Below are 112,049 nucleotides of genomic sequence, written 5' to 3'. Positions count from 1 at the left end.
GATCAAGAATGCCGACAGCAAGGGCGTCTTCGAACTGGCGCGGGAGACCGGCGAACTGGCCAAGCAGGCGCGGGAGGGCAAGCTCAAGCCGGCCGACATGCAGGGCGCTTGCTTCACCATTTCCAGCGTCGGCGGCATCGGCGGCACCGGCTTTGCGCCCATTGTGAATGCGCCGGAAGTGGCGATCCTCGGCGTCAGCAAATCGGCGATGAAGCCAGTCTGGGACGGCAAGCAATTCGTGCCGCGCCTGAACCTGCCGCTGTCGCTGACGGCCGATCACCGCGTCATCGACGGTGCACTGGCGACGCGCTTCAACGTCTATCTGGCGCAGCTCCTGGCCGACATGCGGAGAAGCATGCTATGACCACGCTGACCGTAGTCAAGAAGGGCGACAAAGTCGCGATTGCCGCCGACGGCCTCACCACCTTCGGCGATACCCGCCTGGCGCGCAGCTACAAGGGCGAGCACGACAAGATCCTCGACATCGCCGGCTCGAAGATCGGCATCTGCGGCTCCTCGGCCCACCATCTGGTGCTGCTCTCGGCGTTTTCGAAGCTGGAGGAGATCCGCCTCGGCACGCGCATGGAAGTCTATGAAACCTTCCGCCGCCTGCACCCCATCCTCAAGGAACACGCCTTCCTGAATACCAAGGAAGACGAGGACGATCCCTACGAGAGTTCGCAGATCACGGCGCTGATCGCCAATACCACCGGCATCTACGGCGTCTATTCGTACCGCGAGGTGTTCGAGTTCGACCGGGTCTGGGCCGCCGGTTCCGGCCGCAGCTTCGCGCTCGGCGCGATGCATGCGCTCTACGACAGCGCACTGTCGGCGGCGCAAATTGCCGAAGCCGGCGTCGCCGCCGGCATCGAATTCGATACCTCGTCGGGGCCGCCGATCGTGGTCCATGAGTTCAAACTGGAAGGAAAGCCCAATGAGTGACATCGTTGAAGTGAAAGTTCCCGACATCGGCGACTTCAAGGATGTACCGGTCATCGAAGTGCTGGTCAAAGTCGGCGACGTGGTCAAGGCCGAAGACTCGCTGGTCACGCTGGAATCCGACAAGGCGACCATGGATGTGCCTTCGCCGATCTCGGGCGTGGTGATGGAGTTGAAGCTCAAGGTCGGCGACAAGGTGGCGGAAGGCACGCTGGTGGCCGTCGTGAAAGTTGGCGCTGGCGCTACGGCGCCTGCTCCCGCCGTGGCCGCCGTGGCCAAGGCGCCGGCGGCGCCACCGGCTCCCGCCGCCGTGCCCATGGCAGCGCCGCTTGCTGGAGGCGCCGTTGGCAAATTCGCCGGCAAGGCCGACCTCGAATGCGAAATGCTGGTGCTCGGCGCCGGGCCCGGTGGCTATTCGGCGGCCTTCCGTGCTGCCGACCTCGGCATGAAGACCGTCATCGTCGAGCGCTACGCGACTTTGGGCGGCGTCTGCCTCAATGTCGGCTGCATTCCATCGAAGGCGCTGCTGCATGTCGCCGCGGTGATGGAGGAAGCGGACCATGCCGCCGATCTCGGCGTCAGTTTCGCCGCGCCCAAGGTCGATATCGACCGGCTGCGCGCGCACAAGGAAAAAGTAGTTGCCAAGCTCACCGGCGGCCTGTCCGGCATGGCCAAGGCGCGCAAGGTGGAAACCGTGCGCGGCTATGGCCACTTCCTCGATGCGAATCACCTGGAGGTCGAGGAAACCACGGGCACGTCCCAGGACAAGACCGGCGCCAGGAAGGTGGTCCGTTTCCAGAAATGCATCATCGCCGCCGGCAGTGCGGCCTTCCATCTGCCCTTCATACCGAAGGATCCGCGCATCGTCGATTCGACCGGCGCGCTGGAACTGCGCTTCATGCCGAAGAGAATGCTGGTCATCGGCGGCGGCATCATCGGCCTCGAAATGGCCACCGTGTATTCGACGCTGGGTTCCAAAGTCGAGGTCGTCGAGATGCTCGACGGCCTGATGCAGGGGCCGGATCGCGACCTGGTCAAGGTCTGGGAAAAGCAGAACGCCAAGCGCTTCGACAAGATCATGCTCAAGACCAGGACCGTTGCCGTCGACGCCAAGCCGGACGGCCTCTGGGTCAAGTTCGAGGGCGCAGATGGGCAAACTCAGGCGCCGGCCGAGGCGCAGCGCTACGACATGATCCTGCAATCCGCCGGGCGCGCGCCCAACGGCAAGAAGATCGACGCCGACAAGGCCGGTGTGGCGGTGAACGAGCGCGGCTTCATCCCGGTCGATAGCCAGATGCGCACCAATATCCCGCACATTTACGCCATCGGCGACATCGTCGGCCAGCCCATGCTGGCGCACAAGGCGGTGCATGAGGCGCACGTCGCGGCCGAAGCCGCGGCGGGCCAGAAGAGCCATTTCGACGCGACGGTGATTCCGGGCGTCGCCTATACCCATCCCGAGGTGGCCTGGGTCGGCGTCGGCGAAGATGAGGCTTCGAGGTCGGGACGCAAGGTCAGCGTCGCCAAATTCCCTTGGGCAGCGTCCGGCCGCGCGATCGCCAATGGCGCCGAGTACGGCTTCACCAAGCTGGTGTTCGACGAAGAAACTCATCGCGTGATCGGCGGCAGCATCGTCGGTCCCAATGCCGGCGACATGATCGGAGAGATTGCGTTGGCGATCGAAATGGGCGCCGACGCAGTGGATGTCGGCAAGACCATCCACCCGCATCCGACTCTGGGCGAGACCATAGGCATGGCTGCCGAAGTGGCGCATGGCAGCTGCACCGACCTGCCGCCGATGCGTAAAAAATGAGCTGATCCGGGTACACTCCCGGAACTGTGTTCAACAAGTTCCTCTCACGATTCCAGGAAAAAAAGACGTCGGACCATCCATGGGCTTCAGACGCGAGTCTGAACGCGCTGATGGCCGACATTCCGCAGTCCGATCCGCGGCGCCTGCTGTTCGACGTCGATGAGTCGCTGGCCGGGCTCGATGCCACGGTCGCCGAAATCGGCCCCAAGCTGGCGCTGCGGGCGCTGGCCCGGCTGGACCAGTTTTCCCGGCCCAGCGTGGTGCAATTGCTCACGCGCTATCTGTCGATCGGGGAACGCGAATACCTGGCGGATTCGGTCTGGTCGGCGCTGGATACCCATGCCGCCCACCAGTTCCGTAGCTACCGCTCCTTTCTGAACACCTCGATCGAACTCGCGACGGACGACGACAAAGTGCGCACCGCCCGCTGCGCCGCGCGCGCGCTGATGGCCTGGGCCTTGCGCAAGAAGCTGCAGCGCTTCCGCTACCGCACGCCGGGAGCGGAACTGTGGCAGGAAGCCCACGACCTGCTGCAGGTGCTGAATCGGCTGGGCCTGCTGAAAACCAGCGTCGTGCCCTATCGCAACGAGGCCGCATCGACGCCGCTGGGCGAGTACCTGATCGGGCTGTACCTCGAATTCGTGCTGGTCGGCAACGTGGTGCCGCAGCAACTCGAATTCGCCGAGGGCTTCCTGCGCGCCACCGACGGCCTCGACCTGATGTCGCAGCCCAACGAGTTGAGCACCGATCGCATCGACCTGGCCGCGGCGCTGGGACCGCAGCGGCTGAAGCAGGGCGATCCGGGCGGCAGCAGCATCCGCTATTGTTCGGTGCGCAAGCTGCGCGGCGCCGTGCTGCGTCTTGCAGCCCAGGTGAAAAAGCCGAACGAGGCGCCCGAATGGCTGGCTCACGTTCCCGCCAGCCGCGAGCAGATCGAAAGCACCATCCTGATCCTGATGAACCACTGGGCGCAGGCGCCGCCCACGCGCGGCAACGATCGCGTCAGCCAGCCCGGCGAATTGCGCGTGGTGCTCGGTTTCGGCCTTGCCCGGCGCATGATCGCATCGGCACAATTTGCCCGCATGGGCCGCAGTTTCGAGTATGAAGGCGAGGATGTGCTGCGGCTCTTCGATGAAACGCGCTTCGGCACCGTCGCGCCGGAAGACGCCGGATTGAAAACGGAAACAGTTGCGGCGAAGGAACCGGCAGCAGCGAAGACGCCGCTCGAGATTCTGCGCCGGCTGGAAACCGGCGGCGACCAGGCCCAGATGGAAAACTGGACCCAGGTGGATGCCAGCGCGACGGGGCTCGGCGCCGTGATGCCGGCCGTGTTGCCGCGCCATCGCATCGGCTTGCTGATCTGTCTGCGCGAGGCCGAGGGCATGGATTGGCGCCTGGGCCTGGTCCGCCGCATCGGCCGCGACGCCGCGAATCGCCCCAGCGTCGGCGTTGAAACCCTGGCCTGGCCGTCGATTTGCGCCCTGGCCAAACCGGTCGGCGAGGAAAGCGCCTGGACCCGCGCGGCCGATGGCGGCGGCCATGGCTGGTCGGACGCCATCATCGTCAGCCAGGAGGGCAGGGAGTTGATTTTGCCGGCGGGAGCCTTTGTCGACCAGATCGAGGTTGACGTGCGCAGCGAAGTCGGGCGTTGGCGGCTGCGGCTAGAATCCCTGCTCGACCGAGGGCCGGACTATGACCGGATCGAATTCACCCGTATTTCCTGAAGGATCTTATGACACAAGATGAATTGAAACAGGCCGTCGCCCGTGCGGCGCGTGACTACGTGGCTGACCGCTTGCCGGTCGGCGAAATCCTCGGGGTCGGCACCGGCTCCACGGCGAATTTTTTCATCGACGAGATTGCCGCGATCAAGGACCGGCTCGGTGGCGCCGTGGCGAGTTCCGAAGCGACGGCGCAGCGCCTGGCCGGCCATGGCATACGCGTGCTCGATCTCAACGACATCGACGCCATGGGCATTTATGTCGATGGCGCCGACGAGATCGACGGCAGCATGGCCATGGTCAAGGGCGGCGGCGGCGCGCTGACCCGCGAGAAGATCGTCGCCGCCGTGGCGGGCACCTTCGTCTGCATCTGCGACGCTTCGAAGCGGGTACAGACCATGGGCAGATTTCCGCTGCCGGTGGAAGTAATCCCCATGGCGAGTGCCTACGTCGGCCGCGAGCTGGCGAAACTCGGCGGCACGCCGAAACTGCGTGAAGGCATGGTGACCGACAACGGCAACCTGATCCTCGATGTGCATGGCCTGGCCATCACCGACCCGGTCGGCCTCGAGACGCGCATCAACCAGATCGTCGGCGTCGTCACCAACGGACTGTTCGCCCAGCGTGGTGCGGATGTCCTGTTGCTGGCCACCGCCGAGGGCGTGCAGAGCTTTTACGCCGACGCGCTGCGCTGAAATAATTCCTTCACGCGCGTTCGTTATAGTGTCGGCATTGGACGAAAAGGTGACGCCATGAACCAGGAACACATCAGCCGGCGCTTCGATGCCGATCTCGAGGGCTTGCGCACGCGCGTTCTGGCGATGGGCGGCCTGGTCGAACAGCAACTGCTGCGCGCCATGGACGGGCTGGAATCGGGCGACATGGCGCTGATCGACCAGGTGATCGCCAATGATCGCCAGGTCAATCGGCACGAAGTCGAACTCGACGAGGCCTGCAACAACGTCATCGCCCGGCGTCAGCCGGCGGCGGTCGATCTGCGCATGATCATGACCGTGGTCAAGACCATCACCGATCTCGAGCGCATCGGCGACGAGGCGAAAAAGATCGCGAAGATGGCGCGCGACATCCATGGCGGCGACTCCCGCGTCGTGCCGCGTGTCAATTTGCGTCCGCCGGCGGATATTGCCGTGGCCATGCTGCGCAAGGCCCTCGATGCGTTTGCCCGGCTCGACGTCAATGCCTCGGCCGAAGTGGTGCGTCAGGACCGTGAAGTCGATGCGGGCTTCAAGGCCGCGATGCGCCAGCTGATCACCTTCATGATGGAAGATCCGCGCACCATTTCCAGTTCGCTCGATCTGCTGTTCGTCGCCCGCTCCATCGAGCGCATCGGCGACCACGCGAAGAATATTTCAGAGTACGTGGTCTATCTGGTCAAGGGGCGCGATGTGCGCCACATCGGTCTCGAGGCCATGGAAAAGGAAGTCGCCTCGAGATGACAGCGGACCGCTGACAGAAGCTCGCCGGCGCCAGGCGCCGCGAATCTTACTGTCTTCGGCCCACGGTTATTTCGCGGGTGGCACGTAGCCGCCGACCTGGTCTGCCCCGTCGCCGAAAAAGTGCTTCTGCACCTGCTCGGCCAGATACTTCCTGTGCTGGGCGTCGGCCAGGCTCAGACGGTTCTCGTTGATGATCATCGTCTGCAGTTTGATCCATTGCTGCCATGCTTCCTTGGAAACGTTTTCGTACAGTTTCCTGCCCATTTCGCCGGGCATGGGTGGCAGGTCGAGGCCTTCGGCCTCGCGTCCCAGCTTGATGCAATTGACCATGCGTGCCACAGTGTTTCCTTTCGCAAAGACTACAAGAAGGCGCCCAGTTTACCTTGTGCCGACAGCTACAGGGACTTCACGAGTACCTTCGAACGGCGCTGCAGGTTGTAGAGTTCGCGGCGCGCGGCGGGCAGTTCGTCGACGCCGGCCTCGACGAAGCCGCGTTCGATGAACCAGTGCGCGGTGCGGGTGGTCAGCACGAACAGGCGCTTGAGCTTCATCTTCCGGGCACGCGCCTCGATGTGGTTGCGCAACTGATCGCCGTAGCCGCTGCGGCGAAAGTCCGGCACCACGGCGAGGCAGGCCAGTTCGGCCGATTTCTCGGTGGAGAAGGGATAGAGCGCGGCGCAACCGACGATCACGCCGTCGTGCTCCACCACCGAGAAGCGCGTGATTTCCATTTCCAGGCGTTCGCGCCCGCGCTTTACCAGCGTGCCGTCGGCCTCCAGCGGTTCGATCAGGCCCAGAATCGCGCCGACGTCGTCGATCGTGGCGTCGCGCAGTTGCGCCAGCGGAACGCTGGTCATCACGGTGCCGACACCGTCGCGCGTGAAAAATTCCATCAGCATTGCACCGTCGGCCTGGCGGTCGAGGAAATGCACGCGACCGATCCCGGCGCGACAGGCGCGGATGGCGCTGGGCAGGACCCGGGCGATTTCGGGCGCTTGTGCCGACAAGTGCTTGGTGGCAAGTTTCTGCGCTTCGTCGGCGGTCAGGGCGTCGATCAGTGCGCCCTTGGGATTGACCAGTCCCGGCGCGTCGCACAGGTAGATCAGCTTGTCGGCCTTGACCGCCACGGCAACGGCTTCGGCGGCTTCTTCCCAGGCCAGATTGAAGATTTCACCAGTCGGTGAGGCGCCGATCGGGGTGATCAGCACCACGTTTTCCTGTGCCAGGTCGGCCTGGATTTCTTCGGCGATGACCTTGCGGATCGCGCCCGTGTATTGGAAGTCGATGCCGTCGACGACCCCGACCGGACGCGCGGTGATGAAGTTGCCGCCGGTGACGCGCAGGAAGGCGCCGGCCATCGGTGTGTTGGGCAGGCCTTGCGAGAGCAGGGCCTCGATCTCGATGCGCGTCACGCCCATGGCGCGCTTGACGCACTCCAGCGCCTCCGCGTCGGTGACGCGCAAACCCTTGTGGAACTTCGGCGTCAGGCCGCGTGCGTGCATTTCGGCATCGATCTGCGGCCGCGCGCCATGCACCAGCACCAGGCGGATGCCCATGCTGTCGAGCAGTGCGATGTCGTGGATCAGTGCCTGCGCGGCGCCCGCTTCGAGCACTTCGCCGCCGAAGGCGATGACGAAGGTGCGGCCGCGAAAGGCGTGGATGTAAGGCGCCGCCTGGCGCACCCAGGCGACCAGGCGGGCGTCGGTGTCGGGCTGGCTGCTACGGATTTCCAGGCTCATGTGGCGGATTTGCCTTTCTTGGGCGTGACTTGTTTCGGCGCGGCTTTTCTGGGAGCGGGCGGCGCCTTGGGCCGTGCCGGTTTCGGCACCGGCGCTGCGGCCTTGACCGCCGCCGGCGCAGCCTTGGCGGCCTCCTTGCTCGCCTTCTTGTCCTTCTTGGACGGCTTTTCGGGCTTCGCGGTCGGGATCGCCTTGCCTTCCAGTTCGGCTTCCAGTCTTTCGCAGAGGGTGCGCATGATCTTGACCCGGGCGTAGCCCTTGTCATTGGCTTCGACCAGGGTCCACGGCGCGGTGCCGGTGCTGGTGCGATCGACCATGTCGCAGATCGCCTGCTGGTAGGCATCCCATTTCTCGCGGTTGCGCCAGTCTTCCTCGGTGATCTTGAAGCGCTTGAACTCGATCTTCTCGCGCTCCTTGAAACGCTTCAGCTGCTCTTCCTGGCTGACCTGCAGCCAGAACTTGCAGACGATGGCGCCGGCTTCGGACAGTTCGTGTTCGAAGTCGTTGATCTCCGAATAGGCACGCAGCCAGTCGGCCTCGGCGCAGTATCCCTCGACGCGCTCGACCAGCACGCGGCCATACCAGGTGCGGTCGAAGATCGCCACCCGGCCGTTGCGCGGGATGTGGCGCCAGAAACGCCACATGTAAGGCTGCGCGCGCTCTTCCTCGGTCGGCGCCGCGATCGGCACGATCTGGTAGTCGCGCGCATCCATGGACGCGGCGATGCGGCGGATCGCGCCGCCCTTGCCGGCGGCATCCGCGCCCTCGAAGGCGCAGATCAGCGAACGGCCCTTGAAGCGCGAGTCGCGCACCAGTTCCGACAGCTTGCCCTGCCACTTCGCCAGTTGCTCGTCGTATTCCTTGTCGGTCAGGCTTCTCTTCAGGTTGAGTTCCGAGAGCACATTGCGGCCGTCGATGCTCACCCGGATCGGCGGCGCCACCGGCGTGGTCTGCATGCCGGCATTGTCCAGGCGGTGGCGGATCGCATCGAGCAGGATCTTGCCGGTCATCAGCGAGCGATAGCGGTCGTCCTCGCCTTCGATGATGATCCAGGGCGCCCAGGGCGTGTTGGTCATGCGCAGCACATGGCCGACCACGTCCTGCAATTTGTCATAGGTCTTCAGGCGCTCCCAGTTCCATTTGGTGACGCGCCAGGCCGTCTGCGGGTTCTTTTCCAGTGTCTTCAGGCGACGTTTCTGGCCATCCTTGGTCAGGTGGAACCAGAACTTCAGTACCAGCGCACCTTCGTTGACCAGCATGGCCTCGAAGCGGTTGATCTGGTCGATGCGCGCATCCACGTCCGCCTTGCTCATGCCGCCTTCGAGGCGGTCGTGAATCGGGCTCGAATACCATGAACCGGCGAAGATGCCGACCCGACCCTTGGGCGGCAGCGCCCGCCAGTAGCGCCACATGAAGGGCCGCGTGCGCTCTTCGTCGGTCGGCGCCGAAAACGCCAGCGTCGAGATGAAGCGCGGATCCATCCACTCGTAAAGGATGTTGATGGTTTCGCCCTTGCCGGCGCCGTCCTGGCCGCTGACCAGCACGATCACCGGGATCTTGCCGTTTTCCTTAAGGTCGAACTGGGCGTCGAGCAGGGCTGCGCGCAGTTCCGGTACGGCCTTCTTGTAAGTGTCCTTGTCGATCTTGTGACCGATTTCCGCAGATTCGAACATCACCAGTCTCCCCAAAGTGCCATCATTGCCGCCACGGCGCCAAGTCCGGCGGTTTCGGTGCGCAGTATGCGCGGCCCCAAGCCGATGGGCTCGAAGCCGGCCGCCCGCGCCGCCAACAATTCGCCTTCCTCGAAGCCGCCTTCCGGGCCGACCAGCAGACTGACCGGTAGCGCGGGTGCGGCCAAGTCGCGCAGAGACCCGGTGGCCCCCGGCGCGCAGACGAAGCGTATCGCATTGTCCTGCGCTGCGAGGCCAAGATATTGCGGCAGATCAAGAATCGGCGCTACGCTGGGAACGCGGTTGCGCCCGCATTGCTCGCACGCGGCGATGGCGACGTTGCGCCAGTGCTCGACGCGGCGCTCGGCGCGTTCGCCCGCAAGCCGGATCAGGCTGCGCTTCGCCGCCACCGGCTGGATGTGCCGCACGCCGAGTTCGACGGCCTTCTGCACCACGAAATCCATCTTGTCGCTGGCCGCCAGCGCCTGCACCAGCGTCAGCGCCAGCGGCGGCTCGCAGTCGCTGGCGTCGAACTCCTCGAGTGTCGCGCGCAAGCTCTTGCCGGCCGGGTTGAGTGTGGCCCGCCATTGCCCGCCGCGCCCGTCGAACAGCGTCGCCGTGTCGCCAGCGCCAACTCTCAAGACCTTCAGCGCGTGGTGGGCCGTTTCGGCGGCAAGCTCGACCGTGGCGCCGGGGTGGAGCGGGAAGGGGCAGAAAAATCTCGGTATCATGCAGCGATTATCACCAATTTTTGGAGCCAGGGTATGGTCAGTCTTTCGCCGCCGGTCTGCGACTTCGGTCGTCCGGCCATCGACTTCGAGCTGCCCGGGGTCGACGGCCGGCGTCACAGCCTGGCCAGCGCGCGCGGCCCCAAGGGCCTGCTGGTCATGTTCATCTGCAATCACTGTCCCTATGTCAAGGCGGTGATCCGCCGCATCGTCGATGACACGCGGGAACTGGCCGCGCTGGGCGTCGGCAGCATCGCCGTCATGAGCAATGACCCGATCGATTACCCGGAGGACTCTTGGGACAACATGGTGCAGCTTGCGCGCGATCTGGCGTTCCCCTTCCCTTATGTGCTGGACCAGTCGCAGGAAGTGGCGAAAGCCTACGGCGCCGTGTGCACCCCGGATTTCTTCGGCTACAACGATCGCTTGGAACTGCAGTACCGCGGCCGGCTCGACGAGTCGCGCAAGGAAACCGCGGCCGGAGGCGCCGACGGGCGGCCCCGGCGCGACTTGTTCGAGGCGATGCGGCAGGTCGCCTTGAGCGGCACCGGTCCCGCACAGCAGATCGCCGGCATCGGTTGCTCGATCAAGTGGCGAACTCCATGAGAATCCTGCTGTTTGCCGCCGCACTGATGCTGGTGACATCAGGCTGGGCGAACGATAACGTGCTGCTGATCCAGTTGCGGCCGGGAGGCGGTTTTACGGTCTGGCACACCGAGGGAGAAAGCCAGCTGTCCGACGAGGAGGTCATGACGCTCGAGGCGGCCGCGAAGCCCGGCGGCGGCGACGAAATTCCGACCAGCTTCGGCCCTGCCCGCGCCTACGAGAACAGCGACGGCGTGACCATTCGCCTGCCTGCCGCCAGGAACGACAAGGCCCTGCTGCTCGATCGCGACAATTGCGGCCATGTCAGGCTCTGGCATGCCGCCGGCACGACCACGCTCTCTGAAGACCAGATTACGGATATTTTCATGAGCGCCTTGCCCGAGGGCGGTAAACGACTCACCGTCGGCGGCTATCACGTCAAGGCCTTCATCACTCCGTTCGGGGTAACGGCGACGCTCTGGTCGATCCCGCCCGGGAAATAGGCCGCGCGCCGCACCGGCCCGGCACTCCCGGTTCTGCAACCGGGCCGGCAATCGGGCATGCCTGCCGCTTCACTTCACCGTCGGGAAGTATTTCTCCAGCATCTTGTCGAATTCGGTCCGCGTGGTGTAGCGCAGCAGGATCTCGTTGTAGGGAAAGCTTCGATGCAGGTTGTCGTTGCCGATGCGATTGTCCGGGTCGGTCGTGACCACCACCAACAGGTTCTGCTCTTGCGACCGGGGCAACCATTGATACTGCTGACAGGTGGCCCGGCTCAGCCTTTTCACCAGTTCCGGGTTCGGGCGCCAGCCGGCGTCATAGGGCTGATAAGCGAGATTCGCCTGCTTGGCCAGGGCGCTACCCATCGCGGACAGCGGCACCTGAAAATCTTCCACCAGCACCTGTTCCAGATCCTTGTTCTTGCGTTGTGCCCAGCGCTGGGCCAGTTCCAGCTCAGGTGCTGAAATCACTCCCTGGAGGGCCAGGACTTCATAGCGCTTGGGCAGCAAGGCGCCGGTCCTGATGCGCTGGAAGAATGCCAGCGCCAGGGTGGCCGTCAGGGTCTCCAAACCTTCCTCGGCGATGCTGTCGAAGCGCCCGTCGCCCCAATGGTTGATCAGTTGCAGTACGCCGACCAGTTCCTTGGCTATCCCCTGCAACAAGGGCGCCACGAGCATCTGCTTCGACTTGAAGCCGGTGGCGCGGTCGACATCATTGAAGAAGCGCAATTCCGGGTCGATGTCGTGCAGTTCCACGGGGTCGTCGAGATTGTTGATGCGCACGGTGCTGCGTGTCAGCGCGACATAGCCGGCGATGCTCTGCCGACTGATCGGCAAGACCAGATCCTTGTCCGAGTCGATGCCCGTTTTTACCTTGGAGATCAGGGTGCCTTGTTCCTTGTTGAGCACGTAGAGGGTCAGGCGCTCGCACTGGAACAGCGCACAAATTTCCGGCGCCAGGTCGAGCATGATCTGCGAAATATTGTCGGTCGCGTGGATTCGGGTCGACAGGGCCTGCAGCTTCTTCGCAAAATCGAGTCGGTCCTGCAGCGCGTTGAGCTGCGATTGCTGGGTGGGAACGGTCTGGTTCATCTGTCGGCATCCTCCGGGGCATATTCCATTGCTGATCGAGGTCAGCAGGCGCATTTTTACCGCACATCGATACTTACGCTGGGGGCGGCTTCTTCGGCGCCCGGCGTTCGCCGCCACGCGAGGCGGGTTCGGCGACCGTGGGTTTCGGCTTGCCGACCTGCGCCTCGATCAGGCGCGAACCTTCGCTGTCCATGAATTGTACAAAGGCGGTTGCGGCCGGCATCAGGCGTTTGTCCGTGCGATAGACCAGGCGCCACTGACGCCTCACCGGCGAACCGGCGACGTTGAGCTCGACCAGGCGGCCGACCGAGCGTTCGAGGCCAATGGTGTGTTCCGAAATGAAGGACAGGCCGAGGCCGGCCATGACGGCCTGCTTGATCGTCTCGTTGCTGCCCAGTTCCATGCGTGTGCCGGCTGTCACATGATGCTCCTCGAGGAAGCGTTCCAGCGCGCCGCGCGTGCCCGAACCGGGCTCGCGGATCAGCAGGGTTTCCTCCGCCAGCCGCTGCGGGTCGATGCGTCGCTTGTCCGCCAGGCGGTGGCCGGGCGCGGCAATGAAGACCAGCGGGTGCTCGGCGAAGATCTTCGCCACGGTTTCGAACTCGGCCGGCGGCGTACCCATGATCGCCAGGTCGATGTCGTTCTCGGCCAGGTGGCGCACGATGGTGCCCCGGTTGTTGACCGTGAGCTGCAGTTCGACACCCGGATGACGCCGGCGAAATTCGGCCAGCAACGACGGCGCAAAGTATTTGGCGGTGCTGACCACACCGATCTTCAGGCGTCCGGCTTCGACGCCCTTCAGCGCGGCCAATGCTTCCCCGGCTTCGCGCAGTTGCTCGGCGATGCGCCGTGCCTGACGCGCCACTTCTTCGCCGGCGGCGGTGAGGCGCACCTTTTTTCCTGCCTGTTCGGTCAGCGGCAAGCCGGCCTGGTCTTCCAGCGCCTGCACTTGCATCGAAACGGCAGGCTGGGTCAGGTGGAGTTCTTCGGCCGCGCGCGAAAACGAAAGATGGCGCGCAACGGCCTCGAATATCTTGAGCTGACGCAGGGTGATGTTCTTCATCGACAGGGACCTTCCGGGACCGGGTGCATGACGCGACAATGACGCAACAATGATGACGCAACTGCGCTCGGATCATCTTATCACCGCCATAAGAAAGCATGACTATCGCTTATGGGTAGTTGACGGCTATGCTGCGCTTCATGCTGGAAGCCCTGATTTTTGATGTGGACGGCACGCTGGCCGATACCGAACGCGACGGCCATCGCCCCGCCTTCAACGCGGCCTTTGCCGAAGCCGGCCTGGACTGGCACTGGGACGCGACGCTCTACGGCGAATTGCTGGCGGTTACCGGCGGCAAGGAGCGCATGCGCTTCTATGCCGAAGGCCATGATCGCGAGTTCCTGCGGCAGCCGGATGCCGAGGCGCGGATCAAATTCCTGCACGCGGCCAAGACGCGCCATTACCTGGCGCTGCTGGAGGCCGGCGGCATTCCGCTGCTGCCGGGGGTGCGCCGCCTGATCGAGGCGGCGCGCGACGCCGGGCTGCGCCTGGCCATCGCCACGACCACCACGCCCGAGAATGTCACCACGCTGCTGCGCGCCAGCCTGGCGCCGGACGCCGTGTCCTGGTTCGAGGCCATCGGCGCCGGGGACGTGGTGCCGGCGAAAAAACCGGCGCCGGACATTTACCGCTGGGTGCTGGAAGAACTGCGCTTGCCGGCAGCGGCCTGCCTTGCCCTGGAGGATTCGGCCAACGGCCTCAAGGCCAGCTTGGGTGCCGGTTTGGCGACACTGGTGACCGAGAGCGAATACAGCCATGGCCATGACTTTTCGGGCGCGGTCGCGGTGCTCTCCGACCTTGGCGAACCGGGTTGGCCCAGCGTCGTGCGCTGCGGCAACATGCATGGAAAGGCCATGGTCGACCTTGAGCTGCTAAGTACCTGGCATCAGGAGTTCATCAGTAAAAAATGATGGTAATGATAAACAGACGTGACTGTTAGTTATGGTTGAGGCTGACTAAGATGTCTCCTGAAGCCACCCACGAATGCAATACTTCACTACGCCGAGAATGAGGAGAACCGAATGGACCAATCGAATCGCTACGCCGACCTGAGCCTCAAGGAAGAGGACCTGATCAGGGGCGGCCGGCACATCCTGGTCGCCTACAAGATGAAGCCGAAGGACGGCATCGGCTACCTGGAAGCCGCCGCCCACTTCGCCGCCGAATCTTCGACCGGCACCAACGTCGAAGTCTCCACCACCGACGATTTCACCAAGGGCGTGGACGCCCTGGTGTATTACATCGACGAAGCCACCGAAGACATGCGGATTGCCTATCCGCTGGAGCTGTTCGACCGCAACGTGATCGACGGCCGTTTCATGCTGGTCTCCTTCCTGACCTTGGTGATCGGCAACAACCAGGGCATGGGCGACATCGCCCACGCCAAGATGATCGACTTCTTCATGCCGCCCGAAGTCGTGCGCCAGTTCGACGGCCCGGCCACCAATATCGAAGAGATGTGGCGCATTCTCGGCCGCCCGGTCAAGGACGGCGGCTACATCGCCGGCACCATCATCAAGCCCAAGCTCGGCCTGCGTCCCGAGCCTTTCGCGGCCGCGGCCTACCAGTTCTGGCTGGGTGGCGATTTCATCAAGAACGACGAGCCGCAGGGCAACCAGGTTTTCGCCCCGATCAAGAAAACGCTGCCGCTGGTCTATGACGCGATGAAGCGCGCCATGGACGAGACCGGCGAGGCCAAGCTGTTCTCGATGAACATCACCGCCGACGACCACTACGAAATGTGCGCCCGCGCCGATTTCGCGCTGGAAACCTTCGGTCCAGACGCCGACAAGCTGGCCTTCCTGGTCGACGGTTTCGTCGGCGGCCCCGGCATGGTCACCACCGCCCGGCGCCAGTACCCGGCGCAGTTCCTGCACTACCACCGCGCCGGCCACGGCATGATCACCTCGCCGTCCGCCAAGCGCGGCTACACGGCCTTCGTGCTGGCCAAGATGTCGCGCCTGCAAGGCGCTTCCGGCATCCACGTCGGCACCATGGGCTACGGCAAGATGGAAGGCGAGGGCGACGACAAGATCATCGCCTACATGATCGAACGCGACGAGTGCCAGGGCCCGGTCTATTTCCAGAAGTGGGACGGCATCAAGGCCACCACGCCGATCATCTCCGGCGGCATGAATGCGCTGCGCCTGCCCGGCTTCTTCGAGAACCTCGGCCACGGCAACGTGATCAATACCGCCGGTGGCGGCGCCTACGGCCACATCGACAGCCCGGCCGCCGGCGCCAAGTCGCTGCGCCAGGCCTACGAGTGCTGGAAGGCCGGCGCCGATCCGATCCAGTACGCCAGGGAGCACAAGGAATTCGCCCGCGCCTTCGAGTCCTTCCCCAAGGATGCCGACAAGCTGTATCCGGGCTGGCGCGAAAAGATCGGTTCGCACAGGTGACGGCTTTGATCCGCAGATGACGCAGATTTGCGCAGATTGAAACGATGTTCATCTGCGTCAATCTGCGCAATCTGTGGATAAGGCGAATTTGAAATGAACGGCGCCTACTCGATTCGGGTCGAACCGTTTTACGCGCCGCAAGGCCGCGAGGTCGATCTCTACGCGGCGGCCTACGCCGCGCGGCTGCCGGTGATGGTGAAAGGCCCCACCGGTTGCGGCAAGTCGCGCTTTGTCGAATACATGGCCTGGAAGCTGGGCAAGCCGCTGATCACCGTGGCCTGCAACGAGGACATGACGGCGTCCGACCTGGTCGGACGCTACCTGCTCGATGCCAGCGGCACGCGCTGGCTCGACGGCCCGCTGACCACGGCCGCGCGCATCGGTGCGATCTGCTATCTCGACGAGATCGTCGAGGCGCGCCAGGACACCACGGTGGTGATCCATCCGCTGACCGACCATCGCCGCATGCTGCCGCTGGACAAGAAGGGCGAGCTGATCGAGGCGCATGCCGATTTCCAGCTCGTCATCTCCTACAACCCCGGCTATCAGAGCCTGATGAAGGATCTCAAGCAGTCGACCAAGCAGCGCTTCACGGCCTTCGATTTCGACTATCCGGAGGCGAGCCTGGAAGCCCGCATCGTCGCCAGGGAAACCGGGATCGAGGAAGCCGTTGCCAGTCAGTTGGTCAAGATCGGCCAGGTGGCGCGCAACCTCAAGGGCCATGGCCTCGAAGAAGGCATCTCGACGCGGCTGATCGTCTACGCGGCGACGCTGATCCGGCGCGGCGTGGCGCCGACCGATGCCTGCCGCATGGCGATGGTGCGGCCGATCACCGACGACGCCGACATCCGCGCCACGCTCGATCACGCCATCGACGCAGTCTTCGCCTGAAGAGCTGGCGCTGATGAAACCCCTGCGCTACAAGGCGGTCGAGCAAGAAACGCTCTCCTCGCCGTAGCGGATGGCGACACGGCGCGACAAGAGCCCATTCAATCAGCAGCGAACCATGGCGACCGGATTTCGCCCCGTCACCGACGCGCGCCAGCGGCAGATGGCGCATCCCCAGGCGCAGGCCTGGTGGCAGGCGCTCGACTGTGGCTTCGCACCCGTGGCCGATGTCTTCGAGGAGTGTCTGTACGAAGCGCTGAGCAGCTTCAGCAAGCCGCAGATGGAGGCGTTCATCGAGGCAGCGCGCTACATCGGCAAGCTCGGTCGCGGGCCTGAGCCGCTGCTGGCTTTTCTCGAAGAATGGCCGGCGGTGGCCGCCGCCGCCGGAGTCGATCAGCAAGGCCTGCTGCCGCCGGTCATGAGCGCCATTCGCGCCATGCAGCAGTCGCCCAACAGCAAGGCCATCACGCCCTTCCTGCAGACGCTGGCGGCGGTCGCGCGGCGCCTGCCGTCCGCCGATCAGCTGCGCATCTACCTGGACATCTCACAGGACTTGATGGCGCGTACCTCGGGATCGATCCACGGCCACCACACCACCTTCCCCAGTCCCGCCCTGCCCGAGTTCTTCGCGCAGGCGCCGCGCCTGCTCGGCCTGTTGTCGACCACCGGCTTGCGGAACTGGACCGAGTACGGCATTCGCAATTACGCCAATCACCCGGAGCGCCAGGTCGACTATTTCAGCCTGCAGTCGGCCGACAGCCATGCCGTGCTGCAGCGTGAACGCCACGGCACGCTGTTCGCCGACGTGGAACGGCAACTCGATCTGTATCTGCGCGCGCTGTGGCGCGACAGCGAACAACTGGTGCCGTATTCGACCGCGCAATTGACGAGCGGCGAGTTGCGCAAGCCCGTGCCCTACTACGACCATCTGGGCATGCGCGTGCCCGACGTGTTCGACGACGTTCGCGGCCCCGATGGCGAAGTCAGCGGCCTCGACCGCTATCGCGCCGTGCTGGCGCACATGGTCGGCCATCGCCGCTGGAGCCAGGCGCAGATCGCCGACAACTGGAGTCCCTTCCAGCGCATGGCGGTTGAGTTCTTCGAGGACTGCCGCGTCGAAACCCTGCTGATGCGCGAATATCCGGGCCTCTCCCGCATCTTTCTGGCCCTGCATCCAAAGCCGCTGGAAGATGCCTGCGATCCGGAAACCACCTCCTGCCTGCGCCACCGCCTGGCGATGCTCTCGCGTGCCCTGCTCGATCCCGGCCACGGCTACGGCGAACCGGTGCTGCTCGATTTCGTCCGGTGCTTCCATCAAATGCTGGCTGGCCGTGAATCCAGCACCGCGGAAAGCGCCACGCTGGCGCTGGCCTATGTCACCCGGACCCGCCGCCAGAGCGACCAGCTCGCCAGGATACATTTCGACGACACGGTCATCGACTACCGCGACGACAATCGCCAGTTGTGGAAATTCATCGAGCAAGGCGACGAGGAAGAGGCCTTCGACGAGGAGCGCAAGCTGGAACCCGGCGAAGAATTGCACGGCCTGCCGCCGCGCCGCTACCCCGAATGGGACGGCGCGAGCCAGACCTACCGGCCGGACTGGGTCAGCGTCTATGAAGCCATGCATGCCAGCGGCAGTCCCGCCGAGATCGACCGCCTGCTGGCCAAGCATGCCGCGCTGGCCAAGCAGCTCAAGCGCCTGCTCGATCTGCTCAAGCCGCAGGACAAGGTACGCATCCGCTATCAGGAGGAGGGCAGCGAGCTCGACCTCGACGTCGCGGTCGGCTCGCTGATCGATTTCAAGAGCGGCGCCACTCCCGATCCACGCATCAACATGAGCCACCGTAGCGACGGCCGCAACATAGAGGTCCTGCTACTGCTCGATCTGTCGGCATCGCTCAATGAGAGAGTTGGCGCTGGCGGCACGGCGAGCGGGCAGACGGTTCTCGAACTGAGCCAGGAAGCCGTTTCGCTGCTGGCCTGGGCCATCGATTGCCTCGGCGATCCCTATGCCATCGCCGGCTTCCATTCCAACACCCGGCACGAGGTGCGCTACCAGCACATCAAGGGTTTCTCGGAGCGCTGGGACGACACGGTCAAGGCGCGGCTGGCGGCGATGGAAGCGGGATTCTCGACGCGCATGGGCGCGGCCTTGCGTCATGCCGGCCACTATTTGTCGCATCGCCAGGCCGACAAGAAGATCCTGCTGCTGCTGACCGACGGCGAGCCGGCGGACATCGACGTCAGCGAGCCCGGCCATTTGCGCGCCGATGCCCGCAAGGCCGTCGAGGAACTGGCGGCGAAGGGCGTCACGACTTTCTGTTTGAGCCTCGATCCGCGGGCCGACGACTATGTGCGCGATATCTTCGGCAAGCGCTGGCGCGTGCTCGACCGCATCGAGCGCCTGCCCGAGACGCTGCCCAGCCTGTATCTGGAGCTGACGCGCTAGAGGCTATCGCCGCGGGCTCTCCCGCGATGTCTGCGGGAAAATAGCGGGCTTATTTGAAGGATAAGAAAAAGTGAATGGTGCTTATAGATCGATACGATTACATTGGCCGCTAAGCAAGCGGGGATACGCGGGCCGGTAGCGGGTTGCGGATACTTCGACAAAACTTTAGGAGTGGGGCTCATGCACCAGAAGCGCATCACATTGACGCGTTACACCATCGAGGCGGAACACAAGCATCCGGGTGCCTCTGGAGAGTTCTCCGGCCTGCTCAATTCGCTGGCCACGGCCATCAAGGTCATCTCCAACCAGGTGAACAAGGGCGCCCTGGTGGGAGCCCTGGGCAATGCCGGCGAGGACGGGGCAATGGTCAACGTCCAGGGCGAAGTGCAGAAGAAGCTCGACGTCATCAGCAACGAAGTCATGCTGCAGGAAAACGAATGGACCGGCTATCTCAGCGGCATGGCTTCCGAGGAAATGGAAGACGTCTACAAGATTCCCGATCATTGCCGGCGCGGCAAGTATCTGCTGGTCTTCGATCCGCTCGACGGCAGTTCCAACATCGACGTCAATCTGACGGTGGGCAGCATCTTTTCGATCCTGCGCGCGCCGAACCCCGGCAACCATGCCAGTCTTGAAGATTTCCTGCAGCCGGGTACCGAGCAGGTCTGCGCCGGTCTTGCGCTCTACGGGCCGGCGACCATGCTGGTGCTGACCACCGGCGACGGCGTCGACGGCTTCACGCTGGACCGCGATATCGGCGCCTTCATCCTCACCCATCCACGGATGCGCATTCCGGCCGACGCCCACGAGTTCGCCATCAACGCATCGAACGAGCGATTCTGGGAACCTCCGGTGAAGCGTTATGTGGAAGAGTGCCTGGCCGGCAAGACGGGCCCCCGCGGCAAGGATTTCAACATGCGCTGGGTGGCCTCGCTGGTGGCGGAAACCTTCCGCATCCTTACCCGCGGCGGCATTTTCATGTATCCGAAGGACAGCAGGGATCCCTCCAAGTCGGGCCGTTTGCGCCTGATGTATGAAGCGAATCCGATCTCCTTCATGATCGAGCAGGCCGGCGGCGCAGCGACCACCGGCCGCGAGCGGGTGATGGACCTGGCGCCGACGGACCTGCACCAGCGCGTGCCGCTGGTCTTCGGTTCGAAGAACGAAGTCGAGCGCCTTACCCTCTATCATGACGAGTATGCCCGCGGCAAGGAGCCGGATACCTTGAAGTCACCGCTGTTTTCCACGCGCTCGTTGTTCAGGACCCAATAAACCAGGAGGCTCGCATGTCGGTCAAGCATCCCATTGTTGCCATCACCGGATCATCCGGCGCCGGCACGTCCACGGTCACCAAATCCTTCGATCTGGTGTTTCGCCGTGAAGGCTTCAAGGCAGCCATCGTCGAGGGCGATTCCTTTCATCGCTACGACCGCAAGGCCATGAAAGTGGCGATGGAGGACGCGCGCCTGCAGGGCAACAATCATTTCAGCCATTTCGGTCCGGAAGCCAATCTGCTCGAGGAACTGGCGGGTCTGTTCAAGACCTATGGCGAAACCGGCATGGGCAAGGTGCGCAAGTACTTGCACAATGCCGAAGAGGCGGCGCCGTATGGCCAGCAGTCGGGTGAATTCACCCCCTGGGAAAACATTCCCGGAGACACCGACCTGATGTTCTACGAGGGCCTGCACGGCGCGGCGGTCACCGACAAGGTCAATGTCGCCCAGCAGGCCGACCTGCTGGTCGGCGTGGTGCCGATCATCAACCTGGAGTGGATCCAGAAGCTCCAGCGCGACAAGCATCAGCGCGGCTATTCGACCGAGGCGGTGGTGGATACCGTGTTGCGCCGCATGCCCGACTACGTCAATTACATCACACCGCAGTTCTCGCGCACCCACATCAACTTCCAGCGGGTGCCGACCGTCGATACCTCGAATCCCTTCATCGCCCGCGATATTCCGACGGCCGACGAGAGCTTCGTGGTGATTCGCTTCGCCAACCCGAAAGGCATCGATTTCCCCTACCTGCTGTCGATGGTGGCGGGTTCCTTCATGTCGCGGCCGAACATCATCGTGGTGCCCGGCGGCAAGATGGAACTGGCGATGCAGCTGATCTTCACGCCCCTGATTCTGCGCTTGATGGAAAATCGCAAACGGGCATGACCGTCAGCGAATCAAGCACCTAGCTGTCTACCTAGCGCGATCCGCCCGGTTTCGCCGATAATACCGGGCTACCCGGACGGAACTCATCCCGTCAACCAATCTAGTGATGCCGCCATGACAAATCTGTCGATCGTCTCCGCACCTGCCGCCGCCTCCGTGGGCTCGGTTCTCTCCAACGCCGTCCGCGCCCTCGCCATGGACGGAGTGCAAAAGGCCAATTCGGGACACCCCGGCGCCCCCATGGGCATGGCGGAAATCGCCGAGGTGGTTTGGAACCGCCATCTGCGCCACAATCCGCGCAATCCGCACTGGGCCGATCGCGACCGCTTCGTGCTGTCCAACGGTCACGGTTCCATGCTGCTCTACTCGCTGCTGCACCTGACCGGCTACGACCTGTCGATCGACGACCTCAAGCAATTCCGCCAGTTGCACAGCAAGACCCCGGGCCACCCCGAATACGGCTATACGGCCGGCGTCGAGACCACCACCGGTCCGCTCGGACAGGGCATCACCAATGCCGTGGGCATGGCGATGACGGAAAAGCTGCTGGCCAACGAGTTCAACCGGCCCGGTCACGAGATCGTCGATCACCGCACCTACGTCTTCCTCGGCGACGGCTGCCTGATGGAAGGCATCTCGCACGAAGCCTGCTCGCTGGCGGGAACCTGGGGCCTGGGCAAGCTGGTCGCCTTCTGGGACGACAACGGCATCTCGATCGACGGCCACGTCGAAGGCTGGTTTACCGACAACACGCCGGAGCGTTTCCATGCCTACGGCTGGCAGGTGATCCGCAACGTCGATGGCCATGATCCGGCCGCCATCGATGCGGCGGTCCGCGAGGCCAAGGAAGACACCACGCGCCCCACCCTGATTTGCTGCAAGACGGTGATCGGCATGGGCGCACCGAACAAGCAGGGCAGCCACGACGTGCATGGCGCGCCGCTGGGCGACGCGGAAATTGCTGCGGCCCGCGCCCATCTGGGCTGGCCGCACGCAGCCTTCGAGATTCCGCAGGAGGTCTATGCCGGCTGGGATGCCAAGCAGAAGGGCGCCGAGCGCGAGACCGAATGGAACCGCAAGTTCGAGGTTTATGCCAAGGCCTTCCCCACCGAAGCTGCCGAATTCAAGCGCCGCATGTCCAATGCACTGCCCGCCAACTGGGCCGAACATGCCAGGAAGGCCATCGAGGCGGTCAACGCCAAGGCCGAAACCGTCGCCACGCGCAAGGCCTCACAGATCGCCATCAACGCCCTGGCGCCGGCGCTGCCCGAGTTCCTCGGCGGCTCGGCCGACCTGACCGGCTCCAACCTGACCAACTGGACCGGCTGCAAGGCCGTCTCCGGCAAAACGCCTGGCAACTACATTTCCTACGGCGTGCGCGAATTCGGCATGGCGGCGATCATGAACGGCATGGCCCTGCACGGCGGCGTGCTGCCCTTCGGCGGCACCTTCCTGATGTTCTCCGAATACGCCCGCAACGCCCTGCGCATGGCAGCGCTGATGAAGCAGCGCGTGATCTACGTGTTCACCCACGACTCGATCGGCCTCGGCGAGGACGGCCCGACCCACCAGCCGGTGGAACAGACCGCGACGCTGCGCATGATTCCCAACATGGACGTCTGGCGCCCCTGCGACACGGTGGAAACCATGGTGGCCTGGACTTCTGCGGTGGAAAAACTGACCGGCCCGACTTCCCTGTGCCTGTCGCGCCAGAACCTGCCCTTCGTGCCGCGCGACGCGGCGACCATCGCCAGCATCGCGCGCGGCGGCTATGTCATTTCCGAGGCGAAGAACGGCAAGGCCAAGGCGGTCATCATCGCCACCGGCTCCGAAGTGGAAATCGCGCTCAAGGCACAGGCGGCGATGGAAGCCGAGATTCCGGTACGCGTGGTATCCATGCCCTGCACCAGCATTTTCGACCGTCAGGATGCCGCCTATCGCGAGTCCGTGCTGCCCAAGGGCGTGCCGCGCGTCGCCATCGAAGCCGGCGTCACCGACGGCTGGCACAAGTATGTCGGCGCCGCCGACGCGGGGCAGGGTGCGGTCATCGGCCTCGATCGTTTCGGCGAGTCGGCCCCGGCCGGCCAGCTGTTCAAGGAATTCGGCTTCACCGTGGCGAATGTGGTGAAGACCGTCGAGCAATTCATTTAAATCACTACCAGGAGAGTATCCAAATGGCTATCAAAGTCGGTATCAACGGTTTCGGTCGCATCGGCCGCATGGTGTTTCGCGCCGTCGCCAAGGAGGCCGAATTCTCGGACATCGAGATCGTCGGCATCAATGACCTGCTGGAGCCCGACTACCTGGCCTACATGCTCAAGTACGACTCGGTGCATGGCAACTTCAAGGGCGACATCGTCGTCGACGGCAGCAACCTGATCGTCAATGGCAAGAAGATTCGCCTGACGGCGGTCAAGGATCCGGCCGAACTGAAGTGGAACGAAATCGGCGCCGACCTGGTGATCGAGTCCACCGGCCTGTTCCTGACCAAGGAAAGCTGCGAGAAGCACATCGCTGCGGGCGCCAGGAAGGTGGTGCAGTCCGCGCCTTCCAAGGACGATACCCCGATGTTCGTCTTCGGCGTGAACCATGCCAAGTATGCCGGCGAGAAGATCGTCTCCGCCGCTTCCTGCACCACCAACTGCCTGGCCCCGGTGGCCAAGGTGCTCAACGACAACTGGGGTATCAAGCGTGGCCTGATGACCACGGTGCATGCCGCCACGGCGACGCAGAAGACCGTCGACGGCCCGTCGAACAAGGACTGGCGCGGCGGCCGCGGTATCCTCGAGAACATCATCCCGTCCTCCACCGGCGCGGCCAAGGCCGTCGGCGTGGTGATTCCCGAACTCAACAAGAAGCTGACCGGCATGGCCTTCCGAGTCCCGACCTCCGATGTGTCCGTGGTCGACTTGACCGTGGAACTGAGCAAGGAAGCCTCCTACGCCGACATCTGCGCCGCCATGAAGGCCGCCTCGCAGGGCGCCATGAAGGGCGTGCTGGGCTACACCGAAGAGAAGGTCGTCGCCACTGATTTCCGTGGTTGCTCGATGCCCTCGATTTTCGATGCCGAAGCCGGCATTGCGCTCGACAGCACCTTCGTCAAGGTCGTCTCGTGGTACGACAACGAGTATGGCTACACCTGCAACATGCTGCGCTTCGTCAAGCACGTCGCGAAGTAAGGGGCCAGGGAGACTCGCAATGACGTTCAAGCGTCTGTCTGATTTCAACCTGGCCGGCAAGCGCGTCTTCATCCGCGCCGACCTCAACGTGCCGGTCAAGGACGGCAAGGTCACCTCGGACGCGCGCATCACCGCCTCGATGCCGACCATTGAGTTGTGCCTCAAGGCCGGCGCCAGGGTCATGGTGACCTCGCACCTCGGTCGTCCCGAGGAGGGCGTCTATGCCGAGGAAAACTCGCTCAAGCCGGTCGCCGACGTCATGGCCAATAAGCTGGGCAAGCCGGTGCGCGTGATCCGCGACTGGGTCGACGGTGGTTTCGAAGTTGCGACCGGCGAAGTCGTGCTGCTGGAAAACTGCCGCTTCAACAAGGGCGAGAAGAAGAACGTCGAAGCGACGGCAAGGAAGTACGCCGCGCTTTGCGATCTGTTCGTCATGGACGCCTTCGGTACCGCGCACCGCGCCGAGGCATCGACTTACGGCGTGGCGGAGTTCGCGCCGGCGGCCTGCGCCGGCCTGCTGGTGGCCGAGGAACTCGAAGCGCTGACCAAGGCACTGGCAACCCCGGCGCGGCCGATGGTGGCCATCGTCGGCGGCTCCAAGGTGTCGACCAAACTGACCGTGCTCGAAGCGCTGTCCGAAAAAGTCGACCAGATGGTGGTCGGCGGCGGCATCGCCAACACCTTCCTCAAGGCTTCCGGCCGGAACGTCGGCAAGTCGCTGTGCGAGGATGACCTGGTGCCCACGGCACAGGCGCTGATGAAGAAGATGACGGCGCGCGGCGCGACGATTCCGATCGCGGTCGACGTGGTCTGCGGCAAGAAGTTCGATGCCGCCGAGCCGGCGGTGCAAAAGGATGCCGGCGCCGTGAGTGACGACGACATGATTTTCGACATCGGCCCGAAGTCGGCGCAGGAATTGGTCGATATCATCATGAAGGCCGGTACCGTGGTGTGGAACGGCCCGGTAGGCGTCTTCGAATTCGACCAGTTCGGTGAGGGTACCAAGGCCATTGCCATGGCCATCGCCAATACCAAGGCCTTCACGCTCGCCGGCGGCGGCGACACGATCGCCGCGATCCAGAAGTACGACATCTACGACAAGGTGTCCTACATCTCGACCGCCGGCGGTGCCTTCCTCGAGTTCCTCGAAGGCAAGAAATTGCCGGCGGTCGAGATGCTCGAACAACGGGCGGCTGGATGACGGCTTCGCTTCAGCGCTCGACCAAGATCGTTGCCACGCTTGGTCCTGCGTCGAGCAGCCCGGAGCGCATGCTGGCGCTGGTGGCTGCCGGAGTGGATGTAGTCCGCATCAACTTTTCCCATGGCACAGCAGACGACCATCGTCAGCGTGTCGATGCCTTGCGGGCCGCGGCGCATGACGCCGGACGTACCGTGGGCGTCATGGCGGACCTGCAGGGACCCAAGATCCGGATCGGCAAGTTTGCCGCCGGTCCGGTGCAGATCAAGGCCAACCAGGAATTCATCCTCGATGCCGCCTGCACCCTGGGTGACGAGGGACGGGTGGGGCTCGACTATCCGGATCTGGTCAAGGACGTACGAGCCGGCGACGTGTTGTTGCTCGATGACGGACGCACCGTGTTCGACGTGCTGAAGGTTCAGGGCAAGGAAATCCTTTGCCGCAACCGCCACGACGGCGAACTCTCCAACAACAAGGGCATCAACAAACAGGGCGGCGGGCTCACGGCGCCCGCCCTGACCGCCAAGGACATGGAGGACATCCGCACCGCGGCCAGCATCGGCACCGACTATGTGGCGGTGTCCTTTCCCAAGTCGGGCGACGACATGCGTCTGGCGCGAGCGCTGCTGACGGCGGCCGGCTCGAATGCGCTGCTGGTGGCCAAGATCGAGCGCGTCGAGGCGATCGAGAACCTCAACAACATCCTTGAAGCCACCGACGGCGTCATGGTCGCGCGCGGCGACCTGGCGGTCGAAGTCGGCGACGCGGCCGTGCCGGCCCTGCAAAAGCGCATCATCCGCACCGCGCGCGAGTTCAATAAATTCGTCATCACCGCGACGCAGATGATGGAGTCGATGATCCACAGCCCGGTGCCGACCCGTGCCGAAGTGTCGGACGTGGCCAATGCCGTGCTCGACGGCACCGATGCGGTGATGCTCTCGGCGGAAACCGCGACCGGCGACTATCCGGTGCAGACCGTCGAGGCCATGGCGCGCATTTGCGTCGAAGCCGAAAAATCCTCCGACTTCCCGCTCGACACGCATTTCCTGCATCGCGTATTCACCCGCATCGATCAGTCGATCGCCATGGCCGCGCTGTTCGCCGCGCATCACCTGAAGGTCAAGGCCATCGCCTCGCTGACCGAGTCAGGCTCGACCGCGCTGTGGATGTCGCGCCTCAATACGGGCATCCCGATCTATGCCCTGACCCAGGAAGTGCGGACACGCTACAAGGTCAGCATCTTCAAGGGCGTGTTTCCGGTCATGATGCGGCAGAGCGGCCAGGATCGCGACCAGGTGCTGCTCGATGCGGAGGAAGCCCTGATAGCCGCCGGCGCCGTCGAAGTCGGCGATCTGATCGTGCTGACCATCGGCGAGCCGATCGGCAAGCCGGGCGGCACCAACACCATGAAGATCGTCAAAGTGGGCGAGCATCGCTCGAACCAATAAGCCGTAAAACGAGTCACAGTAAATTCATACTTAGGAGATTGCCATGCCCCTGGTTTCCATGCGTCAACTGCTCGACCACGCCGCCGAAAACGGTTACGGCCTGCCGGCCTTCAACGTCAATAATCTGGAGCAGATCCAGGCCATCATGGAAGCCGCCGAGGAAACCAACAGCCCGGTGATCATGCAGGGCTCGGCCGGCGCCCGCAAGTATGCCGGCGAGCCCTATTTGCGCCACCTGATCGAGGCCGCGATCGAGACCCATCCCGACATCCCGATCGTGATGCACCAGGATCACGGCGCCAGCCCGGCGATCTGCATCCAGTCGATGCGCTCCGGCTTCTCCAGCGTGATGATGGACGGCTCGCTGATGGAAGATGCCAAGACCCCGGCCAGCTTCGAGTACAACGCGCGCGTGAGCCGCCATGTGGTCGATATCGCCCACGCCATCGGCGTGTCGGTCGAGGGCGAACTGGGTTGCCTGGGCTCGCTGGAAACCGGCATGGGCGAGAAGGAAGACGGCCACGGCGCAGAAGGCGCGCTGTCGCACGACCAGTTGCTGACCGATCCCAACGAAGCCGCCGAATTCGTCAAGGCTACCGGCGTCGACGCCCTGGCGATCGCCATCGGCACCTCGCACGGCGCCTACAAATTCACCCGGCCGCCCACCGGCGCCGTGTTGCGCATCGACCGCATCAAGGAAATCCACGCCCGCATCCCGAATACCCATCTGGTGATGCACGGTTCTTCCTCGGTGCCGCAGGACTGGCTCAAGATCATCAACCAGTACGGCGGCACCATGGGCGAAACCTATGGCGTGCCGGTCTCTGAGATCGTCGAGGGCATCAAGCACGGCGTGCGCAAGATCAACATCGACACCGACCTGCGCATGGCCTCCACGGGCGCGGTGCGCAAGTACCTGGCGGAGAACACCAAGGACTTCGATCCGCGCAAATACCTGGCGGCCGCGCGCAAGGCGATGAAGGAAATCTGCATTGCCCGCTACACGGCCTTCGGCTGCGCCGGCCAGGCCAGCAAGATCAAGGCGATTTCAATGGAAAAGATGGCCGAGCGCTACAAGAAGGGCGAACTCAACGCGATCGTGAAGTGAGCGGCGATTTGCGGTAAATTAAGGGGCCGCCCCACTCGGGCGGCCTTTCCTTTTCTGGCATGAACATCCAATCCCACACCTTCGATCGGCTGCGCAAATTCTTCAGCAGTGGTCTCGACCTGGTCGAGTATGCCGGTCTGCTGGTGATTGCCTTCGCCACCACCGTCGCCATGTACCAGGAGGCGGTGGTGATGATCGAGTCGCACCGGGTCGCGCTGGCCGACCTGCTGCTGATGTTCCTCTACCTCGAGGTGCTGGCCATGATCGGCCAGTATTTCAGGTCCGGGCAATTGCCGGTGCGCTTTCCGCTCTACATCGGCATGGTGGCGCTGGCGCGCTACCTGATCCTCGACCTCAAGGACATGAGCGAGTGGCGCATGCTGGCGGTCACGGCTGCGATATTCCTGCTGACGGTCGCCGTGCTGGCGATCCGCTACGGCCATGTACGCTATCCCTATCGCGAAGATGCCGACGAGAATCGCGGCAAAGCCTACGTTCGCGAATAAATCCTTTTTTCGAGCATCTTCATGCCCATCACGACTCCGCCGCTGTTCGAATCGACCATCAAGAGCCTGCCGCTGCTTGGCCGCGGCAAGGTGCGCGACATCTATGCCGTCGGCGAGGACCGGCTGCTGATCGTCACTACCGACCGCCTTTCGGCCTTCGACGTAATCCTGCCCGACCCGATTCCGGGCAAGGGTGCGGTGCTCACTGCCATGGCCAATTTCTGGTTCGGCAAGCTGGCGCATGTGGTGCCCAACCAGCTGACCGGCATCGATCCCGAAACCGTGGTGGCCGATGAGGCGGAGCGAATCCAGGTGCGCGGGCGCGCCCTGGTGGTCAAGCGCCTCAAGCCGCTGCCGATCGAAGCCGTGGCGCGCGGCTATCTGATCGGCTCGGGCTGGAAGGATTACCAGGCCACCGGCGCCGTATGCGGCATTGCGCTGCCGCCCGGCCTGCAAATGGCCCAGCAACTGCCCGCCGCCATATTCACTCCGGCGACCAAGGCCGAGATGGGCGACCATGACGAGAACATCGACTATGCGGCAGTCGAGAAGCTGATCGGCGCCGAACTGGCGAAGACGGTCAGGGACACCACGCTGCGCCTGTACCGCGAGGCGGCCGCCTATGCGCGCGTGGTCGGCATCATCATCGCCGACACCAAGTTCGAATTCGGTCAGGATGCCGACGGCCGACTGTACCTGATCGACGAAGTGCTGACGCCCGATTCCTCGCGCTTCTGGCCGGCCGACCAATACAAGGTGGGCATCAGCCCACCCAGCTTCGACAAGCAGTTCGTCCGCGATTACCTGGAAACCCTGGACTGGAACAAGCAGGCGCCGGGACCGAAGCTGCCGCAGGACATCGTAGCCAAGACCGCGGCCAACTATCTCGAAGCGCTGACCCGCCTGACTGGCACGCGGACGATCTGAATTCGACGACCGCGTTTGGCCGATGAATCACTCCGTCGCCGTCCCGCCAGCGCCGCCCGCAGGGGGTAGCGGCCCCGACTCCGCCGGGAACATAAGGCTTCCCCAGGTACGCCAGATCGATATAACCACGCCATTTACATGGTTGCAGCGCGGCTGGGCAGACCTCTGGCGGCAGCCCGCGGCCAGCCTGTTCTACGGCGTCGCGGTGGCCGTGACCGGTGCCGTGATCCTCGGCGTGACGGCGAGCCTGCCCTACCTGTTCGGCGCCGCCATCACCGGCTTTCTGCTGGTGGCACCGATGCTTGCCGCCGGACTCTATGAGCTTTCGCGCCGCTATCTGGCCGGCGAGCCTGCCACGCTGTTCGATTCGATGCGGGCCTGGCGGCGCAATCCATCGGCGCTGGTCAGCTTCGGCCTGCTGTCGATGCTGGCCGGCACGGTGTGGCAGGTAGTTTCGGCGGCGATCGTGGCGGTGTACTACAAGGGCCCGGCCCTGGCGCCGCTGGACATGATGATCGAGGTGCTGATCAACCCACAGCACTACCTGATGTTCTTTATCTACCTCGGTGCCGGCGGTGTCCTTGCCGCCCTGGTATTCGCCCTCAGCGTGGTTTCGATGCCGATGCTGGTCGACCGCCGCTGCGATCTGCTTTGCGCGCTGTTGACCAGCCTCAACGCGGTGGCCGCGAATCCGCTGCCGCTGGCTTTGTGGGCGCTGATCATCATGCTGCTGACGGGTCTCGGTTTCGCCACGGCCCTGGTAGGGATGATCCTGGTCATGCCCTGGCTCGGCCACGCCAGTTATCACGCCTACAAAGACCTCGTCGAAGAGACTTGATGGGGCATTGAAGCCCCGTTTTCTGCCCCCACCTCAAAACCATGAATCCCTTGCTCGATTTCAGCGGCCTGCCCCGCTTCGATGCTGTTCAGCCCGAACACGTCACCCCCGCCATCCGCCAGTTGCTGGACGAAAACCGTGCCTTGATCGAGCGCCTGATCGATCCGGGAACTGCCGCAAGCTGGGATGCCTTCGAGCAGCCGATGCTCGATGCCGGCGAGCGCCTGTCGCGCGCCTGGGGCATCGTCGGCCATTTGCATTCGGTCAATGACGTGCCGCCCTGGCGCGAGGCCTACAACGCCATGCTGCCCGAGGTGTCGAGTTTCTACGCCGATCTTGGGCAGGATCTGGCCCTGTTCGCCAAGTTCAAGCTGCTCGCCGCCGGGCCGGAGTTCCCCACGCTGTCGCCGGCCCGGCGCCGCATCATCGAGAACGAGTTGCGCGATTTCCGGTTGTCGGGCGCCGAACTGCCCGAAGACCGCAAGCCGCGCTTCAAGGAAATCCAGGAAGAGCTGTCGGCGCTGGGTGCGAAGTTTTCCGAGAACCTGCTGGATGCGACCAACGCGCACAGCGAGTGGATCACCGATGAGGCCCAGCTCTCCGGCCTGCCCGAGGATGCGAAGTCGGCGGCGCGGGCCGCCGCTGAAAAGGACGGCAGGCAGGGGTGGAAATTCACTCTGCATGCGCCGTCCTACATGCCGGTGCTGCAGTTCTGCGACAACCGCGAGTTGCGCGCACGCATGTATCGCGCATCTGCCACGCGTGCGTCCGAGTTCGGCCCGGAGGGCTGGAACAACGGTCCGCTGATCGAGCGCCTGCTCGCGCTGCGCCACGAAGAAGCGACGATGCTCGGCTACGCCAGCTTCGCCGAGGTCTCGCTGGCCACCAAGATGGCCGACACGCCGGCGCAGGTGGCCGCCTTCCAGCGCGACATGGCGAGAAAGGCCCGCCCCTTTGCCGAGCGCGACATCGCCGAGCTGCGGGATTTCGCCCGGCTGGAACTCGGCATGGACACGCTGGAAAGCTGGGATCTGGCCTGGGCCGCGGAAAAACTCAAGCAGCAGCGCTACAGTTTCTCCGACGACGAAGTGAAGCAGTACTTTCCCGAGCCCCAGGTGCTGGCCGGGCTGTTCCGCGTCATCGAGTCGCTGTTCGCCGTCAAACTGGCTCCCGATGCCGCAGCGGCCTGGCATCCGGCCGTGCGCTTCTTCCGCATCGAGCGCGACGGCAAGCTCATCGGCCAGTTCTATCTCGACCTCTATGCGCGCGAAACCAAGCGCGGCGGCGCCTGGATGGACGATGCGATCACCCGCCGCCGCGTTGCCAGCGGCGTGCAGACGCCGGTGGCCTACCTCAACTGCAACTTTCCGGCTCCGGTCGGAGACAAATTCGCCACCTTCAGCCACGACGACGTGATCACCCTGTTCCATGAATGCGGCCACGGCCTGCATCACCTGCTGACGCAGGTGGACGAACTGCCGGTATCGGGCATACACGGCGTCGAATGGGATGCCGTCGAACTGCCGAGCCAGTTCATGGAAAACTTCTGCTGGGAATGGGACGTGCTCTCCGGCATGACGGCGCACGCCGAAACCGGAGCGCCTTTGCCGCGCGCGCTTTACGACAAGATGATCGCCGCGAAGAATTTCCAGAGCGGCTTGCAGATCCTGCGCCAGGTCGAATTCGGCCTGTTCGACCTGCTGCTGCACAGCGAGTTCGTGCCCGGCGGCAACCGCAGCTTCATGGATTTGCTGGCTGAGGTGCGCCGCGAAGTGGCGGTGCTGGTGCTGCCCGAGTGGAACCGCTTTCCGCACAGTTTTTCGCACATTTTCGGCGGTGGCTATGCGGCCGGATACTACAGCTACAAATGGGCCGAGGTACTCTCCGCCGATGCCTACGAGGCTTTCGAAGAGGCGGCCAGGACCAGTGGCAGCACGCTCGATGCGGCGACCGGCGAGCGTTTCTGGCGCGAGATCCTGTCGGTCGGCGGTTCGCGGCCGGCGCTCGAATCCTTCAGGGCTTTCCGCGGCCGTGAGCCGCAACCCGATGCCTTGTTGCGGCACAACGGGATGGCCGCAGCCGCCTGAATCGGCGGCCTCAATCGCCGTTACCTGCCCGCGAAGCGGAATCCCAGGTACGCAGAGCGAGCCAGCGCCAACTTGACGCGGCGCCGGCGCCGCGTCAAGTCGCTCTGACCAGACTGCCGATTTCCCGATCGAGAATTGCCGGATCGCCGCTGTTGAGTTCCACCAGGCGGCGCAGGTGGGTGATGCTGTCGAGATCGATGCTGATGCAGCGCAGGCCGACGTGCGGCCCTTCCACATGCACCACCTTGGTCAACATGGTGATGGTGGTATCCGGCGCGAGGTCAAGGCTCAGTTTGCATTCCTCGTCTGCCTTGCCCTGCCAGGCATTGCCGGTTTCGAGCAGCGCCCCCTTCAGCGATATATCCAGCAGTCGGGCGTAAGCGTCGCCGTCTTGCGTGACGAGGCGTACCGGTGAATGAAACACGGCACGCCAGAAATTGCGACGTTCAGTAGCCTTTGTCACGCAACGCCTCCTTGTCCACGGCGACTCCGAAATCGATACCGGTGAAATAATTCTGCAGCGGGCATGGCGTCCCGACCGGGCAACCGTGCTCGCGGGCGCACTCGACCCGGGTTTGGTCCAGCAACACCAATTGGCCGCAGACCGGACAGGGTTCAATCGGCGAATCGAACATGGCCTACCTCCGCTTGACGGACTTGCGTAAGCTACGTTCTGATTATAGACAGTGCGTCTGCTCGGGTATCATCGCGGCATGAAGATCGCGACCTGGAATGTGAATTCGCTCAAGGTGCGCCTGCCGCACGTGCTCGACTGGCTCGCGGCGACCCAGGCCGACGTGCTCTGCCTGCAGGAAACCAAGATGGAGGACAAGGTCTTCCCCTATGCCGAACTGGAAGCCGCCGGCTATCACTCCGCACACAACGGGCAGAAGACCTACAACGGCGTCGCCATCCTGGCGCGCGGCACCTTGCACGACATCCGCCTCGATATTCCCGGCTTCGCCGACGAGCAAAAACGCGTGCTCGCCGCCACCGTGAATGGCCTGCGCGTGGTCTGTGCCTACATTCCCAACGGCCAGGAAGTCGGTTCCGACAAATACCAGTACAAGCTGCGCTGGCTGGCTGCGCTGACGGCTTACCTGCGCGAGGAGTTGCAGCGCTTTCCGCAATTGGCCTTGCTCGGCGACTACAACATCGCGCCGGAAGATCGCGACGTGCATGATCCGGCGGCCTGGAAGGATCAGATTCTGTGCAGCGAGCCCGAGCGCGCCGCATTCCGGGCTTTTCTCGATCTCGGCCTGGCGGACGCCTTCCGCCTCTTCGAGCAGCCGGAGAAGCTCTACTCGTGGTGGGATTACCGGCAGATGGGCTTCAGGCTCAATCGCGGCCTGCGCATCGACCATATCCTGGTCTCGCCACCGCTCGCCGCCGCCTGCAGCGCCTGTACCATCGACAAGGCGCCGCGCAAGCTGGAGCGGCCTTCCGATCATGCGCCCGTGGCGGCAACGCTGGAACTTTCACCGCCATGAATCCTGCGCAACTGGTTGCACTCTATCCAGTACTGGCGCAACTGCCTGCCGGTCTGTTGCAGCGCATAGTCGACGCCATGCAGACCCTGTCTGTTCCGTCCGGCACCACGGTTTTCGACGAACACCAGCCCTGCCGCGGTTTTCCTTTCGTGCTCGACGGAGCGATCCGCGTCGTCAAGCTCAGCGCCAGCGGCCGCGAATTGCCGCTGTATCGGGTGCTGGCGGGCGAAAGTTGCATCATCAGCTCGAGTTGCCTGCTCGGCCACGCCGACTACAACGCGCGCGGTGTCAGCGAAGGAGCGACCACACTGGCCTTGCTGCCGCGTCCCTTGTTCGACGAAATGATGGCCGAGGCGGTATTTCGCGATTTTGTCTTCTCGCTCTTTTCCGTGCGTATAGCCGACCTGATGCAACTGGTGGAAGAGGTCGCTTTCCGCAAACTCGACCAGCGCCTGGCGGCCCTGCTGCTGGGCAAGGGCCGCGTGGTGTATGCCACGCATCAGCAGTTGGCCGACGAACTCGGCAGCGTGCGCGAAATGGTCAGCCGGCTGTTGAAGGGCTTTGCCGAGCAGGGCCTGGTGCGGCTCGGCCGCGAGCAGGTGGAAGTGCTCGACGCCGCAGGCCTGCGCCGGACAGCCTCTGTGACTTAGGTTACAGTCAGGCGCCGACGGAACTGGTGTAATTCGCTTACTGTTGCATAACCCCTAAGGAGAACACCATGAAACTGAACGTCGGCGGCATCGACCGCGTACTGCGTATTGCTGCGGGTCTCGGACTGATTGGCTGGGCTGCCATGGGCGGTCCGGTGTGGGCGTGGATCGGCGTGGTTCCCCTGGCTACCGGTGCGATCGGCTGGTGCCCTCCCTATGCGATATTCGGTTTCAGCACCTGCGCGGTAAAGAAGCAGGCCTGATCTCTTCGCGCCTCTTCGCGCGCCTGGCGCGCCTGGCAAAAAAGCTGGAATTCGCTGCCTTCGGGCGGACGTGTTTGGGCGCCGGCAGAGGACGCCCAGGCCAGGAATGTGGCGATGAGAGCTAGTAGTCAGTCAACAAGGAAAAGGCGCACTCCCTGTAGGAGCGAGCTTGCTCGCGATCAGCCGTTGTCGCGAGCAAGCTCGCTCCTACATCCATCGGTTTCAACATGTCTGCGTACTAGGGCACGAAACATCGGGTTGCCGACGAACAGCCGGGTGTCACAGTGGGTCTGCGCATTTTCGCGCGTCTGCGTTTTTCGCCCCGTCCAGCCAGCGCAACAGGCCCTGCGCCGCGGCGCGGCCGCTGGCAAAACAGGCGGTCAGCAGGTAGCCGCCGGTCGGGGCTTCCCAGTCGAGCATTTCCCCGGCGCAGAACGTTCCCGGCAGCGCCTTGAGCATCAGGTTCCCGTCGAGCGCGGCGAAATCGACACCGCCGGCGCTGCTGATCGCTTCGTCGAGCGGACGCGGTGATGTGAGGCGCAAGGGCAGCGACTTGATCAGGGCCGCGAGCCGTTCCGGTGTGGCGAGATCGTCCGGCGCGGCAGACTCGTGCAGCAGCGCGGCCTTGACGCCGGCTATGCCGGCGCGGCGACGCAGGTGATTGGACAGCGAATCGCGGCCGCGCGGCTGCGCCAGGTTCCGGGTCAGGCGCGCCAGGTCGCGCCCCGGGGCAAGGTCGAGATGCAGCACGGCGCCGCCGCTGGCTTCGATGCAGTCGCGCAGCAACGCCGACAATGCATAGATCAGGCTGCCCTCGACGCCGTGCTGCGTGATCAGGAATTCGCCATCCTGCCTATTCACCGATCCGTCCTGAGCGATGAAGCTGGCGCTGACGGTCTTTACCGGCGTGCCGGCAAAGCGCAGGCGCAGATGCTCGCTCCAGGCCACATTGAAGCCGCAGTTGGCGGGTCGCAGCGTTTGCACCTCGACACCGCGCGTCGCCAACAGTGGCACCCAGGCGCCGTCCGAACCCAGGCGCGCCCAACTGCCGCCACCCAGCGCCAGCACCGTGGCGTCAGCGCCAACTTTCAATTCGCCGGCCGGCGTGGCGAAGCGCAAGCTGCCGTCGCCATCCCAGCCCAGCCAGTGATGGCGCGCATGGAAGCTCACGCCTGCGCCGCGCAGCCGGTGCAGCCAGGCGCGCAGCAGCGGCGCGGCCTTCATTTCCTGGGGAAAGACGCGGCCGGAACTGCCGACGAAGGTTTCGATGCCGAGGGCGTGGGCCCAGTCGCGCAGTTGCTGCGGGCCGAACTCGGCGAGCCAGCGGCCGACTTCCGCGCGGCGCGCACCATAGCGCGCGACGAATGGCTCCGGTGCTTCCGCGTGCGTCAGGTTGAGGCCGCCGCGGCCGGCCAGCAGGAACTTGCGCGCCACCGAGGGCATGGCGTCGAAGACATCGACACGCATGCCGGCGTTGCTCAACACTTCGGCGGCCATGAGGCCGGCCGGGCCGCCGCCGATGACGACGACTATTCGAGGACGTGACTCAGCGGCGGGCAAGGTCGGCCAGCGTATTGGCGAGGCGCACGTAGTCGGCCACGGCGATGTCCTCGGCGCGGGCCGTCGGCGTGATGCCCAGCGCGGCGAGATCGGCCTCGCTGATGAATTCGCGCAACGTGTTGCGCAGCATCTTGCGCCGCTGCGAGAAGGCCGCGGTGACCACTTTGGCGAACAACGCCGGATCGGTCGCCGTTACCTGCCCGCGAAGCGGAATTCCAGGTACGCAGAGCGAGCCAGCGCCGACTCTTGAAAAGTCGACCGGAATCATGCGCACGATGGCCGAGTCGACCTTCGGCGGCGGATTGAAGGCGCCGGGCGGCACGATGAACAGGCGCTCCATGTGGTAGCGGTATTGCAGCATCACCGACAGGCGGCCGAAATCCTTGCTGCCGGGCTCGGCCACCATGCGATCGACCACTTCCTTCTGCAGCATGAAGTGCATGTCATAGACCAGCGGCGCGAACGGCACCAGGTGGAACAGCAGCGGGCTGGAAATGTTGTAGGGCAGGTTGCCGACGATTTTCAGCGGTCCCGCTGCCTTCAGTGTGCCGAAGTCGAATTCGAGCGCGTCGCCCTGGTGGATCGTCAGGCGCTCGGGCGGAAAGCGCTGCCGCAGGCGTGCGATGAGGTCGCGGTCGATCTCGACCACGTGCAGATGGTCGATGCGCTCCAGCAGCGGTTCGGTTAGGGCGCCCAGCCCCGGCCCGATTTCGACCACCGTGTCGCCGGCGCGCGGCGCGATGGCCTCGACGATCTTGCGGATCACGCCGTCGGACACCAGGAAGTTCTGGCCGAACCGCTTGCGGGCCGTGTGCCCGGCGACGGATTTCATGCGGTGCGCGCCGTTGCCGCCGGCACGCCGCTGTGGAACACCATCAGGGTGCCGGGTTCCATGGCGGTCCAGGTTTCGTTGTCGGTCAGCGGCAGCGTGGCGATCACGGCGACGCGGTCGTCGGGATTGGTCACTTCGCTGAAATCGATGCTGACGTCCTGGTCCTTCAGGTGGGCAACGGCGAAGGGCGCCTGGCGCACGACGTAGGCCAGCTTGGTGGCGCAGTGGGCATACAGGCAGTTGCCGTTGCTGAGCAGGAAATTGAACTCGCCGTGGACGGAGATTTCGCGCGTGATGCCGGCGAGGAATTCGAACATCGGCTTGCGTAGCGGCATGGCATGGCCGAACTCGCTGCGCAGACGTTGCAGCAGGAAGCAGAAGGCCAGTTCGGAATCGGTGTCGCCAACAGGGACGAAGCTGCCGTCGAGGCTAGGCGCGAAGTCCTTGAGGTTGCCGTTGTGGGCAAACAGCCAGTAGCGGCCCCACAGTTCGCGCTGGAAGGGATGCGTGTTCTCCAGTGCGACGCGGCCCTGGGTTGCCTTGCGGATGTGGGCGATGACGTTCTTCGAATGGATCGGATAGTGGCGCACCAGCTCGGCCACGGCCGACTGCGCCGAAGGTTCGACGTCGAGAAAAACGCGGCAACCCGGGCCTTCAAAAAAAGCGATGCCCCAGCCGTCCTTATGCACATCGGTGAGCCCGCCGCGGGTACGGAAGCCCTCGAAGGAAAAGCAGATGTCGGTCGGCGTGTTGCCGTTCATGCCGAGCAGTTGGCACATGATCAGCCCTCGCCCCGTCGGCGTTGCGCCATGTCGATCGCCGCGTCGATCGCGGCAAACAGGCTGGTCGCCGAGGCCTTTCCCGTGCCGGCGAGATCCAGCGCGGTGCCGTGGTCGACCGAGGTGCGGATGACAGGCAGGCCGAGCGTGACGTTGATGCCTTCGTCGAAGGCCGCGTACTTGAGCACGGCGAGGCCCTGGTCGTGATACATCGCCAGTTGCGCATCGGAGCCGGCCAGCACATTCCGGGTGAACAGCGTATCCGCCGGCAGAGGGCCGATCAGATTCATGCCTCCCGCACGCAGCTTGTCCAGCACAGGCGCGATGACCTCGATTTCCTCGCGGCCCATGTGGCCGCCTTCGCCGGCATGCGGGTTGAGCCCCGCGACGAGGATGCGCGGCGCGGCGATGCCGAACTTGCTGCGCAGATCGGCATGGAGTATGCGGATCGTGGTTTCCAGTTCGTCGCGCGTGATCGCGGCCGGGACGTCCTTCAAGGCCAGATGCGTGGTCGCCAGCGCGACGCGTAAGCCCGCGCCGGCCAGCATCATCACCACGCGCGGCGTTGCCGTATGTTCGGCCAGGTATTCGGTATGGCCGCTGAAGGCGATGCCGGCGTCGTTGATGACGCCCTTATGCACCGGGGCCGTGACCATCGCCGCATAGTCGCCGGCGACACATCCGGCCAGCGCAGCATCGAGGATATCCAGCACGTAGCGCGCATTGGCGGCATCGAGCCGTCCCGCCAGCGCCAACTTTCGCAGCGGCACATGGCGGATCTCGATGCGCTCGGCGTTCACGCCAAGCTGTTGCGCGCGCGCCGCCAGCAGATCGCGGTCGCCCAGCACCACCAGCCGTGCCGGCCATGCGCGCTCGGCCAAGCGCAGGCAGATGTCCGGTCCGATTCCCGCGGGTTCGCCGGAGGTGACCGCAATCACCGGCGGCAGTGAACGACTAGCGTTCTTCGCTGCGGTATTCGACATAGGCGCGGTCGCGCATTTGCCGGACCCAGTCCTGGTATGCCTCGTCGGCCTTGCGCTCGCGCAGCACCTGCCGCGCGCTGAGCCGCTGACGCTCGGCGGTGGCATCTTCGGTGCGACGCTCCAGCACCTGGATCAGGTGAAAGCCGAAAGGCGATTGCACCGGCTCGCTGATCTGGTTGATCTTCAGTGCGTCCATCGCCTTCTCGAAGTCGGGGACGGTGTCGCCCTGATACAACCAGCCCAGATCGCCGCCCTTGGTGGCGGACAGGTCGTTGGAATTGAGGCGCGCCAGTTCGGCAAAATCGGCGCCGTTGTCGAGCCTTTCTTTGAGCACGACCAGCTTGCGCCGTGCCTCGGCTTCGGAGACGAGTTCGTTAACTTTGATCAGGACGTGCCGGGCACGCGTCTGCTTCAGCGCCACGCCGGTCTTGACGCCGCTGCCACCCTGCTTGTCGATGAGCTTGACGATGTGGAAGCCGGCCGGGCTGCGCAGGATGTCGCTGACCTCGCCGGGCTTGAGCTTCCTGATGGCATCGGCGTAGAGCGCCGGCAGGCGGTCGAGCGGCCGGGCACCCATGAGGCCGCCGGTGAGCCCGTCGGGAGCATCCGAATAGCTGGCGGCCACCTTGGCAAAGCTTTCGCCGCGGCGCAACTGGTCGAGCGCGGCCTGTGCGCGGGCGCCGATGCGCATCAACTGATCCGGTGTTGCCTGTTCCGGCACCCGCAGGATGATGTGCGCCGTCTGCACTTCGGCGTTGCCCATTTCGGCGCCCTGGTCCGGATTCGCCAGGTAGTTGTCGATCTCGCCGTCGGACACCACGATGCGACTTTCCACCTCGCGGTCGCGCAGGCGCGAGAGCACGATCTCCTCGCGGATTTCTTCGCGGAACTTGGACCAGACGATACCGTCCTTTTCCAGTGCGGCGCGGAAATCCTGCAATGACATGCGGTTGCCCTCGGCGATGCGCCGCATGGCGGCATCGAGTTCGATGTCGGAAATGCGCAGGCCGGTTTCCCGGGCGAATTGCAGTTGCACGCGATCGGTGATCATGCGTTCGAGCAACTGCTTTTCGAGTACCTCGCGCGGCGGCAGCTGCACGTTCTGTCCACGCAGCTGGCGTTCGACGGTGGCCTGCCGGGCGCGCAGTTCAAAGGCGGTTATGGCTTCTTCGTTGACCACGGCAATGATGCGGTCGATCTCCAGCGGTTGCGCGCGCCGGGTCTGGGCGTGCGCTGAAACCAGGGATAGCCAGGAGAACAGGCAAAGCAGCAGGATGCGGAAGATCATGGCGTGGTCAATGGGGCGTCGGTGCCCTGCTGGTTGATCAGACCGTAGCCGGGCACGTTGCGTTTGAGAATATCGAGTGGGTTCGATCCGACGCGCGCGAAACCGTTCAACTCGAGCTGGAAAAACAGCGCGGTGTTCGATTGCTGGGTCTGCGTGGCCAGGCGCTGCATGACGACGCGCCCGATCCAGCAGCCGCCATCGTATTCGAGGCCGGCGACGGATTCGATCATGCGCCGGTCCTTGGTCGAGTAGTTGAAGCGTCCCACCGCATGCCAGCCGCCGAACAAGGGCCATTGGCCGGAGATGTCGATCTGGCCGAGACCGACCTGGCCGGGCTGGTCGCGGGTGTAGCGGTAGCCGGCATTCAACACCTTGCCGGCTTCGGGCTGGTAGCGCCCGCCGATGTTGATGCGCTCCATCTGGTTCAGCCGCGGGTTGTACTGGACGCCGACGTCGGCATAGGTCTTGGCCAGGATGCGCCCGGAGAAGGAGCCGAGGAAATCGGTCTGGCGATCGCTGCGCAGCACCTCGCCGGGCAGGCCGACGTTCTGCGTGCTGAAATAGAAACGCTGGCCGAAGGCGGCGCGCATGGTTTCGGCGCCGGTCAAGGGATCCAGCAGTCGGGACGTCAGCATGACCGTGGCCTGGTTCGCGTCGCCGATCCGGTCGCCGCCGCCATAACGGTTCTCGGCGAAAATCTGCGCGAAATCGAATCCCGTTGCCGCGCTGTCGAACACCGGGATCTGGCTCTGGTCGCGCACCGGCACATACAGGTAGTAGAGGCGCGGCTCGAGCGTTTGCGTCAGGGCCGCGCCGAGCCAGTCCACGTCGCGTTCGAACGTCACCCCCGAGTCGACACTGAATATCGGCAGGCTGCGGCTGATCTTCTGTGGTGTTCCGGCGGCCTGGCGGTCCAGGTCGTAGCGCGTGGCATGCAGGCCGATCTTGGGCGTGATGCTCAGGATCTCGGTCTGCAAGGGCAGCGAGAGCTGCGGATACAAGATGAAGCGCCGCCCTTCGACCTGTGTCGGACTGCGGAAGTTGACGTGCTCGCCGCTGAAGGCGAAATTCATGCCGAACGGCAGGTCGCTGCGGTTGGCGCCGACCGTCACCTGCGGCAGGCGCCGGTAGGGCTCGATCACCGCGGGCAGGGAAGGATCCTGCAGGGTCTGGTAGCTCTGCGCCAGCAGGTTGGCCGACCACCAGCCGCCACCGTAGCTGAGCGTGCCCTGGCGCAGCAGGTTGGTCTGGGAAATCAGGCTGGAACCGCTCGCCAGATCGCTGAAATAGGTGCCGTCAGAGGCGCCGTTGAGATCCAGCGTTGCGCCGACGCCGTAGGCCAGGGTCTGGCGGTGGGCCAGCGAATAGGAATATCGCCGCGTGTGCACCAGCTTGTCGTTGGGCAGATATTTTCCCTGCATCTCCCCGCTGTAGGTCGGTTGCAGATAGCGGTACTCGCCGTTCCACAAGGTGCCGCGCTTGGCCATGATGCGCGGCGCAATCGTCGCATCCATGTTCGGCCCGAGGTTCCAGTAGAAGGGCTGGGTGAACTCGACGCCGCCGCTGCTGGTGGACCCGAAGGTGGGGGTCAGCAGTCCGCTCTTGCGCTCGTTGTTGAGCGAGAAACTCAACCAGGGCGAGTAGAGGATGGGCGTGCCCTTGAAGTACAGCGTGGCGTTGCGCGCCGTGCCCTGCTCGGTTTCGTAGTCGAGGCGCAAGTCGGTGGTGCGCGCGAACCAGTCGGGGTCCTTGCCGGCCGGCGGCGTGCAGGTGCTGTAGGTGGCGTCGGTGAGGCGATACTTGCCTTCACCCTCGAACTCCATGCGCGCGGCCGAACCCTGGCCGGTAGTGAGATCCGCCGATGGGCGCGGCTCGGTGCCGGTCCATAGCGTGGCGGCCGATCCGGTCTTGATGCGGCGGATGCTGTATTCGGGTTGCTCGAAGTATCCCGTGCTGTCGTCCATCTTCATGCGCATCTTGGGACCCTGCACGCGATCGCCATCGCGCGAAAGACGCACGTTGCCGGCGGCTTCGACCTCGTCCGTTTCCTGCCAGTAGGTCAGGCGGTCGGCCTGCAGAATCGAGTTGCGTTTGCGCAGTTCAACGTCGCCGTCGGCGACCACTTCGACATCCTTCCTGCCGGCGATCTGGTCAGCCGCGATGAAGGTCGGCAGCAGTTCCCCCGCTTGCTTGAGATGGGGCAAGACCACTGTGGAAGCCTGCAGCCTGGGCTCCGGCAATTCTCCTGCGGCGACATGGGCCGAGTAGAGCGGCGGCAGGACCGCGCGTTCGACAACCTGCGGCGGCTCCTGGGGCTTCTGGATCGCTTCCGGTTGCGTCGCGACTTGCGGCTGCGGCTCGGGCGAACGACGCGGCGCTTCAGCGATGGCCAGCGGTGCTGGAATGGGGGCGGGCGCTGGCGCGGGTGCGGCAGGGCTTGTCTTGGGACTGGTCGCAGTCGGCGCAGCCGGCTGTGCCGGCGGGGCCACGCGGGCCGGCGCAGATGGCGGCGCGGATAAAGTCGCGCTGCGGGATTGCTCGGTGGTCAGATCGACAGGCTTCGTCGGCGCCGGCTCGACCGGCACCGCGGCGGGGGCCGGAGGCTTTGCCGCGGCGACCGGTTCGGCACTGGCGGGCGCGGCCGGTGGCGGCGTGCCCGCTCCGAGCAGGGCCGGATTGACGCGCAAGGGCGGCAACGGTTCCGCCGCCACGGAGCCCGCGGGAAGCGCCAGCAGGACAAGCAGTGAAACGGGGCCGAATTGTCCGCGATGCGATTGAGACATGCCGTATCGGTGAGTTGGCGCAGCGGTGACGGAACAAGGCAGGCCCAAACTACGCGCACTGCATGCCGGAGAAGCCGTTGTCGGCCGATGCTAGAATCGCAAATTCTAACACTTCATGCCCGCGGAACGCGCTGCCCGACAAAGCTTTTGCGCCTTTTCCCGCATCTTGCCTATGGAACGTCAGGAACAGATCAGGACGTGGCTGGCCGCGATGTGGCCGGGGCACGGTTTCACGCTGGCGCCGGCCTCGGCCGATGCCAGTTTTCGCCGTTATTTTCGTGCCAGGCTGAGCGACGGCACGACGCGCATCGTCATGGATGCGCCGCCGGCCAACGAGGACTGCCGGCCCTGGCTGCATGTGCAGCAGCTGTTCCGGGCGGCCGGAGCCCATGTCCCCGAGGTTCTGGCACAGGATATCGGGCGTGGCTTCCTGCTGTTGTCGGACCTCGGCGATGCAACCTACCTGCAGGCGCTCGACGCCGACAATGCGGCCCCGCTCTATGCCGATGCGATTGCCGCGCTGGTGAAAATCCAGCTGGCGAGCCGCCCCGGCGTCTTGCCCGATTATGACGCGGCACTGTTGCGGCGGGAGCTCGATCTGTTCCCCGCATGGTTTCTCGCAAAGCACCACGGAATAGTTCTCTCGGACAGCGAGAGACAGGCTCTGGAAAGCGTATTCGGGCGCATCCTCGCCGTGAATCTGGCCGAGCCGAAGGTCTTCGTCCATCGTGACTATCACTCGCGCAACCTGATGCGCATCGCTCCGTCCGGCGCCGGCAATCCGGGTATCATCGATTTTCAGGATGCCGTGTACGGCCCGCTCAGCTATGACATGGTCTCGCTGCTGAAGGATGCCTATGTCGAGTGGGACGAAGATCTCGCGCTCGACTGGCTGGTGCGCTACTGGGAACAGGCACGCAAGGCCGGGTTGCCGGTCGCCGCCGATTTCGGCGAGTTCTTCCGCGGCTATGAATGGATGGGCGTGCAGCGCCACCTCAAGGTGCTGGGCATTTTTGCCCGTCTCTACCACCGCGACGGCAAGGACGGCTACCTCAAGGACCTGCCGCTGGTGGCGCGCTACCTGCGCAAGGCCTGCGAGCGCTACGGCGAACTTTCGCCGCTGCGCAAACTGCTCGACCGGATCGAGGACAAGGTCACCGTGCTGGGCTACACGATGGACGCGGGAAGCCTCGGCGGGCGCCGCGAGTAGTCGGTTGGTCCGCGCCCAATGAGAGCAATGATCTTGGCTGCGGGACGCGGCGAACGCATGCGGCCGCTGACCGACCTTACGCCGAAACCGCTGCTGGAAGTGGGCGGCAAGCCGCTGATCGCCTGGCACCTGGAACGGCTGGCTGGGGCCGGGTTGCGCGAGGTGGTGATCAATCACGCCCATCTTGGCGCGCAGATCGAGGCGGCGCTGGGCGATGGCGCGCGCTGGGGCGTATCCATTCGCTATTCGGCGGAACCCGAAGGCGCGCTGGAGACGGCCGGCGGCATTGCCAACGCATTGCCCTTGCTGGGGCATGACGAGCCCTTCCTGGTCATCAACGGCGACATCTGGTGCGACTGGGACGTGTCACGCGCCAGCAATGCGCTTGCGCCCGGCGATCTGGCGCATCTGGTGCTGGTGCCGAATCCGCCGCATCATCCATCGGGTGATTTCGCGTTGCGCGGGCGTGAAGTCGCGGTCGACATCGCGACGGCCGGCCGCGACGCGCAGAGTTGCACTTTCTCCGGCATCGGCGTCTATCGCCCGCAGATTTTCGCCGGGATTGCGCGCGGCCAATCGGCGAAACTGGCCCCGCTGCTGCGCGCCGCGATGGCCGCGCGACGCGTCTCCGGGGAACTTCACGGCGGCCGCTGGGTCGATGTCGGCACCCCGCAACGCCTGGCGGAACTGGACCAGGAACTGCGCTCGCTATCCCACCAGGGGACGCCGGCCCGCGAAGCGGAAGCCCCGGCGTGCAAAGCTCCGTCCCCGGCGCCTACGCGCGGGGACATATAATCGACCGATGGAACCATCGCCACCGCCCACCGGGAATCCCTTCGAGGCGTATCGCCAGCGCCGACTCTTGCTGATCGAACGCATGACGCGCGGCGGTGGCGGCATCGCCGTGATCCCCACCGCGCCCGAGCAGACGCGCAATCGCGACACGCAGTTCCCCTATCGCGCCGACAGCTATTTCCAGTACCTGACCGGCTTCATCGAGCCGGAGGCGGTGCTGGTGATCGCGGTCGGTCGCGGCGATGCGGCGCCGCAATCGATACTGTTCTGCCGTGAAAAGAATCTCGAGCGGGAAATCTGGGACGGGTTCCGCCACGGCCCGGAAGGCGCCCGCGAGGTATTCGGCTTCGATGCCGCGCATGCCGTCGGCGAACTCGACGCCAAACTGGTGGAACTGCTGACCGATCAGCCGGCCCTCTGGTATTCCATCGGCCACGATGCCGGCTGGGATGGCCGCATCGCCGTCGCGCTGAACAAGCTGCGCGCCGAGAGCCGGACCGGCAAGCGCGCCCCGGCCACGATCCGCGATGTGCGTGCCGAACTCGATACGATGCGCCTGGTCAAGGATGCGACCGAGCTTGCGGTGATGCGTCGCGCCGCCGAGATTTCCACCGGTGCCCACATCCGTGCCATGCGCTTTGTCGCACCGGGCCGCTTCGAGTATGAAGTCGAGGCCGAATTGCTGCACGAGTTCCGTCGTCACGGCTGCGAGTACCCGGCCTATACCTCGATCGTCGCCGGCGGGGCGAATGCCTGCGTACTGCATTACGTCGGCAACGACCAGGTCCTGAAGGACGGCGAGCTGCTGCTGATCGATGCCGGCGGCGAGCTCGGCGGCTATGCCTCCGACATCACGCGCAGCTTTCCGGTCGGCGGCCGCTTCAGCGGGCCGCAGGCCGATGTCTATGCGCTGGTGCTGGCCGCGCAGGCGGCGGCGATAGCCGCGGTGCGGCCCGGCGCCACCTTCGTCGAGCCGCACGAGGCGGCGCTGAAGGTGCTGGCCCAGGGCATGATCGACCTGCATCTGTTGTCGGGTTCGCTCGACGGCGTGATCGAGTCCGAAAGTTACAAGCGCTTCTTCATGCACCGCACCAGCCACTGGCTCGGCAAGGATGTGCACGACGCCGGTGAATACAAGGAAGGCGAACACTGGGCGCCGCTGGCGCCGGGCATGGTGCTGACCGTCGAGCCCGGCTGCTACATCCGCCCCGCCGACGACGTGCCGGCGGCCTTCTGGAACATTGGCGTGCGCATCGAGGACGACGCCGTGGTGACGGCCGGCGGCTGCGAGATCATCACCCTTGCCGCGCCGAAGACCATCGCCGACATCGAAGCCCTGATGCGGGATGCCCGTGGCAACAGCTGACACTTCGAGCGCAGCGAGCCGGAACAATCGCCCCCTTCCGCGGGAAGGGGGACGGGGGGAAGGCGCTCTAGTTCGCGGCTCCGCCGCCGACAATTGCAACCGAGCGGTCGCAATTGTCGGCGGCGGGCCGGCGGGGATGGCGCTGGCTTTGGCGCTGAAGCTCCACGGTATCGACGCCGAAATCTTCGAGGCCCGCGAACGCGCAGCCGTGCGCCACGATGTGCGCGTGCTGGCGCTGTCCGATGGGGCGCGGCAGATACTCGACTGGCTCGGCGTCTGGTCCGGACTGACCGCGACGCCGATCACCACCATACACATCTCGCAGCGCGGCGGCTTTGGCCGCAGCCTCCTGCGCGCCGAGGAACTCGATCTGCCGGCCTTGGGCTGGGTGCTCGCGGCGAGCGATCTGATTGCCGCCCTCGACACCGCCGTGAGCGCTGCCGGCATCGCCTATCGCGAGAACACGAGAGTTGGTGCTGGCGACACGGCGTCCGCAACGGATACCGTCCCAGGCCTTGCCGGGGACATGCATTTTTCCCTGACCGCGTTTGCCGAGGGCGTCGTCGATCCCGCTGCCGGCAAGAGGCGCGATTACGGCCAGCACGCCGTGCTATGCACCGTCGGCGTCGCCGCCGCGCATCGCAATGTCGCCTGGGAGCGCTTCACCGGTGAAGGCCCGGTCGCCCTGCTGCCGCTGGGCCGCGACTACGCCGTGGTGCTGACTTGTGCCGACGGGATCCTGGCCGAGGTCATGGCGCTGGACGATGCGGGTTTTCTCGCACTGCTGCAGCAGCGCTTCGGCACGCGTCACCGCTTCACTTCCGCCAGTCCGCGCACCGCCTATCCTCTCGGCCTGCGCTACCGCCCGGAGACGGTCGACGCGCGCCAGGTATGGCTGGGCAATGCCGCGCAGACCTTGCATCCGGTGGCCGGACAGGGCTTCAACCTGGCCCTGCGCGACATCTGGGAACTCGCCCAGGTGCTGGGCGCGGCCGCCGATCCGGGGGCGCCCGAGGTGCTTGCCGCCTATGCGCGCGGACGGCAGGTCGACCGGCGCGGCGCGATCGGTTTCACCGACCTGTTGATCGACAGCTTCGGCTCCGACTTCGGGCCCTTGAAGCATGCGCGGGGCGCCGGACTTTTGGCGCTCGACCTGCTGCCGCCGCTGCGCAGCTTCGTCGCCAAGCGCATGATTTTTGGCGCGCGGGCCTGGCCTTGAATGTCGACACTTCAATAAAAAGCCTGAATTACCCCCGGCGCGCTTTGCGCTAAAATCGCGGCCTTCCCGACCGCATTCCCTTTCCGACATGGACTTCCTCGGCTTTCAGTTGCGCAACAATCTGTTTGTCGCGCCCATGGCCGGGGTCACCGATCGTCCGTTCCGCCAGCTGTGCAAAAAGCTCGGCGCGGGGCTCGCGGTCTCCGAAATGGTCACCTCCAATTCCTTGCTCTACGGCAGCGCCAAGACCCGGCGCCGCGCCGAGCACGCGGGCGAGGTCGATCCGATCTCGGTGCAGATCGCCGGTGCCGATCCGGCCATGATGGCTCAGGCCGCGCGCTACAACGCCGACAACGGCGCGCAGATCATCGACATCAACATGGGCTGCCCGGCGAAGAAGATCTGCAACGTCATGGCCGGCTCGGCGCTGATGCAGAACGAGCCGTTGGTGGCGAAAATCCTCGAAGCGGTGGTGGCGGCCGTGCCGGATACGCCGGTGACGCTCAAGTTCCGCACCGGCTGGAACCGCGACAACAGGAATGCGCCGCGCATCGCGCGCATCGCCGAGGAATCCGGCATCCGGGCGATCGCCATCCACGGCCGCACGCGCGCCGACCAGTACATGGGTGAGGCGGAATACGACACGATTGCCCTGGTCAAGTCGCAGGTGAACATTCCGGTGATCGCCAACGGCGACATCAACACGCCGCACAAGGCGCGCTTTGTTCTCGACTACACCGGCGCCGACGGCGTCATGATCGGCCGCGCCGCGCAGGGTAAGCCCTGGCTGTTCCGCGAGATCGAACATTTCCTGGCGACCGGCCAGGAATTGGCACCGCCGCGCGTGGAAGAGATCCACCGCATCCTGCGCGGCCACCTGACCGAGCTCTACGGTTTCTACGGCGAAGTGACCGGCGTGCGCATCGCCAGGAAGCACATCAGCTGGTACACCAAGGGGCTGATCGGGTCGGCCAACTTTCGCCATGCCATGAATCAGTTGCAGACCGTCGGCGAGCAGCTCGACGCCGCCGACGAGTTCTTCCTCGGCCACGCCGCGGCAAACGAGCGCCTGCTTTATGAAGATCGCGACCAGGCAATGAAGGCCGCATGAGCAGCGAAATCACCGACTGCGTGCGGCGCAGCCTCAATCGTTATTTTCGCGACCTCGACGGCCAGGCGCCGCATGCCGTCTATGACATGGTGTTGAAGTGCGTCGAGCGGCCGATGCTGGAAGTGGTCATGAAGCAGGCGGCAGGCAACCAGACCATCGCCGCCGACATGCTGGGCATCAGTCGCGGCACCTTGCGCCGCATGCTGGTCGAACACGAATTGCTTTAACTTTCCCGGGGTTTTCATGAATAAAGTCACACAGGCACTCATCAGCGTTTCCGACAAGCGCGGTACGGTGGATTTCGCCCGCGGCCTTGCCCAGCTCGGCATCAAGCTTCTGTCCACCGGCGGCACCGCCAAGTTGCTGCGCGATGCCGGGCTCGACGTCACCGACGTCTCCGACTACACCGGCTTCCCCGAAATGCTCGACGGCCGCGTCAAGACCCTGCATCCCAAGGTGCATGGCGGCATCCTCGGTCGCCGCGACCTGCCGGAGCATCTGGCTGTCATGGCCGAGCACGGCATCGCGCCGATCGACCTGGTGGTGGTGAATCTCTATCCCTTCCGCGAGACGGTGGCCAAGCCCGGCTGCACGCTCGACGACGCGATCGAGAACATCGACATCGGCGGCCCGACCATGGTCCGCGCCGCAGCGAAGAACCACGGCAACGAACAGGGCGGCGTCGGTGTGATCACCGACCCCGAGGATTACGCGCCGATACTCGACGAACTCAAGGCCGGCGGCGCGCTGTCCTACAAGACGCGCTTCACCCTGGCGAAAAAAGCCTTCACCCACACCGCGCGCTACGACTCGGCGATCGCCAACTGGCTGACCTCGCTCGACGAGAACAACAAGCCCGGCGCCTTCCCCGAAAGGCTGCAACTGGCCTTCGACAAGGTGGACACCATGCGCTACGGCGAGAATCCGCATCAGCAGGCGGCGTTCTACCGCGAAACCGCTGGTGGCAACCTCGCGGTTTCGGGCAGCATCGCCAGCTACCAGCAATTGCAGGGCAAGGAACTCAGCTACAACAACATCGCCGACTCCGATGCCGCCTGGGAATGCGTCAAGGCCTTCGACGGCGAAATCGCCTGCGTCATCGTCAAGCACGCCAATCCCTGCGGCGTGGCGACGGCCCGCAGCGTCGAAGAGGCTTACCGCAAGGCGTTCAAGACCGATCCGACCTCGGCCTTTGGCGGCATCATCGCCTTCAACGGCACCATCGACAAGGTTACGGCCGAAGCCGTCGCCGGCCAGTTCGCCGAAGTCATCATCGCCCCCGAGATCACCGCCGAGGCGCGCGCCGTATTCGCTGCCAAGCAGAACCTGCGCGTGCTGGTGGTGCCCCTGCCGGCCAATGCGGGCCGCACCGCCGGCCAGTTGGATTACAAGCGCGTCGGCGGCGGCCTGCTGGTGCAAAGCGCCGACGATGCGCGCATCACCGCGGCCGAGATCAAGGTGGTGACCAAGCGCGCGCCGACCCCGGCCGAGATGAGCGACCTGCTGTTCGCCTGGCGCATTGCCAAGTACGTGAAGTCGAATGCCATCGTGTATTGCAAGGACGCGATGACCGTCGGCGTCGGCGCCGGCCAGATGAGCCGCGTCGATTCCGCCCGCATTGCCGCGATCAAGGCCGAGAACAACGGCCTGACCGTGGTCGGTTCGGTCGCCGCATCGGATGCCTTCTTCCCCTTCCGCGATGGTCTCGACGTCTTGGCCAAGGCCGGCGCCACGGCCGTGATCCAGCCCGGCGGCTCGGTGCGCGATGCCGAGGTTATCGCCGCGGCCGACGAGCAGAACCTGGCCATGGTGTTCACCGGCTTCCGCCATTTCCGGCATTGAAACCCGTTTGCCACAGAGGACACAGAGATCACCGAGAAAACCTTCTCCTGTCTTTCCTCTGTGTTCTCTGTGATCTCTGTGGCTGAAAAGGTTTTTTCATGAAAATACTGGTGGTCGGTTCCGGTGGTCGCGAGCATGCACTGGCCTGGCGCCTGGCTCAGGCGCCGGGTCTGCAGAAGGTCTATGTCGCGCCCGGCAATGCCGGCACGGCGCGCGAACACGAGCTGGAAAACCTGCCGCTCAGCGACATCGACGCGCTGGCCGGCTGGGTCCAGCGCGAAAAAGTCCATGCCACCGTGGTGGGTCCCGAAGCGCCGCTGGCGGCCGGCATCGTCGATGTTTTCCGCGCCCGCAACCTGCGTATCTTCGGGCCGACCAAGGCCGCCGCGCAGTTGGAGAGCTCGAAGGATTTCGCCAAACGCTTCATGACCCGGCACAACATTCCGACGGCCAAATTCCGCACCTTTGCCGATGCCAAGGCGGCTCACGCCTACCTCGATGCCGAGGGCGCGCCGATCGTGATCAAGGCCGACGGCCTGGCGGCAGGCAAGGGCGTCGTGGTGGCGATGGATGTCGCCGAGGCCCGCGCCGCGGTGGACATGATGCTGGCCGACAACAAATTGGGCGATGCGGGCGCCCGCGTCGTGATCGAGGAGTTCCTCGACGGCGAGGAAGCCAGTTTCATCGTCATGGCCGACGGCCGCCATGCACTGGCGCTGGCCACCAGCCAGGACCACAAGCGGCTCAAGGACGGCGATCTGGGGCCGAACACCGGCGGCATGGGCGCCTATTCGCCGGCGCCGGTGGTGACGCCGGAAATTCACGGCCGCGTCATGCGCGAAGTGATCATGCCGACCATCAACGGCATGGCCGCGGACGGCATCGTCTACACCGGTTTTCTCTATGCCGGCCTGATGATCAAGCCCGACGGCAGCTTGCGCGTGCTCGAATTCAACTGTCGCATGGGTGATCCCGAAACCCAGCCGATCATGATGCGGCTGAAGGGCAATTTCGTCGAACTGGTGGACGCCGCGATCGACGGCCGCCTCAACGAGGTCGAGGCCGAATGGGACCGCCGCGTCGCGCTCGGCGTGGTCATGGCCGCCGCCAATTATCCCGAGACCCCACGCAAGGGCGACGTGATTCACGGCCTGCCGGCGCCCAGCGCCGACAGCCACGTGTTTCACGCCGGCACCGCGGAAAGGAACGGCGAGGTGGTCACAGCCGGCGGGCGCGTGCTTTGCGTCACGGCGCTGGGCGACAACGTCAAGGCCGCGCAAAAGCGCGCCTACGAAGTGCTCGACCCGATCCTGTTCGACGGCATGCAGTGTCGGCGCGACATAGGCTATCGCGCCATCAAGCGCTGAGAACTTGTGAATAAATCTACTGCGCGTACCGGATCGGGGCTTGGGCGGTGCTCGCTATCCTCGCGTATAACCACATACGCTCCGGTAGCTGTGCTCCGGCCGCACCCCGCTGCGGTCCGCTCGCTACGATTTCTTCATAAGTTCTGATGCAATGATTTTGCCACCTGCCACGCTGGGCATGCTCGGTGGCGGCCAGTTGGGCCGCTTTTTCGTCATTGCCGCCCACGAGTTGGGCTATCGCGTGGTGGTGCTCGATCCGGACGCGCAGAGCCCGGCGGGACGCATTGCCGACCAGCATCTGGTGGCTGAGTACGACGACGAGGATGCGCTGAACCAGATGGCGGAGTCCTGCGCCGCGGTGACCACCGAATTCGAGAACGTGCCCTCCGGCAGCCTCGCCTACCTGTCCAAGTTCCTGCCGGTACGGCCCTCGGCTGCCGCCGTCGCCATCAGCCAGAACCGCAGCGCCGAGAAGGGCTTTCTCAAGCAGCACGGTTTCCCCCACGCGCCCTACGCCGACATACGCAGCGAAGCGGACATCGTGCAGGCCAATGCGGGCCTGTTCCCGGGCATTCTCAAGGTGGCCCGCTTCGGCTATGACGGCAAGGGGCAGCTGCGGGTCGCGGATCGCGAGGAGGCGTTGCTGGCCTTGCGCCAACTGAAGAACGAGCCCTGCGTGCTGGAGCAGATGCTGGCGCTCGATTACGAGGTTTCGGTGGTCCTCGCGCGCGACGAGGCGGGCCGGGTGAAGTGTTTCCCCGTTGCCGAGAACAGCCATCGCCACGGCATACTCGATGTCTCCATGGTGCCGGCGCGCACCACGGGATCCATGGCCGCTCAGTTGCCAAATAAGGCCCAGGAAATCGCCGAGGGCATCGCCCAGGAAATGGGCTATGTCGGCACCCTGGCTGTCGAGTTCTTCGTCGTGCGCGGGCAACTGCTGGTCAACGAAATGGCGCCGCGGCCGCATAACTCCGGGCATTACACGATCGATGCCTGCGTCAGCAACCAGTTCGAGCAGCAGGTGCGGGCGCTCGCCGGACTGCCGCTGGGCGAGGCGCGGGCGCATTCCGCCGCGGTCATGGTGAACCTGCTCGGCGACCTCTGGTATCGGCGCGATCCGCAGCACAGCCACGAGCCGGACTGGGCGCAGCTTCTGGCCGTGCCGAACCTCAAGCTGCATCTCTATGGCAAACACCACGCCCGCCCGGGGCGCAAGATGGGCCACTTTACGGTGATCGGCAGCGACGCACAGCAGGTGCAAGAGTTGGCGCTGGCGGCACGGCGACTCATAGGCATCCAGGACGAGCCTTCCCCCCAGCCTCCTGCACAGGGAAGGGAGTGACTTTGGTTCGCTTCGCTCCAATGTCATGGCCGACCTTTCCTTGGGGCGGTCCGGCGGAGAGGCGCCGATGAATGACGTATCCCGCGCGGCGGCCCTGCTGCGTGCCGGCGAACTGGTCGCCTTTCCTACCGAGACCGTCTATGGCCTCGGCGCCGATGCCCGCAATCCGCAGGCCATCGCCAGGATTTTCGCCGCCAAGGGGCGGCCCGCCGACCATCCGCTGATCGTCCATTTGGCGGACGCCTCGCATCTCGACCGCTGGGCCGTGGACATTCCCGAGGCGGCGCACAGGCTGGCGGCCGCCTTCTGGCCCGGCCCCCTGACGCTGATCCTGAAGCGCCATCCCGATGTGCTCGATGCCATCACCGGCGGCCAGGACACGGTCGGCCTGCGGGTGCCGAATCATCCGCTGGCGCTGCAGTTGTTGCGTGAGTTCGGCGGTGCGAGTGGTGGTGCGAGTGGTGGTGGATTGGCGGCGCCTTCGGCCAATCGTTTCGGCCACGTCAGCCCGACCACGGCCGAGCACGTGCGCGAGGAACTCGGCGACGCCGTCGCGCTGATTCTCGACGGCGGTCCCTGCGCGGTCGGTATCGAATCGACCATCCTCGACCTGTCCGCCGGCGAGCCGCGCATTCTGCGCCCCGGCATGCTCGATGCCGCCGCCATCGGCAGGGTTCTCGGCCTTGTCCCTGTTTTCGGCGGCAAGCCCGATGCACCGCGGGTCTCGGGCAGCCTCGAAGCCCACTACGCGCCGCGCGCGTCGCTGCAACTGGTCGCCGCGGCGGAACTCGCCGCAAGGGCGCGCCAGGCGCTGGCCGGCGGCGGCCGCGTCGCCGTGCTGTCCTCGCAGCCGCTCGACTTCGATCACGAAAACCTCGTCTGGCGCGCCGCCGGCGCCGCTCCCGAGCAATTCGCCCACGACCTGTACGCGCGGTTGCGCGAACTGGATGCGCTGGCCTGCGACGTGATCCTCGTCGCTACACCGCCCCTCGACGATGCCTGGCGTGCCGTCGCCGATCGCCTGCGCCGTGCCGCGGCGGGATCGAAATAAGGGGTGAAACATTATTGTCATTCAGGCCTAAAGTTTTTCCGTAGCGGCCGATAATTTTCCGGAGGCGGGTTTTCCGCCAATCGGAGAGCTCCATGGCTGTCAAGCAACGCAAAGGCTCACACCCGGGGAAAGTCCAGCATGACGCCGGGCAGGCGGGCGGCGATATCGGATCCGCCGTGACGATCGCCATCAACCGTGGCTTTGTCATCGGACGCGAGGTGCTGGTGGGCCGCGTTCCCGGTATCGTGGTCGGTTACAACATCGCCGGCGTGGGCCGCTACCTGGGCCATGCCTATCCGCTGGTGGTGCGCACGGCCCTTGGCGTGACCAAATGCGCCCTGGACGAGGTGAGCCTGGCCTGAGGGCGGCTTCCCTTGCCGCAGACCGATTGCTATAATCCGCCCCCTCGATGGGGGTGTAGCTCAGTTGGGAGAGCGCGACGTTCGCAACGTCGAGGCCAGCGGTTCGATCCCGCTCACCTCCACCATTAACATGTTTTAGGCATTCCAGACCAGGCCGGAAAATCCAGTAACAGCAAGGATTTCCGGCTTTCTTGTTGGCGCGTCGCAGACTGGGACGCTGCTGCAGCTCTGCAACCCTGCAGGCTCAGAACCGGCGAATCATGAACCTGGGTTCACGGTTCGCCTCGAAGGCTCTTAGCGCGCCGGCACGATCACCACGGTGTCGCCGCCGGTATTGCCCTTTGCACCCTTGTCACCGGTAGCCCCGGTGTCTCCGGTTGCTCCGGTATATCCGGTCGCGCCGGAAGCGCCTTTGGCGCCGGTGTCACCGGTTGCGCCGGTATAGCCCGTTGCGCCGGAGCTTCCCGTCGCACCGGTCGATCCGGTGTCGCCTGTTGCGCCTGCCGGGCCTGCCGGTCCGGGAACTGCAATCACTGCGGGAGGCGTCACGACGACAGGCGCCCTGTCGCACGCGCTCAAGCTGAGCGCGACAAGCGCCGCTGAGTAAACGATCGAATACTTCATGAGAATTCCTTTTGATTGATTTAGGGATACCGCTTACCTGAACAGATCTGCGGCCGCGCTGCCTTGCCGATCCAAGGTATGCCGGTTCCGCCTGCGGGTCCGTTCGCTGGCGCACGCTCGTTTATCGGCGATCGGGAGCGCGCGCGGCAAAGATGCGCCGGGTGTGCCGAGTTTGCCGACGGCTCCGACGGTGCCGAAGGTGACGCGTGCGCCGGGGAACGCCAGGAATCAGAGCGGCGAGATCGGGGCCAGCGAGAGCATGTGCCCGGTGCGTGGGTCGCCGCGCCCGCCGAGAACGCTGGCGTAGGCGGCATTGACCGCATCCGGCCCCGAGTGGTGCTGCACCACCAGCCACGGCGCAGCCGGATCGCAGACCTTGCCGACGAAGGCCTGCCATGCGTGCAGCAGGCGTTGGCCGAGTTCTGGTGCTCCCCACTCGGCAGTGCGTTTCTTGATTTGCGCGGGGGCGAAAAACAGCGTGGCGCGCGGGCCAGGCAGATCCTTGGCGCCGCCCAGTTGCTCGACATGGGTGCCGCCGACCGAGCAACTGTATTTCAGATTCCCGAAGCGGGTATGAATCTCCCTGCGCAGGGCGGCATTGCCTGCGAAATCGACAAAGACACAGGCCATGTCCGCCGCCAGGTGATCGAGCTCATCGTAGGTGAGAACCCGGTGATAGCAGCCCAGACTGTTGCCGAACTCCCTATTGGCGGCGGAAGTGAGCCCGATCACTTGTATCCCGGTTCGCTGCGCGAGTTGAAATGCCGTGCCATAGGCGGTCTTGCTCGATGCGCTGGAGAGCAGCGCCACGCCATTGCCACCGGCGCCGGCGCCGAAATAATCCTGATCGGCGAGAAAATCGTCGATCAGCCAGGAGGTGATGAACAGCGGTCGCAGCAGGGCCTCGACGTCCTCGGTCTGCGCCATGTGGAACGGGTCCGCAGCACAGCGTGAATAGCTGTTGTACACCGCATGCAGCGCGGCCCGATGGGCGGCGCCCTCGAAGAATCCCGTGGGCGACAGGCGAACCGGTTGCAGCACGGTCTGCGACGACATCGGGTAGTAGCCGTAGAAGCGCTCGCCCACGGCAATTCCGGGGCAGCCCGATTCGAGCACCGTGCCGAAGCCCCAGACCGGAATTCGGCCCCAGCCCGCCTGCGCCGGGTAGAAACTCCAGTAGTTCAGGGCGTCGCCGAAGGCGGCATAGGTGATGTTGTTGGCGGTCAGCGCGAACTTGTCCACGCCGAGACGGATCTGGCCCTCGGCGAGCGGGATCTCGGGTGTCTCGCGCAGTTCGGTTGTCGTCAGACGGTCCCTGCGGACGAGAAAATCAAGCGTACTCATGGCGCGGCCTCGACGTGTTCGGGCGGATTCCGGCCGCCCGCGACCCGTCATGGTAGCAAGCGCGCCAGGGAAAAGGGGCGGAAAGGCAGCGCGCGCAGGATGCGTTAAGCTAGAGTTGCGTCAAATAAGGCCGGCAGCCGATTGGCTTGGTACTGGCAGTATTTACCAGGGTACGCGTCTCCAGCTTGGTTGCCTCGATCATGACGTTGATCAGGTAAACCTGCAAAAAAACCACGACCAGCAACAAAAGCCAGCTGGCATTCTTGGCCCGAACGATGTGGTCATATTTTTCCTGCCAGATGACATCCCGCTGCGCGGCGTCCTTCTTGATGAATGCGTGAATCTCGTCCAGCGTGCAACATGTGAGATCTGGTTCCATGGCATTGCTTTCCCTGGACTTTTCCAATCGGTCGATCCTAGCTTATCGACCTTGTCATATCCGTGACATATTTCACATCTAAAAAATATATTATCTGAAATGGGTATGATAAACACAATATCCGTCTGGTTTCGCGGTCCGGGCGCCTCCGGTGAGGTTCGGACTGCCTATTCCGGGGACTTTGGGGCGGTCATCGTCCCTCGATCTGAAGCGCGCCCAGCCACATGCACTACGGCGAAAAATTCAACGCGGTAACTCATCTCGTCGGGGCCATCCTGGCGCTGTTGGGTGCGGCCGTGCTCATCGTGCTGGCCACGCAGGATGGCGATCCGTGGAAGGTGGTGAGCGTCTCCATCTACGGCGTGACGCTGGTCCTGCTCTACAGCTTCTCCACCCTGTATCACAGCTTGCGCGGGCGCGCCAGGAACATCCTGCGCAAACTGGACCACCACAGCATCTATCTGCTCATCGCCGGCACTTACACGCCGTTCTGCCTGGTGACGCTGCGCGGTCCATGGGGCTGGTCCTTGCTTGGCACGGTATGGGGCCTGGCGGTCCTCGGCAGCCTGCAGGAGCTGAGGCCGAGCAGTGGGGCGCGCATACGCTCCGTGGTGATCTACGTCGTGATGGGCTGGGTGGCCCTGGTCGCCCTGCTTCCGCTGCTGCGCAGCCTGGGGCTGCCCGGTTTCGCCTGGCTCGCGGCGGGCGGCCTGTTCTATACGATAGGCATCGTGTTCTATGTGCTCGATACCCGCGTCACTCACGGCCACGGCATCTGGCACCTGTTTGTTATCGCCGGCAGCGTCAGCCATTACGTGGCGATCCTGAAGTACGTGGTGTAGGCGTTTGCGGTGCGGCGCTGGTCGAGCCAGGCTTCGCCGCCCATGGACTGCTCGCCGGAGGGCAGGACGTTCCCGGTACGTCTTCCTGAAAGCAACAACGGGTTAGATCGAGGCGATCTAACCCGTTGATTTTTTTACTGGCGCGCCCGGAGAGATTCGAACTCCCTACCCCTTGGTTCGTAGCCAAGTACTCTATCCAGATGAGCTACGGGCGCTTGAGAGGGGCGGATTATACCGAAGAAAACGCCGAAAACAAGACGAAGGAGCACGACGGCGGTGGTGGAGTTCCGCCCGCGGGCTATTTCTTCTGGGTGGCCCGGACGCGTTGCGCCAGGGCCCTGGCCTGCTCTGCCGATACCTCCTCGGGCGTCTTGTCCCTGAGCAGCAGCCAGAGCAGCGCGCCATTGATGAGGATCAGGGCTACTTCGAGATACAGGATCGGCGTCACCATTTGCCGCAGGGAGTTGTCGCCAAACACGAAATAGAAGCCTTCGAAGGTCGGCAGCGCGGCCTTGGTGATGGCCGAGAAATATTCGAAGGGCGGAAACAGGAGCACCAGCACCAGGTTGATTGCCACCAGCGCCAGGACCGCTCTTTGCCGGCTGTTGCCGCCCGGACGCCCGACCTGCCTTAGCGGCGGCTGGCGCAGCAGGAGCAGGGCGATGCAGGTGTTGATCAGCACCACGATGATCTCAAGGGCGAGGAAGCTCGCGTTCATGACGCGATTCTGATGGACGCCGAAGACGAGGTAGAAGCCGTCGAAGGTGGCTATGTTGCCGTACTGCAGCGAGACGTAATCGTAGGGCGGAAAAATCAGCAGCAGGGCAAGGTTGGCCACTGCAAGGATCAGGGCGATTCGTTGTGCATTGTTCATGGTGCTTTCGCGGTGGGCTCGAACGGCCCTCGCCTCCTTGCCTGACTCGTGTATCTAGGTTAGTCGAGAACCGATGGCGGCGCAATGTGTTGGGCCGGCGTTTGTTGGGCCGGCGTTTTGGGCTGGCGTGGATCGCGTATAGACTGGATTCGTTTGCATGCATGAGAGGCTGCCACATGGGAAGAATTTTCTGGACTTTGCTCGGCTGCGGCGCGGCATTTTCGGTCTGCGCCCAGGACATCAGCTTGCGCCATGATCTCGACGGCAAGGCGCTGGATACCCTGGCAACGCTGGTGTTGCGCTTCAACGACGGACTCAAGGGCAAGGGCCGGGTGGTGTTGCAGGACGCGCGCGGCCTGGAAAATCGGCATGTTCTGCCGCATCTCGCCCTGCTCGATCCCGACGACAGCATGGAGTTTTTCGGCACCCGGCCGCGCTTCCGCCCTTTGCACGAGGTCATGCGCGAGGGCGGACAAAAACTCGATGCCGCGATGTTTTATCCGCAGGTGGCCGATGCGGCGGACGACGCCAGCGGACGCATCCAGGCGCTGCCCATGGGACTCGCCCTGCCGGTGTTGTTTACCAACCGCAGCGCCATGCGCAAGGCCGGGCTCGATCCGGATCAACCGATCAAGACCTGGCTGGATTTGCAGAAGGTGGCCGGCGAACTTTATGACCACGGCGAGAAATGCCCCCTGACCACCGTGCGCTTTGCCTGGATACACTCGGAAAACGTCTCGATGCAGGCCGGTGAGCCGCTGGTCGCCAAGCAGGGAAGCGCGCAGCAGGTGCTGGCCAACGGCATGGTCAATGTCAAGCATCTGGCCCTGCTGGCGAGCTGGCAGAAGAGCCGCTATTTCCATTATTCGGGACCGGGACGCGAAGGCAATCGGCGCTTTCTGAGCGGCGAATGCGCGCTGCTGACCGGCGAGTCGTCGCTCTATGCCGATGTCAAGCGTGCCGGAATCGATTTCGGCGTTACGGCCCTGCCGCATTATGACGACGTGTATGCCCCCAAGCCGGCCGATGTCCTGCCCGATGGCGCCGGGCTGTGGGTGCTGGCCGGACACAAGAAGCCGGAGTACAAGCTGGCGGCGAGCTTCATCAGCTTCCTGATGCGCCCCGAGGTGCAGAAGGAGTGGGTACATGCGACCAGCTATCTGCCGATGACGCCGGGGGCGGTGACGGCGCTGCGCGATTCGGGCATGCCGCAGCAACTGCTGGACGCGACGCAAAAGCGTCTCTCGGTCTCGCGCAAGGGCAGTACGCGGCCCAAGCACGGCCCGATCCGCGACCGCCTGCACGAGTTCCTCGGCGAGGAAGTGAACTTCGTCTGGACCACCGGCCGCGCGGCGAAGGAGGCGCTCGACAACGCGGTGCGCCGGGTCAATGCGGCCATCGCACCCCCGGCCAAGGCGGCTGCTGCGGGCAAACGATGATCTACCCGCGCATCATCGCCCATCGTTGCGGTGGCGCCCTGGCGCCGGAAAACACCCTGGCCGGGCTGCGGCTGGCGGCGCGCCTCGGTTGCCGCGGCGTCGAGTTCGACGCCATGCTCTGCGCCGACGGCGTGCCGGTGCTGATCCACGACGAGACGCTGGAACGCACCACGTCGGGGCGCGGCACCGTGGCTGCCATGAGTTCCGCGCAGCTGGCGCAACTCGATGCCGGCAGGCGGCACCATCCGGCCTTCGCCGGGGAGCCAGCGCCAACTCTTGATGCCGCCTTGCGGCTCTGTGCCGAACTGGGCTTGTGGGCCAATGTGGAAATCAAGCCATCCGCCGGCCAGGAGCTGGCGACGGGTGATGTCGTCGCGCGGCATGCGGCGGCGGCGTCGGGCAAGCTCCTGTTGTCCTCGTTCTCCGCGCAGGCCTTGGGTGCCGCCGCCGCGGAAGCGCCGCAACTGCGGCGCGCGCTGCTGGTCGAGGCGATTCCCGCCGACTGGCGCGAGCGCATGCTGGCATCGGGTGCGCTGGCCCTGCATGCGTCGGCGCGGGCGCTCACTGCGGCGGCGCTGCGGGAGGTGCGCGATGCGGGTTTCCCGCTGGCTTGTTACACGGTGAATCGCCGCGACGATGCCGAGCGCCTGTTGGCGCTGGGGGTCAATGCCGTAATCACGGATCGGCCCGACCTTTGGACCGCATCGGAAATGTAAGCGAGGCTTACCGTTTCTTACATTTCAGCGGTCAGCATCGCAGTCTTGCCCGCGTTAGTCTGCGCATGGGGTTGTCCCATGCCAAACATAAGGAGAAACGCATGAAACGCACATCCATCCTGGCTCTTGCTGTACTTGCAGCTTTCGCCCTGCCCGTCATGGCGCAAACTGCCACGCCAAAAATCGACCAGCGCCAGGCGAACCAGCAGCAACGCATCGATCAAGGCGCGGCATCCGGCCAGTTGACCGGCAAGGAAGCGGCCCGCCTGGAGAAAGGTCAGGAGCGCGTGCAGGCCATGGAAGACAAGGCCAAGGCCGACGGCAAGGTCACGGCCAAGGAGCGCGCGCGGCTGAAGCAGGCCGAGAACGTACAAAGCCGGCACATTGCAAAGGAAAAGCATGACCGCCAGCGTGACCGCGATCACGACGGCAAGATGGATCGCCCGGTGAGGAAGTGAGCCGGTCGTACCAACCAGGAGCCCGCCTGCGCGCGGGCTTTTATGTCCGCGGCGCTCGGCCGCAGACGGTGCCTTGCACGCCTGGTAATCCGCTTTGCGGGCAGGCGTCCCCTGGTGGGATAAGCCCGTGATCGCGTAAAATCGTGTTTTTGCGTCCCAGGCTGCGCTCCCGCCATGAAAAGCTCCGAAATCCGCCAGAAATTCCTCGATTTTTTCGCCTCGAAAGGCCACCAGATCGTCGCCTCCAGTTCGCTCGTGCCGCACGAGGATCCGACGCTGCTATTCACCAATGCGGGGATGAACCAGTTCAAGGACGTCTTTCTCGGCTTCGACAAGCGCAGCTACAGCCGTGCCACGAGTTCGCAGAAATGCGTGCGTGCCGGCGGCAAGCACAACGACCTGGAAAACGTCGGCTACACGGCGCGCCACCACACCTTCTTCGAGATGCTGGGCAACTTCAGCTTCGGCGACTACTTCAAGCGCGAGGCGATCAACTACGCCTGGGAACTGCTCACCGACGTGTTCAAGCTGCCCAAGGACAAGCTGTGGGTGACGGTCTATGCCGAGGACGACGAAGCCTACGACATCTGGACCAAGGAAATCGGCGTGCCCGCCGGGCGCGTCATCCGCATCGGCGACAACAAGGGCGCCCGCTACGCTTCCGACAACTTCTGGATGATGGGCGACACCGGCCCCTGCGGCCCCTGCACCGAGATCTTCTACGACCACGGCGAGCATATCTTCGGCGGCCCTCCCGGCAGCCCGGACGAGGACGGCGACCGCTACATCGAAATCTGGAACAACGTCTTCATGCAGTTCAACCGCGACGAAGCCGGCGTCATGCATCCGCTGCCCAAGCCTTCGGTCGATACCGGCATGGGTCTGGAGCGCATTTCGGCGGTGTTGCAGGGCGTGCACGCCAACTACGAGATCGACCTGTTCCAGGCGCTGATCGCCGCGGCGGCACGCGAGACCTCGGACGCCGACATGGACAGCCCCAGCCTGCGCGTGCTGGCCGACCATATCCGCGCCTGTTCCTTCCTCATCGCCGACGGCGTGATCCCCGGCAACGAGGGACGCGGCTACGTCCTGCGCCGCATCATCCGCCGCGCCATCCGCCACGGCTGGAAGCTCGGCGCGCGTAGCGCCTTCTTCCACAGGATGGTGCCCGACCTGGTGGCCGAGATGGGCGAAGCCTTCCCGGAACTGGTCAGCGGCAAGACGCGCGTGATGGACGTGCTGAAGCAGGAGGAGGATCGCTTCTTCGCCACCATCGAGCACGGCATGGCGATCCTCGAAGCCGAGCTGGAACTGATGGAGAAAACCGGCGTCACGCTGTTCAATGGCGAAACCGCATTCAAGCTGCACGACACCTACGGCTTTCCGCTCGACCTGACCGCCGACATCTGCCGCGAGCGGCAGATGAGCGTGGACGGCGCCGCCTTCGATGCCGCGATGACGCGGCAGAAAGAGCAGGCGCGCGCCGCCGGCAAGTTCAAGATGGCGGCCAACCTCGACTACGCCGGGCCGGCCACCACCTTCCACGGCTATGAGACGCTGGAAGCCAAAGGCAACATCCTGGCCCTGTACAAGGACGGCACGGCGGTCAATGAACTGGTCGAAGGCGAGATCGGCGTCGTGGTGCTCGACGACACGCCTTTCTATGCCGAATCCGGCGGCCAGGTCGGCGACGTCGGCGAGCTGCGTTCGATGCACGGCATTTTCGCCGTGGAAGACACGCAGAAGATTCAGGCCAGCGTCTTCGGCCATCACGGCGTGGTGCGCACCGGCACCCTGAAAGTTGGCAATGGCGTTACGGCGAAGGTTGACACGCTGGCTCGCGCCCGCACCGTGCGCCACCATTCGGCCACGCACCTGATGCACAAGGCGCTGCGCGAAGTGCTCGGCGCCCACGTGCAGCAGAAGGGCTCGCAGGTCGACCCCGACAAGACGCGTTTCGACTTCGCCCACACCCAGCCGGTGACGGCCGACGAGATCCTGCGCATCGAACGCATCGTCAATGACGAGATCATCGCCAATGCGGCGACCCGTTCGCGCGTGATGCCGATCGACGAGGCGCAGAAGACCGGCGCCATGATGCTGTTCGGCGAGAAATACGGCGACGAGGTGCGCGTGCTCGACATTGGCAGCTCCTGCGAACTCTGCGGCGGCACCCATGTCGCCCGCACCGGCGACATCGGCCTGTTCCAGATCGCCATGGAAGCCGGCGTCGCGGCCGGCGTGCGGCGCATCGAAGCGGTCTGCGGCGACATCGCCGTGCTGCGCGTGCAGCAGCAGCAGGCGCTGCTCGATGCCGTGGCGGCCGAGCTTAAGGCCCAGCCGGCGGAAGCTGCGGCGCGCGTGGCGCAGATCCTCGACCACGCCAAGGCGCTGGAAAAGGAGTTGGCGCGGCTCAAGTCCAAGCTCGCCGCCTCACAGGGCGACGATCTGGTGAACCAGGCCGTGGACGTCAAGGGCGCAAATGGGCTGGTGATTCGGGTGCTCGCCGCAAATCTGGAAGGCGCCGATGCCACGGCGCTGCGCGAGACCCTGGACAAGCTCAAGGACAAGCTGAAGAGCGCGGCCATCGTGCTGGCCAGCGCCAGTGGGGGCAAGGTCAGCCTGATCGCCGGCGTTACGGCGGATCTGACCGGCCGGATCAAGGCCGGCGAACTGGTCAATTTCGTCGCCCAGCAGGTCGGCGGCAAGGGCGGCGGGCGGCCCGACATGGCCCAGGCCGGCGGCACCGATCCGGCCGCCGTGCCGGCGGCGCTGGCTTCGGTCAGAAGCTGGGTCGAGCAGCGCGCCTGAGCCGTTGCGGCAAGGCGGTTATACGCCGCCTGATGTCGGCGCAACGCGTGCGCCCGACTGCGACAGGCGCCCAATTTCCGCGCCCGGAAGGCGTATGACAGGCGACGGCCGGCTGACATGGTAGCCCTGCGCGAAATCAATGCCTAAACGATATGCTTCGGCCAGGGTCTCGCCATCCTCGACATATTCAGCGATGGTCTTGATGCGCAGTTCCTTGGCCAGGGTCACGATACTCTTGACGAACGCCAGGTAGACCTCGTCGGTCAGCATATTTCTGATGAATTCCCCTTCGATCTTGATGAAGTCGACCGGGAAACGCTTGATATATTGGAATGACGAGTATCCCGAGCCGAAATCGTCGATGGCGAAGCTGAAGCCCTGAAGCTTGATATCGGAAACGAATTTCTCCAGCAAGCCAAGGTTGCTGACCGTTTCCCGTTCGGTGATCTCGAACACGATGCGGCTTGGCGCGATGGCGAAATCCATCGCCAGACGATGTATCCGCGCCACGAATTCTCCGACGATGAGCGCCTTGGGCGAGAGATTGACGAAAAGCATGCCCTGGTAGCCCTGTTCGTTCAGTTGGAAGAAGGCCTTCTCGATCAACTGATAGTCCATTTTGTGGGCGATGCCCATGGTCTCGGCTTCTTCGATGAAATCGTTGGCGGTCACGATTTTGTCGCCCAACTCGATGCGCATCAGCAACTCGTGTATTGCAATCTCGCCGGTGGCGGCGCTGCAGATGGGCTGGAAGTAAGGAATGATCAGCCGCTGGTCCAGGGCATTCTGGATCATGAGCTGTTTTTCGCCTGCCTGTCTGAAGACTTCCGCCATCTCGTCGTCGCTGGGCGTGGCGATGGCGTTCTTCCCCTGCTTCTTGGCCTTGTACATCATGTTGTCGGCGACCAGGAACAGGTCTTTGGGATTGTCACCGTGATTCGGGCTGACGGCGATGCCGATCGACGTGGTGGCCCTGACCTTCTGTCCGTCCGACGTTTCGGCGGAGAAGTCTTCGAGCAGTTCCGCGATCCGTTGCGCGACCATGTGGGCCTGGGTATCTTCAGTTTCGGGCAGGATGATGCAGAACTCGTCGCCGCCGTAACGCGCCAGCAAATCCCCGTTTCTTATCGCGCGGTGCAGCAGATCGGCGAAGGCCTTCAGGAACGAGTCGCCGAAATGATGACCATAGAGGTCGTTGATCGTCTTGAAATTGTCCAGGTCGAGCATCATCACGGCAAACGGCTGGTTATGCCGCTTCGACCGGCTTACCTCGTAGCCCAGCAATTCCCAGAACATGCGCTGGTTATAAAGGTCGGTCAGCGGGTCGCGCGTGGCGTAATGCTCAAGATCCTTGGTGTACTTGTAGATCGCCTTGACCGATCCGACCAGGTTGAGCAGCGTGGTCAGGATGCTGCCGATGACCATATAGCGCACGTCGTCCATGGCCAGCGCCGACTGCACGCCGATGCCGACGATGCCGCCGATTTTCGGGCTGTCGAGCAACAGCGACTTGGTTTTCAGCTCGATGTCCTGCACGCTCAGTTCCGGCAGAGGAACATCCTCGTTGGCAATACTGTGGGTGATATTCTGGATCGTGCCTTCACCGAAAAACGGATGGTCGTCCAACTGCTTGCGGAGGACTTTCTCGAAGATCCGGATGGTTTCGCTGGATGGCTTCGCATGCCAGAAAATCTCGCATTCGTGGGCCTCTTCCTCGATGCGGAAAATCGTTACCAGGGCGTAGGCATCGATGATCGGGTTGATGTCCACCAGCAGGCCCTTGACGAACTCGCGCCAATCGCGCACGACGTCCGAGGTGATGATGAATTTTTCAAGCAGCCGGATCTCGAATTCGAGGACGTCCTTATCCACCGCGACGCTCTTCATCTTTTTCACCAGCAGGGTGACGTCATCGAAGGTATTGTTGAATTCCTCGAAGCCGAAATTGATCCTGCCGATATCGAACTGATTCATGTCGCGGATGGTATTGACCGCTTCCACCTTGCCGCGAAACAGTTCCACCGAGCGCTTGATCTTGCTCGCGGCAAAAGCCGACACGGTGCCTGCGGCCAGCAAGACCAGCAAACCCAGGCCGAGGAACAGCCCGACGTAATAGGTGCGGACCCTGGCGGTCACCGTTTGCCGATTGTGCTGGACGGCAATCGCGCCGAGCAGCTCGCCGTCCTGCGCATTGCTGTGGCAGCCAAGGCATTCCGATTGCGCCACGACCGGGAAGATGTAGCGGATATGGCGGTCCGTCTTGATCATGGTTTCCTTGCCACTGTCCAGGCCGGCTCGCAGTTCCTCGGCCAGCGCTGACGTAGGCATGGTTCCGAACAGGGCTTCCACCGACTTGGCGCGATAGAAGCCGATCTGATCCAGCGTGCTCGAAAAACCCGTCTTGCCGACGGCGGCAACGTCGTTCAGTTGCTGGCGCGAGCCGCCGCTGCGTAGAACCTGGTAAAGGGCCGCGTAGTTGTGGCGGGATATTTCCCTGGAGGATTCCAGCGCCCTCTCCTCCAGCAGATTTTCATAAAGCAGGGAGGAGGCCGCCGTCGCGCCAAGAAACACCAGCAAGGCAACGGCAACCGTGGCAAGAAATACGAAGCCCTTGAGCGTGTTGAGCAATTGCAAAGCTTTTGTGTACATGGTGTCAGGGCTTCCAGGTTGGTTGTCCGCCCGCGTTCAAACGCCACCAGGCATCATTCTCGCGATCGATGTTGACGGATCGGGAGACCTCGGCGCCGCTGCCGGTGGTCTCCAGGCCCGCCGCATCGAGCGGCATCGGGTCGTGGCTGCGGCCGAAAATCGGTTGCAGCCCGCTGAAGATATCCTCGCCGCGATCGGGCATCAGAAGTCCGTGGGAATTCCCGGCCAGGCGGCAGTCAGCGCCGTCTTGAACTCGTTCCGGATGCGTTCGAGCGCGGCCTGGTTGTCGGCCTCGAAGCGCAGCACCACGACCGGCGTGGTGTTCGAGGCGCGCGCCAGGCCGAAGCCGTCGGCATACTCGGCGCGCACGCCGTCGATCAGGATCAACTCGCGGGCGCCGGGCAGCAGTTCGCGGCCGCCCTCCCGGAGTTTCGCCACCAGCGCGTGCGGCTCGCCTTCCTGCATCTTGATGTTGAGTTCCGGCGTCGAGATCGCATTGGGCAGATTCTTCAGCGGCCAATTGGAATCCCGCCAGCGCGAGACGATTTCGAGCAGGCGCGCGCCGGTATAGAGCGCATCGTCGAAGCCGTACCAGCGCTCCTTGAAGAACATGTGGCCGCTCATCTCGCCGGCCAGCGGCGCGCCGGTTTCCTTGAGCTTGGTCTTGATCAGGGCGTGGCCGGTGTTCCACATCAGCGGCCGGCCGCCCTGGTGGCGTATCGATTCGGCGACCCAGCGCGAACACTTCACGTCGTAGATGATCTGGGCGCCGGGGTTGCGCGTCAGCACGTCGGCGGCGAACAGCATCAGCTGGCGATCGGGGTAGATGATTTCGCCGTCCTTGGTGACGACGCCGAGGCGGTCGCCGTCGCCGTCGAAGGCCAGGCCCAGTTCGGCGCCCGTTTCGCGCAGCGCGCGTTGCAGGTCGGCCAGGTTTTCCGGTTTGGACGGGTCCGGGTGGTGATTGGGGAAATTGCCATCGACCTCGCAAAACAGCTCCGTCACGCTGCAGCCCATGCGGCGGAACAGTTCCGGCGCGACGCTGCCGGCCACGCCGTTGCCGCAGTCGATGACGATTTTCATCGGCCGCGACAGCTTGACGTTGCCGACGATGCGGTCGATATAGGCCTGGCGCACATTGGCGTGGCGCACCACGCCGTGGCCTTCGCAAAAGTCGGCGTTGGCGATGCGGCGCCGCAGGTCCTGGATCATCGCGCCGTAGAGCGTCTGTCCGCCCAGCACCATCTTCAGGCCGTTGTATTCCGGCGGATTGTGGCTGCCGGTGACCGAGACGCAACTGTCGGTGCCCAGCTCGTGCGCGGCGAAGTAGGTCATCGGCGTCGGCACCCGGCCGATGTCGATGACATCGGCGCCGGTTTGGGTGATGCCGTGCGCCAGTGCGGTCGCCAACTCCGGGCCGGAGAGGCGGCCGTCGCGACCGATGACAATGGCGCCGATGCCTCGGGAGATGGCTTCGGTGCCGAGCGCGATGCCGATCTGGCGCACGGTATCCGCGCTCAGCGTGGTGCGCACGATGCCGCGAATGTCGTAGGCCTTGAAAATCTCGGGTGCCGGAGTCTGCATGGCGGATGTGGTCAAGTGGCGGGAAGAAAATTATCGCATGCCGATGGATACTGGCATATATGTGAAAAAGTGCGCGAGCAGGCGCTGCGGCAGCCAGTCGATACGACCGGGCAGGGCGCCATCGACGAAACCGACGTGGCCGCCGCCGGCGTGGACTTCCAGCAGCACCGCGGCGGGAAGGCGCTCGCGCCGCGGCAACGCCGATGCCGGCAGGAAAGGGTCGTTGGCGGCATGCAGCAGCAGCGTCGGCGCGCGCACCGCGCCCAGCAGCGGTCCGGCGCTGCTCTTCGCGTAGTAGTCGTCGGCGCCGAGAAAGCCATGCAGCGGCGCCGTGACGGCATCGTCGAAGTCGCGCAAGCTGCCTGCGGCCCGTGCCCGGTGCATGTCTATGCGTCCGGGAAAGCGGCGTTCCTTGGCCATGGCCGCCGGAATCAGCGTGCGCAGGAAATGCCGCGCATAGATCCGGTTGAAGCCGGAGCACAGCGCGGTATTGGCCGCGGCCAGATCCAGCGGCGCACTCACCGCGGCCGCCGCGCTGACGATGCCGGATGCCTGGCTGCCCTGTTCCGCCAGCCATTTCAGCAGCGCGTTGCCGCCCAGCGAAACGCCGGCCGCGAACAAGGCCGGATAGCCGCGCGCCTGCAGGCGGCGCAGGATCCAGTCGATCTCCGCCGAATCGCCGGAATGATAGGCGCGCGGCAGGCGGTTGGGCTCGCCCGAGCAACCGCGAAAATTCACCACCACGCCATGCCAGCCGCGACGCGCCACGGCATGCATCAGCCGTCGCGCGTAATGGCTGCACGAACTGCCTTCGAGGCCGTGGAACAGCACCACGCAAGGCGCGTCGGCGGCGCCGGCGATCCAGTCGAGATCGATGAAATCCTCATCCGGGGTGTCCCAGCGCTCGCGCCGGTAACGCGGCAGCGGCCCCTTGATCAGCAACGGCCAGATGGTCTGCGCGTGACCGCCGGGCAGCCAGGCCGGAGCCCGGTAATGCGGCGCTGTCAGGGGCGGCTTCAATGCAGTGTATGCGGTGCCTCGGCGACGCTGTTGGGCGGCACCGGCGAAGCGTGGTGGGCGACCATGCGCCAGCCCAGGGCGCCACGGACATAGATGTTGGTGGCGGCCACGGGTGCGCTCTGGCTTTCGTTGTTCGCGGTGGCGATATGTTCCAGCAGGGTGCTGACCATGGCGAAAGGCGTGTTTACCGTGGTCTGCTGCGAAAGCCGCACGGTGAGCTTGTTGCCGCCGGCAAAGACACGCTGCCAGGCTTCGCGAATGGTGTTGTAGCCGACCAGGCGCGGGCCGCCGGGATGCACGCAGACCACCTCTTCGTCCTCGGCCCAGACCGCCATCATGGCTTCGAGGTCGCAGCGTTCCAGCGCCTCGTAGAAGGCGGTTTCGACGTCCTGCGGGCTGGCGAAGATTTTCTCGCTGGGCATGGTCAGTTTGCCGAAGTTGCGTCGATCATGTTCGCCACCTGCTGCGGCGTGATGCCGTTCATGCAGTCGAAATGCACCAGCGGGCATACGCGCTGGAAGCAGGGGCTGCACGACAGGTTTCTGGAAACTATTTTTGCACTCCGGGACAGCGGCGGCGTATAGGCCGGCGAAGAGGAACCGTAGAGCGCCACCAGCGGCCGCTCAAGTGCCGCGGCGACGTGCATCAGGCCGGAGTCGTTGCTGATCACGCAGCGGGCCGCGGCGATCAGGTCGAGCGCCTGTTCCAGGCTGCTGCGGCCGCACAGGTTGAGTGCCGCGCCTTGCGCCGCCGCGGCTATCTCGTCGCCCACGGCTTTGTCCTTGTCCGAACCGACCAGCCATACCGGATGCTGCGGCGTCGCGATGAGGCTTGCCAGCGCCGCAAAGTGCTGCGCTGGCCAGCGTTTGGCCGGGCCGAATTCGGCGCCTGGGCAGAAGATGACCGGGTTCGCGTCGAGCGGCAGCTTCAGGGCCCGACGCGCGGCCTGCTGCTGTTCCATGGTCGAGCTCAGGCGCGGCGGCGGCAGGCTGGCGGGCAGCGGCCCGGCCAGTGCCGCGTAACGCTGCACCAGTTGCGGGTGGCTCACGGCGTCGAGCCGATGGCGCTCGTTCAACAGCAGGTAGCGGCTCTCGCCCTGATAGCCGATGCGCCGGGGAATGCCGGCGAAGTAGGGCGCCAGCGCCGACTTCCACGAGTTCGGCAGGACATAGGCGGCTGAATAGTTGGTGCTGGCAAGGCGGCGACCCAGCGCGCGCCGCGCGCCGAAATTGAACTCGCCGTGACCGAAAGGGTTGGCGATGACCGCATCGACCTCGGCCATGCGCGCCAGCAACGGCGCCGACCAGTCCGCGGCCAGCACCTCGATGCGGGCCGTCGGGTCATTGCGCTTGAGCAGCGTGAAGAGCGGCTGGGCGAGGATCGTGTCGCCGATCCAGGAGGGAGCGACGACAAGGATCTTCACGCTCGGGAAATGCTCTGCACGCCTGGGACGTCGCCGCGCGGGCAGGCGTCAGTGATGGCCCTTGGGGCGCTCGCCGGTGAATCGATACTGCGTGCCGCAATAGGGGCAGGCGGCCTCGCCGGTGGCGCTTTTCAGCAGGTCGATGAAGACGCGCGGATGGCGGGCCCACAAGGGGGCGCCGGGGCGCGGACAGGCCAGCGGCAGATCGTGGGCGGTGACGGCGACCTGGCGCTGGGATTCGTCGAGTGTGGACATGTTCAACCTCGTGCGTTTATTAGATGTAGGAGAGCCACTCGGCGTGTGCCGGCACCTTGCCATTGACCACGTCGAAGAACAGGCTCTGGATCCTGGCGGTGATCGGGCCGCGGCTGCCGGCGCCGATGGTGCGGTTGTCGAGTTCGCGGATCGGCGTCACTTCCGCCGCCGTGCCGGTGAAGAAGGCTTCGTCGGCGATGTAGATGTCGTCGCGCGTGAGGCGCTTGGCAACCACCTGGTAGCCGAGTTCCGCGGCCAGCGTGATCACCGTGTTGCGCGTGATGCCCATCAGCGCCGAGGCGATTTCCGGTTCGTAGATCACGCCATCCTTGATCACGAACAGGTTCTCGCCGGCGCCTTCGGCGACAAAGCCATCGACGTCGAGCAGCAGGGCCTCGTCGTAGCCGTCTTCCGTGGCTTCCATGTTGGCCAGGATCGAGTTGGCATAAGTGCCGGCGAATTTGGCGCGCGCCATGTTGACGTTCACGTGGTGCCGCGAATAGCTCGAAGTCTTGACGCGGATGCCTTTCTCCATGCCTTCCTCGCCGAGGTAGGCGCCCCAGGGCCAGGCCGCGATCGAGACATGGGTCGCCGCGCCGCGCGGGCTGACGCCCATCTTCTCCGAGCCGTAGAAGGCGATCGGGCGCAGGTAGCAGGATTCGAGCTTGTTGCTGCGCACGACTTCCTTGTGCGCTTCGATCAGCGTCGCCTTGTCGTAAGGCATCGGCATGCGGTAGATATGCGCCGAGTTGAACAGGCGGTCGGTGTGCTCCTTGAGGCGGAAGATCGCGGTGCCGGAGACGGTCTTGTAGGCACGGACACCTTCGAACACGGCGAGGCCATAGTGCAGCGAGTGGGTCAGCACGTGGGTGGTGGCTTCGCGCCAGGGTACGAGCTTGCCGTCGTACCAGATGAAGCCGTCACGGTCGGCCATGGACATGGTGGGTCTCCAGCATTGATTTGGGTGAAGGCGCGATTTTAGCAGGGACGCTAAAATGCGCGGATGAATCGTATCTGGAAACCCAATGTCACCGTCGCCGCGCTGATCGAACGCGAAGGCCGCTTCCTGCTGGTTGAGGAGGAAACCGACGACGGCCTGCGCTTCAACCAGCCCGCCGGACATCTCGACGAAGGCGAATCGCTGCTCGCGGCCTGCGCCCGCGAGGCACTCGAAGAAACCGCCTGGGGATTCACGCCGACCGCGCTGGTCGGCATTTACCAATGGCCGCGGCCGCAAGGCGACATCACCTATCTGCGCTTCGCCTTCGCTGGCGAATTGGGCGCGCATGAATCGGCCCGCAAACTCGATACGGGGATCCAGCGCGCAGTCTGGATGACGCCCGACGAGATTCGCGACACAGCCGATCGCCATCGCAGCCCGCTGGTGGCGCAGTGCGTCGACGACTATCTTGCCGGCCGGCGCTTTCCGCTCGATCTCCTCAGGCACTACGACTGAACACCATGTCCAAGGGAAAAATCATCGTCGGCCTGTCCGGCGGCGTCGATTCGTCGGTCGCGGCGCTGCTGCTCAAGCGCGAAGGCTACGAGGTGATCGGCCTGTTCATGAAGAACTGGGAGGACGACGACAGCGATGAATATTGTTCCTCGCGCCAGGACCTGATCGACGCGGCCGCAGCGGCCGACGTGATCGGCATCGAGTTCGAGGCGGTGAACTTCTCCGCCGAATACCGGGAGCGGGTGTTCGCCGACTTCCTGCGCGAATACCAGGCCGGGCGCACGCCGAACCCGGACGTGCTGTGCAATTCGGAAATCAAGTTCAAGGCCTTTCTCGACCACGCGCTGGCGCTCGGCGCCGACAAGATCGCCACCGGCCACTATGCGCAGGTGCGCGAGTTTCTCGGTGAATGGCAGTTGCTCAAGGCCGAGGACGGCACCAAGGACCAGAGCTATTTCCTGCATCGCTTGAACCAGGCGCAACTGGCGAAGACCCTGTTTCCCGTAGGCCATCTTTACAAGCGCGACGTGCGCAAGATCGCCGAAGGGGCCGGCCTGCCGAATCATGCGCGCAAGGACTCGACCGGCATCTGTTTCATCGGCGAACGGCCCTTCCGCGAATTTCTCGCGCGCTACCTGCCGAAACAGCCCGGCGAGATCCGCGTGCTGGGCACCGATCGCGTGGTCGGTCGCCACGAGGGCCTGATGTATTACACCCTCGGTCAGCGTGAGGGGCTCGGCATCGGCGGCGTCAGGGGCGCGCCGGAGGAACCCTGGTTCGTCGCCGACAAGGACATGACGCAGAACATCCTCTGGGTGGTGCAGGGCCACGAACATCCCGCCCTGCTGTCGGGCGGCCTGGTGGCACGGGACTTGTCCTGGATCGCCGGTCGGGCGCCGCACACGCACTGGGTCTATGCGGCGAAGACGCGCTACCGCCAGCCGGATGCGGCCTGCGAGGTCGAGCGTGTTTCCGATACGGAGTGCGAGGTGTTGTTTGCTGCGCCGCAATGGGCAGTGACCCCCGGACAATCGCTCGTGCTCTACGAATCGAGGGTGTGTCTGGGAGGCGGCATCATCGCAACACGCCAGGCCCAGTGTGCATAAATTCCTTGTACAAGCCCTCTGGATCGGGTTTAGAATATTTTTTGGGCGGGCTGCCCGAAAATTTCCGGAGGAATTTTAAGTATGAATAAAGCTGAACTGATTGAAATTGCCGCCAAGGAAGCCGACATAAGCAAGGCTGCCGCCGGCAAGGCTCTCGACGGAATCATGGCTGCCGTAGTAAAGGCGGTATCGAAGGGTGATACCGTAACGCTGGTTGGTTTTGGCACCTTCAAGTCGGCCAAGCGCGCGGCGCGTACCGGCAAGAACCCGAAGACCGGCGCCAGCATCAAGATCCCCGCGACCACCGTGCCGAAGTTCAGCGCGGGCGCCGGTTTCAAGCTGGCCGTGTCGGGCAAGAAAGCCAAGAAGTAAACGCGCAACAGCTTTCGCTTGAAGGGGCCCGCTTGCGGGCCCTTTGCATTTCGGCCACCGGCAGCAAATTCCCTTCGGCTTTCCATTGTCTTTTCCGCCCGCGCTGATTATTCTCCCCCTCAAGGAATGGATTGAGCTGCGTGCTCGTATTCGTCCGCTGCCCCCGGAGGGGGCCCATGCCGCCCCGGGGGCGGCCCTTCAGGAGGCATGATCATGATCACCACGCAACATAAGGAGCATCTCGTCGAGTTCGCCGTGTTCGGCGAATTCACGCTGGCCGACTTCAAGGAATTCGAGGAACTGGTCCTCCACGAGATCAAGTTTTCCGGACCGGTGAATCTGCTGGTCGATCTGCGCGACATGGCGGACTTCACCGTGGATGTGGCTTGGGAAGAAATCCGCTTTTCGCGGCAGCATGCCGGCGACTTCAAGCGCATCGCGGTCGTCACCGACAGCCAGTGGGTGGCCTGGAGCGCGTGGCTGGAGCAACTCTTCGTCAATGCCGACCTGACGGTCTTCGCCGACGAAGCCGAGGCCCGCCGCTGGCTGGCCGAAGGCGAGGCATGAGCGAAGCGCTGACGAATACGCCGGCAAGCCTGCTGGTGAATGCCGAGCAACTTGCCGCCCACCCCGAGTGGCGCGTCTTCGATTGCCGGCATGACCTGCAGAACACCGAATACGGCCGCCAGGCCTATGCCCGCGGCCATATTCCGGGCGCGCTGTTCCTGCATCTGGACGAGGATCTTTCGGGTACGGCAAATGGCCGCAACGGCCGCCATCCGCTGCCCGAGCCGGCCGTCTTTGCGCAGCGCATGGCGGACTGCGGCGTCGATGCGTCGACCCAGGTAGTCGCCTACGACAATGAAGGCGGCATTTTTGCGTCGCGCCTCTGGTGGTTGCTGCGCTGGCTCGGTCACGACAAGGTGGCGGTGCTCGACGGCGGGCTGGCGGGATGGAAGCGCAGCAAGCGCGCGCTGGAAGAAAACCTGCCGACGGTCGCACCAGCCCGATTCACACCGCATGCACAGGGCATGACCGTCGATGCCGGCCAGGTGCTGGACGATCTCCAGTCGCCGCGCATGCTGATCCTCGACGCGCGCAGCCCGGAACGCTTCCGCGGCGAAAACGAGACGCTCGATCCGGTCGGCGGCCACATTCCCGGCGCCGTGAATCGCTTCTATTTCGACAACCTCGATGACGACGGCTGCTATTTCAAGCCGGCCGCGGAACTGTGCAGCGAATTCATGGCGCTGCTCGGCGCCAGGCAGGCGGCGCAGGTGGTGCAGCAGTGCGGCTCCGGCGTCACCGCCTGCCACAATCTGCTGGCGATGGAACTGGCCGGCCTGTCCGGTTCGAAGCTGTATCCCGGTTCCTGGAGCGAGTGGTGCGCCGATCCCGCGCGCCCCGTTGCACGCGGCTAGTACGCAGACATGCTGAAACCGATGGATGCAGGAGCGAGCTTGCTCGCGATAGCGGTTTATCGCGAGCAAGCTCGCTCCTACAGGGTATGCGCCTTTTCCCTGTTGACTGACTACTAGACCGTAGCTTCGGCGCCGTGGCGCCTGAGCGCCCAGGCCACATGTTCGCGAACCGGCCCCGACGCATGGTCGGCGCGTGAACGCAGGGCATTGAGCACTTCATCGCCGGTCGGCGCGTTGCCCAGCGCCACGGCGATGTTGCGCAGCCAGCGCTCGTAGCCGATGCGGCGGATCGGCGAACCGGCCAGGCGTTCGTTGAAATCGCTTTCCTCCCAGGCGAACAGCTCGACCAGCGTGGCGCGGTCGAGGCCGTGGCGCGGCGCGAAATCGCCTTCGCGCGTCAATGGCGCGAAACGGTTCCAGGGACAGGCCAGCTGGCAATCGTCGCAGCCGTAGATGCGGTTGCCCAGCAGCGGCCGCAAGGCCTCGGGGATGCTGCTTTTGAGCTCGATCGTGAGGTAGGAGATGCACAGCCGCGCATCGACCCGGTAGGGCGCGACGATGGCCTGGGTCGGGCAGGCGGCGATGCAGGCCGTGCAGCTGCCGCAGTGATCGGTGACCGGCGCATCCGGCGGCAGCGCCAGTTCGGTGAACAGCTCGCCGAGGAAAAAATACGAACCGGCATCGCGCTCCAGCAGCAGCGTGTGCTTGCCGCGCCAGCCCAGGCCGCCGTTCTGCGCCAGGCCGATTTCCATGACCGGGGCCGAATCGGTGAAGGCGCGGTAGGCGAATTCGCCGATCTCCTGCGTGATGCGATCGGCGAGCTGCTGCAGGCGGCTGCGCAGCAGCTTGTGATAGTCGCGGCCCAGGGCGTAGCGCGAAATGAAGGCGCGCTCGCCGTCGGCCAGCGCGGCGGCAGAGTTGGCGCTGGCGCTACGGTAATTCATGCGCGCGGTGACGATGCTGCGCGTGCCCGGCACCAGTTCGGCCGGCAGCGCGCGCTTGTTTCCCTTGGCTGTCGCATGCGCCGCCATATAATCCATTTCGCCATGGCAGCCGGCCGCCAGCCAGGCTTCCAGATTCTCGGCGGCATGGCCGGGCTCGATGCCGGAAAAACCGATCGCGTCGAAGCCGAGGTCCTTGCCCCAGCGCCGTATCTTGTCCTTCAGTTCCGCCGGATTCTTAGCGTACTCATGCATGCCGAACATCTTACTTTAGCCCTGCCCGACGAAGCCGCCACCCTGGCGCTGGGCGCCGCGCTGGCCGCGAATCTGGCGCCGGGCATGGTGGTCTGGCTCGAAGGCGACCTCGGCGCGGGCAAGACCACGCTGGTGCGCGGACTGCTGCGCGCGGCCGGCGACAGCGGTCCCGTGAAAAGCCCCACCTACACACTGGTTGAAGTTCACGTGGTTTCTGGATTACACTTCTATCACTTTGATTTTTATAGATTCAATCAGGCGGAAGAATATCTCGATGCGGGGCTCGACGAATATTTTTCAGGAAGCGGGATTTGTCTGGTCGAATGGCCCGACAAGGCCGCGCCTTACCTGCCTGCCGCCGATATGCGAATCGAATTGCGCGTGGCGCCGGGCGCAGGCGGCGAGGGGCGCAGGGCCCGCATCGCCGCCGCCGGCGCCAGGGGACGGACATGCCTGGCCGGCGTGATGTCCTCAAGTTCGCTGCGGCCAGCCTGACCCTGCTGGTTTCGAGAGTTGGCGCTGGCGCCACGGCGGCCAGCAGCATCCTCGCCGTGCGCGTCTGGCCGGCCCGCGACTACACCCGGGTGACGCTGGAACACGATCAGGCGATCCGCTATTCCCACATGCTGGTGAAAGATCCCGAGCGCCTGGTGCTCGACCTCGAAGGCGTCGAGTTCAATTCAGTGCTGCAGATGCTGCCCTCGAAAATCATCGACGCCGATCCCTACATCAGGCTGATCCGCGCCGGGCGCAACAAGCCGGGCGTGGTGCGCCTGGTGATCGAGCTCAAGGGCGAGGTCAAGCCGCAGGTGTTCGCGCTGAAACCGGTCGGCGAATACGGCCACCGCCTGGTGCTCGACCTGTATCCGGCTGAGCCGGTAGACCCCTTGATGGCGCTGCTGGAAAAATCCGCCGAGCCGCCGCTGAAAGCCGAGCCCGGGCTGGGCCAGCGGCCGGCGCAGCCCGCAGCGGGAAGCGAAAAGCCGGAGCCCGGACCCGAGATCGCGCGCCTCATCACCATCGTGCTCGATCCCGGGCATGGCGGCGAAGACCCCGGCGCGGTCGGTCGCGGCGGCAGCTACGAAAAGCATGTCACCTTGTCCGTGGCGCGGCGGCTCAAGCAAAAGATCGATGCGACGCCCAACATGCGCTCGGTGCTGACGCGCGACGGCGACTATTTCATTCCGCTGAATCAGCGCGTGCAGAAGGCGCGCCGGGTGCAGGCCGACCTCTTCCTCTCGGTCCATGCCGATGCCTTCATCAAGAGCACGGCGCGCGGTTCCAGCGTCTTCGTGCTGTCGGAAAACGGCGCCTCGAGTTCGGCCGCGCGCTGGCTGGCGAACAAGGAAAATTCGGCCGATCTGGTCGGTGGCGTGAATATCGGCGTCAAGGATCCCTACCTCGCGCGCACCCTGCTCGACCTGTCGCAGACCGCCACGATCAACGACAGCCTCAAGCTGGGCAAGGACGTGCTGGGCGAACTGGGGCGCATCAACACGCTGCACAAGGCACACGTCGAGCAGGCCGGCTTCGCCGTGCTGAAGGCGCCGGACATTCCCTCCATCCTGATCGAGACAGCCTTCATTTCCAATCCCGAGGAAGAGGCGCGGCTCAACGACGAGGCTTACCAGGACCGCATGGCCGAGGCCATCCTCAAGGGCATCCGCCGTTACTTCGCCAAGAATCCGCCGCTGGCCAAGTCCAAGCTGGCGCGGCTCGACTGAGAGCTTGTGAATAAATCTACTGCGCGTGCCGGATCGGGGCTTGGGCGGCTCATTTGGCAAACCCGGCTATCCTCATGTACAAACTCGTACATTCCGGTAGCTGCGCTCCGGCCGCACCCCGCTGCGGCCCAGCGGCTACGCCCCGAAGGAAGTCCCCTTGGGGGACGATTTCTTCACAAGCTCTGAGCAGGCCGGAATCCCGCGCCGCGTAGCCTTTTGCGGTTCCGGAAGTGCCCGCCGAGCTTGATATAATCGACCGCTTTCCCTGCCGTCTCAACCCCATGCTGGTTTTTCGCGGTGTTCCCGAGCGGGCGACGACGTCTACGGTGCTGACCATCGGCAATTTCGATGGCGTGCATCGTGGTCATCGTGCGCTGCTGGCCGAATTGACTGCCAAGGCGCGCGAACTCGCGTTGCCGGCGACGGTGCTCACCTTCGAGCCGCATCCGCGCGAACTGTTCGCCCCGGATCAGGCGCCGGCGCGCCTGGCCAGCCTGCGCGACAAGATCGAACTGCTGGCCGAGGCCGGTGTCGACCGTGTCCATGTCTGCCGCTTCACCCGCAAGCTGGCCGCGTTGACCGCCGAGCAGTTCATCGAACGCATCCTGGTGCGTGGGCTCTCGGTGCGGCATCTGATCATCGGCGACGACTTTCGCTTCGGCAAGGGCCGCAGCGGCGACTTCGCCCTGTTGCAGCAGGCCGGCCACGAGCACCGCTTCGTCGTCGAGGCGATGCACACGGTAGATTTCGGCGGCGTCCGCGTCTCCAGTTCGGCGGTGCGCGCGGCGCTGGCCAGCGGCAACATCGAGCAGGCCGAAGCGCTGCTGGGGCGCGCCTTCGTCATCGCCGGCCGGGTCATGGACGGCAAGAAGCTCGGCCGCACCATCGGTTTTCCCACCGCCAACATCCAGGTGCGGCGCAAGCGCCTGCCGCTCTCGGGGGTGTATGCCGTCTCGGTCTCGGGCATTGGACCGCAGCCGATTCCCGGCGCAGCCAACATCGGCGTGCGGCCGACCGTGGAGGCCGGCCTAAAACCGGTGCTGGAAGTTCATTTGCTGGATTTCGACCGCGATATCTACGGCCTGCACGTCGATGTGAACTTCCTGCACAAGCTGCGCGACGAGGCCAAGTTCGATTCCCTGGATGCACTCAAGGCGCAGATCGCCCGCGACGTCGCCGACGTGCGCGCCTATTTCAACACCCGTTCAAAGCCCATGGCTTCGATGACCCGCTCCGAGACATGAAATTCCTATGCTTCGTTACGCCACGGGCTGGTAGGTTTTGCCCGCCCCCCATCCCCCCCTCGCGGGGGCTTCCTGTCTGGCTCGCTGCGCTCGATTGTTACCAAGCGCGGTTGCCGGTGTACTTCACGCTAATTGATGGCACGACCCATGGCTGATTACCGCAAGACCCTCAACATGCCCGACACGCCCTTCCCGATGCGCGGCGACCTCGCCAAACGCGAGCCGGGCTGGATCGCCCAGTGGCAGCAGCAGAAGCTCTACCAGAAGATCCGCGCCGCGGCCCAGGGGCGTCCGCGCTTCGTGCTGCACGACGGGCCGCCCTATGCCAATGGCGACATCCACATCGGCCATGCGGTGAACAAGATCCTCAAGGACATCATCGTCCGCTCCAAGACCCTGGCCGGCTTCGATGCGCCCTATGTGCCGGGCTGGGACTGCCACGGCCTGCCGATCGAGCACCAGATCGAGAAAACCCACGGCAAGCACCTGGCCGCCGAACAGGCGCGCGCGCATTGCCGCAGCTTTGCGCAGGAGCAGATCGAACGGCAGAAGAACGACTTCATCCGCCTCGGTGTGCTCGGCGACTGGGACCGTCCCTACAAGACGATGGAATACCGCGTGGAGGCCGACGAGGTGCGCGCGCTGGGCGAGATGTACCGGCGCGGTTATTTGTTCCAGGGCCTGAAGCCGGTCAATTGGTGCTTCGACTGCGGCTCGGCGCTGGCCGAGGCCGAAGTCGAATATGCCGACAAGAAGTCGCCGGCGATCGACGTGGCTTTTCCGCTCGACCTCGCCGAGCGCGGCCGCCTGGCCGGCGCCTTCGGTCTCGCCGCGCTGCCGGAGAAGACGGCCTACGCGGTGATCTGGACCACCACGCCATGGACCATTCCCGGCAACCAGGCGCTGAATGTGCATCCCGAGTTTGTCTACGAACTGGTCGACACCGCGAAAGGCCTGCTGATCTTCGCCGCCGAATTGCGCGCGCAGGCGCTGCAGCGCTACGGCCTCGACGGCAAGGTGCTCGGCGCGGCGCGCGGCACTGCGCTCGACCGCATGGTATTCCGCCACCCCTTCTACGACCGGGCGTCGACCGTCTACCTCGGCGACTATGTCACGCTCGACACCGGCACCGGCATTGTCCATAGCGCGCCGGCCTATGGCGTCGAGGACTACGATTCCTGCAAGCGCGCCGGCATGAAGAACGACGAGATCCTGACCCCCGTCCAGGGCGACGGCCGCTTCGCCGAGAGCCTGCCCTTCTTCGGCGGCATGAATGTCTGGAAGGCCAATGCGGTCATCATCGAGAAGCTGGCCGAGGTCGGCAGCCTGATGGCCAGCGGCGAAATCACCCACAGCTACATGCACTGCTGGCGCCACAAGACGCCGATCATCTATCGCGCCACGACACAATGGTTTGTCGGCATGGACAGGGTGGTGACCCACCCTGTCCATTCCGGACAACCGGACAGCCATCCCCCCGTCCCCCTTCCCGGGGAAGGGGGCGATAAATTTGCGTCGCCTGCGGCGACAGAGGAAAAGCAATCCACTCTGCGCGACGCGGCGCTGGCCGCCATCGAAGCCACCGAGTTCTTCCCCGCCTGGGGCAAGGCGCGCCTGCACGCGATGATCGCCAATCGTCCCGACTGGTGCGTCTCGCGCCAGCGCAACTGGGGTGTGCCGATTCCCTTCTTCCTGCACAAGGAAACTGGCGAGCCGCACCCGCGAACGCTGGAGCTGATCGAGCAAGTCGCCAAGCGCATCGAGGGCGGCGGCATCGAGGCCTGGTTCGCGCTCGACGCGAAGGAACTGCTCGGCGCCGAGGCGGAGCAGTACGACAAGATGCGCGATACGCTCGATGTCTGGTTCGATTCGGGCACCACGCACCGCACGGTGTTGCGCGGCTCGCACGCCGACGAGCTGAGCTATCCGGCCGATCTTTATCTGGAAGGTTCGGACCAGCATCGCGGCTGGTTCCATTCCAGCCTGCTGACCGGCTGCGCGATCGACGGCCGCGCGCCCTACCAGGCGCTGCTGACCCATGGCTTCGTGGTCGACGGCAAGGGCATGAAGATGTCCAAGTCGAAGGGCAACGTGGTCGCGCCGCAGAAGATCTCCGACACGCTGGGCGCCGAAATCCTGCGCCTCTGGGTCGCCAGCACCGACTACTCGGGCGAGCTGTCGATCGACGAGAAGACCATCCTGCCGCGCGTGGTCGAGGTCTATCGCCGGCTGCGCAACACCCTGCGCTTCCTGCTGGCGAATACGGCGGATTTCGATGCCGGGGGTGGCAACGGCGCCCAGATGCTGCCGCCGGCCGAATGGCTCGAAGTGGACCGCTATGCGCTGGCGCTCACGCGCCGGCTGCAGGAGCAGTGCACGGCGGATTACGCGCGCTACGAGTTCCACAAGATCGTGCAGGCGCTGATGAATTTCTGCTCGGAAGATCTCGGCGCCTTCTACCTCGACATCCTCAAGGACCGGCTCTACACCGCCGCCGAGAATTCCCGCGCGCGGCGTTCGGCGCAAAGCGCGTTGTGGCACATCCTGCAAAGCGTGACGCGGCTCATGGCGCCGATCCTGTCCTTCACTGCCGAAGAAATCTGGGCGATCATGGGCAGCAAATGCGAGCAGGGCGACAGCGTGATGCTTTCGACATGGCACGAACTGCCGCCGCTGGCCGAAGAGTTGGCGCTGGCGACACGGTGGCAGGCGATACGCGCGGTGCGCGCCGAAGTGGCGAAGGTCCTCGAAGATCTGCGCGCGGCCGGCAAGATCGGCTCTTCGCTGCAGGCCGAGGTAAGCCTGCGCGCCGACGCCGCGACCTACGAGCTGCTGGCCTCGCTGGGCGACGACCTCAAGTTCGTCTTCATCTGCTCCAAGGTGAGCCTCGAAAAAGCCGACGCCGCCAGCGGCGTTAGTATCGAGGCCAGCGCCAGCGCCCACGTCAAGTGCGCGCGCTGCTGGCACTGGCGCGAGGACGTCGGCCAGGATGCCGAACACCCCGAACTCTGCGGACGCTGCGCGTCCAACCTGTTCGGCGCCGGCGAGGCGCGCGAGATTGCCTAGGCTCGCCGCCTGGCTGGCGCTGGCGGCGCTGGTGCTGGTGCTCGACCTGGCCAGCAAGGCCTGGGTGCTGGCGAGCTTTCGCCTCATGGAGAGCCAGGTCGTGACCTCATTCTTCAACCTCGTGCTGGTCTACAACTCGGGAGCGGCCTTCAGCTTCCTGGCCGGGGCCGGCGGCTGGCAGAAGTGGTTCTTCGTCGTCCTCGCGCTGGCGATTTCGGTCTGGCTGGTCAGCCTGCTGCGCCATCACGCACAGGAGCGCCTGCTGCCGACCGCGCTGGCGCTGATCCTCGGCGGCGCCATCGGCAACGTGATCGATCGCCTGCGCTTCGACGCCGTGGTCGACTTCCTCGATTTTCACCTGGCGGGCTATCATTGGCCGGCCTTCAACGTGGCCGATTCGGCCATCACTGTCGGCGTGGCGCTGATGCTCTGGCATCAGTTCCGCTATGGCAAGGAAACTGAAAAGAGCCCCGAATGACCGAGACCGTACGCGCCGGCAACCTGATCACGCTGCATTACCGCGTCGCCACCGGCGACGACACCGAACTGGTGAGCACCTTCGACTCGACCCCGGCGACGCTGCAGCTCGGTAGCGGGGAACTCGCGCCGCCGCTGGAACACTGCCTGATCGGCATCCCGGTCGGCGAGCGCCACGTCTTCCTGCTCGAAGCCGACCAGGCCTTCGGTCCGCACAACCCGCAACTCACGCAGCGCATGGCGCGCTCCGCCCTGCCGCCGAACGCCAGCCCGGAGCTGCACGGCCTGATCGAGTTCGCCGCGCCCAATGGTGACAAATTCACCGGCATCGTGCGCGAGCTCGACGACGCAGCGGTGCTGGTGGATTTCAACCACCCGCTGGCCGGCAAGCCGGTGCGTTTCGAAGTCGAGATCATAGGAATACTATGACCTATCCCCCAACCCCGGCCCCACGGCCGGCTTTGCACAGCCGGCCGGCTGCGGCGGCGCGGAGCAGTGCTCCGCGAAACCCCGCCTATGCCCCGAGGGAATGGGTGACCAAGGTTCCGCCGCTGCGCGGTGTCCAACTGATTTTTGCCGAGGCCTCCTTGGGGCGGCCCGGCGGAGGCCTGTAATGCAAATCCTGCTCGCCAATCCCCGCGGTTTCTGCGCCGGCGTCGAACGCGCGATCGCCATCGTCGAACGTGCGCTGGAAAAATTCGGCGCGCCGATCTATGTGCGCCACGAGGTGGTGCACAACCGCTACGTGGTGGACGGCCTCAAGGCCAAGGGCGCCATATTCGTCGAGGAACTGGATGAGGTGCCCGACGGCGCCACGGTGATCTTCAGCGCCCACGGCGTGCCGCAGGCGGTGCGCCGCGAGGCGGAGGCGCGCGGCCTCAAGGTCTTCGACGCCACCTGCCCGCTGGTGACCAAGGTGCATCTCGAAGTATCGCGCCTGCACAAGCAGGGCTACGAAATCGTCATGATCGGGCACAAGGGCCACCCTGAAGTCGAAGGCACCATGGGCCAGGCCACCGGCCAGATGTACCTGGTGGAAAGCACCGACGACGTCGCGCAATTGAAAGTTGGCGCTGGCGCCCCGGCGCCGCTGGCCTATGTGACGCAGACCACCCTGTCGGTGGACGATGCGCGCGTCATCGTGCACGCACTGATGAAGCGCTTTCCGAACATCGTCGGGCCGCGCAAGGACGACATCTGCTACGCGACGCAGAACCGCCAGGATGCGGTCAAGGCGATGGCCGGCAAGGTCGACCTGGTGATCGTGGTCGGCTCGAAGAACAGCTCCAACTCCAACCGCCTGCGCGAAGTCGCCGCGATCGGCGGCATCCCGGCCTATCTGGTCGATGGAGCGGAGCAGATCGAGGCCCGGTGGCTCGCCGGCGACGTCCGAGTCGGCGTCACGGCCGGCGCTTCGGCGCCCGAGGTGCTGGTCAACGGCGTGGTGCAGCGCCTGCAGGCGCTCGGTGCCGGCAGCATCGAGACCCTGGTCGGGGTGGAAGAAAACGTGAACTTCCCCCTGCCGAAGGAACTCCTCGCCGAATAGCCTGCAACGCCGACCCTCGCGGACGCGGCGGTGACTCAGTAGCGTTCGCGCAGGTAGATGTAGGGCGCTTTGGGTGAGCCGAACCGGACGCGGGCGGTCGGGTTCTGGTTCCAGGCGCCGGCGCTGGTCCAGCTACCTTTGAGCCAGGGCATCGCGGCGAGATCCAGCGTCAGGTCGGCGCTGCCGACGGCGGAGGTGCAGCCCGGGCTAACACAGGGTTTGTTGAGGACGATGGTGGCTGTGCCCGTGGTCAGTGTCAGCGGGCTGGCCGTCATCCAGTTGCCGGTGGTGCCGGCACCGGTGTTGGGGTCGGTGCCGGTTATGCGGAAATTGGCATTGGCAAGCGGTGTGCCGGCAGTGCCATAGGCGAGACTGCCCATTGCTGCAGACACTCCGGTGCAGTTATCGTCGGTATTGGTCCGCCACTGGGTGCATGCGGCGCTGACCACGCTGGCGCAGTACATGGTGCGGGCCGTGACCCGCAGCGGCAGCAGTTCCGAGCCATAGGCGTTGTCTACACGCAGGATGCCGAAGCGCTGCAGCGAGGTGCCGAGCGAAGCGGCGCTCGTCAGCGTCACGCCGTCCGAGTCGACCGGCAGGGTAGTCACCGTCACCGTGGTCGGCAGCGCCGGACCGGTCGGCCGGCTTATCTGGTGCAGGGCGGTGACGGTGGTACTGCCGGCAGCCCAGTTCGCCGCAGCCGGCGCGGTCGCGCTGGCGGCCAGGGCGGCGCCGGCCGGCTGGGATGGCACCCAGGTGCTGACGGCAAAGCCGTAGCCGGGACTAGCGGCGGAGGCCGGTGCCGCGCCCCAGACCAGCAGCGGGAGCTTGGCCCAACTGCTGCTGCCATCGCCGACGTAATTCTGGGTCGTGCCATTGCCCGCATTCTGGGCCGTCAGCGTGAACACCGTAGTGAATCCATCCTGGCCGAAATAGGTGAAGGGCGTTGGACCGGTGGCGCAGGCCTGGGTGATGGTCGGCATAGTGAGGGCGAAGTGATCCGGCGTGAAGCGGCCGAAGTAGGGCGAGGTGATCGTCCCGCCCGAGGTATTGGTGCCGCCGAAATAGCAGCCGTACTTGCCGTTGCCGTCCAGCACGTTCGGATCGGCCGGATCGACGGCGGTGCCGACCTTGTTGTCGATGAAGCATTCCGGCGTGGCCTTGCTGCGATCGACATCGACAAAACTGCCATCGTCGTAAATGCCCCAGGGCAAGAAGCGGAAGCTGCCGACTTCGGAATAGCTGAACGTCGTGCCTTTGGAAATCCAGCTGCTGGCGAGCGTCGCCGGCGCGAAGCTGCCGCTGAGGGTGCCGGTTTGCACGGCGCCGGCGTGGGCCTCGAGCCTGTTGCTGTTGATCAGCGCGGTACCGGTGTAGCCGTTGACCGAGGCGGCGTCCAGACCGAAGTTGGTGCCGGCCTTGATGGTCGGCGTACCGCTGATCCCGGTATTGGTCGCATCGGGAGAGCTCAGGCTGAAACTGGGCGGCCGGATCGCGAAGTTGTCGGACGAGCAGGCCGTTGTCGCGCCGCTGACCATGCGCACGCGCACGTCCGGTGCGGCATTCGCATAGTTGAAGCTGAAGGTCCGCCGTCCGGCATCTGCCCCGGTGAAGGTGTAGGGCGAGGCCGGCGCAGTGGGGTTGGCCAGTGACGTCGTGCTGCAGGTGCCGGGGGCGACGCCGGTTTGATCGACTAGATCGACAGTGACCGCACCCGTGAAGCCGGTGTTGATCACGCCGGCGGTCAGGGCCATGACATCGACAGTAAATGCCGTACCGGCCAGCTTGGTGTAGATCGGCGTGCTGGGGTTGTTTCCCGTTTCAACCGCATCGAAGGCGCAGGCATTCGATGAGTAGGTGAGCGAGCAGTCGCCGCCGGTGGCGCCGTTGTAGCAAATCGCGGTCATGCTGCTGGGCGCCGTTACGCTGCCGCCCAGGGTCACCGTGCCGGTGGTCGGCTTGCTCAGGGTCACCTGTACCTGGCCGCTGCTGAAGGTGACCGGGTCGGTCGACCAGGTGGCGCCGGCGATGCCTGTCAGGTCCACGGTCACGCTGTTGGGATAGAGCGCGGAACACGCGGCGTTGGCGCAGGCCTTGATGGTGATGGTTTCGGGCGCGCAGGTCAGGGCACTGCCATCGTGAATGATGCGCACGTGGTCGAGCACCGGCGTCGCGATGGGTTGCGCCGTACACACCGTGAGGTTGTCAATTTCATGGACGTTGGTCGCGCCTCCGGTCGAGGCGGTGAAGGAAAAGAACCAGTAGGGGGGCACGGCGGCCTGGGTCACGATCGCCTTGGCGTCATAGGTCGGGATCACGGTGGCGTAGCTGGTCCCGGTGCCGGTGAGGTCGCGATCGACGGTGACGAAGGCGCTGACGCCGTTGCTGTGATCCACCGTGACCCGGTAGCGGTGGGCGGCCACCGCTGCCGGTTGCGGGCGCAGCGCGAGCAGGACGCCGCGGTTGTCATTGTTGCCGCCGGTGAAGGTGATCGGGCCGATGGCCCCTGCCGCGGCTTGCGTCGCGTAATGGATGGCGATGGTTTCGTCGGCGCCGAGACCTGATTCGAAGCACAGGGACTCGTTCCAGGTCAGCCCGCCGGTCACCGAGGGGCTGAGGCTGCAACTGTTGTTATTGTTGATGTGGCCGGCGAACAGCATCATCGCGTCGGGGGTCACGGTGGTCATCGACCCCGATGTCACATTGTTGCTGTTGACGGTGTCGGCGTAATGGCTGGCGGCATAGGCCACGTCGAAGGGCGTCGTCGTATCGACGCCGCGGAATGCGGCGCAGCCGGCAACGATGCCGCCGCCACCCGTATGGGTAAACGTCGGATTGGTTTCCGCAGCGGACGCGGCCTTCTTGTAGAACAGCGACGAACGCGGATTGCCGGAACCGGTTTGCGCCAGTTGATAGACCTCGGTCCAGCCACTGGTGGCGACGCTGTGGGCGGTATTGTCGTTCGACGTCGCGGCGCACAGCAGCAGGTCGTTCGTCTGGTGGCCGGGCAGGGTCGGCGTCACATTGCCGCCGTTCGCCGCCGCCAGGGCGCCGGCACCGACGTGGGTGACCGCCGGCAGCGCCACCGCCTGGTCGATGCCGGGGCTCAGCACGCCCGACTGGGTATGGAAGTTGTAGCCGCTCTGGCCGGAGCCGGAGCCGCGGATGGTGACCGAATCGGCTTGCGCGCCGGGGCCGTCGACGCGGCCCTCGGTGGGATTCGAAAAATTGCCGTATTCGTCGAGGCCGACGCCGATCCAGCCGCCGGCGAAGCCGGGACAGCCCCCCGGCGTCGTGCAGTCGGAACCCGGGTTGCTCTTCTGCGCATAGCCGAGCGAGCCGCCGAAGGCGCCGGCCACCGGCGCGATCGAGGAATCGGACAGGGTCAGGACCACGCCGTCGGCACCGGTGCCGCCGTAAGTCAGAAGATCGAATTCGGCCACCACCTTGTTGCCGGCACCGGGGAACAGGCGCTGCAGGTGCACTGCGGTGGCCCGGTTGCCGGCGGCATCGGTGAGGCGCAGGCGGTTGCTGACGATCTCGGCGTCGAGTATGGTGCCGACGCTCTTGGTGCGGGTCCAGTTCCCGGTTTCCAGCAGGGTGCTGCGGTTGAAATCGTCGGTGAAGCACAGCGACGGCGCGGTGAAGGTCACCTGCGCCGTCTGGGTGATGACGATCGAATCGGTGGTGTCGGTCGCGGTGTAGGTGATCGGCCCTTCGGTGGTGCCGTTCTTGACGCTGAAGGTCGCGATGCCGCTGGCATCGGTGGTGCCGCTGATGGTGGTGATCACCGAACTGCCCGAGCCCGCGGCGAGCGTGACGGTCTTGCCCGGCACCGGCGTGCCCGTGCTGTCTTTCAGGGTCACCGTGATCGTCGCCGTGGTGTAGGTGTCGGCCGGCACCGAGGTCGGCACGGCAACCACCGTCGACGTGGCGGCGCTGACCGCGCCATGGGGGGTGATGGTGCCCATTGCGACGCCTGCATCGTAGTTGCCGTGGGTGTCCTTCTGGAACACCTTGTAGGTATAGGCTTGGCCGGCGGTCAGGGCCGCGGTCGTGCATTCTCCCGAGCTGCTGCCCGGACCGTCGATTCTGGACAATGCCGTGGATGCGGCCGACGAGACCACGCAGGCGACGGTGGCGGTGCCGTTGGTGGCGCCGAACGTCGGGGTCGAGCCTTCGGTCGGCACCTCGCCACCGGCCGACGCGCCGGTCCAGCGATAGATCACCGAGCCCGCCGTGGTGGTGAAGTCGCCTGCCGCGGAAGTCGTCCAGCTCAGTGTGGTCTGGCTGTTGCCCGTGACGCCGCTGGCCGCGGTGGCGCCCACCGGCGAGAGATTGTCGATGGTCAGCGCGTTCGCGTTGGTATCGCTGCCGGCGTGGTTGTTGGGCCCGGCCCAGGCGGTCACCGGGGCGGTGATGGCGTAGTCGGCGCCCGGCACTGCGGGCATCGTGGCATGGCTCAGGGGCGTGACGCGGATCTTGAAGCTCGTCAGCGTTGTGGTCGCCGTCATGCCCGCGACGGCGATGGTGTTGGATCCGGTAAGTGGCGCCGCGGTGGAACCCAGCACGGTGTTGGCGTTGTCGGTGATCGCCAGCAGGGCTATGCCGCTGTTGCTCGATAAGTTGACCGTGACGGAGGAGATGGCTTCCGTGCCGGCGCTGGTCTGCAGGGTGAACAGGTTGACGTCGGTGGCGCCGGCGCCGGGGGCGATGGTGGCCGCCGCCGGGTCCGTGCCGGTGGCGAGGGTGGTCGCGGGCACTTCGCGGAAGGCAAGGATGGAACTGTTGCCGGCGTCGCCGGCGTTGGCCGTTTGTCGATTGATGACGTTGCCGGATGCTCCCGCTGTGGCCAAGATCCTGTAGGCGGAAGATTGCGAAGTGTCGTTGCCGTCGGTGTTGCGATACTGGGCGTCGCCTGCGTTGGTCCAGCCGCCGGTCTGCAATGCCCATGTGTTGTCGTCGATACTGAACCAACTGGCAAAGACCAGGGCGCCGTCGGTGACCGTGGTGATTCCGGTGATGGTCACGTCGCGTGGTGCGGCGGGCGCTGCAAAGCTGGCATTGGTCTGCGCCACGTCCAACGCCCAGCCATTCGCCGTGGAGGAAGGTCGGAACACATGCATTGTCACCGTCGTGGCGTTCGCCGCCCCGGGAAAGGCAACGCTGGGATCGGTCGACCAGGTGCCGTTGAAGCGTGCCCAGAAGATCCTTGAGCTGGTATTCGTGGTGTTGGCAGCCTGCGAGGTCCAGGTTTGCCCGCCGTCTGCCGAGATTGTCAGCGTATTGCCGGTTTCACGCGAGTTGGCGACCAGGATCACAAGATCGCCGGCAAGCATCGCCCCGGGTGGCGTGACGGGCACCGCGGTCAGATCCAGACTGACGTTGTCCGCGGGATTCGATGCCGACGCGAAATAGGTGATCGCCGCGTGCGCCGGACTCTGGGCGATGGCCAGCAGGGCGGCGAAGGCGATCGCTCTCATCAGTAAGCCGCAGGCGTGTGCGAGGGCAGACCATGTTTTCCCGAACGGCGAAGGCCGTGAGTTGGTGCTGTGATCCCCGGCCCGGTCAGGTTCGGGACCGGGAAAGTTGGTGCTGGCGACACGGCGATCAATCGGCGGGTTCATGGTCAGAAGGTAACCGAAACGCGGCGCTCGACGTAGAGCGGGCCGGGGTTGACGGTGTTGGGGCAGGCCGTGGTGGCCGGTGTCCATCCGCCAAGCGGCTGGTTGCAGGCGGTGGCGGTGATGCTGTAGATGGTCGGACCACCGTTAATGGTGTCCTCTGCCTTTTCGCAGTCGACGGTGACCGTGAAATCGGCCAGCGTCACCGCCGTCGGGACGAAGGAAGTCGGCGATGTCGGGCAGGCGCGGGTGTTGGGATTGGCCGTACCGACGGGGCCGGGTCCGGGGCCGTAGCTGAAGTTGTAGGCCGCGGTGGCCTGCACCTGGTACAGACCCCATTCGAGTCCCGCCCGCGCCGCCTGATAGGCGCGCACGCCCTGCACGTCGAGCGCCGAACCGATCTGCTGGCTGGTGGAAATATTGACGATGAAGGCGCCCAGCGCTGCCAGCACGACCAGGATGAATATGGCCGAGACGATGGCGAAGCCGCGGATGCGTTCGGCGCGCGATCTCATGGCGCGTTATCCACGTGAATCTGCTGGAACAGCGTGACGCTCTCGCCGCCGGCGCTCAGGGTGAGTTGCACGAACAGCAGGCCGCTGCGGCCGGTGGCGTTGGCGGTGTATTCGACCACGCAACTGGCGCCGCCGGCCAGCGTCGCTGAGCTGCCGCCCGCCGGCGGCGTGGCCTGGACGGCATTGAAGCCGTAGTTCCAATGGCGCGTCAAGTTGCCGCTAGCCGCCGCCGGGCAGGCGAAGCTGACCGCGCGGACGCCGCCCGGCACCACCTGGAAGCGCGCGCTCGGCGAGGGCAGCGGTGGCGCCTGGAAAGCGAAGGGGTTGGCGTCGAGGGTGATGGCGTTGCCGGCAATTCCGCTTATCTTGGCGATATTGCAGCCGGGATTGGCCGGGGTCACGTCGCAATGCGCTGCGTCGCGCTGGTAGGCATTGCCCGGCTCGTAGCCGGGACCGAGGTTATAGACCACGAGGTAATCATTGACCGCGATGGCCGGGTTGGCGGGCATGGCGCCGAGCACGTCGAAGCTCAGATCGGCGCTGCTGGTGAAGCTCAGGAAGTCGCCGCCGGTCGAGCCGTCCGCCGGATCGCGGTAGCGCCCGCCGACACTGGTCATGATGAATTCGATGTAATTCACGCCGCCCGCGTTGGTGACGCGCAGGCTGTTGGGCAGGGCCAGTCGGATGTCGCGCGTCATCCGGCGCAGTGCGACATCCGCGGCATCGGTCAGTTCGGCACGACGCACGGCATCGACATAGCCTTCCACCGGCTTGGTGATGAACACGGCCACCATGCCGGCCAGGACGCCGGTGATCACGATGGCGATGACGGCTTCGATCAGGGTGAAGCCTGTGGATGCGGGGCGGCGCGTCATGGCAGGGCGTTGGGCGAATGACGGGTGCGGTAGCCGTCGACCGTAATGTTGTCTGCTCCGATGTGACTGACCGTTACCGTGATGCGGAGAACGTTCAGCGTGGTGCAATCGGTCGCGGAGGCACAGGCCGACGAACTGATCTGGGAGGCCGCGGGGCCAAGATTTTCCGGTGTGACGGAAATGGCGGCTGTGTAATCGGCCAGCGAAAAGGTGCCATCCACAGAGTTGACCGGATTGAGGGTGACGCTGGCGTAATCGCCCACGTTGTCGGTGTTGGCGATTCGTGCCGCGCCACCGGCTCCCAGGCCCTGGACAGTCGTCGCGCAGCCCCCTGCTCCCGTCGTTGCGTTGTTTGCGGTGGCGGCATTGACATCCTCGGGTGCGCAGAAGGTGAATGGCTGCAACTGGACTTCTTCAAGAATCGCCTCGGCAACGGTCAGCATCTGCTTGCGTACCATCGGGTCGGCGCTGGAGCGGGCGGTGATATTGAGCACGGTCATGACGCCGACCAGCGCGACGCTGACGATGACGACGAAGACGATCAGCTCGATCAGCGTCAGGCCGCGCTGGCGGCGGCTAATGTACATAGCCGGTCTCCGCTTCGACCGTGATGGTATAGGGCGAGTCGCCGGTCACGGTGTAGAGCCCCGCGGCCGACGGCGCGCCGAGCGGGGTGAAGCTCAGCACGGCGTTGCCAACAAGCGTGACGTTGGCGGGAGCGCAGACCTGATTCGTCGCGCCGCCGCAGGCGCTGTCAGCAGCGGGCAGCGCCAGGTTGCGCGGGAAGCCGCCGGCGCCTGCGCCCTCGGGAATGTCGTTGTCGATGGTCAGCGTCAGGTTGTTTGCGGCGAGGGTCACGCGCACGTTTCGGCGCTGCGCCACCGCCGACTTTCTGGCGTATTCGAGCGTCGATTTCACCTTGTCGCGATAGCCGATCTCGTCATAGCCCCGCAGCAGGTCGAAACGCGGCAGCACCACGAAGGCCATGATGCCGATGATGAGCATCACCGTGACCAGCTCGATCAAGGTAAAGCCCGCGCCGTCTCGTCGTGGGAGGAATATCGACTTGATCATCCGGCCAGTCTAGCAAGTGCGCGCAAAATGGCGCAAGGCAATCCTCCGCGCTGCGGGCGCAAGCGCGTTGCCATGCGCGGGGAGCAGCAGGTATAATTCGCGGCCTCTCAGGACGCTGTTGTAGCTCAGTTGGTAGAGCAACTGATTCGTAATCAGTAGGTCGCCAGTTCGATTCCGGCCAACAGCACCAAATTTCAGGGCCTGCCTCCATTTCGGTCGGCAGGCCTTGTTTCATTATGTCCCCGGCAGGGTCGCCGGAGACGGTATCCAGGCGGACAAGGGGCGCTCATGCAGATCAGGGACAGTGTATTCATCATCACCGGCGGGGCCTCGGGCCTCGGTGCCGGTACCGGGCGGATGCTGGTGGAAGCCGGCGCCAAGGTGGTGCTGGCCGATCTGAACGAGGCGGCGGGCAATGCCCTGGCCGCTGAATTGGGCGACAACGCGCGCTTCGTCACCACCAATGTCGCCGACGAGGCGAGCGCCCAGGCCTGCGTCGCGGCGGCTGTGGCGGCGTTCGGCGGCCTGCATGGCCTGGTCAATTGCGCCGGCATCGCGCCGGCCGAAAAGGTATTGGGCCGCAACGGACCGCATTCGCTCGATGTGTTCGCCAGGACCGTGACGGTCAATCTGGTCGGCAGCTTCAACATGATCCGCCTGGCTGCCGAAGCCATGGGCAAGGGCCAGCCGAATGCCGCCGGCGAGCGCGGCGTGATCGTCAGCACGGCCTCGGTCGCCGCCTACGACGGCCAGATCGGCCAGGCTGCCTATGCCGCGTCGAAAGGCGGCGTGGTCGGCATGACGCTGCCCATCGCGCGCGAGCTGGCGCGCTTCGGCATCCGCGTCATGACCATCGCGCCGGGCATTTTCGAAACCCCGATGTTGCTGGGCATGCCGCAGGAAATCCAGGATGCCCTGGGCAAGATGGTTCCCTTCCCGCCGCGCCTGGGCAAGCCGGCCGAATATGCGGCGCTGGTGCGCCACATCGTCGAGAACGAGATGCTCAACGGCGAGGTGATACGCCTCGACGGCGCCATCCGCATGGCGCCGAAGTGAAATCCACTGCGCGACGATTTCATTACGAGCCCTGACGCTGTGACTGTTCCGGCCTGAACATGGCCGCTGCCGAAGCCTGTTACCACTGCGGCTTGCCGATCCCGTCGGATGCCGACTACTCGGTCGACATCGACGGCCAGCGGCGCGACATGTGCTGCGCCGGCTGCCAGGCGGTGGCGCAGGCGATCGTCGATAACGGCCTGGCCGATTACTACCGGCATCGCGACGCCATGCCGGAAAGTCCGCGCGAGGCGCTGCCGCAGGTGCTGGCCGAGTTCGGCCTGTTCGATCATCCCGATGTGCAGAAGAACTTCGTGCGCCGGGCCGAGGGCGTCGCGGGCGAACACGAGCAGGAAGCCGCGCTGATCCTCGAAGGCATCACCTGCGCCGCCTGCGTCTGGCTCAATGAGTCGCATGTGCGCCGCCAGCCCGGCGTGACCGCGATCGACATCAACTACACCACGCGCCGGGCGCGGGTGCGCTGGGACGAGCGCGTCACCAAGCTTTCGGCCATCCTCGAAGCGGTTGCCGCGATCGGTTACCGCGCCCATCCCTACGACATCGGGCGCGCCGAGGAATTGGCGCAGAAGGAACGCAAGGCGGCGCTGTGGCGGCTGTTCGTCGCCGGCTTCGGCATGATGCAGGTGATGATGTATGCCGTGCCGGTGTACTTGGCGAAGGTGGGAACTGACGGCGACATGACGCCGGACATCGAGCAACTGATGCGCTGGGCCAGCCTGATCCTGACGCTGCCGGTGATCCTTTATTCGGCCGCGCCTTTCTTCATGAGCGCCTGGCGCGATCTGAAGCTGCGCCGGGTCGGCATGGACGTGCCGGTGGCGCTGGGCGTCGGCGCGGCCTTCGCGGCCAGCGTGTGGGCCACGCTGATCGCGGCGGGCGAGGTGTATTTCGATTCGGTCACCATGTTCGTCTTCTTCCTGCTTACCGGCCGCTATCTGGAAATGATGGCGCGACAGAAAGCCGCGCGCAGCGTCGAGACCCTGGCCCGCGCGATTCCGGCCTTCGCCACCCGTTTGCCCGGGTGGCCGCTGTCCACCGCCGATATCGCGGGCGAACGCGTCGCCGTGGCCGCACTGCATGCGGGCGATGCAGTGCAGATCAAGCCCGGCGAGACAGTCCCGGCCGACGGTATTGTGCTCGACGGGGAGAGCGCGGCGGATGAATCCCTGCTGACCGGCGAGAGTCTGCCGGTGCCCAAGCGGGCCGGCGACGCGCTGATCGGCGGCAGCGTGAATACCGCCAGCCCTCTGGTGATGCGCGTCGAGCGTGTCGGCGAGGCAACGCGCGTGGCGGCCATCCAGCGCCTGATGGAACGCGCCGCGGCGGAAAAGCCGCGCCTGGTGGAAATGGCCGACCGCGTCGCCGGGCGCTTCATCGTCGCCCTGCTGCTGCTGGCGGTGGCGACCGCGCTGGCCTGGTGGTGGATCGATGCTTCGCGCGCCTTGTGGATTTTCGTCGCCGTGCTGGTGGTGAGTTGCCCCTGCGCATTGTCCCTGGCGACGCCGGCGGCGCTGACCGTGGCGACCGGCGCGCTGGCCGCGCGCGGCGTGCTGGTGACGCGCGGCCACGCGATCGAGGCGCTGGCGCGGGTCGATCGCTTCATTTTCGACAAGACCGGCACCCTGACCGTGGGGCGCATGGCACTGGTCGAAGCGATCCCGATGCAAGGGGATGCCGGGCACGCGCTGGCGCTGGCGGTCGCGCTCGAACGCGGCTCCGAGCATCCCATCGCGAAGGCGCTGGCGGCGGGCGCGGCCGCTGCGGGGACGGCAGCTGCGGGAACGGCAGCGGTCATCGAGGTCGATGGACTGCGCGCGACCACCGGCGCCGGGGTCGAGGGCATGATCGCGGGCGACTCGTGGCGACTGGGAAACCCTGAGTTCGTCGCCGGCCTGCATGGCCGCGAGGTGCCGGCCGCGGTTCAAGCCATAGTTGGCGCTGGCGATACGGTGATCGCGCTGGGCAATGCATCGGGTTGGCAGGCCTTTTTCCGCCTCAGCGACGGTCTGCGCCCCGAGGCGTCCGCCATGGTGGCAAAGCTCTCCGCGGCGGGCATCCGGCTGTCCATCTTCAGCGGCGATGCGCCTGCCGCCGCCGCGCGCATCGGGGCCTTGCTGGGCATCGCGGATGCCCGCGGTGGGCTCTCGCCGGAGGACAAGCATGCGGCCCTCAAGGCGCTGCAGGATGGCGGCGAGACGGTCGCCATGGTCGGCGATGGAGTCAATGACGCCCCCGTGCTGGCGCAGGCGCAGGTGTCGATTGCGATGGGCGGCGGCGCCGACCTGGCGCGGGCCAACGCCGATATCGTGCTGCTCGGCAATGACCTCCAGGCGCTGCCGCACGGGCTGGCGCTGGCGCGGCGCAGCTTGCGCATCGTCAAACAGAACCTGGTGTGGGCCTTCGCCTACAATTTCCTGGCAATCCCGCTGGCCATGGCCGGCTGGGTGACACCCTGGATGGCCGGCATCGGCATGTCGGCCAGTTCGCTGCTGGTGGTGCTCAATGCCTTGCGTTTGCAGCGGGAGCAATGACTCGAATGGACATCCTGTATCTGCTGATTCCGCTTTCCCTGGTGCTGGTCTTCGTGATTGCCGCGGTGTTCTGGTGGTCGTTGAAGAGCGGTCAGTTCGAGGATCTCGAAGGGCCCGGCTACCGCATCCTGATGGACGACGACAAGGCCAACGGGGAAGAAAAACACGGCAGCCCCAGCGCAAAAGAGCAAACCGTTGACTCAGATCAAGGTGCGGGTGTTCACAAGTAACCATACTCGGCGTGGGTTTTATGGTGACGGCTTCGCGCTGTTGCCCAAAGGCTCTCTGTTGGGGTTGGGGGTGCGCGCTGCGCACCCTTTTTTTTCACCCCGGCGATCCCGCCGAGGGCGGCAAAGTCTGCGGCTATACTCCAAACTTGTGCCGCGCCGGGAAGCATGGGGCGATCAATTCCAGACTAATCTTATGGCATATTCTGTCTCATGATCCTATCCCGCACCAGCCAGTACGCCATCCAGGCGCTGATCTATATCGCGACCCAGCCGCGGGGGGTTCCCGTCCTCAATCGCACGGTGGCGCAACATCTCAATGTGCCGTCGGCATATCTGGCGAAGATTATGCAGAATCTGAGCCGGGGAACCCTGCTGCATTCCTTCCGTGGTCGGCAGGGCGGATTCTGCTTGCGCGACGGCTGTGAGAACACCGACCTGATGCAAATCCTCACTCTGGTCGAAGGCCCGGGATTGACCGAGAACTGCGTCATCGGACTTAAAATATGCAGCGACGAAACCGCCTGCCCCATGCATGAACAATGGAAGCCGATCAAGACCAGGATTGTCGAACTGCTGCACCAGCAGACGCTGGAAATGCTCGCGATGGCCGTAAAAAGCGGGAAATACAGGCTGACCGAGCTGCCCGACGCCGCCTTTGCGATGCCGCAGACCGCGGTCGCCCGTCTGTCGGGCGGGGAGTGACCATGTCCAGCCCGAGGGCTTCTGCAGCTTGCGCTTCTACACAACCGGCTTGCGAGCCGATCACTTGCAACAATTGCGGGATCTATCAGCTCTGCCTGCCCTTGGGCCTCAACCAGACCGACTTGTCGCTGCTGGACAGCATCGTCAAGCGCAAGGAAGTATATAAACGCGGTCAGGTGCTGTTTCGGCCGGGAGAGCGATTCGATTATCTGTACGCGATTCGCAGCGGTTCGGTGAAGACCTATGTCAGCACCGACGACGGCCGGGTGCAGATTACCGGTTTTCATATCGCCGGCGAGCTGCTGGGTCTAAGTGCGCTGGCTTCGCGACAGTACAGTTCAGAGGCCAAAGCGCTGGAAACCATATCCGTCTGCAAGGTCGAAATAAGTCGCCTGGACGAAATCGCCCAGCAAATACCCTCGATCCATTACCAGATGCTGAGAATCATGAGCGGGCAGATTCGGCACGACGAGGAGTTGATGCTGCTGCTCGGCAAACGCAGCGCCGAAGAGCGCCTCGCGGAGTATCTGGTCGGTCTTTCCAGGCGCTTTGCCAGCCGCAACTACTCCGGCACGGAATTCCGTTTGAGCATGTCCCGCCTGGATATCGGCAATTATCTTGGCATAGCCGAAGAGACGGTCTGTCGAATCCTCGGTCGATTCCAGGAGGACGGACTCATCACCGCCGATCGCCGGCAGGTTTGCCTGAAGGATATCAAGCGGCTTGGCGCACTGGCCCACGTGGCGGTCGCCGCATAGGGCTCCGCCACTGGTCCTGCCGGGATCGTGGCGCGGTTGTTATGGCGTATTGCTTAAGCACTAAGGTTGACCTGCGTCACCTTCTTCGGCGCCTTCCTAGACCATGAGGTTGACGCCCGTCAGTAAACCGGGCGACGTCTATTGATATGCTATAAAAAGATAACAGTATCTTGATATCTTTAGATTAGGAGCTAGTCATGGAAACCCTATTTACGTGGTCGGATGACCTCAGCGTCGGCATCCAGGAGATCGACGAGCAGCACAAGGAACTGGTCAATCTGCTCAACCGCCTGCACGATGCGGTGGTTTCGCATCATGGATCTACTGCGTGCAGCGAAATTCTGAATCAGCTGGCTGAATACACGCGGGTACATTTCATTGTCGAAGAAAGCCTGATGCGTATTCTTCACTACCCGGAATTCGAGCAGCACAAAGCCGAGCACGAAGCGCTGGTCGCGCAGGTCGTGGCTTTGCAACAGAAGCTGGCTGCGGGGCAAGCCACCATCACCTTCGAACTGCTGCATTTTCTCAAGGTCTGGCTGACTAAGCATATCGCCGGTAGCGACCGCCGCTATGCCGGATTCTTCCTCGAAAAAGGCATGTCGCCCGACTGGTCGCATCAAGTGGAACAGACGATGCAGAAGAAATGGTCCTGGAAGTTCTGGTGAGGCGACCGCTATACCTGCCGGGCCGGGCTGCCGTCTTTGCGGCTTCCCTTGGTCGATGCGCCGCGTGGTTTCTGCCCACGGCGGTGCGGCGGGCGGCGCAGCTTTTGGCGACGTTGAGTGCGCCCATATGCCTATAAACCATCTTGATATTATTGTTATTTTTGTTTAAGTCGGATATATTTTGACCTGTATCAAACTACTCTAATATTTCGCGTGTAATCTGCCGAAAAATACGGATACTGCACCGCATCAAATGCAGCATCGTGACTGATTTCTTTTTGTTAATGTGAGGTGAATCCATCATGCAATCGCAAGCGACTTACAACTACAAAGTCGTGCGCCAGTTCGCTGTGATGACCGTAATCTGGGGCATCGTCGGCATGCTGGTCGGCGTCATCATTGCGGCCCAATTGGTCTGGCCGGAGTTGAATGTGCACGAGTGGTTGAGCTACGGCCGCTTGCGCCCGTTGCACACCAATGCCGTGATTTTTGCTTTTGGCGGCTGCGCGCTGTTTGCCACGTCGTATTTCGCGGTGCAGCGAACCAGCCATGCCCCGCTGTTTGCGCCGGGGCTGGCGGCATTTACGTTCTGGGGATGGCAACTGATCATCGTGCTTGCCGCCGTTTCCCTGCCGTTGGGCATAACCTCCGGCAAGGAATATGCGGAACTCGAATGGCCGATCGACATCCTGATCACCTTGGTCTGGGTGTCCTACGCCGTAGTGTTCTTCGGCACCATCGCGAAGCGCACGGTCTCGCACATCTACGTCGCGAACTGGTTCTTCGGCGGATTCATACTGACGGTTGCGGTACTGCATCTGGTGAATAGCGCCGCGATTCCGGTGACGCTGTTCAAGTCCTACTCCGCCTACGCAGGGGTACAGGATGCGATGGTGCAGTGGTGGTACGGCCACAACGCGGTGGGCTTCTTCCTTACCGCAGGCTTCCTCGGCATGATGTACTACTTCGTGCCGAAGCAGGCCGGGCGGCCGGTGTATTCCTACCGTCTGTCGGTGGTGCACTTCTGGGCGCTGATCTTCACCTACATGTGGGCGGGTCCTCACCACCTGCATTACACGGCCCTGCCCGACTGGACTCAGAGCGTCGGCATGATCTTTTCGCTGATCCTGCTGGCACCTTCCTGGGGCGGCATGATCAACGGCATCATGACTCTGTCGGGCGCCTGGCACAAGCTGCGCGACGATCCGATCCTGAAGTTCATGATCACCTCGCTGTCCTTCTACGGCATGTCGACCTTCGAAGGTCCGATGATGTCGATCAAAACGGTCAATGCACTGTCGCACTACACCGACTGGACCGTGGGCCATGTGCATTCCGGCGCGCTGGGCTGGGTGGCGATGATTTCCATCGGCTCGATCTACTACCTGTTGCCGCGCCTGTTCGGCAAGCCCGAGATGGCCTCGAAGAAGCTGATCGAGGTGCACTTCTGGGTTGCCACCATCGGCGTCGTGCTCTACATCGCCTCGATGTGGATCGCCGGCGTGATGCAGGGCCTGATGTGGCGTGCAACGAACGTGGATGGCACGCTGACCTACTCCTTCGTCGAGTCGGTCAAGGCGACCTACCCCTTCTGGACCATACGTCTGCTGGGCGGCCTGCTGTTCCTCTCCGGCATGCTGATCATGGCCTACAACATGTTCCTGACCATGGCTGGTGGCAAGGCGGTAAATGCGCCGGTACTCGCACCCGCAGCGGCCCACTAAGCCTGATTGCACAGATTAAGGAGCTATAAATCATGTTGACGCATGACAAGATTGAACGGAACGTAGGGCTGCTGATCGTCCTTACCATTCTCACGGTGAGTGTGGGTGGCCTGCTCGAAATCGTCCCGCTGTTCTTCCAGACATCCACTACCACGCCGACCAACAAACTGGTCACGCCCTACAGCCCCGTGCGCCTATCGGGACGCGACATCTACATTCGCGAAGGCTGCTACAACTGCCACTCGCAGATGATCCGTCCGTTCCGCGCCGAGACGGAGCGTTACGGCCACTACTCGGTGGCAGGTGAGTTCGTCTACGACCATCCGTTCCAGTGGGGCTCCAAGCGCACCGGTCCGGATCTGGCACGAGTCGGCGGGCGTTATTCGGACCAGTGGCATCGCACTCATCTGTTGAACCCGCGTGATGTCGTGCCCGAGTCGAACATGCCGGCCTACTACTGGCTGGATCGTCCGCTCAAGGACGATGCCATCGAGGCCAAGATGAAGGCGTTGCGCGTCGTCGGAGTGCCCTATACCGACGCCGAAATCGCCGGCGCGAAAAAGGCCATCGAGGGCGTGACCGAACTCGACGCATTGATCGCTTACCTGCAGGGCATGGGCACCGCGCTCAAGCAAACAAGGTAAGCAAATGGACATCAACGACCTGCGGTCCCTCTTCACGGTGCTGGCGTTCATCGCCTTTATCGGCATCGTGTGGTGGGCATACTCGGATAGGCGCAAGAAGACGTACGACGAGGCGGCAATGCTGCCGCTCGACGACGACAGCCCGTTCGTGCCACAGGTTCCGGAGAATCAGGAAAGGAAATCATCATGAGTGATTTTGTCAGCGGCTTCTGGAATATCTATGTAGTGAGCATCGTGCTCGTCAGCGTCATCGGTTGTGGCGTCTTCCTCTGGATGCAAAGTACCGCCACGCACGTGGAAGGTGCGACAACCGGTCACGTCTGGGACGAGGATTTGCAGGAGTTCAGCAACCCGCTGCCCAGTTGGTGGCGCTGGCTGTTCTACATCACCATCTTCTTCTCGCTGTTCTATCTGGCGATGTATCCGGGTCTCGGCAACTATCAGGGCCAGTTCAAATGGTCTTCCGCCGGTCAGTATGACGGAGAAATGAAGAAGGCCGACGATCAGTATGGGCCGATCTTCAAGAAGTTCCAGAGTCAGGATGTCCAGGCCGTCGCGGTCAACAGCGAGGCAAAGGAAATGGGCCAGCGCCTGTTCCTGACCTACTGTTCGCAGTGTCACGGTTCGGATGCCAAGGGCGCTCGCGGCTTTCCCAATCTGGCCGATGGCGACTGGCTGTTTGGCGGCACGCCGGAGCAGATCAAGGAGTCGATCACCAAGGGGCGCGACGCCATGATGCCGGCCAAGGGCGTCAAGCCGGATCTGAACGGTGACCAGATCAAGGACCTTGCCAGTTATGTGCGCTCCCTGTCCGGGCTGGCTTCCGACTCGATTCGCGCCCAGCGTGGCAAGGAACTGTTTGCTCCCGCTTGCTCCGCCTGCCATGGCCCCGATGGCAAGGGCATGGTCGGCGTGGCACCGAACCTGGCGGACAAGGTCTGGCTCTACGGCAGTTCCGAGGAAACCATCACCGAGACGATCACCAAGGGCCGCACCAATCGCATGCCCTCCTTCGGCGAATTTCTCGGGGATGCCAAGGTGCATCTGCTGACCGCCTATGTCTATGGACTTGGCGGTGGCGTCAAGGGTGCGGCGCCGGCTCCTGCGCCGGCCGCTCCTGCCGAAGCGATGCCAGCGGAAAAGAAGTAGATTTAGCTAAAATCCCCGGTGCCGAGTTGATCGGTGCCGGGGAATTTTCGCTAATGTTCATCAGAATATCGTAATACGATAATCATGGTCTCGATCACCACCAAACAGTTGCCGGATGGCAAGCCCAACTTCGTCGAGGAAAGCCTCTACGAAGTTCATAAGAAGGTACACCCGCGCGCGGTCAGCGGAACCTTCGCCTCCTGGCGCTGGGCTTTGGTCTGGATTACCCAGTTGGTGTACTACGGCTTGTGCTGGCTGCCCTGGAATGGCCGGCAGGCTGTATTGTTCAATCTGGTCGAGCGCAAGTTCTACATTTTTGGCATGGTTTTCTGGCCGCAGGATGTAATTTTTCTTTCCGTCCTGCTGATCATTTCAGCCTATTCCCTGTTTTTGTTCACCGCCGTCGGCGGGCGCCTGTGGTGCGGCTATGCCTGTCCGCAGACCGTGTACACGGAAATATTCACCTGGATCGAACAGAAGATCGAGGGCGAGCGTAACGCACGAATCAAGCTCGATGCCGCACCCATGAGCGCACGCAAGCTGTGGCTGCGCAGCGCCAAGTACGGTTCCTGGGCGTTCCTGGCATTGTGGACCGGCTTTACCTTCGTCGGTTACTTCACCCCGATCAAATCCCTCTGGGACTCGGTATGGAGTTTTTCGCTGGGCCCATGGGAAACGTTCTGGATGTTTTTCTATGGCGCTTTCACCTACTTGTTTGCCGGCCATATGCGCGAACAGGTCTGCAAGCACATGTGCCCCTATGCTCGTTTTCAGGGCGTCATGTTCGATCCCGACACGCTGACCATTACCTACGATACCGAACGTGGCGAGCCACGGGGCGCACGCAGGAAAGGGCTTGATCCGCGGTCGATCGCCAAGGGCGAGTGCGTCGATTGCGGCATCTGCGTGCAGGTCTGTCCCACGGGCATCGACATCCGCGACGGCCTTCAATACGAATGCATCGGCTGTGCGGCGTGCATCGATGCCTGCGATCAGGTAATGGAAAAAATGGATTACCCGAAAGGCCTGATCCGCTATTCCACCGAACATGCGATCGAGGCGCATTGGGGCTGGAAAGAGATCCTCGGTCACGTGGTGCGGCCACGGGTGATGATTTATTCGGCGATTCTCGGCGCAATCTGCGTGGCCTTTGTCTGGGGCATCGCGAACAAGGCGAGCCTGCGCGTGGACGTCATTCGCGACCGCGCAACGCTGGCGCGCGAGGTGGAGGGCGGTCTGGTCGAGAATATCTATCGATTGCACGTGATCAATGTTTCCGAAGCCCCGCACCGCTATGCTATCAGCGTAACCGGGCTGGCCGGTATTGACTTGGTTGGCGATCGCATCGTGGAAGTCCCGGCCGCCGCGGCCAGAACGCTCACCGTACAGGTACGGGTGCCGCCTGAGTCCGGCAGGAAGGGCTCGAACCAGATCTTCTTCGACGTCAAGTCACTGGCCGACGAGAAGGTGGCGGTGCATGAAAAGGCCAGCTTCCTGCAACCATGAGGGAAAAGAACATGCATACCGCCGTCGTACGCCCCTGGTACCGCGAACCCTGGCCATGGATCCTGGCTGCGGGGCCGTTTATCGTTGTCGTTGCCGGGATTTACACGGCATGGCTTGCCGTCAAGAGCAACGATGGACTGGTTACCGATGACTATTACAGGAAGGGCCTTGCCGCCAATCAGACCATCGCGCGCAGCGACCAGGCCTCCAAGATCGGCCTGGTCGCCGGTGTCCGCGTCACCGCCGATACTTTGTCGGTGCGGCTCCGGGCGAGCGATAAGGACTTTGTTCTGCCACCGACCCTAGTGGTGACAATTTCGCATCCGACCCGAGCCGGTCTGGATCAGTCGCGCGTGCTGGTGCGTGATGGCGAGGTTTATTCCGGCGAAGTGCGCCTGCCGGCCGCCGGGCATTGGCTGGTGTTGCTTGAGGACGAGCGCAAGATTTGGCGACTGATGGGGAACATGGTTCTTCCCGCCAACGGCGAAACCCTAATCGGCAGTTCCACGACAGCGGCAACGCCGGCGGACATTCGGCACTAATTCTTTTCATTGCAGGGAGGCAGCATTATGGAAGCCTGGAAACTCTTGCTCGGTAGTGACATTGGCTTGCTCAGTCTGTTTACGATAGGCTTCGTCGTAGTTATGGCGTTCTTCATGATTGGTTTTTATAAGAAGAAAGCAGAGGAGGACGCGCGTAACGCAAAGTAGGCGGTTTCCCCAAACCGAAGGAGAGCAAAATGCTGAGGATCTTATGGGTGCTATGGCCCTCGTTTGTCGTCGCCGGAATCGCCGAGGGCATTTTCTTCACCGTAATCGACCCCCAGGAGCTATATCTCTTTGGACAACCGGTGGAGTTCTCGAAAATTGCGACTTATTCGATGGGCTTCTTCGGCTTCTGGGCGGTTTGTGCTGCGTCCAGTATGATGACCTGTCTCTTGCAGATCAGCGCCAGGGAGATCAACAAAGGCATTGGCGCCCATGGCGGTACCGAAGGCTTGTCATGAGATAAGGTCCCCGCAAAACCTGCAGAGTAACTTGATGCGCAACCCTACTTTCTCGCCGGGCCCACGCCTATGGGGGCCGGAGCAAGATTGACGATGCGGGTGAACAAATCGCGACACTCGTGATCGACGTCGGCATCGAAGCGCGGGTCGCCGTTTTCACTGAATGCCGCGCCGATTTCCACCCAGTCCTCCGTTGTGAGATGTTTTTTGGCCAGAGGAATCAGTGTGTTTTCCTCAACAGCCATGTGCCTGACAATCTCATCGGCAAATGTTTCCACTGCTGCCGAAAACTTCTCCAGTCCGTCGGGAGATTCGGCCTCGAAATGGCCCAGGGCGAGTTCCAGACCGCGAATGTGTCCAGCGCCATCGGAGTGCTGTTGTTCCAGATGCGCAATCACCTCGTCTGCCTCATGGGTGCGCTCGCGCAGCCTGGCAAACAGGTAGGCATTCTCCTTGGGGTGGTGCAGCTTCTCGGGAAACTCTTCAAGATAAAAAATCATTGCCCACAGCAGCCTGAAGTCAGGCACCGCCTGCCGCTCGCGCATTTCGCGGATCAGGTATCGCAGTCCATGCACGACGGCTGCCAGCGACCGGTGCTCGTCGCGGATGATCGCCAGAGCCGAGTTCAGCATGATTTTCGTGTTGCTGGCTAACCGTCAACGATAGACCAACACCGGGATCTTCGAGTGCGTCAATACCTTCTGCGTTTCCGAGCCGAGCAGGAGTCCGCTGATGCCGCGTCGTCCGTGCGATGCCATGAAAATCAGGTCGGCACCTGCGTCCTCGGCCGCGGCGATGATCGCCTCATAAGGAATGTCGCTGACGGAACTGATCGAAGCGCAGCCAACACCTTCCGCTTTGGCGGCTGCCTCGTGGCCGGCCAGAATCTCCTTGGCCTGTTGTTCCGCCATTTCCGCGAACTTGTCCGGCGTGGTGGGGTCGATCAGGGCACCTTCACCATAGAAGGCCACCGGGTAATCGGGCTTGGCGAAGAAAAAGGTAACCTTCGCCCCGGTCTCCTTGGCAAAGGCGATCGCACGTTTCGCTGTGTCGGATGACAACTGCGATCCGTCGGATGGAACGAGTATGTGCTTGAACATGGAATGTGATCCTCAGTAATTAAACCATCGTAGCGTACTAAAGAAGGGCAGCGTTGATCAAGATCAATAGCAACCTGAACTATACGCGCCCGGCATCGGGCAGAATACCAATAAGGCGGCTGCGGGAGCTTGCGCGGCCCTTGTGAAGTGGAAGGAATGGTCATGAGCACGACGAAGCAGTCCAAAACACCGGCAACTCCCCAGGCCGCGTGGCGGGCGGTCAATGAGGCGGTCGAGGCCAAGATCGACCCGATCGGGATCGCCACTCCCCTGATACACGCACAACTTGCATGGTTGTCCCACCCACAGGAAATGTCCGAGGCGTTGGCAGGCTTCGCAAGCAAATTGTGGGAGCTGCAGACGCATTCCTGGCACCGGGCACTGGGCATGCCGAGCAAGGACGTCGTATCGCCGAATCCCGACGATACACGCTTCGCCGATCCGATCTGGAGCAACTCGGCAAGCTGGGATATTGTCAAGGAGTGGTACCTGATGATCACCCGCCAGGTGCAGGACATGCTCTATGACACGCCGGGCCTGTCCAGCGGCGACCGCCGCAGAGCGGCGTTCTGGTGGCGCAAGTGGCTCAACGCCGCGGCACCCACGAATTTTTTGGTGACCAACCCGGCGGCGATGCAAAAGGCCATGGAGACGCGCGGCGAAAGTCTGTTGAAGGGATTCAACAATTTTCTGACGGACTTTCAGGCTGGTGACGTACAGATGGCGCGGCCGACGGATTTCGTGGTCGGCAAGGATTTGGCAACCACGCCTGGCAAGGTCGTGTTCCGCAATCGTCTGCTCGAGGTTCTGCACTACACGCCGACACAGGACAAGGTCTTCGAAACACCTGTCGTCATCGTTACGCCATGGATAAACAAATACTATGTTCTCGACCTCAATCCCAGGAAGAGCATGGTGAAGTTCTTGGTCGACCAGGGATTCGACGTTTATATCACCAGCTGGAAAAATCCGACGGCAGACATGCGCGATGTGACGTTCGATGACTACCTGCTGGACGGCATAGGGCAGATCATCGACACGGCGCGCGGCATTTCCGGCGCGGCCAAGGTGCATGCCGTCGGCTACTGCATAGGTGGTGCTGCGTTGGCGAGTTGGTTGGCCTGGGCCAACGCGCGTTACGAGGAGCAGGACGTGCCGGTGGCCACCGCCACGCTGCTGACCACGCTGGTGGATTACCACAAGCCGGGCGACATCGAGGTGTTTCTCGACGAGAGCAGCATCAAGTGGCTGGAAAAGTCCATGGCGGAAAAGGGTTATCTCGACGGCAAGGAAATGGCATCCGCGTTTCGTCTGTTGCGGTCGAACAGCCTGGTCTGGCATTACGTGGTGCGCGGCTACCTGTTCGGTGAAGCGCCGCCGCCTTTCGATGTGCTGTTCTGGAACATGGATGCGACCCGCATGCCGGCGGCGATGCACAGTTGGTATTTGCGCAACTTCTATCTGGAGAACCTGTTGATCAAGAAGGATGCGTTGCACCTGGCGGGCGAGAACATCGATCTCGGGCGGATCTCGCAGCCGCTCTATGCCGTATCGGCCGAGGATGATCACATCGCTCCATGGCGGCAGACCTTCCGCATCAACAACTTCGTTGCCGGTTCGCGCCGCTATGTGCTGTCGAGTTCGGGCCATATCCTCGGGATCGTGAATCCGGTGGTGAATCCGCCAAAGCGCGATTACCGGGTGGGTGCGGTTGAAAGGCACGATACGCCGGACGACTGGTACGAGCGGGCGGAGCGCCATCATGGCAGTTGGTGGGAGGACTGGATGGCCTGGCTGAAGCCACAGTCGGGCCGCCTGGTGACGGCTCCGGCTGTCGCGGCACAGAAGTTCCCGGCACTGGCAGACGCACCAGGGACCTATGTAATCGAGCCTTGAACCGGGCCCTATGCACGAGGTATTCAGATGCGGAGCCTGGTAGACCGAGTATCCCGAACTTTTCTCATGGTATTGAAATCCTGAATGTGCTCTTGATTGCGGTCAATGTCTCACGCTAGGGCAACACCCAGAATCTGTCTCAGTTCATTCGGAGTTTGCCACCATGTCGATTACTGACCCGCTCTTCCAGCATCACAAACATTGCGACAAGATATTTGCTGACGCGGAGGATGCCTGCGCGAATGGCGATTGGGCGGCTGGCGAGCAGGCCTTCAAGCTTCTGCGCGACCAGCTCGAAACGCACTTCACCAGCGAGGAGGAGCTTTTGTTCCCCGCCTTTGAGGAAGCGACCGGAATGACATCGGGCCCGACCGAAGTCATGCGCGGCGAACATCGCCAGATGCGCGATCTTCTGGCGCAGATGCAGGACACCGTAGCTTCCCGCGACGGCGATGCCTTTGGCGGAGCTGCCGAGACGCTGCTGATTCTTATGCAGCAGCACAACATGAAGGAGGAAAACATCCTGTATCCGATGTGCGACAACGCCCTGGGTACGTCCGACGTCGGTGCTTCGCTGGTGGAGCGTCTGAACGCGTCATGACTACGGTAATCGATGGCCGCGAACTGCAGCCTCCGGAGCCGATGGAGCGCACTCTGGAGGCTCTGGACAAGCTCGCCGAGGGCGACGATGTGCTGCTTCTCCTGTATTGCCAGCCTCATCCGCTGTTCAACATTCTGAGAAACAGCGGCTACGCCTGGAGCGAGGAAGTTCAGACCGACGGAACGCGCGAGATCCGGATTCGCAAAGCTCCGGGCTGAGCGCCGCTGATCGGATGCACGCCAGCCTTTCTTTCGATCAGGCACCTCCCATATCGGTGCCCTACCGCTTCTTCATAGCGGCGCCGTGCTTCGGCGTAATGGCCGGCCTTCTGCTGGCGCTGTCGGACGGCGCAGCCCTGGTCTCGCGGTGGACGCCGGAGGCCTTGGCGCTGACGCATCTGGTCGGCGTCGGCTTCATGCTCCAGGCGATGTGTGGGGCGCTGTTCCAGTTCATTCCGGTTGCCGTCGGCGGCAATGTCTGGCGCCCGAAACTGGTCGCCAATACCGTGCAACCGATGCTGCTGTTGGCCACGCTCCTGTTGGTCGCAGGTTTGCTGTTCAGCCGTCCGGTGTTTCTATCTTTCGCGGTTCCCCTGTTCCTGCTGTCACTGGGGGGCTTCGTTGTGGTGGTCGCGCTGGCACTGTGGCGGACACCCGCAACCGGCATGACTTTATGGTCGATGCGCATGGCGATCGGCGCGCTGGCGGTTACCGTGTTGCTCGGTTCGCTGCTGGCGGAGGTGCTGGCGCATGGCCTCGCACTGCCTATCATCGATCTGACGAATGTGCATCTGGCATGGGGCCTCGGTGCTTGGGCGCTGATGTTGCTGGCGGGTGTGTCCTACCATGTGGTGCCGATGTTCCAACTGACGCGGCCCTATCCGCTGTGGTTCACCCATTGGTTTGGGCCTGTCCTGCTGCTCTTGGTAATCGCCTGGTCGTCGCGGCTGTTGCTTGATGAAGCGTGGTGGACGCTGGCGATCGCACTACCCCTGCTGACCATCCTGTCCGTCTATGCCGGCATGACCTTGTGGCTGCAGTACACACGCCGCAGGAAAGTCCACGATGCGACGTCGATGTACTTTCGTGTGGCAATGCTGGCGCTACTGGCGTTCGCCGTATCCGGCGTGGTGTTTCTGTCCTACCCGGAATTCGGTAACGATCCGCGCGCCGCTGTTTGGCTGGGAGTGCTGGCTTTCGCCGGAGTGTTCGTTTCCGCCATCACCGGCATGATGTACAAGATCGCGCCTTTTCTCAACTGGCTGCACCTGCAGCGGCTGGGCGCCCCTTTGAACGCAGTGCCCAACATGAAGAAAATGATTCCGGCCGAGGCCATGACCGGCCAGTTGCGCTTGCATGTGCTCGCAGTACTATTGCTGCTGGTCGCGGTCTGGCAACCCGGCTTGGCCCGGTTGGCCGGCATAGCCTTCGCGGCCTCATGCGCCTGGTTGGGCTGGAATCTGGTCGGAGCAGCCAGGCGCTACCGGAGCTTCAGAGATCAAATTCGCGAAGTCGCTTTACGTCGTTGATGGTGATTTGCTTGCCGCTGACGTTGATCAAACCGTTGCTTGAGAGATCGTGAAAAATTCGCGAAAGAGTTTCCGGAGTCAGATTCAGCCGCGAGGCAATCACTTGTTTCGAGGTCGGCAGCGAAATGTCGAAGGAACTCTTGCCGGATTCACTCTGCGGACACTGCTGCAACAGATAGCCGACCACGCGTTGCGCGGAGGAACGCAGGGAATAGGTTTCGACGTCCTGCACCAGCGAATGCAGTCGCATCGAGAGTCCCGCCAGCATGCGGCGGGCGAACAGCGGGTCGTTTTCCAGGAGTTCGAATACCGGACCGCTGGCGATATGGAGCAGCAAGCTGTCCACCAGTCCCTCGGCAAATACCGGGCAGGGCCGATTAAGGAACATGATCGCTTCGCCAAAGCTCTGGCGCGGCCCCAAAATCTGCATTACCTTTTCGTTGCCTTGCGACGAAGGAAAGGCCAGCTTGATCTGGCCGAACACGACCACAAAAAATCCCTTTGCCGGGTCGCCTTTCTGGAACAGCATTTCACCTTTGGCAAGTCGTCGCTCGCGACACGCTGTTTCGAGCGCGGCGATCTGCTCCGGGACAAGTTCCTGGAACAGCGGCAGGCGGGAAAGTATCTGGGGGATGTCGAGCTTAGTTTCGTGCATGGTTTCGTGCAAAGGAATACTCGTCGTTTATCAATAGAACCATACCACGCATCGCCCCGGTGTCGACGATCATGATGCGCTGGTCGGTATTCATCACCGCACCGCACCGCGTGATGTTCCTCTCGGGAACGGTGCAGGCGTTGGCTGTAATGGCGTTCTGGTCTCTGGATGTCGGTGCGCATTATGCCGGACTCTGGCCGGCCCCGGCGTGGCCCTTGCTGGCCCTTTTCCCCGCCTATCTACTGCATGCGATGTTGACCGCCTGCGGCGTGTTTCCCTTGTTCATATTCGGTTTCATCCTGACTGCCGGACCACGCTGGCAGGGCGGCGGTGATTTGCCGCAGCGGGATTTCGTTCCGGCCTTCCTGCTGCTGGCCGGCGGCTGGCTAGTGGTCTGGGCGGCCTTGATGCTGCCGGGATTGCTGGTCGTAGGGTTGGCGTCGGCGCTGGGCGGCTGGGTCGCAGTGGCCTTGACGCTGACGCGGATCGCCCGCGTCCGGACGACTGAGCGTGAACACATTTTCTATGTTGCGCTCGCCGCCTGGCTTGGCGCGGCTGGGCTGGCAGCTTTTCTGGTGTTCGCCGCAGGTGGTGCGATCGTTTGGGCGCGTCTGGCGATTTCGCTGGTTGTCTGGGGATTCCTGTTGCCGGTTTTCCTCACCGTGGCGCACCGCATGCTGCCTTTCTTCACCAGTGCAATGGTGCGACCTTATGTACTGCACCGCCCGGCGTGGGCGCTGCGCGTCCTGCTGGGCGCCAGCGTGGCGCACGGCGCCCTGGCCATGTTCGATCGTCCGCAATGGCTTTGGCTGGCTGACCTGCCGGCGATGCTTGCCGCTGGTCGCTTGAGCTGGCTTTGGTGGAACCGTGCGGCAATCGATAACCGCATGCTGGCTGTCCTGCATGTCGCCTTCGCTTGGGTGGCCCCGGCATTTGCCTTGTTTGCGTTGCAGAGCCTGCTGTGGACCACGTTGCCAGGCCTGCTCGGACAGGCTCCACTGCATGCGCTGACTCTGGGCTTCTTTGCCTCGATGCTGCTCGGCATGGCTTCGCGGGTAACGCTGGGGCATTCCGGCCAGCCGGTGGCGGCCGATCAGGCGATGTGGGCTGCCTTCTGCATCATGCAGGGGGCGGCGATATTGCGCGTCGCCAGCGAACTGCCGGCACTGCCCGGCGCGCACGTCCTGATGTGGTTATCGTCGGTGCTCTGGCTCGGGGCTTTCGCGCTATGGGCCGGTCGCTATGCGCCGGCTTTCTGGCGTCCGCGTTCCGACGGCAGACCGGGCTAGTACGCAGACATGTTGAAACCAATGGATGCAGGAGCGGGCTTGCTCGCGACAACGGCTTATCGCGAGCAAGCCCGCT

General features: G+C 64.1%; 108 protein-coding genes and 3 tRNA genes (1 of these 111 running past the window's edge). 75 read left to right on the top strand and 36 right to left on the bottom strand.

All coding sequences use genetic code 11. The features are described 5' to 3' along the window. The 6 genes from aceF to phoU form a co-directional block, all read left to right on the top strand. Positions 1–364, top strand: partial view of a dihydrolipoyllysine-residue acetyltransferase gene (aceF, locus tag RMO95_RS16050; protein ID WP_310451654.1) — the 3' end only. 1,355 nt of this gene lie to the left of the window's left edge; only the last 364 of its 1,719 coding nucleotides appear in the window; its start codon lies off the left edge, out of view; it ends in the stop codon at positions 362–364. Continuing rightward, positions 361–942 (top strand): MFS transporter, encoded by a 582-nt coding sequence (locus RMO95_RS16045; RefSeq protein ID WP_310451653.1) that lies wholly within the window; start codon positions 361–363, stop codon positions 940–942. Before aceF ends, RMO95_RS16045 begins: the two co-directional genes overlap by 4 nt. After that, complete coding sequence (gene lpdA / locus RMO95_RS16040) at positions 935–2,752, top strand: dihydrolipoyl dehydrogenase (RefSeq protein WP_310451652.1); 1,818 nt, start codon at positions 935–937, stop codon at positions 2,750–2,752. Before RMO95_RS16045 ends, lpdA begins: the two co-directional genes overlap by 8 nt. Before the next feature lie 110 nt (positions 2,753–2,862). Next, the gene (locus RMO95_RS16035; protein WP_310451651.1) at positions 2,863–4,476 is read left to right on the top strand and encodes a hypothetical protein; all 1,614 of its coding nucleotides are present in this window, start codon (positions 2,863–2,865) and stop codon (positions 4,474–4,476) included. 8 nt (positions 4,477–4,484) lie between these two features. Then, positions 4,485–5,168: a ribose-5-phosphate isomerase RpiA gene (gene rpiA, locus RMO95_RS16030; RefSeq protein WP_310451650.1), complete on the top strand. Its 684-nt coding sequence runs from the start codon at positions 4,485–4,487 to the stop codon at positions 5,166–5,168. A gap of 57 nt (positions 5,169–5,225) precedes the next feature. Next, positions 5,226–5,930 (top strand): phosphate signaling complex protein PhoU, encoded by a 705-nt coding sequence (gene phoU, locus RMO95_RS16025; protein WP_310451649.1) that lies wholly within the window; start codon positions 5,226–5,228, stop codon positions 5,928–5,930. 66 nt (positions 5,931–5,996) lie between these two features. On the opposite strand, the gene RMO95_RS16020 is transcribed toward phoU, so the two are convergent. From RMO95_RS16020 to RMO95_RS16005, 4 genes are read right to left on the bottom strand one after another with little or no spacing between them, the layout of a single operon-like run. Continuing rightward, complete coding sequence (locus RMO95_RS16020) at positions 5,997–6,269, bottom strand: oxidative damage protection protein (RefSeq protein WP_310451648.1); 273 nt, start codon at positions 6,267–6,269, stop codon at positions 5,997–5,999. Between the two features lie 56 nt (positions 6,270–6,325). Next, on the bottom strand, positions 6,326–7,669 hold the full coding sequence (gene argA, locus RMO95_RS16015; protein ID WP_310451647.1) for an amino-acid N-acetyltransferase: 1,344 nt from the start codon (positions 7,667–7,669) through the stop codon (positions 6,326–6,328). After that, positions 7,666–9,342 carry a polyphosphate:AMP phosphotransferase gene (gene pap / locus RMO95_RS16010; RefSeq protein ID WP_310451646.1) on the bottom strand — a complete coding sequence of 559 codons (1,677 nt, stop codon included), beginning with the start codon at positions 9,340–9,342 and terminating at the stop codon, positions 7,666–7,668. Before pap ends, argA begins: the two co-directional genes overlap by 4 nt. Next, on the bottom strand, positions 9,342–10,070 hold the full coding sequence (locus RMO95_RS16005; protein WP_310451645.1) for a 16S rRNA (uracil(1498)-N(3))-methyltransferase: 729 nt from the start codon (positions 10,068–10,070) through the stop codon (positions 9,342–9,344). The genes pap and RMO95_RS16005 overlap by 1 nt, the downstream gene beginning before the upstream one ends. A gap of 33 nt (positions 10,071–10,103) precedes the next feature. On the opposite strand from RMO95_RS16005, the gene RMO95_RS16000 reads away from it, so the two are divergent. Both RMO95_RS16000 and RMO95_RS15995 read left to right on the top strand, forming a co-directional pair. Continuing rightward, positions 10,104–10,673, top strand: coding sequence for a thioredoxin family protein (locus RMO95_RS16000; protein ID WP_310451644.1), 570 nt, complete (start codon positions 10,104–10,106; stop codon positions 10,671–10,673). Continuing rightward, positions 10,670–11,155 carry a hypothetical protein gene (locus tag RMO95_RS15995; RefSeq protein WP_310451643.1) on the top strand — a complete coding sequence of 162 codons (486 nt, stop codon included), beginning with the start codon at positions 10,670–10,672 and terminating at the stop codon, positions 11,153–11,155. Before RMO95_RS16000 ends, RMO95_RS15995 begins: the two co-directional genes overlap by 4 nt. Before the next feature lie 69 nt (positions 11,156–11,224). Here RMO95_RS15995 and RMO95_RS15990 read toward each other — a convergent pair whose 3' ends face one another. After that, positions 11,225–12,244 carry a GAF domain-containing protein gene (locus RMO95_RS15990; RefSeq protein WP_310451642.1) on the bottom strand — a complete coding sequence of 340 codons (1,020 nt, stop codon included), beginning with the start codon at positions 12,242–12,244 and terminating at the stop codon, positions 11,225–11,227. A gap of 73 nt (positions 12,245–12,317) precedes the next feature. After that, positions 12,318–13,307, bottom strand: a complete 990-nt coding sequence (locus tag RMO95_RS15985; protein ID WP_310451641.1) for a LysR family transcriptional regulator — start codon at positions 13,305–13,307, stop codon at positions 12,318–12,320. Between the two features lie 128 nt (positions 13,308–13,435). On the opposite strand from RMO95_RS15985, the gene RMO95_RS15980 reads away from it, so the two are divergent. From RMO95_RS15980 to RMO95_RS15910, 15 genes are all read left to right on the top strand, one after another. Next, positions 13,436–14,218 (top strand): HAD-IA family hydrolase, encoded by a 783-nt coding sequence (locus RMO95_RS15980; RefSeq protein WP_310451640.1) that lies wholly within the window; start codon positions 13,436–13,438, stop codon positions 14,216–14,218. Between the two features lie 111 nt (positions 14,219–14,329). After that, positions 14,330–15,709 (top strand): ribulose-bisphosphate carboxylase, encoded by a 1,380-nt coding sequence (locus RMO95_RS15975; RefSeq protein ID WP_310451639.1) that lies wholly within the window; start codon positions 14,330–14,332, stop codon positions 15,707–15,709. 93 nt (positions 15,710–15,802) lie between these two features. Further along, complete coding sequence (locus RMO95_RS15970) at positions 15,803–16,600, top strand: CbbQ/NirQ/NorQ/GpvN family protein (protein WP_310451638.1); 798 nt, start codon at positions 15,803–15,805, stop codon at positions 16,598–16,600. Positions 16,601–16,715: 115 nt separating this feature from the next. Further along, on the top strand, positions 16,716–19,049 hold the full coding sequence (locus RMO95_RS15965; RefSeq protein WP_310451637.1) for a VWA domain-containing protein: 2,334 nt from the start codon (positions 16,716–16,718) through the stop codon (positions 19,047–19,049). Positions 19,050–19,229: 180 nt separating this feature from the next. Further along, positions 19,230–20,321, top strand: a complete 1,092-nt coding sequence (locus RMO95_RS15960; protein WP_310451636.1) for a class 1 fructose-bisphosphatase — start codon at positions 19,230–19,232, stop codon at positions 20,319–20,321. A 14-nt stretch (positions 20,322–20,335) separates the two neighbouring features. Continuing rightward, complete coding sequence (locus RMO95_RS15955; protein WP_310451635.1) at positions 20,336–21,208, top strand: phosphoribulokinase; 873 nt, start codon at positions 20,336–20,338, stop codon at positions 21,206–21,208. Positions 21,209–21,322: 114 nt separating this feature from the next. Next, positions 21,323–23,359, top strand: a complete 2,037-nt coding sequence (gene tkt, locus RMO95_RS15950; protein ID WP_310451634.1) for a transketolase — start codon at positions 21,323–21,325, stop codon at positions 23,357–23,359. Between the two features lie 23 nt (positions 23,360–23,382). Beyond that, positions 23,383–24,387, top strand: coding sequence for a type I glyceraldehyde-3-phosphate dehydrogenase (gap, locus tag RMO95_RS15945; RefSeq protein WP_310451633.1), 1,005 nt, complete (start codon positions 23,383–23,385; stop codon positions 24,385–24,387). A 19-nt stretch (positions 24,388–24,406) separates the two neighbouring features. Next, the gene (locus RMO95_RS15940) at positions 24,407–25,588 is read left to right on the top strand and encodes a phosphoglycerate kinase (RefSeq protein WP_310451632.1); all 1,182 of its coding nucleotides are present in this window, start codon (positions 24,407–24,409) and stop codon (positions 25,586–25,588) included. Further along, a complete protein-coding gene (gene pyk / locus RMO95_RS15935) occupies positions 25,585–27,033 on the top strand; it encodes a pyruvate kinase (protein WP_310451631.1) in 1,449 nt (482 codons plus the stop codon). The genes RMO95_RS15940 and pyk overlap by 4 nt, the downstream gene beginning before the upstream one ends. A 43-nt stretch (positions 27,034–27,076) precedes the next feature. Then, the gene (gene fba, locus RMO95_RS15930) at positions 27,077–28,141 is read left to right on the top strand and encodes a class II fructose-bisphosphate aldolase (protein WP_310451630.1); all 1,065 of its coding nucleotides are present in this window, start codon (positions 27,077–27,079) and stop codon (positions 28,139–28,141) included. Between the two features lie 59 nt (positions 28,142–28,200). Further along, positions 28,201–28,647, top strand: a complete 447-nt coding sequence (locus RMO95_RS15925; protein WP_310451629.1) for a phosphate-starvation-inducible PsiE family protein — start codon at positions 28,201–28,203, stop codon at positions 28,645–28,647. A 21-nt stretch (positions 28,648–28,668) separates the two neighbouring features. After that, positions 28,669–29,574: a phosphoribosylaminoimidazolesuccinocarboxamide synthase gene (locus tag RMO95_RS15920; RefSeq protein ID WP_310451628.1), complete on the top strand. Its 906-nt coding sequence runs from the start codon at positions 28,669–28,671 to the stop codon at positions 29,572–29,574. Between the two features lie 142 nt (positions 29,575–29,716). Continuing rightward, positions 29,717–30,412 carry a DUF2189 domain-containing protein gene (locus RMO95_RS15915; RefSeq protein ID WP_310451627.1) on the top strand — a complete coding sequence of 232 codons (696 nt, stop codon included), beginning with the start codon at positions 29,717–29,719 and terminating at the stop codon, positions 30,410–30,412. A 41-nt stretch (positions 30,413–30,453) separates the two neighbouring features. Continuing rightward, entirely contained in the window at positions 30,454–32,499 is a 2,046-nt protein-coding gene (locus RMO95_RS15910) for a M3 family metallopeptidase (RefSeq protein ID WP_310451626.1), read from the top strand. A 94-nt stretch (positions 32,500–32,593) separates the two neighbouring features. Here RMO95_RS15910 and RMO95_RS15905 read toward each other — a convergent pair whose 3' ends face one another. Next, on the bottom strand, positions 32,594–32,962 hold the full coding sequence (locus RMO95_RS15905) for a PilZ domain-containing protein (RefSeq protein WP_310451625.1): 369 nt from the start codon (positions 32,960–32,962) through the stop codon (positions 32,594–32,596). After that, on the bottom strand, positions 32,946–33,134 hold the full coding sequence (locus RMO95_RS15900) for a hypothetical protein (RefSeq protein WP_310451624.1): 189 nt from the start codon (positions 33,132–33,134) through the stop codon (positions 32,946–32,948). Before RMO95_RS15900 ends, RMO95_RS15905 begins: the two co-directional genes overlap by 17 nt. 78 nt (positions 33,135–33,212) lie before the next feature. Here RMO95_RS15900 and xth point away from each other — a divergent pair, with 78 nt between their 5' ends. The 3 genes from xth to RMO95_RS15885 all read left to right on the top strand — a co-directional run bounded on the left by xth (position 33,213) and on the right by RMO95_RS15885 (position 34,902). Next, positions 33,213–33,989 (top strand): exodeoxyribonuclease III, encoded by a 777-nt coding sequence (xth, locus tag RMO95_RS15895; protein ID WP_310451623.1) that lies wholly within the window; start codon positions 33,213–33,215, stop codon positions 33,987–33,989. Beyond that, on the top strand, positions 33,986–34,639 hold the full coding sequence (locus RMO95_RS15890) for a Crp/Fnr family transcriptional regulator (protein ID WP_310451622.1): 654 nt from the start codon (positions 33,986–33,988) through the stop codon (positions 34,637–34,639). Before xth ends, RMO95_RS15890 begins: the two co-directional genes overlap by 4 nt. A gap of 68 nt (positions 34,640–34,707) precedes the next feature. Beyond that, positions 34,708–34,902, top strand: a complete 195-nt coding sequence (locus RMO95_RS15885; RefSeq protein ID WP_310451621.1) for a DUF2892 domain-containing protein — start codon at positions 34,708–34,710, stop codon at positions 34,900–34,902. A gap of 279 nt (positions 34,903–35,181) precedes the next feature. Here RMO95_RS15885 and RMO95_RS15880 read toward each other — a convergent pair whose 3' ends face one another. The 6 genes from RMO95_RS15880 to RMO95_RS15855 are packed head-to-tail and all read right to left on the bottom strand — an operon-like array spanning position 35,182 to position 43,127. Next, positions 35,182–36,399, bottom strand: a complete 1,218-nt coding sequence (locus RMO95_RS15880) for a TIGR03862 family flavoprotein (protein ID WP_409574967.1) — start codon at positions 36,397–36,399, stop codon at positions 35,182–35,184. 49 nt (positions 36,400–36,448) lie between these two features. After that, positions 36,449–37,294: a 16S rRNA (adenine(1518)-N(6)/adenine(1519)-N(6))-dimethyltransferase RsmA gene (gene rsmA, locus RMO95_RS15875; RefSeq protein ID WP_310451619.1), complete on the bottom strand. Its 846-nt coding sequence runs from the start codon at positions 37,292–37,294 to the stop codon at positions 36,449–36,451. Next, on the bottom strand, positions 37,291–38,073 hold the full coding sequence (locus RMO95_RS15870; protein ID WP_310451618.1) for a class II glutamine amidotransferase: 783 nt from the start codon (positions 38,071–38,073) through the stop codon (positions 37,291–37,293). The genes rsmA and RMO95_RS15870 overlap by 4 nt, the downstream gene beginning before the upstream one ends. A gap of 2 nt (positions 38,074–38,075) precedes the next feature. Continuing rightward, positions 38,076–39,056: a 4-hydroxythreonine-4-phosphate dehydrogenase PdxA gene (gene pdxA / locus RMO95_RS15865; protein WP_310451617.1), complete on the bottom strand. Its 981-nt coding sequence runs from the start codon at positions 39,054–39,056 to the stop codon at positions 38,076–38,078. Beyond that, positions 39,028–40,344, bottom strand: coding sequence for a peptidylprolyl isomerase (locus RMO95_RS15860; RefSeq protein WP_310451616.1), 1,317 nt, complete (start codon positions 40,342–40,344; stop codon positions 39,028–39,030). The genes pdxA and RMO95_RS15860 overlap by 29 nt, the downstream gene beginning before the upstream one ends. Beyond that, positions 40,341–43,127 carry an LPS-assembly protein LptD gene (locus RMO95_RS15855; RefSeq protein ID WP_310451615.1) on the bottom strand — a complete coding sequence of 929 codons (2,787 nt, stop codon included), beginning with the start codon at positions 43,125–43,127 and terminating at the stop codon, positions 40,341–40,343. Before RMO95_RS15855 ends, RMO95_RS15860 begins: the two co-directional genes overlap by 4 nt. Before the next feature lie 172 nt (positions 43,128–43,299). Between RMO95_RS15855 and RMO95_RS15850 the strand changes: the two genes are divergently transcribed. From RMO95_RS15850 to RMO95_RS15795, 12 genes are all read left to right on the top strand, one after another. After that, positions 43,300–44,337, top strand: a complete 1,038-nt coding sequence (locus RMO95_RS15850) for an aminoglycoside phosphotransferase family protein (RefSeq protein WP_310451614.1) — start codon at positions 43,300–43,302, stop codon at positions 44,335–44,337. An 18-nt stretch (positions 44,338–44,355) separates the two neighbouring features. Beyond that, entirely contained in the window at positions 44,356–45,132 is a 777-nt protein-coding gene (gene murU / locus RMO95_RS15845) for an N-acetylmuramate alpha-1-phosphate uridylyltransferase MurU (protein WP_310451613.1), read from the top strand. A 7-nt stretch (positions 45,133–45,139) separates the two neighbouring features. Then, complete coding sequence (locus RMO95_RS15840; protein WP_310451612.1) at positions 45,140–46,498, top strand: aminopeptidase P N-terminal domain-containing protein; 1,359 nt, start codon at positions 45,140–45,142, stop codon at positions 46,496–46,498. A 112-nt stretch (positions 46,499–46,610) separates the two neighbouring features. Beyond that, on the top strand, positions 46,611–47,717 hold the full coding sequence (locus RMO95_RS15835; RefSeq protein ID WP_310451658.1) for an FAD-dependent monooxygenase: 1,107 nt from the start codon (positions 46,611–46,613) through the stop codon (positions 47,715–47,717). Between the two features lie 88 nt (positions 47,718–47,805). Next, complete coding sequence (gene dusB, locus RMO95_RS15830) at positions 47,806–48,828, top strand: tRNA dihydrouridine synthase DusB (RefSeq protein ID WP_310451611.1); 1,023 nt, start codon at positions 47,806–47,808, stop codon at positions 48,826–48,828. Next, positions 48,825–49,055 (top strand): helix-turn-helix domain-containing protein, encoded by a 231-nt coding sequence (locus RMO95_RS15825; RefSeq protein ID WP_310451610.1) that lies wholly within the window; start codon positions 48,825–48,827, stop codon positions 49,053–49,055. The genes dusB and RMO95_RS15825 overlap by 4 nt, the downstream gene beginning before the upstream one ends. Before the next feature lie 16 nt (positions 49,056–49,071). Next, positions 49,072–50,670, top strand: a complete 1,599-nt coding sequence (purH, locus tag RMO95_RS15820) for a bifunctional phosphoribosylaminoimidazolecarboxamide formyltransferase/IMP cyclohydrolase (protein WP_310451609.1) — start codon at positions 49,072–49,074, stop codon at positions 50,668–50,670. A 98-nt stretch (positions 50,671–50,768) separates the two neighbouring features. Continuing rightward, positions 50,769–52,037 carry a phosphoribosylamine--glycine ligase gene (gene purD, locus RMO95_RS15815; protein WP_310451608.1) on the top strand — a complete coding sequence of 423 codons (1,269 nt, stop codon included), beginning with the start codon at positions 50,769–50,771 and terminating at the stop codon, positions 52,035–52,037. 151 nt (positions 52,038–52,188) lie between these two features. After that, positions 52,189–53,382, top strand: coding sequence for a 5-(carboxyamino)imidazole ribonucleotide synthase (locus tag RMO95_RS15810; protein WP_310451607.1), 1,194 nt, complete (start codon positions 52,189–52,191; stop codon positions 53,380–53,382). 67 nt (positions 53,383–53,449) lie between these two features. Then, complete coding sequence (locus tag RMO95_RS15805; protein ID WP_310451606.1) at positions 53,450–54,433, top strand: L-threonylcarbamoyladenylate synthase; 984 nt, start codon at positions 53,450–53,452, stop codon at positions 54,431–54,433. Between the two features lie 92 nt (positions 54,434–54,525). Further along, positions 54,526–54,795, top strand: coding sequence for a hypothetical protein (locus RMO95_RS15800; RefSeq protein ID WP_310451605.1), 270 nt, complete (start codon positions 54,526–54,528; stop codon positions 54,793–54,795). A gap of 49 nt (positions 54,796–54,844) precedes the next feature. After that, positions 54,845–54,920 (top strand) — tRNA-Ala (locus RMO95_RS15795). 169 nt (positions 54,921–55,089) lie between these two features. Here RMO95_RS15795 and RMO95_RS15790 read toward each other — a convergent pair. From RMO95_RS15790 to RMO95_RS15780, 3 genes are all read right to left on the bottom strand, one after another. After that, the gene (locus RMO95_RS15790; RefSeq protein ID WP_310451604.1) at positions 55,090–55,419 is read right to left on the bottom strand and encodes a hypothetical protein; all 330 of its coding nucleotides are present in this window, start codon (positions 55,417–55,419) and stop codon (positions 55,090–55,092) included. A 228-nt stretch (positions 55,420–55,647) separates the two neighbouring features. Then, positions 55,648–56,763 carry a DUF2855 family protein gene (locus RMO95_RS15785; RefSeq protein ID WP_310451603.1) on the bottom strand — a complete coding sequence of 372 codons (1,116 nt, stop codon included), beginning with the start codon at positions 56,761–56,763 and terminating at the stop codon, positions 55,648–55,650. 109 nt (positions 56,764–56,872) lie between these two features. After that, positions 56,873–57,142 (bottom strand): hypothetical protein, encoded by a 270-nt coding sequence (locus RMO95_RS15780; protein WP_310451602.1) that lies wholly within the window; start codon positions 57,140–57,142, stop codon positions 56,873–56,875. Between the two features lie 224 nt (positions 57,143–57,366). On the opposite strand from RMO95_RS15780, the gene trhA reads away from it, so the two are divergent. Beyond that, positions 57,367–57,984, top strand: coding sequence for a PAQR family membrane homeostasis protein TrhA (trhA, locus tag RMO95_RS15775; RefSeq protein ID WP_310451601.1), 618 nt, complete (start codon positions 57,367–57,369; stop codon positions 57,982–57,984). A 138-nt stretch (positions 57,985–58,122) separates the two neighbouring features. Here trhA and RMO95_RS15770 read toward each other — a convergent pair. Then, positions 58,123–58,199 (bottom strand) — tRNA-Arg (locus RMO95_RS15770). Between the two features lie 83 nt (positions 58,200–58,282). Further along, positions 58,283–58,858, bottom strand: a complete 576-nt coding sequence (locus RMO95_RS15765) for a hypothetical protein (RefSeq protein ID WP_310451600.1) — start codon at positions 58,856–58,858, stop codon at positions 58,283–58,285. A gap of 176 nt (positions 58,859–59,034) precedes the next feature. Between RMO95_RS15765 and RMO95_RS15760 the strand changes: the two genes are divergently transcribed. From RMO95_RS15760 to alaS, 4 genes are all read left to right on the top strand, one after another. Then, positions 59,035–60,297 carry an extracellular solute-binding protein gene (locus tag RMO95_RS15760; protein WP_310451599.1) on the top strand — a complete coding sequence of 421 codons (1,263 nt, stop codon included), beginning with the start codon at positions 59,035–59,037 and terminating at the stop codon, positions 60,295–60,297. Next, complete coding sequence (gene ugpQ / locus RMO95_RS15755; RefSeq protein ID WP_310451598.1) at positions 60,294–61,013, top strand: glycerophosphodiester phosphodiesterase; 720 nt, start codon at positions 60,294–60,296, stop codon at positions 61,011–61,013. The genes RMO95_RS15760 and ugpQ overlap by 4 nt, the downstream gene beginning before the upstream one ends. 101 nt (positions 61,014–61,114) lie before the next feature. Further along, entirely contained in the window at positions 61,115–61,471 is a 357-nt protein-coding gene (locus tag RMO95_RS15750; protein WP_310451597.1) for a hypothetical protein, read from the top strand. A 174-nt stretch (positions 61,472–61,645) separates the two neighbouring features. After that, complete coding sequence (gene alaS / locus RMO95_RS15745) at positions 61,646–64,282, top strand: alanine--tRNA ligase (protein ID WP_310451596.1); 2,637 nt, start codon at positions 61,646–61,648, stop codon at positions 64,280–64,282. Positions 64,283–64,300: 18 nt separating this feature from the next. On the opposite strand, the gene RMO95_RS15740 is transcribed toward alaS, so the two are convergent. The 8 genes from RMO95_RS15740 to RMO95_RS15705 are packed head-to-tail and all read right to left on the bottom strand — an operon-like array spanning position 64,301 to position 72,153. Continuing rightward, entirely contained in the window at positions 64,301–66,931 is a 2,631-nt protein-coding gene (locus RMO95_RS15740) for a bifunctional diguanylate cyclase/phosphodiesterase (protein ID WP_310451595.1), read from the bottom strand. A gap of 4 nt (positions 66,932–66,935) precedes the next feature. Continuing rightward, complete coding sequence (locus RMO95_RS15735; protein WP_310451594.1) at positions 66,936–67,133, bottom strand: hypothetical protein; 198 nt, start codon at positions 67,131–67,133, stop codon at positions 66,936–66,938. Beyond that, positions 67,133–68,515, bottom strand: a complete 1,383-nt coding sequence (locus RMO95_RS15730) for a phosphomannomutase/phosphoglucomutase (RefSeq protein WP_310451593.1) — start codon at positions 68,513–68,515, stop codon at positions 67,133–67,135. The genes RMO95_RS15735 and RMO95_RS15730 overlap by 1 nt, the downstream gene beginning before the upstream one ends. 30 nt (positions 68,516–68,545) lie before the next feature. Next, positions 68,546–69,535 carry a hydrolase gene (locus RMO95_RS15725; RefSeq protein WP_310451592.1) on the bottom strand — a complete coding sequence of 330 codons (990 nt, stop codon included), beginning with the start codon at positions 69,533–69,535 and terminating at the stop codon, positions 68,546–68,548. Further along, a complete protein-coding gene (locus RMO95_RS15720; protein WP_310451591.1) occupies positions 69,532–69,957 on the bottom strand; it encodes a nuclear transport factor 2 family protein in 426 nt (141 codons plus the stop codon). Before RMO95_RS15720 ends, RMO95_RS15725 begins: the two co-directional genes overlap by 4 nt. Before the next feature lie 2 nt (positions 69,958–69,959). Then, positions 69,960–70,958 (bottom strand): lipopolysaccharide heptosyltransferase II, encoded by a 999-nt coding sequence (gene waaF / locus RMO95_RS15715; RefSeq protein ID WP_310451590.1) that lies wholly within the window; start codon positions 70,956–70,958, stop codon positions 69,960–69,962. A 48-nt stretch (positions 70,959–71,006) separates the two neighbouring features. Next, positions 71,007–71,213 (bottom strand): zinc-finger domain-containing protein, encoded by a 207-nt coding sequence (locus RMO95_RS15710; protein WP_310451589.1) that lies wholly within the window; start codon positions 71,211–71,213, stop codon positions 71,007–71,009. A 19-nt stretch (positions 71,214–71,232) separates the two neighbouring features. Further along, positions 71,233–72,153: a branched-chain amino acid transaminase gene (locus tag RMO95_RS15705; protein ID WP_310451588.1), complete on the bottom strand. Its 921-nt coding sequence runs from the start codon at positions 72,151–72,153 to the stop codon at positions 71,233–71,235. 63 nt (positions 72,154–72,216) lie between these two features. Between RMO95_RS15705 and RMO95_RS15700 the strand changes: the two genes are divergently transcribed. From RMO95_RS15700 to RMO95_RS15680, 5 genes are all read left to right on the top strand, one after another. Continuing rightward, positions 72,217–72,669, top strand: coding sequence for an NUDIX hydrolase (locus RMO95_RS15700; protein WP_310451587.1), 453 nt, complete (start codon positions 72,217–72,219; stop codon positions 72,667–72,669). 5 nt (positions 72,670–72,674) lie between these two features. Next, positions 72,675–73,775, top strand: a complete 1,101-nt coding sequence (mnmA, locus tag RMO95_RS15695) for a tRNA 2-thiouridine(34) synthase MnmA (RefSeq protein WP_310451586.1) — start codon at positions 72,675–72,677, stop codon at positions 73,773–73,775. Positions 73,776–73,856: 81 nt separating this feature from the next. Next, positions 73,857–74,147 carry an HU family DNA-binding protein gene (locus RMO95_RS15690; protein WP_310451585.1) on the top strand — a complete coding sequence of 97 codons (291 nt, stop codon included), beginning with the start codon at positions 73,857–73,859 and terminating at the stop codon, positions 74,145–74,147. Between the two features lie 213 nt (positions 74,148–74,360). Continuing rightward, positions 74,361–74,714: an STAS/SEC14 domain-containing protein gene (locus RMO95_RS15685; protein WP_310451584.1), complete on the top strand. Its 354-nt coding sequence runs from the start codon at positions 74,361–74,363 to the stop codon at positions 74,712–74,714. Next, on the top strand, positions 74,711–75,568 hold the full coding sequence (locus tag RMO95_RS15680; protein WP_310451583.1) for a sulfurtransferase: 858 nt from the start codon (positions 74,711–74,713) through the stop codon (positions 75,566–75,568). The genes RMO95_RS15685 and RMO95_RS15680 overlap by 4 nt, the downstream gene beginning before the upstream one ends. 113 nt (positions 75,569–75,681) lie before the next feature. Here the strand turns inward: RMO95_RS15680 and queG are convergent, their stop codons facing one another. Continuing rightward, complete coding sequence (queG, locus tag RMO95_RS15675) at positions 75,682–76,764, bottom strand: tRNA epoxyqueuosine(34) reductase QueG (protein WP_310451582.1); 1,083 nt, start codon at positions 76,762–76,764, stop codon at positions 75,682–75,684. Between queG and tsaE the strand changes: the two genes are divergently transcribed. From tsaE to ispH, 7 genes are all read left to right on the top strand, one after another. Next, entirely contained in the window at positions 76,759–77,259 is a 501-nt protein-coding gene (tsaE, locus tag RMO95_RS15670) for a tRNA (adenosine(37)-N6)-threonylcarbamoyltransferase complex ATPase subunit type 1 TsaE (protein WP_310451581.1), read from the top strand. The two genes, queG and tsaE, sit on opposite strands and share 6 nt — an antisense overlap. Beyond that, positions 77,214–78,488, top strand: coding sequence for an N-acetylmuramoyl-L-alanine amidase (locus tag RMO95_RS15665; protein ID WP_310451580.1), 1,275 nt, complete (start codon positions 77,214–77,216; stop codon positions 78,486–78,488). Before tsaE ends, RMO95_RS15665 begins: the two co-directional genes overlap by 46 nt. A gap of 281 nt (positions 78,489–78,769) precedes the next feature. After that, positions 78,770–79,732, top strand: a complete 963-nt coding sequence (locus RMO95_RS15660) for a bifunctional riboflavin kinase/FAD synthetase (RefSeq protein ID WP_310451657.1) — start codon at positions 78,770–78,772, stop codon at positions 79,730–79,732. Positions 79,733–79,879: 147 nt separating this feature from the next. Then, entirely contained in the window at positions 79,880–82,798 is a 2,919-nt protein-coding gene (ileS, locus tag RMO95_RS15655) for an isoleucine--tRNA ligase (protein WP_310451579.1), read from the top strand. After that, the gene (gene lspA / locus RMO95_RS15650) at positions 82,791–83,276 is read left to right on the top strand and encodes a signal peptidase II (protein WP_310451578.1); all 486 of its coding nucleotides are present in this window, start codon (positions 82,791–82,793) and stop codon (positions 83,274–83,276) included. The genes ileS and lspA overlap by 8 nt, the downstream gene beginning before the upstream one ends. Then, positions 83,273–83,704, top strand: a complete 432-nt coding sequence (locus RMO95_RS15645) for a peptidylprolyl isomerase (protein ID WP_310451577.1) — start codon at positions 83,273–83,275, stop codon at positions 83,702–83,704. Before lspA ends, RMO95_RS15645 begins: the two co-directional genes overlap by 4 nt. A gap of 184 nt (positions 83,705–83,888) precedes the next feature. After that, entirely contained in the window at positions 83,889–84,821 is a 933-nt protein-coding gene (gene ispH / locus RMO95_RS15640) for a 4-hydroxy-3-methylbut-2-enyl diphosphate reductase (RefSeq protein WP_310451576.1), read from the top strand. A 35-nt stretch (positions 84,822–84,856) separates the two neighbouring features. On the opposite strand, the gene RMO95_RS15635 is transcribed toward ispH, so the two are convergent. The 5 genes from RMO95_RS15635 to RMO95_RS15615 form a co-directional block, all read right to left on the bottom strand. Then, entirely contained in the window at positions 84,857–90,304 is a 5,448-nt protein-coding gene (locus RMO95_RS15635) for a DUF6701 domain-containing protein (protein WP_310451575.1), read from the bottom strand. Positions 90,305–90,450: 146 nt separating this feature from the next. Then, positions 90,451–90,960, bottom strand: a complete 510-nt coding sequence (locus RMO95_RS15630) for a pilus assembly PilX N-terminal domain-containing protein (RefSeq protein WP_310451574.1) — start codon at positions 90,958–90,960, stop codon at positions 90,451–90,453. Then, complete coding sequence (locus RMO95_RS15625) at positions 90,957–91,835, bottom strand: type II secretion system protein (protein ID WP_310451573.1); 879 nt, start codon at positions 91,833–91,835, stop codon at positions 90,957–90,959. Before RMO95_RS15625 ends, RMO95_RS15630 begins: the two co-directional genes overlap by 4 nt. Further along, positions 91,832–92,422 carry a prepilin-type N-terminal cleavage/methylation domain-containing protein gene (locus tag RMO95_RS15620; protein ID WP_310451572.1) on the bottom strand — a complete coding sequence of 197 codons (591 nt, stop codon included), beginning with the start codon at positions 92,420–92,422 and terminating at the stop codon, positions 91,832–91,834. The genes RMO95_RS15625 and RMO95_RS15620 overlap by 4 nt, the downstream gene beginning before the upstream one ends. Beyond that, positions 92,412–92,909, bottom strand: coding sequence for a GspH/FimT family pseudopilin (locus RMO95_RS15615; protein WP_310451571.1), 498 nt, complete (start codon positions 92,907–92,909; stop codon positions 92,412–92,414). The genes RMO95_RS15620 and RMO95_RS15615 overlap by 11 nt, the downstream gene beginning before the upstream one ends. 114 nt (positions 92,910–93,023) lie before the next feature. Between RMO95_RS15615 and RMO95_RS15610 the strand changes: the two genes are divergently transcribed. The 15 genes from RMO95_RS15610 (at position 93,024) to RMO95_RS15540 (ending at position 104,904) form a co-directional block, all read left to right on the top strand. Further along, a tRNA-Thr gene (locus RMO95_RS15610) sits at positions 93,024–93,099 on the top strand. A gap of 98 nt (positions 93,100–93,197) precedes the next feature. Further along, a complete protein-coding gene (locus tag RMO95_RS15605; protein WP_310451570.1) occupies positions 93,198–93,965 on the top strand; it encodes a 3-hydroxyacyl-CoA dehydrogenase in 768 nt (255 codons plus the stop codon). 59 nt (positions 93,966–94,024) lie between these two features. After that, positions 94,025–96,517, top strand: coding sequence for a heavy metal translocating P-type ATPase (locus RMO95_RS15600; protein ID WP_310451569.1), 2,493 nt, complete (start codon positions 94,025–94,027; stop codon positions 96,515–96,517). A gap of 5 nt (positions 96,518–96,522) precedes the next feature. After that, on the top strand, positions 96,523–96,747 hold the full coding sequence (ccoS, locus tag RMO95_RS15595) for a cbb3-type cytochrome oxidase assembly protein CcoS (RefSeq protein ID WP_310451568.1): 225 nt from the start codon (positions 96,523–96,525) through the stop codon (positions 96,745–96,747). A gap of 210 nt (positions 96,748–96,957) precedes the next feature. Beyond that, on the top strand, positions 96,958–97,449 hold the full coding sequence (locus tag RMO95_RS15590) for an Rrf2 family transcriptional regulator (protein WP_310451567.1): 492 nt from the start codon (positions 96,958–96,960) through the stop codon (positions 97,447–97,449). Between the two features lie 2 nt (positions 97,450–97,451). Next, on the top strand, positions 97,452–98,207 hold the full coding sequence (gene fnr / locus RMO95_RS15585) for a fumarate/nitrate reduction transcriptional regulator Fnr (protein ID WP_310451656.1): 756 nt from the start codon (positions 97,452–97,454) through the stop codon (positions 98,205–98,207). 197 nt (positions 98,208–98,404) lie between these two features. Then, a complete protein-coding gene (locus tag RMO95_RS15580; protein ID WP_310451566.1) occupies positions 98,405–98,875 on the top strand; it encodes a bacteriohemerythrin in 471 nt (156 codons plus the stop codon). A 302-nt stretch (positions 98,876–99,177) separates the two neighbouring features. Then, positions 99,178–100,599 carry a cytochrome-c oxidase, cbb3-type subunit I gene (gene ccoN, locus RMO95_RS15575; protein ID WP_310451565.1) on the top strand — a complete coding sequence of 474 codons (1,422 nt, stop codon included), beginning with the start codon at positions 99,178–99,180 and terminating at the stop codon, positions 100,597–100,599. Positions 100,600–100,634: 35 nt separating this feature from the next. Then, positions 100,635–101,243, top strand: a complete 609-nt coding sequence (gene ccoO / locus RMO95_RS15570) for a cytochrome-c oxidase, cbb3-type subunit II (RefSeq protein WP_409574968.1) — start codon at positions 100,635–100,637, stop codon at positions 101,241–101,243. A gap of 4 nt (positions 101,244–101,247) precedes the next feature. Next, a complete protein-coding gene (locus tag RMO95_RS15565; RefSeq protein ID WP_310451563.1) occupies positions 101,248–101,433 on the top strand; it encodes a cbb3-type cytochrome c oxidase subunit 3 in 186 nt (61 codons plus the stop codon). Next, positions 101,430–102,392 carry a cytochrome-c oxidase, cbb3-type subunit III gene (ccoP, locus tag RMO95_RS15560; RefSeq protein ID WP_310451562.1) on the top strand — a complete coding sequence of 321 codons (963 nt, stop codon included), beginning with the start codon at positions 101,430–101,432 and terminating at the stop codon, positions 102,390–102,392. The genes RMO95_RS15565 and ccoP overlap by 4 nt, the downstream gene beginning before the upstream one ends. Before the next feature lie 84 nt (positions 102,393–102,476). After that, positions 102,477–103,898 carry a cytochrome c oxidase accessory protein CcoG gene (gene ccoG / locus RMO95_RS15555; protein ID WP_310451561.1) on the top strand — a complete coding sequence of 474 codons (1,422 nt, stop codon included), beginning with the start codon at positions 102,477–102,479 and terminating at the stop codon, positions 103,896–103,898. 11 nt (positions 103,899–103,909) lie between these two features. Next, the gene (locus tag RMO95_RS15550) at positions 103,910–104,440 is read left to right on the top strand and encodes a FixH family protein (protein WP_310451560.1); all 531 of its coding nucleotides are present in this window, start codon (positions 103,910–103,912) and stop codon (positions 104,438–104,440) included. A gap of 27 nt (positions 104,441–104,467) precedes the next feature. Further along, complete coding sequence (locus tag RMO95_RS15545) at positions 104,468–104,608, top strand: DUF3149 domain-containing protein (protein WP_310451559.1); 141 nt, start codon at positions 104,468–104,470, stop codon at positions 104,606–104,608. A gap of 29 nt (positions 104,609–104,637) precedes the next feature. Next, positions 104,638–104,904, top strand: coding sequence for a hypothetical protein (locus RMO95_RS15540; protein WP_310451558.1), 267 nt, complete (start codon positions 104,638–104,640; stop codon positions 104,902–104,904). A 44-nt stretch (positions 104,905–104,948) separates the two neighbouring features. Here RMO95_RS15540 and RMO95_RS15535 read toward each other — a convergent pair whose 3' ends face one another. Together RMO95_RS15535 and RMO95_RS15530 are read right to left on the bottom strand one after the other, a co-directional pair. Further along, the gene (locus RMO95_RS15535) at positions 104,949–105,536 is read right to left on the bottom strand and encodes a hemerythrin domain-containing protein (protein WP_310451557.1); all 588 of its coding nucleotides are present in this window, start codon (positions 105,534–105,536) and stop codon (positions 104,949–104,951) included. Between the two features lie 24 nt (positions 105,537–105,560). Further along, positions 105,561–106,004: a universal stress protein gene (locus tag RMO95_RS15530; protein WP_310451556.1), complete on the bottom strand. Its 444-nt coding sequence runs from the start codon at positions 106,002–106,004 to the stop codon at positions 105,561–105,563. A gap of 162 nt (positions 106,005–106,166) precedes the next feature. Between RMO95_RS15530 and RMO95_RS15525 the strand changes: the two genes are divergently transcribed. The 4 genes from RMO95_RS15525 (at position 106,167) to RMO95_RS15510 (ending at position 110,029) form a co-directional block, all read left to right on the top strand. After that, positions 106,167–107,900, top strand: coding sequence for a PHA/PHB synthase family protein (locus tag RMO95_RS15525; protein WP_310451555.1), 1,734 nt, complete (start codon positions 106,167–106,169; stop codon positions 107,898–107,900). 163 nt (positions 107,901–108,063) lie between these two features. Beyond that, positions 108,064–108,501: a hemerythrin domain-containing protein gene (locus RMO95_RS15520; RefSeq protein WP_310451554.1), complete on the top strand. Its 438-nt coding sequence runs from the start codon at positions 108,064–108,066 to the stop codon at positions 108,499–108,501. Beyond that, a complete protein-coding gene (locus RMO95_RS15515; protein ID WP_310451553.1) occupies positions 108,498–108,719 on the top strand; it encodes a DUF2249 domain-containing protein in 222 nt (73 codons plus the stop codon). Before RMO95_RS15520 ends, RMO95_RS15515 begins: the two co-directional genes overlap by 4 nt. A gap of 14 nt (positions 108,720–108,733) precedes the next feature. After that, positions 108,734–110,029, top strand: coding sequence for a hypothetical protein (locus tag RMO95_RS15510; RefSeq protein WP_310451552.1), 1,296 nt, complete (start codon positions 108,734–108,736; stop codon positions 110,027–110,029). Here the strand turns inward: RMO95_RS15510 and RMO95_RS15505 are convergent. Then, positions 109,992–110,684: a Crp/Fnr family transcriptional regulator gene (locus RMO95_RS15505; RefSeq protein WP_310451551.1), complete on the bottom strand. Its 693-nt coding sequence runs from the start codon at positions 110,682–110,684 to the stop codon at positions 109,992–109,994. The two genes, RMO95_RS15510 and RMO95_RS15505, sit on opposite strands and share 38 nt — an antisense overlap. Positions 110,685–110,755: 71 nt before the next feature. Between RMO95_RS15505 and RMO95_RS15500 the strand changes: the two genes are divergently transcribed. Continuing rightward, entirely contained in the window at positions 110,756–111,973 is a 1,218-nt protein-coding gene (locus tag RMO95_RS15500; RefSeq protein ID WP_310451550.1) for an NnrS family protein, read from the top strand. Positions 111,974–112,049 lie beyond the last annotated feature (76 nt).

The organism is Sulfuritalea sp., from assembly GCF_031426875.1.
GTDB lineage: Bacteria > Pseudomonadota > Gammaproteobacteria > Burkholderiales > Rhodocyclaceae > Sulfuritalea.
The sequence above is the reverse complement of the archived record's forward strand: the minus strand, read 5'-3'. Positions and strand labels throughout refer to the sequence as shown.

Excerpts from the sequence above, each read along its gene's own strand:
- RMO95_RS15600 (WP_310451569.1), top strand. The coding sequence starts at position 94,025 with ATGGCCGCTGCCGAAGCCTGTTACCACTGCGGCTTGCCGATCCCGTCG.
- xth (WP_310451623.1), top strand. The coding sequence starts at position 33,213 with ATGAAGATCGCGACCTGGAATGTGAATTCGCTCAAGGTGCGCCTGCCG.
- RMO95_RS15630 (WP_310451574.1), bottom strand. The coding sequence starts at position 90,960 with ATGAGATCGCGCGCCGAACGCATCCGCGGCTTCGCCATCGTCTCGGCC.
- argA (WP_310451647.1), bottom strand. The coding sequence starts at position 7,669 with ATGAGCCTGGAAATCCGTAGCAGCCAGCCCGACACCGACGCCCGCCTG.
- RMO95_RS15525 (WP_310451555.1), top strand. The coding sequence starts at position 106,167 with ATGAGCACGACGAAGCAGTCCAAAACACCGGCAACTCCCCAGGCCGCG.
- RMO95_RS15825 (WP_310451610.1), top strand. The coding sequence starts at position 48,825 with ATGAGCAGCGAAATCACCGACTGCGTGCGGCGCAGCCTCAATCGTTAT.
- pdxA (WP_310451617.1), bottom strand. The coding sequence starts at position 39,056 with ATGTCGAATACCGCAGCGAAGAACGCTAGTCGTTCACTGCCGCCGGTG.
- RMO95_RS15980 (WP_310451640.1), top strand. The coding sequence starts at position 13,436 with ATGCTGCGCTTCATGCTGGAAGCCCTGATTTTTGATGTGGACGGCACG.
- ugpQ (WP_310451598.1), top strand. The coding sequence starts at position 60,294 with ATGATCTACCCGCGCATCATCGCCCATCGTTGCGGTGGCGCCCTGGCG.
- RMO95_RS15550 (WP_310451560.1), top strand. The coding sequence starts at position 103,910 with ATGCATACCGCCGTCGTACGCCCCTGGTACCGCGAACCCTGGCCATGG.
- RMO95_RS15510 (WP_310451552.1), top strand. The coding sequence starts at position 108,734 with ATGCACGCCAGCCTTTCTTTCGATCAGGCACCTCCCATATCGGTGCCC.
- fnr (WP_310451656.1), top strand. The coding sequence starts at position 97,452 with ATGTCCAGCCCGAGGGCTTCTGCAGCTTGCGCTTCTACACAACCGGCT.
- RMO95_RS15850 (WP_310451614.1), top strand. The coding sequence starts at position 43,300 with ATGGAACGTCAGGAACAGATCAGGACGTGGCTGGCCGCGATGTGGCCG.
- ispH (WP_310451576.1), top strand. The coding sequence starts at position 83,889 with ATGCAAATCCTGCTCGCCAATCCCCGCGGTTTCTGCGCCGGCGTCGAA.
- RMO95_RS15545 (WP_310451559.1), top strand. The coding sequence starts at position 104,468 with ATGGAAGCCTGGAAACTCTTGCTCGGTAGTGACATTGGCTTGCTCAGT.
- ccoN (WP_310451565.1), top strand. The coding sequence starts at position 99,178 with ATGCAATCGCAAGCGACTTACAACTACAAAGTCGTGCGCCAGTTCGCT.
- RMO95_RS15535 (WP_310451557.1), bottom strand. The coding sequence starts at position 105,536 with ATGCTGAACTCGGCTCTGGCGATCATCCGCGACGAGCACCGGTCGCTG.
- alaS (WP_310451596.1), top strand. The coding sequence starts at position 61,646 with ATGAAAAGCTCCGAAATCCGCCAGAAATTCCTCGATTTTTTCGCCTCG.
- trhA (WP_310451601.1), top strand. The coding sequence starts at position 57,367 with ATGCACTACGGCGAAAAATTCAACGCGGTAACTCATCTCGTCGGGGCC.
- murU (WP_310451613.1), top strand. The coding sequence starts at position 44,356 with ATGAGAGCAATGATCTTGGCTGCGGGACGCGGCGAACGCATGCGGCCG.
- RMO95_RS15505 (WP_310451551.1), bottom strand. The coding sequence starts at position 110,684 with ATGCACGAAACTAAGCTCGACATCCCCCAGATACTTTCCCGCCTGCCG.
- ccoG (WP_310451561.1), top strand. The coding sequence starts at position 102,477 with ATGGTCTCGATCACCACCAAACAGTTGCCGGATGGCAAGCCCAACTTC.
- RMO95_RS15530 (WP_310451556.1), bottom strand. The coding sequence starts at position 106,004 with ATGTTCAAGCACATACTCGTTCCATCCGACGGATCGCAGTTGTCATCC.
- RMO95_RS16000 (WP_310451644.1), top strand. The coding sequence starts at position 10,104 with ATGGTCAGTCTTTCGCCGCCGGTCTGCGACTTCGGTCGTCCGGCCATC.
- RMO95_RS15700 (WP_310451587.1), top strand. The coding sequence starts at position 72,217 with ATGAATCGTATCTGGAAACCCAATGTCACCGTCGCCGCGCTGATCGAA.
- RMO95_RS15615 (WP_310451571.1), bottom strand. The coding sequence starts at position 92,909 with ATGATCAAGTCGATATTCCTCCCACGACGAGACGGCGCGGGCTTTACC.
- pap (WP_310451646.1), bottom strand. The coding sequence starts at position 9,342 with ATGTTCGAATCTGCGGAAATCGGTCACAAGATCGACAAGGACACTTAC.
- RMO95_RS16005 (WP_310451645.1), bottom strand. The coding sequence starts at position 10,070 with ATGATACCGAGATTTTTCTGCCCCTTCCCGCTCCACCCCGGCGCCACG.
- dusB (WP_310451611.1), top strand. The coding sequence starts at position 47,806 with ATGGACTTCCTCGGCTTTCAGTTGCGCAACAATCTGTTTGTCGCGCCC.
- RMO95_RS15925 (WP_310451629.1), top strand. The coding sequence starts at position 28,201 with ATGAACATCCAATCCCACACCTTCGATCGGCTGCGCAAATTCTTCAGC.
- RMO95_RS15840 (WP_310451612.1), top strand. The coding sequence starts at position 45,140 with ATGGAACCATCGCCACCGCCCACCGGGAATCCCTTCGAGGCGTATCGC.
- RMO95_RS15910 (WP_310451626.1), top strand. The coding sequence starts at position 30,454 with ATGAATCCCTTGCTCGATTTCAGCGGCCTGCCCCGCTTCGATGCTGTT.
- RMO95_RS15995 (WP_310451643.1), top strand. The coding sequence starts at position 10,670 with ATGAGAATCCTGCTGTTTGCCGCCGCACTGATGCTGGTGACATCAGGC.
- RMO95_RS15940 (WP_310451632.1), top strand. The coding sequence starts at position 24,407 with ATGACGTTCAAGCGTCTGTCTGATTTCAACCTGGCCGGCAAGCGCGTC.
- RMO95_RS15680 (WP_310451583.1), top strand. The coding sequence starts at position 74,711 with ATGAGCGAAGCGCTGACGAATACGCCGGCAAGCCTGCTGGTGAATGCC.
- ileS (WP_310451579.1), top strand. The coding sequence starts at position 79,880 with ATGGCTGATTACCGCAAGACCCTCAACATGCCCGACACGCCCTTCCCG.
- RMO95_RS16045 (WP_310451653.1), top strand. The coding sequence starts at position 361 with ATGACCACGCTGACCGTAGTCAAGAAGGGCGACAAAGTCGCGATTGCC.
- RMO95_RS15605 (WP_310451570.1), top strand. The coding sequence starts at position 93,198 with ATGCAGATCAGGGACAGTGTATTCATCATCACCGGCGGGGCCTCGGGC.
- mnmA (WP_310451586.1), top strand. The coding sequence starts at position 72,675 with ATGTCCAAGGGAAAAATCATCGTCGGCCTGTCCGGCGGCGTCGATTCG.
- RMO95_RS15500 (WP_310451550.1), top strand. The coding sequence starts at position 110,756 with ATGATGCGCTGGTCGGTATTCATCACCGCACCGCACCGCGTGATGTTC.
- RMO95_RS15870 (WP_310451618.1), bottom strand. The coding sequence starts at position 38,073 with ATGTGCCAACTGCTCGGCATGAACGGCAACACGCCGACCGACATCTGC.
- RMO95_RS15580 (WP_310451566.1), top strand. The coding sequence starts at position 98,405 with ATGGAAACCCTATTTACGTGGTCGGATGACCTCAGCGTCGGCATCCAG.
- queG (WP_310451582.1), bottom strand. The coding sequence starts at position 76,764 with ATGCATGAGTACGCTAAGAATCCGGCGGAACTGAAGGACAAGATACGG.
- RMO95_RS15705 (WP_310451588.1), bottom strand. The coding sequence starts at position 72,153 with ATGTCCATGGCCGACCGTGACGGCTTCATCTGGTACGACGGCAAGCTC.
- RMO95_RS15955 (WP_310451635.1), top strand. The coding sequence starts at position 20,336 with ATGTCGGTCAAGCATCCCATTGTTGCCATCACCGGATCATCCGGCGCC.
- RMO95_RS15900 (WP_310451624.1), bottom strand. The coding sequence starts at position 33,134 with ATGTTCGATTCGCCGATTGAACCCTGTCCGGTCTGCGGCCAATTGGTG.
- purH (WP_310451609.1), top strand. The coding sequence starts at position 49,072 with ATGAATAAAGTCACACAGGCACTCATCAGCGTTTCCGACAAGCGCGGT.
- RMO95_RS15790 (WP_310451604.1), bottom strand. The coding sequence starts at position 55,419 with ATGAAGTATTCGATCGTTTACTCAGCGGCGCTTGTCGCGCTCAGCTTG.
- RMO95_RS15885 (WP_310451621.1), top strand. The coding sequence starts at position 34,708 with ATGAAACTGAACGTCGGCGGCATCGACCGCGTACTGCGTATTGCTGCG.
- RMO95_RS15780 (WP_310451602.1), bottom strand. The coding sequence starts at position 57,142 with ATGGAACCAGATCTCACATGTTGCACGCTGGACGAGATTCACGCATTC.
- RMO95_RS15880 (WP_409574967.1), bottom strand. The coding sequence starts at position 36,399 with ATGGCCGCCGAAGTGTTGAGCAACGCCGGCATGCGTGTCGATGTCTTC.
- RMO95_RS15855 (WP_310451615.1), bottom strand. The coding sequence starts at position 43,127 with ATGTCTCAATCGCATCGCGGACAATTCGGCCCCGTTTCACTGCTTGTC.
- RMO95_RS15750 (WP_310451597.1), top strand. The coding sequence starts at position 61,115 with ATGAAACGCACATCCATCCTGGCTCTTGCTGTACTTGCAGCTTTCGCC.
- RMO95_RS16035 (WP_310451651.1), top strand. The coding sequence starts at position 2,863 with ATGGCCGACATTCCGCAGTCCGATCCGCGGCGCCTGCTGTTCGACGTC.
- RMO95_RS15730 (WP_310451593.1), bottom strand. The coding sequence starts at position 68,515 with ATGCAGACTCCGGCACCCGAGATTTTCAAGGCCTACGACATTCGCGGC.
- RMO95_RS15890 (WP_310451622.1), top strand. The coding sequence starts at position 33,986 with ATGAATCCTGCGCAACTGGTTGCACTCTATCCAGTACTGGCGCAACTG.
- tsaE (WP_310451581.1), top strand. The coding sequence starts at position 76,759 with ATGCATGCCGAACATCTTACTTTAGCCCTGCCCGACGAAGCCGCCACC.
- pyk (WP_310451631.1), top strand. The coding sequence starts at position 25,585 with ATGACGGCTTCGCTTCAGCGCTCGACCAAGATCGTTGCCACGCTTGGT.
- RMO95_RS15590 (WP_310451567.1), top strand. The coding sequence starts at position 96,958 with ATGATCCTATCCCGCACCAGCCAGTACGCCATCCAGGCGCTGATCTAT.
- RMO95_RS15720 (WP_310451591.1), bottom strand. The coding sequence starts at position 69,957 with ATGCCCAGCGAGAAAATCTTCGCCAGCCCGCAGGACGTCGAAACCGCC.
- RMO95_RS15740 (WP_310451595.1), bottom strand. The coding sequence starts at position 66,931 with ATGTACACAAAAGCTTTGCAATTGCTCAACACGCTCAAGGGCTTCGTA.
- RMO95_RS15635 (WP_310451575.1), bottom strand. The coding sequence starts at position 90,304 with ATGAGAGCGATCGCCTTCGCCGCCCTGCTGGCCATCGCCCAGAGTCCG.
- ccoS (WP_310451568.1), top strand. The coding sequence starts at position 96,523 with ATGGACATCCTGTATCTGCTGATTCCGCTTTCCCTGGTGCTGGTCTTC.
- RMO95_RS15760 (WP_310451599.1), top strand. The coding sequence starts at position 59,035 with ATGGGAAGAATTTTCTGGACTTTGCTCGGCTGCGGCGCGGCATTTTCG.
- RMO95_RS15565 (WP_310451563.1), top strand. The coding sequence starts at position 101,248 with ATGGACATCAACGACCTGCGGTCCCTCTTCACGGTGCTGGCGTTCATC.
- RMO95_RS15710 (WP_310451589.1), bottom strand. The coding sequence starts at position 71,213 with ATGTCCACACTCGACGAATCCCAGCGCCAGGTCGCCGTCACCGCCCAC.
- RMO95_RS15990 (WP_310451642.1), bottom strand. The coding sequence starts at position 12,244 with ATGAACCAGACCGTTCCCACCCAGCAATCGCAGCTCAACGCGCTGCAG.
- lpdA (WP_310451652.1), top strand. The coding sequence starts at position 935 with ATGAGTGACATCGTTGAAGTGAAAGTTCCCGACATCGGCGACTTCAAG.
- ccoP (WP_310451562.1), top strand. The coding sequence starts at position 101,430 with ATGAGTGATTTTGTCAGCGGCTTCTGGAATATCTATGTAGTGAGCATC.
- RMO95_RS15540 (WP_310451558.1), top strand. The coding sequence starts at position 104,638 with ATGCTGAGGATCTTATGGGTGCTATGGCCCTCGTTTGTCGTCGCCGGA.
- gap (WP_310451633.1), top strand. The coding sequence starts at position 23,383 with ATGGCTATCAAAGTCGGTATCAACGGTTTCGGTCGCATCGGCCGCATG.
- rpiA (WP_310451650.1), top strand. The coding sequence starts at position 4,485 with ATGACACAAGATGAATTGAAACAGGCCGTCGCCCGTGCGGCGCGTGAC.
- RMO95_RS15690 (WP_310451585.1), top strand. The coding sequence starts at position 73,857 with ATGAATAAAGCTGAACTGATTGAAATTGCCGCCAAGGAAGCCGACATA.
- RMO95_RS15620 (WP_310451572.1), bottom strand. The coding sequence starts at position 92,422 with ATGTACATTAGCCGCCGCCAGCGCGGCCTGACGCTGATCGAGCTGATC.
- RMO95_RS15645 (WP_310451577.1), top strand. The coding sequence starts at position 83,273 with ATGACCGAGACCGTACGCGCCGGCAACCTGATCACGCTGCATTACCGC.
- RMO95_RS15800 (WP_310451605.1), top strand. The coding sequence starts at position 54,526 with ATGGCTGTCAAGCAACGCAAAGGCTCACACCCGGGGAAAGTCCAGCAT.
- RMO95_RS15975 (WP_310451639.1), top strand. The coding sequence starts at position 14,330 with ATGGACCAATCGAATCGCTACGCCGACCTGAGCCTCAAGGAAGAGGAC.
- RMO95_RS15985 (WP_310451641.1), bottom strand. The coding sequence starts at position 13,307 with ATGAAGAACATCACCCTGCGTCAGCTCAAGATATTCGAGGCCGTTGCG.
- purD (WP_310451608.1), top strand. The coding sequence starts at position 50,769 with ATGAAAATACTGGTGGTCGGTTCCGGTGGTCGCGAGCATGCACTGGCC.
- RMO95_RS15965 (WP_310451637.1), top strand. The coding sequence starts at position 16,716 with ATGGCGACCGGATTTCGCCCCGTCACCGACGCGCGCCAGCGGCAGATG.
- RMO95_RS15735 (WP_310451594.1), bottom strand. The coding sequence starts at position 67,133 with ATGCCCGATCGCGGCGAGGATATCTTCAGCGGGCTGCAACCGATTTTC.
- RMO95_RS15805 (WP_310451606.1), top strand. The coding sequence starts at position 53,450 with ATGAATGACGTATCCCGCGCGGCGGCCCTGCTGCGTGCCGGCGAACTG.
- RMO95_RS15515 (WP_310451553.1), top strand. The coding sequence starts at position 108,498 with ATGACTACGGTAATCGATGGCCGCGAACTGCAGCCTCCGGAGCCGATG.
- rsmA (WP_310451619.1), bottom strand. The coding sequence starts at position 37,294 with ATGAAATCCGTCGCCGGGCACACGGCCCGCAAGCGGTTCGGCCAGAAC.
- RMO95_RS15625 (WP_310451573.1), bottom strand. The coding sequence starts at position 91,835 with ATGACGCGCCGCCCCGCATCCACAGGCTTCACCCTGATCGAAGCCGTC.
- RMO95_RS15960 (WP_310451636.1), top strand. The coding sequence starts at position 19,230 with ATGCACCAGAAGCGCATCACATTGACGCGTTACACCATCGAGGCGGAA.
- phoU (WP_310451649.1), top strand. The coding sequence starts at position 5,226 with ATGAACCAGGAACACATCAGCCGGCGCTTCGATGCCGATCTCGAGGGC.
- fba (WP_310451630.1), top strand. The coding sequence starts at position 27,077 with ATGCCCCTGGTTTCCATGCGTCAACTGCTCGACCACGCCGCCGAAAAC.
- tkt (WP_310451634.1), top strand. The coding sequence starts at position 21,323 with ATGACAAATCTGTCGATCGTCTCCGCACCTGCCGCCGCCTCCGTGGGC.
- RMO95_RS15685 (WP_310451584.1), top strand. The coding sequence starts at position 74,361 with ATGATCACCACGCAACATAAGGAGCATCTCGTCGAGTTCGCCGTGTTC.
- RMO95_RS15970 (WP_310451638.1), top strand. The coding sequence starts at position 15,803 with ATGAACGGCGCCTACTCGATTCGGGTCGAACCGTTTTACGCGCCGCAA.
- RMO95_RS15660 (WP_310451657.1), top strand. The coding sequence starts at position 78,770 with ATGCTGGTTTTTCGCGGTGTTCCCGAGCGGGCGACGACGTCTACGGTG.
- RMO95_RS15785 (WP_310451603.1), bottom strand. The coding sequence starts at position 56,763 with ATGAGTACGCTTGATTTTCTCGTCCGCAGGGACCGTCTGACGACAACC.
- RMO95_RS15920 (WP_310451628.1), top strand. The coding sequence starts at position 28,669 with ATGCCCATCACGACTCCGCCGCTGTTCGAATCGACCATCAAGAGCCTG.
- RMO95_RS15860 (WP_310451616.1), bottom strand. The coding sequence starts at position 40,344 with ATGATCTTCCGCATCCTGCTGCTTTGCCTGTTCTCCTGGCTATCCCTG.
- RMO95_RS15520 (WP_310451554.1), top strand. The coding sequence starts at position 108,064 with ATGTCGATTACTGACCCGCTCTTCCAGCATCACAAACATTGCGACAAG.
- RMO95_RS15665 (WP_310451580.1), top strand. The coding sequence starts at position 77,214 with ATGCCTGGCCGGCGTGATGTCCTCAAGTTCGCTGCGGCCAGCCTGACC.
- RMO95_RS15810 (WP_310451607.1), top strand. The coding sequence starts at position 52,189 with ATGATTTTGCCACCTGCCACGCTGGGCATGCTCGGTGGCGGCCAGTTG.
- RMO95_RS15765 (WP_310451600.1), bottom strand. The coding sequence starts at position 58,858 with ATGAACAATGCACAACGAATCGCCCTGATCCTTGCAGTGGCCAACCTT.